112 protein-coding genes, 1 tRNA gene, 2 pseudogenes and 1 riboswitch (1 of these 116 running past the window's edge) are annotated in these 115343 nt (G+C 32.9%); of the genes and pseudogenes, 28 read left to right on the top strand and 87 right to left on the bottom strand.

Annotation, left to right across the window (positions count from 1 at the left end; all coding sequences use genetic code 11):
* The 11 genes and pseudogenes from C1Y58_RS27340 to C1Y58_RS21650 form a co-directional block, all read right to left on the bottom strand.
* Nucleotides 1-1433: pseudogene (locus tag C1Y58_RS27340) on the bottom strand (acetyl-CoA carboxylase carboxyltransferase subunit alpha) (it extends 404 nt beyond the left edge of the window).
* Complete coding sequence (locus C1Y58_RS21695; RefSeq protein WP_105618768.1) at nt 1426-2778, bottom strand: acetyl-CoA carboxylase biotin carboxylase subunit; 1353 nt, start codon at nt 2776-2778, stop codon at nt 1426-1428. Before C1Y58_RS21695 ends, C1Y58_RS27340 begins: the two are co-directional and overlap by 8 nt.
* A 57-nt stretch (nt 2779-2835) precedes the next feature.
* Nucleotides 2836-3261 (bottom strand): 3-hydroxyacyl-ACP dehydratase FabZ, encoded by a 426-nt coding sequence (gene fabZ / locus C1Y58_RS21690; protein ID WP_105618766.1) that lies wholly within the window; start codon nt 3259-3261, stop codon nt 2836-2838.
* Nucleotides 3262-3346: 85 nt separating this feature from the next.
* A complete protein-coding gene (gene accB, locus C1Y58_RS21685; RefSeq protein ID WP_105618764.1) occupies nt 3347-3811 on the bottom strand; it encodes an acetyl-CoA carboxylase biotin carboxyl carrier protein in 465 nt (154 codons plus the stop codon).
* 2 nt (nt 3812-3813) lie between these two features.
* Nucleotides 3814-5052 (bottom strand): beta-ketoacyl-ACP synthase II, encoded by a 1239-nt coding sequence (gene fabF, locus C1Y58_RS21680; protein WP_105618762.1) that lies wholly within the window; start codon nt 5050-5052, stop codon nt 3814-3816.
* A 16-nt stretch (nt 5053-5068) separates the two neighbouring features.
* Complete coding sequence (gene fabG, locus C1Y58_RS21675) at nt 5069-5815, bottom strand: 3-oxoacyl-[acyl-carrier-protein] reductase (RefSeq protein WP_105618760.1); 747 nt, start codon at nt 5813-5815, stop codon at nt 5069-5071.
* The gene (fabD, locus tag C1Y58_RS21670) at nt 5809-6756 is read right to left on the bottom strand and encodes an ACP S-malonyltransferase (RefSeq protein WP_105618758.1); all 948 of its coding nucleotides are present in this window, start codon (nt 6754-6756) and stop codon (nt 5809-5811) included. Before fabD ends, fabG begins: the two co-directional genes overlap by 7 nt.
* 31 nt (nt 6757-6787) lie before the next feature.
* A complete protein-coding gene (gene fabK / locus C1Y58_RS21665; protein ID WP_408646611.1) occupies nt 6788-7651 on the bottom strand; it encodes an enoyl-[acyl-carrier-protein] reductase FabK in 864 nt (287 codons plus the stop codon).
* Nucleotides 7652-7755: 104 nt separating this feature from the next.
* Nucleotides 7756-7986: an acyl carrier protein gene (gene acpP / locus C1Y58_RS21660; protein ID WP_105618754.1), complete on the bottom strand. Its 231-nt coding sequence runs from the start codon at nt 7984-7986 to the stop codon at nt 7756-7758.
* 81 nt (nt 7987-8067) lie between these two features.
* Nucleotides 8068-9045, bottom strand: coding sequence for a beta-ketoacyl-ACP synthase III (locus tag C1Y58_RS21655; protein ID WP_330404495.1), 978 nt, complete (start codon nt 9043-9045; stop codon nt 8068-8070).
* Nucleotides 9046-9181: 136 nt separating this feature from the next.
* Complete coding sequence (locus C1Y58_RS21650; protein ID WP_105618752.1) at nt 9182-9628, bottom strand: MarR family winged helix-turn-helix transcriptional regulator; 447 nt, start codon at nt 9626-9628, stop codon at nt 9182-9184.
* A 384-nt stretch (nt 9629-10012) separates the two neighbouring features.
* On the opposite strand from C1Y58_RS21650, the gene C1Y58_RS21645 reads away from it, so the two are divergent.
* From C1Y58_RS21645 to C1Y58_RS21635, 3 genes are all read left to right on the top strand, one after another.
* Complete coding sequence (locus C1Y58_RS21645; RefSeq protein ID WP_157950233.1) at nt 10013-10483, top strand: VanZ family protein; 471 nt, start codon at nt 10013-10015, stop codon at nt 10481-10483.
* Between the two features lie 128 nt (nt 10484-10611).
* Complete coding sequence (locus tag C1Y58_RS21640) at nt 10612-10953, top strand: DUF4190 domain-containing protein (RefSeq protein WP_105618748.1); 342 nt, start codon at nt 10612-10614, stop codon at nt 10951-10953.
* Nucleotides 10937-11359: a DUF2752 domain-containing protein gene (locus C1Y58_RS21635; protein ID WP_105618746.1), complete on the top strand. Its 423-nt coding sequence runs from the start codon at nt 10937-10939 to the stop codon at nt 11357-11359. Before C1Y58_RS21640 ends, C1Y58_RS21635 begins: the two co-directional genes overlap by 17 nt.
* A gap of 261 nt (nt 11360-11620) precedes the next feature.
* Here the strand turns inward: C1Y58_RS21635 and C1Y58_RS21630 are convergent, their stop codons facing one another.
* The 11 genes from C1Y58_RS21630 to C1Y58_RS21580 form a co-directional block, all read right to left on the bottom strand.
* Nucleotides 11621-13039, bottom strand: a complete 1419-nt coding sequence (locus C1Y58_RS21630) for a DUF7922 domain-containing protein (RefSeq protein ID WP_157950232.1) — start codon at nt 13037-13039, stop codon at nt 11621-11623.
* A gap of 267 nt (nt 13040-13306) precedes the next feature.
* On the bottom strand, nt 13307-13678 hold the full coding sequence (locus C1Y58_RS21625) for an SHOCT-like domain-containing protein (RefSeq protein WP_105618743.1): 372 nt from the start codon (nt 13676-13678) through the stop codon (nt 13307-13309).
* A gap of 18 nt (nt 13679-13696) precedes the next feature.
* Nucleotides 13697-14053 (bottom strand): DUF2089 domain-containing protein, encoded by a 357-nt coding sequence (locus C1Y58_RS21620; RefSeq protein ID WP_105618741.1) that lies wholly within the window; start codon nt 14051-14053, stop codon nt 13697-13699.
* A gap of 1 nt (nt 14054) precedes the next feature.
* The gene (locus C1Y58_RS21615; RefSeq protein ID WP_105618739.1) at nt 14055-15347 is read right to left on the bottom strand and encodes an MFS transporter; all 1293 of its coding nucleotides are present in this window, start codon (nt 15345-15347) and stop codon (nt 14055-14057) included.
* Nucleotides 15348-15450: 103 nt separating this feature from the next.
* Nucleotides 15451-15729 (bottom strand): hypothetical protein, encoded by a 279-nt coding sequence (locus tag C1Y58_RS21610; RefSeq protein WP_105618737.1) that lies wholly within the window; start codon nt 15727-15729, stop codon nt 15451-15453.
* A gap of 381 nt (nt 15730-16110) precedes the next feature.
* Nucleotides 16111-17709 (bottom strand): ATP-binding protein, encoded by a 1599-nt coding sequence (locus tag C1Y58_RS21605; RefSeq protein WP_105618735.1) that lies wholly within the window; start codon nt 17707-17709, stop codon nt 16111-16113.
* A gap of 5 nt (nt 17710-17714) precedes the next feature.
* Nucleotides 17715-18404, bottom strand: a complete 690-nt coding sequence (locus C1Y58_RS21600; protein ID WP_170311662.1) for a response regulator transcription factor — start codon at nt 18402-18404, stop codon at nt 17715-17717.
* A 215-nt stretch (nt 18405-18619) separates the two neighbouring features.
* Nucleotides 18620-19483 (bottom strand): 16S rRNA (adenine(1518)-N(6)/adenine(1519)-N(6))-dimethyltransferase RsmA, encoded by an 864-nt coding sequence (rsmA, locus tag C1Y58_RS21595; RefSeq protein WP_105618732.1) that lies wholly within the window; start codon nt 19481-19483, stop codon nt 18620-18622.
* 15 nt (nt 19484-19498) lie between these two features.
* Entirely contained in the window at nt 19499-20269 is a 771-nt protein-coding gene (locus tag C1Y58_RS21590; RefSeq protein ID WP_105618730.1) for a TatD family hydrolase, read from the bottom strand.
* A 59-nt stretch (nt 20270-20328) separates the two neighbouring features.
* Nucleotides 20329-22296 (bottom strand): methionine--tRNA ligase, encoded by a 1968-nt coding sequence (gene metG, locus C1Y58_RS21585; RefSeq protein WP_105618728.1) that lies wholly within the window; start codon nt 22294-22296, stop codon nt 20329-20331.
* A gap of 136 nt (nt 22297-22432) precedes the next feature.
* Nucleotides 22433-25744, bottom strand: a complete 3312-nt coding sequence (locus tag C1Y58_RS21580) for a beta-galactosidase, LacZ type (RefSeq protein WP_105618726.1) — start codon at nt 25742-25744, stop codon at nt 22433-22435.
* Nucleotides 25745-25911: 167 nt separating this feature from the next.
* On the opposite strand from C1Y58_RS21580, the gene C1Y58_RS21575 reads away from it, so the two are divergent.
* The gene (locus C1Y58_RS21575) at nt 25912-26730 is read left to right on the top strand and encodes an AraC family transcriptional regulator (RefSeq protein WP_105618724.1); all 819 of its coding nucleotides are present in this window, start codon (nt 25912-25914) and stop codon (nt 26728-26730) included.
* Nucleotides 26731-27853: 1123 nt separating this feature from the next.
* Here C1Y58_RS21575 and pdxR read toward each other — a convergent pair.
* Complete coding sequence (pdxR, locus tag C1Y58_RS21570) at nt 27854-29239, bottom strand: MocR-like pyridoxine biosynthesis transcription factor PdxR (RefSeq protein ID WP_105618722.1); 1386 nt, start codon at nt 29237-29239, stop codon at nt 27854-27856.
* Nucleotides 29240-29471: 232 nt separating this feature from the next.
* Here pdxR and C1Y58_RS21565 point away from each other — a divergent pair, with 232 nt between their 5' ends.
* The 7 genes from C1Y58_RS21565 to sufU all read left to right on the top strand — a co-directional run bounded on the left by C1Y58_RS21565 (nt 29472) and on the right by sufU (nt 37946).
* Nucleotides 29472-30233, top strand: coding sequence for an ECF transporter S component (locus tag C1Y58_RS21565; protein WP_105618720.1), 762 nt, complete (start codon nt 29472-29474; stop codon nt 30231-30233).
* Nucleotides 30234-30635: 402 nt separating this feature from the next.
* Complete coding sequence (locus tag C1Y58_RS21560; RefSeq protein ID WP_105618719.1) at nt 30636-32915, top strand: glycoside hydrolase family 65 protein; 2280 nt, start codon at nt 30636-30638, stop codon at nt 32913-32915.
* A 204-nt stretch (nt 32916-33119) separates the two neighbouring features.
* Complete coding sequence (gene sufC, locus C1Y58_RS21555) at nt 33120-33854, top strand: Fe-S cluster assembly ATPase SufC (RefSeq protein WP_330404494.1); 735 nt, start codon at nt 33120-33122, stop codon at nt 33852-33854.
* A gap of 14 nt (nt 33855-33868) precedes the next feature.
* Entirely contained in the window at nt 33869-35272 is a 1404-nt protein-coding gene (gene sufB, locus C1Y58_RS21550; RefSeq protein WP_170311661.1) for a Fe-S cluster assembly protein SufB, read from the top strand.
* A 10-nt stretch (nt 35273-35282) separates the two neighbouring features.
* Nucleotides 35283-36314, top strand: a complete 1032-nt coding sequence (locus C1Y58_RS21545; protein WP_105618715.1) for a SufD family Fe-S cluster assembly protein — start codon at nt 35283-35285, stop codon at nt 36312-36314.
* A complete protein-coding gene (locus C1Y58_RS21540; RefSeq protein ID WP_105618714.1) occupies nt 36314-37540 on the top strand; it encodes a SufS family cysteine desulfurase in 1227 nt (408 codons plus the stop codon). Before C1Y58_RS21545 ends, C1Y58_RS21540 begins: the two co-directional genes overlap by 1 nt.
* Nucleotides 37530-37946, top strand: a complete 417-nt coding sequence (gene sufU / locus C1Y58_RS21535) for a Fe-S cluster assembly sulfur transfer protein SufU (protein WP_105618712.1) — start codon at nt 37530-37532, stop codon at nt 37944-37946. The genes C1Y58_RS21540 and sufU overlap by 11 nt, the downstream gene beginning before the upstream one ends.
* 37 nt (nt 37947-37983) lie before the next feature.
* Here sufU and C1Y58_RS21530 read toward each other — a convergent pair whose 3' ends face one another.
* From C1Y58_RS21530 to C1Y58_RS21495, 8 genes are all read right to left on the bottom strand, one after another.
* Nucleotides 37984-38418, bottom strand: coding sequence for a CBS domain-containing protein (locus tag C1Y58_RS21530; RefSeq protein WP_105618710.1), 435 nt, complete (start codon nt 38416-38418; stop codon nt 37984-37986).
* A gap of 481 nt (nt 38419-38899) precedes the next feature.
* The gene (locus tag C1Y58_RS21525) at nt 38900-39766 is read right to left on the bottom strand and encodes a YesL family protein (RefSeq protein ID WP_105618709.1); all 867 of its coding nucleotides are present in this window, start codon (nt 39764-39766) and stop codon (nt 38900-38902) included.
* Between the two features lie 73 nt (nt 39767-39839).
* Nucleotides 39840-40595 carry a glucosamine-6-phosphate deaminase gene (nagB, locus tag C1Y58_RS21520; protein WP_105618854.1) on the bottom strand — a complete coding sequence of 252 codons (756 nt, stop codon included), beginning with the start codon at nt 40593-40595 and terminating at the stop codon, nt 39840-39842.
* A 4-nt stretch (nt 40596-40599) separates the two neighbouring features.
* Nucleotides 40600-41748: an N-acetylglucosamine-6-phosphate deacetylase gene (nagA, locus tag C1Y58_RS21515; protein WP_105618708.1), complete on the bottom strand. Its 1149-nt coding sequence runs from the start codon at nt 41746-41748 to the stop codon at nt 40600-40602.
* A gap of 194 nt (nt 41749-41942) precedes the next feature.
* Nucleotides 41943-42209, bottom strand: coding sequence for an ArsR/SmtB family transcription factor (locus C1Y58_RS21510; RefSeq protein WP_105618707.1), 267 nt, complete (start codon nt 42207-42209; stop codon nt 41943-41945).
* A gap of 189 nt (nt 42210-42398) precedes the next feature.
* A complete protein-coding gene (locus C1Y58_RS21505) occupies nt 42399-44897 on the bottom strand; it encodes a sulfatase-like hydrolase/transferase (protein WP_105618706.1) in 2499 nt (832 codons plus the stop codon).
* Between the two features lie 78 nt (nt 44898-44975).
* Nucleotides 44976-45434 (bottom strand): ferritin-like domain-containing protein, encoded by a 459-nt coding sequence (locus C1Y58_RS21500; protein WP_105618705.1) that lies wholly within the window; start codon nt 45432-45434, stop codon nt 44976-44978.
* A gap of 222 nt (nt 45435-45656) precedes the next feature.
* Complete coding sequence (locus C1Y58_RS21495) at nt 45657-46508, bottom strand: DegV family protein (RefSeq protein WP_105618704.1); 852 nt, start codon at nt 46506-46508, stop codon at nt 45657-45659.
* A 321-nt stretch (nt 46509-46829) separates the two neighbouring features.
* Nucleotides 46830-46933: riboswitch (purine riboswitch) on the top strand.
* A gap of 55 nt (nt 46934-46988) precedes the next feature.
* Between C1Y58_RS21495 and C1Y58_RS21490 the strand changes: the two genes are divergently transcribed.
* The gene (locus C1Y58_RS21490; protein ID WP_105618703.1) at nt 46989-48389 is read left to right on the top strand and encodes an NAD(P)/FAD-dependent oxidoreductase; all 1401 of its coding nucleotides are present in this window, start codon (nt 46989-46991) and stop codon (nt 48387-48389) included.
* 254 nt (nt 48390-48643) lie between these two features.
* Here the strand turns inward: C1Y58_RS21490 and C1Y58_RS21485 are convergent, their stop codons facing one another.
* Nucleotides 48644-49987, bottom strand: a complete 1344-nt coding sequence (locus C1Y58_RS21485; protein WP_105618701.1) for an MFS transporter — start codon at nt 49985-49987, stop codon at nt 48644-48646.
* A gap of 229 nt (nt 49988-50216) precedes the next feature.
* Between C1Y58_RS21485 and C1Y58_RS21480 the strand changes: the two genes are divergently transcribed.
* Nucleotides 50217-50666, top strand: a complete 450-nt coding sequence (locus C1Y58_RS21480; RefSeq protein ID WP_157950231.1) for a LytTR family DNA-binding domain-containing protein — start codon at nt 50217-50219, stop codon at nt 50664-50666.
* 1 nt (nt 50667) lies between these two features.
* Nucleotides 50668-51096 (top strand): DUF3021 domain-containing protein, encoded by a 429-nt coding sequence (locus tag C1Y58_RS21475; RefSeq protein ID WP_105618698.1) that lies wholly within the window; start codon nt 50668-50670, stop codon nt 51094-51096.
* Between the two features lie 59 nt (nt 51097-51155).
* On the opposite strand, the gene C1Y58_RS21470 is transcribed toward C1Y58_RS21475, so the two are convergent.
* Nucleotides 51156-51356, bottom strand: a complete 201-nt coding sequence (locus C1Y58_RS21470; RefSeq protein WP_105618696.1) for a cold-shock protein — start codon at nt 51354-51356, stop codon at nt 51156-51158.
* A gap of 496 nt (nt 51357-51852) precedes the next feature.
* Here C1Y58_RS21470 and C1Y58_RS21465 point away from each other — a divergent pair, with 496 nt between their 5' ends.
* Nucleotides 51853-53820, top strand: a complete 1968-nt coding sequence (locus tag C1Y58_RS21465; protein WP_105618694.1) for a methyl-accepting chemotaxis protein — start codon at nt 51853-51855, stop codon at nt 53818-53820.
* Nucleotides 53821-53904: 84 nt separating this feature from the next.
* On the opposite strand, the gene C1Y58_RS21460 is transcribed toward C1Y58_RS21465, so the two are convergent.
* Complete coding sequence (locus tag C1Y58_RS21460; protein ID WP_105618692.1) at nt 53905-54294, bottom strand: hypothetical protein; 390 nt, start codon at nt 54292-54294, stop codon at nt 53905-53907.
* A 205-nt stretch (nt 54295-54499) separates the two neighbouring features.
* On the opposite strand from C1Y58_RS21460, the gene C1Y58_RS21455 reads away from it, so the two are divergent.
* A complete protein-coding gene (locus C1Y58_RS21455; RefSeq protein ID WP_105618690.1) occupies nt 54500-55132 on the top strand; it encodes a GyrI-like domain-containing protein in 633 nt (210 codons plus the stop codon).
* A gap of 59 nt (nt 55133-55191) precedes the next feature.
* Here C1Y58_RS21455 and C1Y58_RS21450 read toward each other — a convergent pair whose 3' ends face one another.
* Nucleotides 55192-56265: a threonine aldolase family protein gene (locus C1Y58_RS21450; protein WP_105618688.1), complete on the bottom strand. Its 1074-nt coding sequence runs from the start codon at nt 56263-56265 to the stop codon at nt 55192-55194.
* 69 nt (nt 56266-56334) lie between these two features.
* Nucleotides 56335-57024 carry a YjjG family noncanonical pyrimidine nucleotidase gene (locus tag C1Y58_RS21445; protein ID WP_105618687.1) on the bottom strand — a complete coding sequence of 230 codons (690 nt, stop codon included), beginning with the start codon at nt 57022-57024 and terminating at the stop codon, nt 56335-56337.
* A 92-nt stretch (nt 57025-57116) separates the two neighbouring features.
* Here C1Y58_RS21445 and C1Y58_RS21440 point away from each other — a divergent pair, with 92 nt between their 5' ends.
* Nucleotides 57117-57809 carry a Crp/Fnr family transcriptional regulator gene (locus C1Y58_RS21440; protein WP_105618685.1) on the top strand — a complete coding sequence of 231 codons (693 nt, stop codon included), beginning with the start codon at nt 57117-57119 and terminating at the stop codon, nt 57807-57809.
* An 81-nt stretch (nt 57810-57890) separates the two neighbouring features.
* Here the strand turns inward: C1Y58_RS21440 and C1Y58_RS21435 are convergent, their stop codons facing one another.
* From C1Y58_RS21435 to C1Y58_RS21415, 5 genes and pseudogenes are all read right to left on the bottom strand, one after another.
* On the bottom strand, nt 57891-58535 hold the full coding sequence (locus C1Y58_RS21435; RefSeq protein ID WP_105618683.1) for a flavodoxin family protein: 645 nt from the start codon (nt 58533-58535) through the stop codon (nt 57891-57893).
* Nucleotides 58532-59017, bottom strand: coding sequence for a flavodoxin family protein (locus C1Y58_RS21430; RefSeq protein WP_105618681.1), 486 nt, complete (start codon nt 59015-59017; stop codon nt 58532-58534). The genes C1Y58_RS21435 and C1Y58_RS21430 overlap by 4 nt, the downstream gene beginning before the upstream one ends.
* A gap of 90 nt (nt 59018-59107) precedes the next feature.
* On the bottom strand, nt 59108-59902 hold the full coding sequence (locus tag C1Y58_RS21425) for a MerR family transcriptional regulator (RefSeq protein ID WP_105618680.1): 795 nt from the start codon (nt 59900-59902) through the stop codon (nt 59108-59110).
* A gap of 71 nt (nt 59903-59973) precedes the next feature.
* On the bottom strand, nt 59974-60735 hold the full coding sequence (locus tag C1Y58_RS21420; protein ID WP_105618678.1) for an SDR family NAD(P)-dependent oxidoreductase: 762 nt from the start codon (nt 60733-60735) through the stop codon (nt 59974-59976).
* A gap of 165 nt (nt 60736-60900) precedes the next feature.
* Nucleotides 60901-61254: pseudogene (locus tag C1Y58_RS21415) on the bottom strand (DUF4489 domain-containing protein); the annotation flags it as partial.
* Between the two features lie 209 nt (nt 61255-61463).
* Between C1Y58_RS21415 and C1Y58_RS21410 the strand changes: the two are divergent.
* Both C1Y58_RS21410 and C1Y58_RS21405 read left to right on the top strand, forming a co-directional pair.
* On the top strand, nt 61464-63416 hold the full coding sequence (locus C1Y58_RS21410) for a RimK family alpha-L-glutamate ligase (protein ID WP_105618675.1): 1953 nt from the start codon (nt 61464-61466) through the stop codon (nt 63414-63416).
* Nucleotides 63417-63625: 209 nt separating this feature from the next.
* Nucleotides 63626-65836 (top strand): multicopper oxidase family protein, encoded by a 2211-nt coding sequence (locus C1Y58_RS21405; RefSeq protein ID WP_105618673.1) that lies wholly within the window; start codon nt 63626-63628, stop codon nt 65834-65836.
* 52 nt (nt 65837-65888) lie between these two features.
* On the opposite strand, the gene C1Y58_RS21400 is transcribed toward C1Y58_RS21405, so the two are convergent.
* From C1Y58_RS21400 to hypB, 7 genes are all read right to left on the bottom strand, one after another.
* Complete coding sequence (locus tag C1Y58_RS21400) at nt 65889-66215, bottom strand: hypothetical protein (RefSeq protein WP_105618672.1); 327 nt, start codon at nt 66213-66215, stop codon at nt 65889-65891.
* Complete coding sequence (locus tag C1Y58_RS21395) at nt 66212-66658, bottom strand: SRPBCC family protein (RefSeq protein ID WP_105618670.1); 447 nt, start codon at nt 66656-66658, stop codon at nt 66212-66214. The genes C1Y58_RS21400 and C1Y58_RS21395 overlap by 4 nt, the downstream gene beginning before the upstream one ends.
* Before the next feature lie 187 nt (nt 66659-66845).
* Entirely contained in the window at nt 66846-67151 is a 306-nt protein-coding gene (locus C1Y58_RS21390) for a DUF1330 domain-containing protein (protein WP_105618668.1), read from the bottom strand.
* Between the two features lie 63 nt (nt 67152-67214).
* Nucleotides 67215-67646 (bottom strand): MarR family winged helix-turn-helix transcriptional regulator, encoded by a 432-nt coding sequence (locus C1Y58_RS21385; RefSeq protein ID WP_105618666.1) that lies wholly within the window; start codon nt 67644-67646, stop codon nt 67215-67217.
* A gap of 615 nt (nt 67647-68261) precedes the next feature.
* A complete protein-coding gene (locus C1Y58_RS21380) occupies nt 68262-69314 on the bottom strand; it encodes a 4Fe-4S binding protein (RefSeq protein WP_105618664.1) in 1053 nt (350 codons plus the stop codon).
* Between the two features lie 90 nt (nt 69315-69404).
* Nucleotides 69405-69764 (bottom strand): hydrogenase maturation nickel metallochaperone HypA/HybF, encoded by a 360-nt coding sequence (locus C1Y58_RS21375; RefSeq protein ID WP_105618662.1) that lies wholly within the window; start codon nt 69762-69764, stop codon nt 69405-69407.
* An 18-nt stretch (nt 69765-69782) separates the two neighbouring features.
* Nucleotides 69783-70439, bottom strand: a complete 657-nt coding sequence (hypB, locus tag C1Y58_RS21370) for a hydrogenase nickel incorporation protein HypB (RefSeq protein WP_105618660.1) — start codon at nt 70437-70439, stop codon at nt 69783-69785.
* A 292-nt stretch (nt 70440-70731) separates the two neighbouring features.
* On the opposite strand from hypB, the gene C1Y58_RS21365 reads away from it, so the two are divergent.
* Entirely contained in the window at nt 70732-71310 is a 579-nt protein-coding gene (locus C1Y58_RS21365; protein WP_170311660.1) for a TetR/AcrR family transcriptional regulator C-terminal domain-containing protein, read from the top strand.
* 757 nt (nt 71311-72067) lie between these two features.
* Here C1Y58_RS21365 and C1Y58_RS21360 read toward each other — a convergent pair.
* The 7 genes from C1Y58_RS21360 to C1Y58_RS21330 form a co-directional block, all read right to left on the bottom strand.
* Nucleotides 72068-72991 (bottom strand): hypothetical protein, encoded by a 924-nt coding sequence (locus C1Y58_RS21360; RefSeq protein ID WP_105618656.1) that lies wholly within the window; start codon nt 72989-72991, stop codon nt 72068-72070.
* Nucleotides 72978-73739 (bottom strand): hypothetical protein, encoded by a 762-nt coding sequence (locus C1Y58_RS21355; protein ID WP_170311659.1) that lies wholly within the window; start codon nt 73737-73739, stop codon nt 72978-72980. The genes C1Y58_RS21360 and C1Y58_RS21355 overlap by 14 nt, the downstream gene beginning before the upstream one ends.
* Before the next feature lie 734 nt (nt 73740-74473).
* Complete coding sequence (locus C1Y58_RS21350; RefSeq protein ID WP_105618652.1) at nt 74474-75151, bottom strand: hypothetical protein; 678 nt, start codon at nt 75149-75151, stop codon at nt 74474-74476.
* Between the two features lie 121 nt (nt 75152-75272).
* On the bottom strand, nt 75273-76442 hold the full coding sequence (locus C1Y58_RS21345) for a site-specific integrase (RefSeq protein ID WP_105618650.1): 1170 nt from the start codon (nt 76440-76442) through the stop codon (nt 75273-75275).
* 56 nt (nt 76443-76498) lie between these two features.
* Complete coding sequence (locus C1Y58_RS21340; protein ID WP_105618648.1) at nt 76499-76723, bottom strand: helix-turn-helix domain-containing protein; 225 nt, start codon at nt 76721-76723, stop codon at nt 76499-76501.
* 121 nt (nt 76724-76844) lie between these two features.
* Entirely contained in the window at nt 76845-78413 is a 1569-nt protein-coding gene (locus tag C1Y58_RS21335; protein ID WP_105618646.1) for a hypothetical protein, read from the bottom strand.
* Between the two features lie 128 nt (nt 78414-78541).
* Complete coding sequence (locus tag C1Y58_RS21330) at nt 78542-78916, bottom strand: hypothetical protein (RefSeq protein WP_105618644.1); 375 nt, start codon at nt 78914-78916, stop codon at nt 78542-78544.
* A 301-nt stretch (nt 78917-79217) separates the two neighbouring features.
* Here C1Y58_RS21330 and C1Y58_RS21325 point away from each other — a divergent pair, with 301 nt between their 5' ends.
* The 3 genes from C1Y58_RS21325 to C1Y58_RS21315 all read left to right on the top strand — a co-directional run bounded on the left by C1Y58_RS21325 (nt 79218) and on the right by C1Y58_RS21315 (nt 81085).
* A complete protein-coding gene (locus C1Y58_RS21325; protein WP_105618642.1) occupies nt 79218-79838 on the top strand; it encodes an arginine repressor in 621 nt (206 codons plus the stop codon).
* A 148-nt stretch (nt 79839-79986) separates the two neighbouring features.
* The gene (locus tag C1Y58_RS21320) at nt 79987-80499 is read left to right on the top strand and encodes a hypothetical protein (RefSeq protein ID WP_105618640.1); all 513 of its coding nucleotides are present in this window, start codon (nt 79987-79989) and stop codon (nt 80497-80499) included.
* 157 nt (nt 80500-80656) lie between these two features.
* Complete coding sequence (locus C1Y58_RS21315) at nt 80657-81085, top strand: hypothetical protein (RefSeq protein WP_105618638.1); 429 nt, start codon at nt 80657-80659, stop codon at nt 81083-81085.
* Between the two features lie 87 nt (nt 81086-81172).
* Here the strand turns inward: C1Y58_RS21315 and C1Y58_RS21310 are convergent, their stop codons facing one another.
* The 19 genes from C1Y58_RS21310 to C1Y58_RS21220 form a co-directional block, all read right to left on the bottom strand.
* Nucleotides 81173-81502 carry a DUF960 family protein gene (locus C1Y58_RS21310; protein ID WP_105618636.1) on the bottom strand — a complete coding sequence of 110 codons (330 nt, stop codon included), beginning with the start codon at nt 81500-81502 and terminating at the stop codon, nt 81173-81175.
* Between the two features lies 1 nt (nt 81503).
* On the bottom strand, nt 81504-81956 hold the full coding sequence (locus C1Y58_RS21305) for a JAB domain-containing protein (RefSeq protein ID WP_105618634.1): 453 nt from the start codon (nt 81954-81956) through the stop codon (nt 81504-81506).
* 71 nt (nt 81957-82027) lie between these two features.
* A complete protein-coding gene (locus C1Y58_RS21300) occupies nt 82028-83413 on the bottom strand; it encodes a stalk domain-containing protein (RefSeq protein ID WP_170311658.1) in 1386 nt (461 codons plus the stop codon).
* A gap of 25 nt (nt 83414-83438) precedes the next feature.
* Nucleotides 83439-83768 carry a GRAM domain-containing protein gene (locus C1Y58_RS21295; RefSeq protein ID WP_105618630.1) on the bottom strand — a complete coding sequence of 110 codons (330 nt, stop codon included), beginning with the start codon at nt 83766-83768 and terminating at the stop codon, nt 83439-83441.
* Nucleotides 83769-83772: 4 nt separating this feature from the next.
* Entirely contained in the window at nt 83773-84039 is a 267-nt protein-coding gene (locus C1Y58_RS21290) for a Mor transcription activator family protein (RefSeq protein WP_242985451.1), read from the bottom strand.
* 171 nt (nt 84040-84210) lie between these two features.
* Entirely contained in the window at nt 84211-84579 is a 369-nt protein-coding gene (locus C1Y58_RS21285; RefSeq protein WP_105618628.1) for a hypothetical protein, read from the bottom strand.
* Nucleotides 84580-84598: 19 nt separating this feature from the next.
* Complete coding sequence (locus C1Y58_RS21280; protein WP_105618626.1) at nt 84599-85135, bottom strand: DUF1643 domain-containing protein; 537 nt, start codon at nt 85133-85135, stop codon at nt 84599-84601.
* 201 nt (nt 85136-85336) lie between these two features.
* A complete protein-coding gene (locus C1Y58_RS21275) occupies nt 85337-87703 on the bottom strand; it encodes a DEAD/DEAH box helicase family protein (RefSeq protein ID WP_105618624.1) in 2367 nt (788 codons plus the stop codon).
* Between the two features lie 158 nt (nt 87704-87861).
* Entirely contained in the window at nt 87862-90936 is a 3075-nt protein-coding gene (locus C1Y58_RS21270) for an N-6 DNA methylase (RefSeq protein WP_105618622.1), read from the bottom strand.
* Between the two features lie 160 nt (nt 90937-91096).
* Nucleotides 91097-92650, bottom strand: coding sequence for a DUF4145 domain-containing protein (locus C1Y58_RS21265; protein ID WP_105618620.1), 1554 nt, complete (start codon nt 92648-92650; stop codon nt 91097-91099).
* A 101-nt stretch (nt 92651-92751) separates the two neighbouring features.
* Entirely contained in the window at nt 92752-93594 is an 843-nt protein-coding gene (locus C1Y58_RS21260; protein WP_105618618.1) for a restriction endonuclease, read from the bottom strand.
* A gap of 359 nt (nt 93595-93953) precedes the next feature.
* Nucleotides 93954-94026 (bottom strand) — tRNA-Arg (locus tag C1Y58_RS21255).
* Nucleotides 94027-94076: 50 nt separating this feature from the next.
* Nucleotides 94077-94952, bottom strand: a complete 876-nt coding sequence (locus C1Y58_RS21250; RefSeq protein WP_105618616.1) for a DUF3881 family protein — start codon at nt 94950-94952, stop codon at nt 94077-94079.
* 155 nt (nt 94953-95107) lie between these two features.
* Nucleotides 95108-95761 carry an HAD family hydrolase gene (locus C1Y58_RS21245; protein ID WP_105618614.1) on the bottom strand — a complete coding sequence of 218 codons (654 nt, stop codon included), beginning with the start codon at nt 95759-95761 and terminating at the stop codon, nt 95108-95110.
* Between the two features lie 87 nt (nt 95762-95848).
* Entirely contained in the window at nt 95849-96802 is a 954-nt protein-coding gene (locus C1Y58_RS21240) for a cobalamin biosynthesis protein (protein WP_105618612.1), read from the bottom strand.
* A complete protein-coding gene (locus tag C1Y58_RS21235; protein WP_105618610.1) occupies nt 96795-98291 on the bottom strand; it encodes a cobyric acid synthase in 1497 nt (498 codons plus the stop codon). Before C1Y58_RS21235 ends, C1Y58_RS21240 begins: the two co-directional genes overlap by 8 nt.
* 1 nt (nt 98292) lies before the next feature.
* The gene (gene cobU / locus C1Y58_RS21230; RefSeq protein WP_105618608.1) at nt 98293-98850 is read right to left on the bottom strand and encodes a bifunctional adenosylcobinamide kinase/adenosylcobinamide-phosphate guanylyltransferase; all 558 of its coding nucleotides are present in this window, start codon (nt 98848-98850) and stop codon (nt 98293-98295) included.
* 116 nt (nt 98851-98966) lie between these two features.
* Complete coding sequence (locus C1Y58_RS21225; protein ID WP_105618606.1) at nt 98967-100664, bottom strand: Ig-like domain-containing protein; 1698 nt, start codon at nt 100662-100664, stop codon at nt 98967-98969.
* 33 nt (nt 100665-100697) lie between these two features.
* The gene (locus C1Y58_RS21220) at nt 100698-101360 is read right to left on the bottom strand and encodes a hypothetical protein (protein WP_105618604.1); all 663 of its coding nucleotides are present in this window, start codon (nt 101358-101360) and stop codon (nt 100698-100700) included.
* A gap of 281 nt (nt 101361-101641) precedes the next feature.
* Here C1Y58_RS21220 and C1Y58_RS21215 point away from each other — a divergent pair, with 281 nt between their 5' ends.
* Nucleotides 101642-102055, top strand: a complete 414-nt coding sequence (locus tag C1Y58_RS21215) for a hypothetical protein (RefSeq protein ID WP_105618603.1) — start codon at nt 101642-101644, stop codon at nt 102053-102055.
* Nucleotides 102056-102069: 14 nt separating this feature from the next.
* Nucleotides 102070-102681: a hypothetical protein gene (locus C1Y58_RS21210; protein ID WP_105618601.1), complete on the top strand. Its 612-nt coding sequence runs from the start codon at nt 102070-102072 to the stop codon at nt 102679-102681.
* A gap of 177 nt (nt 102682-102858) precedes the next feature.
* Here the strand turns inward: C1Y58_RS21210 and C1Y58_RS21205 are convergent, their stop codons facing one another.
* From C1Y58_RS21205 to C1Y58_RS21195, 3 genes are read right to left on the bottom strand one after another with little or no spacing between them, the layout of a single operon-like run.
* Nucleotides 102859-103566, bottom strand: a complete 708-nt coding sequence (locus tag C1Y58_RS21205; protein WP_105618599.1) for an ABC transporter ATP-binding protein — start codon at nt 103564-103566, stop codon at nt 102859-102861.
* Nucleotides 103559-104320: an ABC transporter permease gene (locus C1Y58_RS21200; protein WP_105618597.1), complete on the bottom strand. Its 762-nt coding sequence runs from the start codon at nt 104318-104320 to the stop codon at nt 103559-103561. The genes C1Y58_RS21205 and C1Y58_RS21200 overlap by 8 nt, the downstream gene beginning before the upstream one ends.
* Complete coding sequence (locus C1Y58_RS21195; RefSeq protein ID WP_105618595.1) at nt 104295-105320, bottom strand: ABC transporter substrate-binding protein; 1026 nt, start codon at nt 105318-105320, stop codon at nt 104295-104297. The genes C1Y58_RS21200 and C1Y58_RS21195 overlap by 26 nt, the downstream gene beginning before the upstream one ends.
* 274 nt (nt 105321-105594) lie before the next feature.
* Between C1Y58_RS21195 and C1Y58_RS21190 the strand changes: the two genes are divergently transcribed.
* A complete protein-coding gene (locus C1Y58_RS21190) occupies nt 105595-106815 on the top strand; it encodes an AI-2E family transporter (protein WP_105618593.1) in 1221 nt (406 codons plus the stop codon).
* 87 nt (nt 106816-106902) lie between these two features.
* Here C1Y58_RS21190 and trxA read toward each other — a convergent pair whose 3' ends face one another.
* The gene (trxA, locus tag C1Y58_RS21185) at nt 106903-107220 is read right to left on the bottom strand and encodes a thioredoxin (protein WP_105618591.1); all 318 of its coding nucleotides are present in this window, start codon (nt 107218-107220) and stop codon (nt 106903-106905) included.
* A 501-nt stretch (nt 107221-107721) separates the two neighbouring features.
* Between trxA and C1Y58_RS21180 the strand changes: the two genes are divergently transcribed.
* The gene (locus tag C1Y58_RS21180) at nt 107722-108657 is read left to right on the top strand and encodes a CPBP family intramembrane glutamic endopeptidase (RefSeq protein WP_105618589.1); all 936 of its coding nucleotides are present in this window, start codon (nt 107722-107724) and stop codon (nt 108655-108657) included.
* Nucleotides 108658-108711: 54 nt separating this feature from the next.
* Here the strand turns inward: C1Y58_RS21180 and C1Y58_RS26555 are convergent, their stop codons facing one another.
* The 4 genes from C1Y58_RS26555 to C1Y58_RS21165 form a co-directional block, all read right to left on the bottom strand.
* Complete coding sequence (locus tag C1Y58_RS26555; RefSeq protein WP_157950230.1) at nt 108712-108864, bottom strand: hypothetical protein; 153 nt, start codon at nt 108862-108864, stop codon at nt 108712-108714.
* 40 nt (nt 108865-108904) lie between these two features.
* A complete protein-coding gene (gene trmB, locus C1Y58_RS21175; RefSeq protein ID WP_105618587.1) occupies nt 108905-109567 on the bottom strand; it encodes a tRNA (guanosine(46)-N7)-methyltransferase TrmB in 663 nt (220 codons plus the stop codon).
* A gap of 32 nt (nt 109568-109599) precedes the next feature.
* Nucleotides 109600-109821, bottom strand: a complete 222-nt coding sequence (locus C1Y58_RS21170) for a hypothetical protein (protein ID WP_105618585.1) — start codon at nt 109819-109821, stop codon at nt 109600-109602.
* A 145-nt stretch (nt 109822-109966) separates the two neighbouring features.
* Nucleotides 109967-110680, bottom strand: coding sequence for a 3'-5' exonuclease (locus C1Y58_RS21165; protein WP_105618583.1), 714 nt, complete (start codon nt 110678-110680; stop codon nt 109967-109969).
* Nucleotides 110681-110937: 257 nt separating this feature from the next.
* Here C1Y58_RS21165 and truA point away from each other — a divergent pair, with 257 nt between their 5' ends.
* A complete protein-coding gene (gene truA / locus C1Y58_RS21160) occupies nt 110938-111678 on the top strand; it encodes a tRNA pseudouridine(38-40) synthase TruA (RefSeq protein ID WP_105618581.1) in 741 nt (246 codons plus the stop codon).
* 96 nt (nt 111679-111774) lie between these two features.
* Here truA and C1Y58_RS21155 read toward each other — a convergent pair whose 3' ends face one another.
* The 5 genes from C1Y58_RS21155 to C1Y58_RS21140 form a co-directional block, all read right to left on the bottom strand.
* Nucleotides 111775-112041, bottom strand: a complete 267-nt coding sequence (locus C1Y58_RS21155; protein ID WP_105618579.1) for a DUF3243 domain-containing protein — start codon at nt 112039-112041, stop codon at nt 111775-111777.
* Between the two features lie 343 nt (nt 112042-112384).
* On the bottom strand, nt 112385-112519 hold the full coding sequence (locus C1Y58_RS27100) for a hypothetical protein (protein WP_278286138.1): 135 nt from the start codon (nt 112517-112519) through the stop codon (nt 112385-112387).
* Nucleotides 112520-113193: 674 nt separating this feature from the next.
* Complete coding sequence (locus C1Y58_RS21150; RefSeq protein ID WP_105618577.1) at nt 113194-113919, bottom strand: GNAT family N-acetyltransferase; 726 nt, start codon at nt 113917-113919, stop codon at nt 113194-113196.
* A 155-nt stretch (nt 113920-114074) separates the two neighbouring features.
* On the bottom strand, nt 114075-114587 hold the full coding sequence (locus C1Y58_RS21145) for a hypothetical protein (protein WP_105618575.1): 513 nt from the start codon (nt 114585-114587) through the stop codon (nt 114075-114077).
* Between the two features lie 37 nt (nt 114588-114624).
* Nucleotides 114625-115062: a cytidine deaminase gene (locus tag C1Y58_RS21140; RefSeq protein ID WP_105618574.1), complete on the bottom strand. Its 438-nt coding sequence runs from the start codon at nt 115060-115062 to the stop codon at nt 114625-114627.
* Nucleotides 115063-115343 lie beyond the last annotated feature (281 nt).

The following is a 115343-nucleotide window of genomic DNA, read 5'->3' as shown; positions in this document are numbered from 1 at the left end:
GATTCTTAGCAATAGCTTCTCCTTGCCCTCTCTCCTCAGCTCCAATACCACAGAAAGCACCAGGTGTATCAACTAAACAAATAATTGGTCTTCCAAACTTTTCTGCTTGTTTCATCAAACGAAGAGCCTTACGATAGCCTTCTGGATGTGGCATACCAAAGTTACGTCTTATATTCTCCTTAGTGGTTCTTCCTTTTTGCTGTCCTATTACAGTTACTGGTAAACTTCCTAATCTAGCAATACCACCAACGATAGATGGATCATCTCCAAAATTACGGTCTCCATGAAACTCAATGAAATCATCAAAAATGCGATTGATGTAGTCTAGAGCTGTTGGTCGGTCAGCTAGACGAGCTGTACAAACTTTTTCCCAAGGTGTCATATTATTATAGGCTTGGTCTTTCATTTTAGCTACCTTCTTATAAAGACCTGCTAACTCAATATCAGCGTCTACATGAGTATTCTTGGAGAGCTTTTCAAGTTCATGGATTTTATCTTCAATTTGTTTTAATTCTTTTTCAAACTCAAGCATAATACTCATTCTCCTTAACTACTTGTTCTACACCATGCATTAACATAATTTTAGCTAATGTTTCTTTCATCTCTTTTCGTGGTACAATAGCGTCCACGAAACCATGCTCCATTAGAAACTCCGCTGTCTGAAAATCTTCAGGTAACTTCTCACCAATGGTTTGCTCAATTACTCTTCTGCCAGCAAACCCAATGAGAGCGCCTGGCTCAGCTATAATAATATCCCCTAACATAGCAAAACTTGCTGTAACACCACCTGTTGTAGGATCGGTAATAACAGATATATAAAGCAATCCTGCATCATGATGCTTTGCTAAGGCAGCTGAAGTTTTTGCCATTTGCATGAGAGAGAAAATACCTTCTTGCATTCGAGCTCCACCTGACGCTGTAAAAATAAGAATGGGTAAGCCTTTTTTTGTAGCTTTTTCAATAGCCCTCGTTATTTTCTCACCCACTGCCTGCCCCATACTTCCCATCATGAATCGACTGTCCATTACGGCTATGACAGCAGGGTATCCATTTATTAGACCTTCACCAGTAACTACTGCAGATCTTAAGGATGTTTTTTGCTGCAACACATTAACTTTTTCACTATAATTCGGGAAACTTAATACGTTCTCTGATTCCAGTTCTTTATCAAATTCCTTGAAGGTATCATCATCTAATATCAACTGAAGTCTACCATATGCATCAAGACGATAGTGTTTTTGACAATGCGGACATACTTTTTGATTCTCATCCATGTCTTTTTTATATAAAGTATTTTTACAGCTATCGCACTTTAACCATGCTCCCTCTGGAATAGATACTTTCGAATTGTCTTTTTTCTCTGTCTGTGGAATGGTTTTGGGTTCTGATGGCATAGCAATGTATTTGGTCTTCTTAAAATAATTTTTAAGCATTTAAATCACTCCAGTTTTTCTCGATAAAAGCTGTATCAATTTGATTTTTTTGGAATTTTTCATTATTAATAAGAGCGTATTGGAAGTCTATATTGGTTTTGATTCCATTAACAACAAATTCACCTAAGGCTCTTTTCATCTTCCCTATAGCTTTGTCGCGATCTGTATCATGAACAATCAGCTTAGCGATCATAGAATCATAGTTAGGAGGTATTTTGTATTGATTATAAACAGCACTATCTACACGCACCCCAAAGCCTCCTGGTATATAAAGCTGATCGATTTTTCCTGGAGATGGCATGAAATTATTGCTGGGGTCTTCAGCATTGATTCTACATTCAATAGCATGCCCCTTAATAACAACATCTTCTTGGCCAATACTTAACTCTTCACCTGCTGCTACCCTGAGTTGTTCCTTTATCAGATCAATACCTGTTATCATCTCTGTTATAGGATGTTCAACTTGAATTCTAGTATTCATTTCAATGAAGTAATAAACACCGTGCTTATCTAATAGGAACTCAATTGTCCCTGCGTTTTTATAATTAATGGATCGAGCGGCCTTAACAGCATCTTTTCCCATGGCAACTCTTATCTCTTCTGTTAAAGCTGCTGAAGGTGCCTCTTCAATTACTTTTTGATGACGTCTCTGAATAGAACAGTCTCTCTCACCAAGGTGAATAACATGACCATGTTCATCACCAATAATCTGAAACTCGATATGTCTTGGTTCTTCAATGTATTTCTCAATATACATTGTATCATCACCAAATGCTGTTCTGGCTTCTGCTTGGGCTGTATTGAAGTTATTGATAAACTCATCTTTGTTATGGGCAATCCGCATACCACGACCTCCACCGCCTGCTGATGCTTTAATCATAACTGGGAAGCCGATGTCTTCTGCTAGAGCTAATCCTGCCTCTATACTTTCTATTGCTCCCTCTGAACCTGGAACCACTGGTACACCAGCCGCTATCATGGTCTTTCTAGCTTCAGATTTATTACCCATTCGATCAATCATATCTGCTGTTGGTCCAATGAATGTAATACCACACTCCTCACACATTGTGGCAAACTTAGAGTTTTCAGATAGAAAGCCAAATCCGGGGTGAATAGCTTCTGCTCCAGTTAAAACTGCTGCTGATAATATACTTTTCATATCCAAATAACTTTTTAATGGATTGGCTTCACCTATACAAACTGCTTCATCAGCTAACTGTGTATGCAGTGCTTCTGCATCTGCAGTTGAATATACCGCTACTGTTTCTATATCCATCTCTCGACATGCGCGGATAATACGTACAGCAATTTCACCTCTATTTGCAATTAAAATCTTACTAAACATTTTCATTCACTACCTTTCAAACTTTTGTGCTACTCATGTAAGAAGTATGCTAAAACCTTATTGACCCACTATAAATGTTAATTCTGCTTGGCAAGCTTTTTTGTCACCTACGTATGCAACTGCATTTCCTACACCTACTGGCCCTTTTACTTTAACGATCTCTACTTCAAGTCTTAAACGGTCACCAGGAACTACTTTTTCTTTAAATTTAGCTTTATTAATACCACCAAAGTAAGCGATCTTACCCTTCATCTCTTCTTGACTAAGAATAGCTACAGCACCTACTTGAGCCAATGCTTCTATAATAAGAACACCAGGCATTACTGGCTCCTGTGGGAAGTGCCCTTGAAAGAAATACTCGTTCATCGTTACATTTTTATAACCAACCGCTTTTTTCCCAGACTCTAATTCACCAATTTGGTCAATCAATAAGAATGGGTAACGATGTGGTATTATTTCTTGTATTTGCTTAATATCTAACATACCTATACCCCTTTCATTTGTACGAAATTTATTAACAAAACCATTTTCTGTTTAAATAATTACAGCCCCTATAAGGGGCTATTCTCTAAACTTCTATTTCCATTAGAGGTTGCCCATATTCGACCATATCTTCATTAGCAACCAAAATGTTAACAACTGTGCCAGTAAACTCACTTTCAATATCATTCATAAGTTTCATGGCTTCTAATATACAAACTGTATCACCTTGCTTAACCTTGTCGCCAACTTTAACAAAAGGTTCTACATCAGGACCTGAAGCGGCATAAAAAGTACCTACCATAGGTGCCTTGATCACCTTAATGTTATCTGGTTTCACTTTTTCATCAGCCTTTGTTTCTACTGGCTGGGCTACAGAAGGTGACTGAGTAGTTACCGGAACTGTAGTTGAAATAGGTTGTTGATAAGGTACACTTACCTGTTCTTTCTCTTTTTTAAGAGTTATTTTAAAATCTTTGTCTTTAATTTCTAAATGGGTTAAACCTGACTCATCGGTTAGTTTAACTAACTTTTCGATGTCTTTAAAATCCATACTTATTCCCACCTTTTAAACAGTAATGTTGCGTTATGTCCACCAAAGCCTAATGAGTTTGTCATAGCATACTCTATATCCTTCTTACGACCAATTGTTGGTACGTAGTCTAAATCGCAGTCCGGATCTTTGGTTTCATAACCAATTGTAGCAGGAATATAACCGTCTTGAAGAGCTTTAATACATACAACAGATTCAACACCGCCAGCAGCACCTAATAAATGACCTATCATTGATTTAGTTGAACTTACTGGAATACGGTAAGCATGGTCACCAAAAGTCTTTTTAATAGCAGCAGTTTCTGTCTTATCATTAATCGGTGTACTTGTTCCGTGTGCATTAATGTATGATACTTCTTCTGGAGCTATTCCTGCATCTTCTACAGCTAGTTCCATAGCTCTTGCACCACCATCTCCGTCTTCTGCTGGTGAAGTTATGTGGAAAGCATCACATGTAGCACCGTACCCAACTACTTCAGCTAAAATATTTGCTCCTCTTTGCTTTGCATGTTCTAATGTCTCCAATAAAAGTATTCCTGCACCTTCACCCATAACAAAGCCGTCTCTTTTCTTATCAAATGGGCGTGATGCCTTTTTAGGATCAGCACTTTCACTTAAAGCTGTTAAGGATTGGAATCCAGCTAACCCAAGAGGTGTAATGGTACTTTCAGTACCTCCAGCTAATATCATATCAGCACGGCCCACTTGCAACATTTTAAATGCTTCACCAATACAGTGGGTTCCTGATGCACAAGCTGTAACAACATTCGTACATATACCCTTTGCACCAAACTGTATAGCAATATTACCTGCAGCCATATTGGAGATAACAGTTGGAATAAAAAGTGGAGCCACTCGCTTAGCGCCTTTTTCTTTTAGTTTAACAACTTCCGTTTCAATGGTTCCTAATGCTCCCATTCCAGAACCAACAACTACGCCAAAACGCTCTTTATCTATAGCATCTAAATCCACTTCTGATTGGTCTAAAGCTTCTTTTGCCGCCACAACAGCAAATTGAGTAAAGCGATCCATTCGACGAGCAGCTTTTCTATCAATGTGCTTCTTTGCATCGAAACCTTTGACTTCAGCCGCTAACTTTGCTTTAAATTCTTTTGTGTCAAATGCAGATATAAAATCTATACCACATTCCCCGTTCTTAACTTTTTCCCAAAATGTCTCTGTATCATTTCCAATTGGTGTAATGGCACCTAGACCCGTTACGACTACTCTATGTTGTTTCATTTAGAGAAACCTCCTTCTACATGTACATTCCACCATCAACACTAATGACTTGACCTGTAATGTAATGTGCCTCATTTGAAGCTAAGAAAGTAACAGCATTTGCTATATCTTTAGCTTTACCAAAAGACTTTAATGGTATGTTACTTAACATGGCTTCTTTAATATCATCGCTTAATACTTCTGTCATTTTTGATTCAATAAAACCTGGAGCTACGGCATTTACAGTGATGCCTCTAGGTGCAAGTTCCCTTGCCGCAGACTTTGTAATCCCTAGTAACCCAGCTTTTGAGGCAGAATAGTTACATTGTCCTACATTCCCCATAAGTCCAACTACTGATGAAATGTTAATAATTCGACCGCTTCTTTGCTTCATCATGATCTTACTAGCATGCTTTACGCAATTAAAAGCTCCTTTAAGATTGACATCTATTACTTTGTCAAAGTCTTCTTCTTTCATTCTTAGTAAAAGAGTATCTCTTGTTATACCTGCATTATTTACTAATATATCTAAAGAGCCTAATTCTTTTTTGATTTCATCCATCATTACTTTTGTATCTTCAAAAGAAGTTACATCACAATACTTAACGATGGCTTTTCCACCGAAGCTCTCAATTTCCTTTTTTACTTCTTCAGCTAACTCTTCACCTACAACGTAGTTAATCACAACAGTTGCACCTTGTTTAGCTAAAGAAATAGCTGTTTCACGTCCGATCCCTGTATTGGCGCCAGTTATAACCGCAACCTTGCCATCTATCTTTAACATATGTCCACTTCCTTTATCTCTTTAACAACTTTACTCAAGGAGCTTAGATCTTCGACATTGTAGATCTTTTTCTTTCTATCTACTTTTTTAACAAAAGAACTTAATGATCTACCTGGTCCGATCTCAATGAAAGTTTCAACACCTTCATTAATCATCTTCTTAATACTATCTTCCCAATATACAGGGGACATGACTTGTTTCTTTAAGAGTGTTTTTACTTCTTTATGGTCATGTACATACTCTCCTGTTACATTGGTTACATAAGGTACCTCTGGGGTATTAAGTGGCATATTTTTTAATTCTTTTTCAAGGTTATCCGCTGCTGGTTGTAGCATTGTTGTATGGAATGGTCCACTAACCTTAAGCATAATAGCTCTTTTTGCTCCTAACTCAGTTGCTCTATCGCATGCCGCCTGAACAGCTGCAACTTCACCTGCGATAACAATCTGACCTTTGCAATTATAGTTAGCTGGTTCTACGATTCCATATGTGGACATTTCCTCACAAATGAGTTCTACCTTTTCTCGATCAAGTCCAAGAATAGCCGCCATTGTGCCTTTACCTTCTGGCACAGCTTCTTGCATGTACTTACCACGCTTTTTAACCAGTTTAACAGCATCTTCAAAGCCTAGGACACCATTACATACTAATGCCGAATACTCTCCTAAACTTAATCCAGCTACCACATCTGGCGCTACACCGTATTGCTTAATCGCCTCTAATATAGCTATGGATGTTGTTAATACAGCAGGCTGTGTATTTTCTGTTAAATTAAGTTCCGCTTCGTCACCACTGAAGCACATATCACTCAATGAAAAACCAAGAGCATGGTCTGCTTGCTTATATACACTTTTGCTAACCTCAAATGACTCAGCAATTTCTTTACCCATACCTACATATTGACTACCTTGACCTGAAAATAAAAATGCGACTTTACCCATAAAGATACCTCCTCTGACACCACCTGGTCGATTATTTCATTAGTTCTTCTGCTTGTGTAAACATTTCAACGATGATATCTTCACAACTTTGTCTCTTAGAAACAAGACCAGCAATTTGCCCAGCCATAAGAGATCCGTTATTAACATCACCTTCTACAACTGCTAATCGAAGTGCACCAGCACCTAATTTTTCAATTGCTTCACTATCAGCACCGTTTTTCTCAAGCTTAGCAAAATCTCTTGTTAATTTATTTTTCAGTGATCTCACTGGATGACCTGTAGAGCGTCCTGATACTACAGCATCTCTATCTTTAGCTTTTAAAACTTTTTCTTTGTAATCATCATGTACAACACATTCATGAGCTACTAAGAATCTAGTACCAACTTGCATAGCATCTGCACCTAACATGCTCACTGCAGCAATACCTCTACCATCAGCAATACCTCCGGCAGCGATTACTGGAATGTTAACTGCATCAACTACTTGAGGAACGAGAGCCATGGTAGTGACTTCTCCAATATGACCTCCAGCTTCACAGCCTTCTACAATAACTGCATCTGCGCCATACTTTTCCATCCTTTTAGCAAGTGAAACAGCTGGTACTACTGGAGCAACAAAGATACCATGCTCTTTCCACATTTCCATATACTTCTGTGGATTACCTGCGCCAGTCGTTACGACTTGAACACCTTCTTCGCAAACAATTTTAGCAACTTCATCGCAATTGTCTGCTAAGAGCATAATATTAACACCAAATGGCTTATCTGTTAGTGCTTTAGCTTTTCTAATTTCATCCCTAACCATGTCTGCAGGTGCTGTGCCGGCTGCTATGATGCCTAAGCCTCCAGCATTGGATACAGCTGCTGCCAAGTTATGTTCTGCAACCCAAGCCATTGCGCCTTGGAAAATGGGATATTTTAGACCTAATCTCTTAGCGATAACTGAATCTCTCACCTTAACACTCCCTAATATCTCTCAAAAAAATAACGTCAAGAAGATTACGCGTTTTGTTTTTCGATGTAATCTACAGCATCTTTAACTGTTTTGATTGCTTGTAAATCTTCTGTTGGGATTTCAATATCAAATTCTTCTTCTAAAGCTGTCACGATTTCAAATAAATCTAATGAATCTGCATCTAAATCTTCTTTAAAACTAGCTTCTAATTTTACTTCCTCTTCTTCAACACCTAATTGATCCACAATAATTTCTTTAACTTTTTCAAATGTCATAATAACTTCCTCCTAAAATTTAATAAAATATATTTTGATTTACTTTTATTTTGAGTATCAAAGTTTCTTTCCAAAAAAATATTACCAGACCATAAATAATGAAGACCAAGTTAAGCCGCCTCCAAAGCCTGCTAAAATGACTTTATCGCCATCTTTAATTTTCCCTTGTCGGCACATCTCATCCAATGCAATTGGTATACTTGCTGAGGATGTATTGCCGTATTTGTCCATGTTAGTATAGAACTTACTTTCATCTAATTTTAATTTACGTTTGATGGAATTAATGATACGAATATTAGCTTGATGTAATACGAATTGATCTACATCATTAATTGTATACTCTGTATCTTTTAAGACTTCATCTACACAAGTCTTCATAATGGAAGTAGCAAATTTGTACACTTCTCTACCATCCATCTGTATATATTTCTCACCACCGAATAAACCTGAATAACTTGTAAGGAGACTCCCCTTACTACCGTCTGCACCATTATATATTCCCAAGATATCAGCATTTTCTTTAGGACCAAGAACAACTGCTCCAGCACCATCACCAAATAAAACGCATGTATTACGGTCATTCCAATCTGTTATCTTTGACAGTGTCTCAGCTCCAATAACTAAAACTTTCTTGTAAGTTCCAGTTTTAATAAATTGATATGCCGTAGTCAGTGCATATGCAAAACCTGAACAAGCTGCTGATAAATCAAAGCATGCAGCATTGCTAGCACCAATTTTATCTTGAACTAAACAGGATGTAGATGGTGTAAATGCATCAGGTGTCAATGTTGCAACAATGATTAAATCGATGTCTTTAGCTTCTGTATCCGCAGCTTTTAATGCTTCTATGGCTGCTTTTGATGCTAAATCAGAAGTCGTTTCATCTTGGGCTATTCTTCTTTGCTCAATACCCGTTCTTGACTTAATCCATTCATCAGATGTATCAACCATTGTTGCTAGATCGTCATTACTATAGATCAATGGGGGTACATACTTACCAGTTCCCAGAACACCAATATTAATAGTTACACCTACTTTCTGATTAAGTTCATCAATCAAATATTTTGATAATCAAAGTATATACGATAAAAAAAAGTTTGTCAAGTGATTTTTTATACAATTAACAAAATTAACCAATGACCTCAATGACCAATCAGCCCCTATATAATTATACGCTATCAAAGGACTGATTATTCTATTTCTTGTATTTGTAATGCAAATATTCATTGATATTGGTTAGAGATTTAATCAACAAGTATTGGTGATCAATCTTTATATCTTTTAACATACTTTGAATCATCTCTTCATGAAATTTCTCATGATTCTTAAAAGCTACTTTACCTTTTTCTGTTAAGAATATTTTGACTATACGTCTATCTGTTTCTTCTCGCCTGCGATCTACATACCCCTTTTTAACAAGTCTATTAATAGCCGTGGTTAAAGTACCCACTGTGATATTTAAATCCTTAGCTACTTCAGACATGGTTCTGGAACGATCTAATCCTATGGCTACAATAGTGTGATATTCAGTAATAGATAAATCTTTTATTTCACCATTCTTAAGAGCTTTCTCTTCAATTAGTAAAATGCTATCAAAAATGTCTACCAATAAATTATTGATTTTTTCGATATTTTTTTCCATAATCTTCCCTACCTATTACTTAAAAGATAATCATCTTTTATATATTAAGTTAAGATATACTAACTTTAATCTTTTCCAATCTTAAACTTATAATACATTATAGCAAAATTTCATCATCTTTTAAACACATATTTTAATCACCGCCTCTCTTATATTCATAATTTTCCACTAACAATTGACATAGCTGAATATGAATCCATATAACTTATTCCAGCATTGTTATCCAAAATAATCAGTTATATGAGGTTGCTCTCTACAATACTTCGTTTTTTTGCTGGATTTATCTTTTACATTGAGGAATCTTTATTGAATTCGTTTCTAAAATACTATAAAATAAAATACAGTAGGTTTTATTGACAAGGTTTGAATCAACGGAGGATGCGTATGAATATTGTAGTGATTTATAGACAAAACTTTAAAAATTTCATAAAACTACTCTTTTTCTTCTATTTAATAGCATTATGCTATGTTCTTTTCTTTATTTCAACAAGAGTAGATACATATAATAATATTAATCTTATTCCTTTAAGGACTATTCGCCTTTATATCAATTACTTTGATTATTTCACATTCTCCATATGGTTTTTGAACATATTTGGTAATATCCTCTTATTTATACCTTTTGGATGTTTATTACCTCTCATATCCAAGATCAATCGTTTTTGGTCAGTATTATTAGTCTCTTTGATAACAATATGCACTGCAGAAATTATGCAACATTTGTTTATGGTTGGTGAATTAGATGTTGATGATATCATTTTGAATACTATAGGTGTCATTATAGGCTATTTATTTTATAAATTCTTACGTTATTTAGTAGTTAATCGATTAAAGAATAAAATTTCGATTATATAAACTCCTTATACTTATAAATGCTATAAGGAGTTTTAATTTACCAATAATACCATAGTAATTATTTACATAATTTTATTTGTGTAGTATAATACTATCAAATAAAGAAAAAATAATGAGGGGGTTCAGTTATGGACAACAATAATTTCCAAGATAACAATAATAACGTAACATCTAATAATAATAACCCTGATGTAGGTAAGCAAAAAGGTTTTGGTATAGCATCTATGGTTTGTGGTATCGTAGGCTTAGTAGGTATTTGTATCCCTTACCTCAATTATATACTTGCCATCCTAGCAATAGTTTTCGGTATCGTTACATTAAGTGAGATGAAGAAGACTAATGATAAAACTGGTAAAGGTATGGCCATTGCTGGTTTAGTACTTGGTGGTATTTCTATCCTATTCTCCATCTTAGCTATTGTTGGATTTATTGGTTTAATGGGATTATCCGAGATTGAAGGTTTATATTAAACCTATTCTTTTTATCCTACTGATAGGCTTAGTTATTGTATATAGTATCTCTTTTATAGCTACTATTAATCATAATGAAGCTCAATTACTAATAGGGCAAAAAGAAATACATATTGGTAAATGTTATTATAGAAACACTTTAGGGTTCGATTGTCCCGGATGTGGATTAACGAGAAGTTTTATTTCTATCAGTAAGGGGAATATCAAAGATGCTATGGCTTATAACCCTGGTGGCATTCTTATATATATATGTGGATTGTTTGTAGGTATCAATATTCTTTTATTTCTTTTAATGGGTCGTTATATGCCGCATGTATTCAAAATCTTGTTTTTTCTTGTTTTATTAATAGGTGTCGTATTAATACTCAATTGGATTATAAAAATTTTACCTCAACCAATAACATAGTAAACTAATAATTTATTGATATGCAAAAGCTGCTGGTTATCAGCAGCTTTTTTATTGCTACTTTTGCTTTTTGATACGCTTTAAAAAAATAAAAATGAGCCTACCCTGCATAGGGTAGGCTCTGTCCAATTAATTTTTATAAATAGAAACAATAAAAGGGGGGATAGTTTCTTAATTTACAATAATTATATTACCATAAAAGTTTTAATAAAATGTGAATTATACATTAATAAATAGTTACATTTTTTGATAACCCCATAATTATATGCGTATTTCTTTGATCCAATATCCAAATTCACCCGTTCTTGGATTCACCTTTCTACAACTCCTAAAATATTCAAAACCATGGACATTTGCTAATCTTTTCTGTCTAGGATTATATTGAGCAGGTACAGCAATTAGATAATAATAACCATCATTTAAGTCTAACTTCTCCCCTAATAAAATGTGGTGATGTTTATAATACCCATTCATTAAGAAAGGATTATTCATTAAGCGCCAAGTATTAATTGGGAAAATTGCTATATCTCTTGGTTCTATACGTATCCATTCCTCTGCCCCTTCCTTCTCTTCAAAAGGTGTTAATCTAGGATATGTTGTAAACATTTCATCAGCTTTACGAGAAAAGCGTTTTGGTATAACCGATCCTACAGTCTCTTGTTCTGTTGATTCCTCAATTTTATCTTCCTCTCTAGTTTCAATTTCTTCCTCTTCCTCTTCGTGTGTATCTAAATCTTTTGGTTGGTAATGAATCTCTTTAATATCAAGTAATTCCTTCATATGTTCTAGATTCTTAACCTCTTGTTCTCTTGTAATCCTACGTTTCTTTTTACCCTTACATGAGTTTTCATCATAATCAATGTATTTCACAATTACATCTTGACGTCTTCTTTCTTGGCGTTCTATCTCTTCTCCTTCAATTCCAGACTCGCCACCATCTTCATCTTTAATGATGCTTTGACCTACATTATCAATGATTTCATTCCCTTCAATGACGACGGTCTCTCCTTCTTGCTCATCATCTTTTTCATCTTCTGAACTCACTTCTTCGTCAACTTCTCCATCTTCCTTCGCATCCATAGTCTCCTGGGTTTTCTCAACTTTTTCATCCATTTGAACGTCATCCATAGGTGCTTCTTTTGCTACTATGTCGCCATCTTCTTCAACATCCAAAGGTTGACTTTCAAGCTCCGTATCTTTCTCTTCTTCAATAGCATCTTCTATGTTGAGTTGAAACTTCTTGAAGGGATCTTCTTCATTATAGTATCGAAAGTTTTTTCTCCACAATAATCTTTCCCGACGATAACCGACTGCTGGTGTAATAAGATCTCTTTTACCACTATTATCTTCTTTTTTAGCCATGATAACGATGACATCAAAATCCTTTAGTACTTGGCTGTCTAGTGAATTTGTTAATTCTTTCTGGAAACTGAACTGACTTCTACCGTCACTCTTCACCTCAAGTTCGCCTAAGTTTACTCCAATATTTTTATCTTCTTCTGTCTTAATAACATCAATGGTATATGTATTGTTTGATTTCTTAAGGTTTTTTAGTGAAAGCTTCATTTTTACTTTTCCATGTAAGACTTCAAATTTGCAATTTCCGCTTATTTTAGTACTACCTAAAGCATAACCTGGTGCATCTTGTTTCAATTCAATGAATTCACGAATATACTTCATTGTTTTCCTCCCTCCTATACCAAGCATATCTCTAGAATCACTATATCCCACAATATAGTCTTCCTATTAATATATATGGCAAAGGCACTTATGTATATGAGGAATTTTTAATTCTTATTTAAAAATCTAAGTACAAAGTGACTACAGCCACGTTAAAACTGAATTAGGAAAGTACGATACCTTACGAGTAAAACATCAACTTTCCTATTCCATAAAAAAATAGCTCCTTAGTTAGAGCTACTTTCTTCTAAATATTACGTTTTTCTTTTAATCAACATATATTTCAACTATTTCAGAATCACTCTCAACTTCTACTATCTTACCTTCTGCTCCATTCTTAACAGCATCGATAATCTCATCCATATCAATATCTTTAAGTGCGTCTGATTGTATGCGGCTGTCAAACTTTTCAGCTATTTTTAATCCAGCAGATACAAGTGATAAAGGTAGATTAACATTTACCGTTTCAGAATCTGACTTTACCTTAATTCTTAAAAATCGATTCTTGAGTGACTTATCTTTTACTTTGATTGGTTGATCTTCCTCTTCAACAGCATCCAATAACTGAAGTGCTTCTTCTGTTGAAACTTTACCTTCTTTAAGCATTTGTAAAATTTGCTTTCTTTCTTCTTTATTCATAGTAACCCTCCCAATATTTTATTCTCTTAACATTTTCAATGCTTCTTCTGTAGATAAAAGTCCCTTTTCTACTTTAGCTAATATATCTTTCTTATTTGCTTTAGGTTTGCTTTTATAACCTAATGATTCAATAACATTTTCAAGTTTATTCCTAACAGTTGGATAAGATATACCTAATTCTTTTTCTATCTCTTTAATATTACCTCTATTTTTAATAAAGATTTCAATAAAGAATAGTTGTTCATCTGTAAGCTTTTGAAATTTTCCTAAGGTAAATTTACCTTCAATTGTTGTCTTGCAATTAGCGCAATGAAGCTTTGATACCTCCAGCTCTTCTTGACAAATTGGACATTGGCCAATCAACTTATTTTTCATGTCATACCACCTCTTCAATGACTTGTTTATTCTCTTCTAAATCTATTCCCTTAAAATTATAAGCCATTCTTAATGTTACAAGCAAGAGTCCTAATGCAGAAGCTAATAAAATAACATAGGCATCTACATGCTCATATAGTACCCCATAGAGTATCATACCTATTGGTGTTATTGCTTGAGAAATCATACTCACCAGTGACATAACTCTTCCCCGATATAAAGGATCAATTCTCTCTTGCATAACAACACTTACTGGAACATTAATACCTATTACAAGGCACCCGATAATAAACATACCCGAGAAGTAGAACAATATAATAGGTAGCTCTCCTGCAACGATGCCATTAGACAAGACAGGGATTGCAAAGATCCCTTCTAAGACTGCTACTGCAATTAATAAGAGAACATAGACTTTTTTGTTGAATTTAATTCGTTTTTGCATAGCTAAGATAATGCTAAATAAGAACATTCCAATAGCGACCCCTGATTCTACCGTTCCTAATGCCTTTTCACTGCACTTGAGAACTAATACAATTATAATTGGTAAGCCTACGTTAACAGCACCGAAAAAGAAATTAATAAATAAAGAACCTTTCAAAAGCTCAAATAATAATTTTTGATCTTTCATATACTTCATACCCTCACCCATTTGAGCAAACATATTTCTTGTTTCTTGTTCTTCTTTTATCGCTTCTTGTTTTAACTCCTTTTCTTTCAAATTATATTTAAAATCAATCAATGCTTCTGCAACTGTTGATGCAAGAAAAGATATACCGTTGATCAATAAGAAAGCTTGAACTGGAACTAATGCATAAACTATTCCACCAATAATAGGTCCTAGAATACTTGATAAACTTGAAGCTGTTTGATTAAGTGAATTTATTTTACCAAGATGCTTATCATCAACTAGATTTGGGATTGCTGAAAAAAAGGAGATCCCAAATAAGGTATTAAAGGAGGATAGTAAAACTGTTGATAAGTAAATCATCCAGATCTGTAGACCTATAGCAGTACTGACTGCAAACATAATTAACATTAATATTCCACTTAGTGCATCAAATAATAGAACCAGTTTCTTTTTATCATAATTATCCACAATAACACCTGCAAAGGGGCTTAGAATAAGCCTTGGTAATACTGATAAGAGCATAGAAATTGAAAAAAACAGAGGTGATTCTGTTATACTTAATATGAAAAAACTCATTGCGAAACCGTAGATACTGGTTCCAAATAAAGATACAAATGTACCACCTAAATATAAAAACATGTTTCCTAAAGACTTATTTTGCTTCATTGCTATTCCTCCTACTAAAGCTCTACACCACAATTTTATGTAAAGCAAGCTATAAATAAAATTATTAAATTGCTATTCTCTATTCAAGGCATAACAGATTTAGTTACTTAATCAATATTTCTACAAAGGTATCTTTACTCTCATATTTAACTAAGTAAAAAGATTCTTTGGGTAAAGCTTTTATGAGCATTTTTATGTCCTTTTTATTTATCTTACCCAGTTGGTCTATATATTTTTTTGTTGAATCATCATCTATATGTCGTTTCCCTATGCTTATTCCTAGCTTACTTAAATAGAATAAAGTCATGATTGACATAGCTGGTAACCTAATGTTTGTAGAATCATCTTTGACACTTATCTTAATTTTCCTTCTAATGGACATTATTACCACCTCTCTAATGTCATTATAGTCTATTGAATAAATAATGTCAATACAAAACTTAAAATAATTAATTTTAATATTAATATTATTAATTTTTAATATGGATATATTAATTTCGCAACTTAATAGTTAAAATTATTAACTTTAGAATAATAATAATTAATTTTTAAGAGCAAAAGTAGCTCCGCTACATCTTCTTTAAGAAGTTTGTGTCGTTGGGAAATTTCTTTAGTATCAATTAACATTTTCTGGTTAATCATTTGAACACCTTACCTATAAGACAATAAAAGTAATACGTCACGTTTCAAGTATGTGGAATAAAATAGGTTCCTTACCTCATTGCTTTTATAAGTAAAAAAAATAACCCGATAACTTATAGCGTTATCGGATTGTTTTAAATGTTATTGTTATGGTCGTCCCTTCGTCAACTTTACTCTTCGTTTTGATTTTGGCATTATGGTGATCAATTATTTCTTTTGCAATAGCTAATCCCAAACCTGTTGAATTACTTAAGTGATGATTACTACCTTTATAATACTTATTAAAAATCAATTTCACATCTGTCTCAGGTATACCTATTCCATTATCAGTGATGTACAATTGAATATGTCCCTTTCCTACACTTCTACTACCAATACGAATAATTCCATTTACTCCAGTATACTTGATTGCATTATCTATGAGTAATTCAAATAATTGATACAGTTGACTACCATTACCAAAAACTTCATCATATACATCTTCATCCACTTCGTTTATAAGTTGAATATTCTTATCAATTGCTATGGTTTCCATATCATAAAGCGCTTGAAGATAAATGTTATGAAGCTTGACAACTACTAGTTGATGATCTATCTTATTTTGATAAGATGTCATCAAGGAAAGTTTCTCAATCGTACTTTTCACTTCCATTAATCTTATCTCTGTAGCATTGATATAGTCAAGGCTCTCCTCTGTATACTCATGTTCCTTTAATAGTTGCATATATCCGAGAGAAGCAGCAATAGGTGTTTTTAAATTATGAAAAACTTTAGAAACAAAATCTGCTTTTTCAAATTGCAATTTTCTATTCTTTCTAACTGTTAAAAAATAAAGTCTAACTAACGGTATGAGTACTAATAACCCTATAAAAACTATAGCAAATATAAATCTCTCCAGATAATAATTTCTGTTTTGCTTCTCTATCATATCATTTTGAATAAATACTGTGAGTTCATGCTGCTTTAGAATTTTATTAAGTATTCCAGCAAGAGTCTCATTTTCAAAATTAACACCTATGCTATGGTGAATCTCTTCATCCAGCTCACCAATGATCTTAATGTGATTATAAGAGTAGTTTTCCTCATAATAGTTATAGACGGGTAGTTCAATTAGCATATACCCCTGCCCCTCATTAATATACTTAAAAGCTTCTTTCATATTTTTAGCAACAATTATCTCAGCTCTATTTAAGGTACTATTTAGATATTCTTCTTGCCAATGTCCTTCGGTTACATAAAAAGTATTTTTCTCATGGTCCAATTGACGGATATTACTAATTTTCATTAAATAATCCTGGCTGCTATTACCCACTAAGAGAAGTCTAAAACTCTCATAGGGATCTGTAAAAAATATATAATCTTGACGTTCATCAGTGGGTGTAACATCCGTTAATACATCGATATTGCCTTCCTTCATATCATTTAAAGCATCTTGCCATGATGTATTTTTATCATAGGATGCAAACTCATACTCTATTCCATATGAATCAGCAATCCCTATAAACCAATTTAAAGCAATGCCTGATGGCTTTCCTCTAATATCAATAAACTCCAGAGGCGCGTAATCCACAGAATACCCAATAATAATCGGATCATGATTTAATAGCCAATCCTCTTCCTTCTCCGTGAAAAAACCGTAGGTAGAATTAGCATCAACTGAGTGATAGCAGAAAAGAAAAAGTACTGAAAATAAACATAAGCCCAATAATAATCTTTTCATATCTCTCACCTCGCTAAATGCTCATTGAATTTATACCCTACTCCTCTAACAGTAATTACGTAAGAGGGCATTCCCTTGATTTGAATTTTTTTTCGTAGATTACTGATATGTACCGCTAAAGCTCTGTCAGTAGGTAATCTATCCTCCTGCCATAGATATTGATGCAACTCATCAAAGGAGAACGTTTTTTGACTGTTTAATGCTAATAATTTAAGAATATTAAATTCAATCTGAGTCAACTTGATCAGTTTATCCTGCACTCTTACTTGTCGCTTTTCAATATCAATGATCATCCCTTCAAAGTTGAGCTGTCTGTTATTCTTTGATCTTCTTGCCGAACTATTTAACCTGGCCTTTATACGACAAATTAATTCTCTATAGTCAATAGGCTTAATCATATAGTCATCAGCCCCTAACTCAAACCCTTCTAACCTTTGATCAATCTTGTCGTTGCAACTGATAATAATAATTGGCACTTTACTTGTGTCTCTCACTTGCTTGCAAATTTCATAACCAGATACATGAGGTAAATTAATATCCAGTAGTATAATATCATAGTAGTTTTTTTTGAAAATTGGGATAACTTCGGCACCATCCTTGACCACATCAACAAGGTATCCTGATTTCTGCAAATAGGATTTCAATATATATGAAAGGTCCTGATCATCTTCTGCTAATAGTATACTATGCGCCATCATATCCCCCCCTTACTAGAATACTCAACTTAACTATTCTCTATCTCTTATTATAAATTGAATATAGTCATTTTAGTTCGTTAATATTAAAAAGTCCTCATTATATTATACACCTTTTGCCAATATTTTTAAATGTTTGCTAAGAATATTTTCAACAAAAAGAGCATAAGACTCTTATCTATACAGAGTTTTATGCTTTAGCTATATTCAACAGACTATCCTTTTAAGGTATTGGCAATGGCTGCAAATTGTTCTAGACTTAAGGCTTCTCCTCTAATATTCTCTTTTATATCTAATGCCTTAAGAACCTCTAAAAATTTTTCTTTTTCTATATTTAAGCTACTATTCTTTATACCGTTTACGAGTGTTTTTCTTCTTTGATTAAAACTGGCTCGTATTATCTGAAACATAAATTTTTCATCAGTTACTTTTATACCATAGTCTTCTCTTTTCCTTAACTGAATAACAGCTGAACTTACCTTAGGCCTAGGTATAAAACAATTAGGCGGAACATTAGCTACTATTTCAGGTTCAGAATAGTACTGAACAGCAAGGGATAATGCCCCATAGTCTTTTGTTCCTGGATTAGCTTGCATACGGTCTGCAACTTCTTTCTGAATCATGACAATTATACGGTCTAATGGCACACCACCCTCAAAAAGTCCCATTATAATAGGGGTTGTAATATAATAAGGTAGGTTAGCTACTACTTTGATTTTCTTACCATTGTAGTCTTCATCGATAATTTTCTTTAAATCCACTTTCAATACATCTTGATTGATTATACGTACATTATCATAATCTTTGAGGGTATCGGTTTCCAGTATAGGTATAAGAGCTTTATCAATCTCTATGCATAACACTTGTCCTGCATGTTCAGCTAAGTGTTGTGTGAGACTGCCAATACCAGGACCAATTTCAACAACAACATCATCTTTGGTTATCTCTGCAGAGCGGATGATCTTATTAATAACATGTGTATCAATCAAGAAGTTTTGTCCGAATTTCTTCTGAAATACAAATGAATACTTATTGATGATCTCTTTTGTTTTATTGGGTGTTGCAACGAATTCCTTCAACTTATCACCTCTACCTTATTGAATGCCATACAATTTTTTAGCATTAGCCATCGTTTTTTCTGCCACTTCTTCTAGGCTAACTCCTTTTAATTCTGCTATTTTTTCAGCTATAAACTTGAGATTTGAAGAATCATTTCTCTGACCTCTATGAGGTACTGGCGCTAAATATGGGCAGTCTGTTTCAATTAGTAGATAATCTAAAGGAATCTCCTTTACAACCTCAATTGTTTTCTTTGCATTAGGGAAAGTAATAACCCCTCCAATGCCAATATAATAGTCATCTTTGACATATTCCTTCGCTAATTCAGCGGATCCTGAAAAGCAGTGTATGACACCACCAAACATATTTCCTTTATAGTCTTTTAAAATGTTATACGTATCTTGTGAAGCCTCTCTAGAATGAACAATAATAGGTAACTCTAATTCTTTTGCTAATTCAATTTGTTCAACGAACCACTCTTTTTGTAACTCTCTTGGAGAATAATCATAATGATAATCTAAACCGATTTCACCAAAAGCTACAACCTTATCATGGGTAGCAGCCATTCCATATAACTTTTCTATATCCTCTTCCATAAGATCTTTTACATCATGTGGATGAACACCTACAGAGGCATAAATAAAATCATATTGATCAGCTAGTTCTAAAGATTTCAAGGATGTATCCACATCTGCGCCAACATTGACAACGTAATCAACACCAGCTTCTTTTATCTTCTTCATAATAGCGTCTAGATCTTTTTTAAACTTCTTGTCATCATAATGAGCATGACTATCAAAAAACATAGTTACCACCTTTCCAAATCTGAAGACCTCCTTATATGAGGAGGTCTAGGATTTTTTTATTAACTTACTGAAGAACCGCTTTCTATGTCACCATCTACTGTCACAACCTTAAGTTGTCCGCTCTCATCAGATGCAGCAAGTATCATCCCTTCTGATAATTCACCTCTAAGTTTGACAGGTTTTAAGTTAGTGACTACAACAACTTTCTTACCTACCATCTCTTCAGGAGAATAATATTTAGCAATACCTGATACAATCTGTCTTGTTTCTTCGCCGATTTTAATCTGAGACTTAAGAAGCTTATCTGCACCTTTCACTTTTTCACAAGCAAGAACTTCTCCAATCTTCATCTCTACTTTCAAGAAATCATCGAAGTTAAGATATGCTGGTTTTTCTTCTTTCTTCTCTTCTTTTGGAGCTTTCTTTTCCTCTTTTTCTTTAGCCTCTGCCATTTTTGCATCAATTTCGGCTTCGATTTCTGCAAGTTTTTTCTTTTCATCTAAGCGGTTGAAAAGAGGTACTGCTTTACTAACAACTTTTGATCCTGCTATAGTGGCACCAAACCTACCCACGGTATCCCATTCTTTTGCATCTGTATTGATTTGATCAAATATTTTAGCACTTGTTTCTGGTAAGAAAGCTCTTAAAAGAACTGCAATGGTACGTATAGACTCAACTAAGTTGTATAATACAGTTTGAAGTCTTGGATAATGCTCTTCATCTTTACCAAGAACCCAAGGCATCGTTTCATCAATATATTTATTACTTCTACGAATAAGAGTCCAAATCTCATCTAAAGCGTCAGCCACATGAAGTTCATTCATCTTAGCTTCAACCTTTGCAGGAGTTTCTTCAACTAATGCAATCAATTCTTCATCGATAGCATCTTTGATCTCTGGAGCTTTAATTTCTCCATCAAAATATTTATTAATCATGGCAACGGTTCTATTAACTAAGTTGCCCAATGTATTAGCCAAATCTGAATTAAAACGACTGATCAAAGTTTCATAAGTTATAGTACCATCACTGCCAAAAGGCATCTCATGTAAAACATAATAACGTACGCCATCAACACCAAAATGTCTTGCTAAGTCATCCGCATACATAACATTTCCTTTTGATTTGCTCATTTTATCTTGACCTGATAATAACCATGGGTGTCCAAATATCTGCTTAGGTAATGGGATATCCAAAGCCATTAACATGATTGGCCAGTAAATGGTATGGAATCTTAAAATATCTTTACCTATAACATGAACATCTGCAGGCCAATATTTACTATATAATTCTCCAGATCCTTCGGGATCATACCCTAATGCGGTAATATAGTTTGATAAAGCATCTATCCAAACATAAACAACATGTTTCTCATCAAAAGTAACAGGAATCCCCCAAGTGAAAGATGTACGAGAAACACATAAATCTTGTAGACCTGGTTTTAAGAAGTTATTAACCATCTCTTTTTTGCGTGATTCTGGCTGAATAAACTCAGGATGATCTTCTATATATTGCATTAATCTATCTTGGTATTTACTCATCTTAAAGAAATAGGCTTCCTCTTTTGTCTTTTCTACTTCACGACCGCAATCGGGGCATTTCCCATCAACTAGCTGTGTTTCTGTAAAGAAAGATTCACAAGGTACACAATATAACCCTTCATATTCACCCTTATATATATCACCTTGATCATATAATTTCTTAAAGATTTTTTGAACAACTTTTACGTGATCATCATCGGTTGTTCTGATAAATTTATCATAACTAGTTTGCATAAGATCCCAAATGTCTTTAATCTGACCAGCTACTTGATCCACATAAACTTTTGGTGATATACCTGCTTGTTCTGCATTTTCTTGAATTTTTTGACCATGCTCATCAGTACCTGTCAAGAAGAAAACATCATGCCCTTGTAGACGTTTAAATCTAGCTATAGCATCTGTCAAAACTGCTTCATAAGTATTACCTATATGTGGTTTTCTTGATGTATAAGCAATGGCAGTAGTAATATAATACGTATCTTTACTCATTTCATAACCTCCAATATTCACTTTTATCTTTTTGAGCTCTCATAGGATCTTTATGTAGAGGCTTTATTCCTACATTAATCTTAACTGTTATTATATATTTTTGACCAATAAAATGCAAGATAATACGTAACAAGTCTTAATAATACCCTGCTTTTTTCCTAGCTTCAGGATCACTGGGATCGATGTAGCCAGTTAAATCTTGTGAAAGAAGCATTTTTCGCGGCTTTAAAGGTGCTAACTCATCCATTACATCTTTAAATCTTACCTGATATTTTTCTATATCATAGGTCTCTCTATAAATCACTTTGCAGCTACTAGTCACCGCGTCTATAGGTCTTAAGCTGAAATCAAAATCTACTGGATATGGATATAACTTATACTTCTCTAGTGGTTCAGGACCACAGCTGGCGTTTCCTAATCCATTTTGCTTATAATCAATGTTAAGGATAGTTTTTCCACTTTCAATAAGTTTATGAGTATGCTGAACTCTATCAAGTTCCATGGGTGTATATAGAAGGCTACTGATGGACATTAATTCTTTTGGCACAATGAGTACCCCACTCCCAGATTTATCAGTTAAGCTCAACCACCTGATATCCTCCTTACTACCCATTTCTTGTGGACGAACATAGGGTGCCAATTGATCACTGACAGTGCTTTCATATAGACCTATTGGAGCTCCACACTTTCTATCTGGATAACTCTCAAAAGGACCGCGACCATACCATTTCATAACTTCAAAAGATGAGTCCATTGTAAAGGTTAATCCTATTCTTGGTAATACAGGAAGGTTGCCATAGGGTATAATTCTATTCTTAACATATATAAACCCGTTATTAAGAACGGTATAAATACTATATTGTTGGAAACCTGTTTCTAGCTTTCCCTTCCACGTATTATGTATGAATATGGAGATAGCCTTTTTATCAAATAATTCTATACGAAAATCTTCTACTTTCTTTGTTACGTTATTTAAACCTACCTTATACCAGCCATTATCGTCGAGTACGTAAGAACTTCTTAAGTCATTATCTGTGGGAGCCCTAAAGACATTAAGATCTGGACCTTCTTTGGTGAATATTTGCTTATTATTAAAAACAAGTTGATCAATACACCCACTCTTTTTATTGAACTTAATTGTGATATTTTCATTATATACTTCAATAAATCCATTATTATCAATAACGTTTAGATCATCTTTTATTTGCTTATTAAAGTCACCATTTTCTCCATTGCTTATAATGAATTGATGCCAAGCAATTATATGTCCCTTTTTAGCCCAGGCATTATTTTCTTTTAAGGAAAATCTGATGGTTAATAAATACTCCACATTTTGCTTATAAACTACCTTATTAATTGGAATATGGAAGGATTTTTTCTCACCTGGATCAATATCGATATTCGCCAACACCCCTGACTTAATTTCATCTCCATCTTCAGTCAGTGACCACTGCAACTCAACATCTTCAAGATTTTTATGATAGTATCTGTTGTTAACAATGATGCCCTCTGAGTTCTTTTCAGGTAACTCAACTTTGATATATTCATGAACCTTTTTAACCTCAGTAAGTTTAGGTGTTGATGACCTATCGGGAAGAAGAATCCCATCAATACAGAAGTTATCATCATGTACCTTATTACCAAAATCGCCTCCATATGCAAAATACGGTTGATGATGAGCATCCCTCTTCTCAATACCATGATCCATCCATTCCCAAATAAACCCACCAATAAGAGGTTTATGAGCTTCTATAGCCTCCCAGTACTCCTTTAAATTACCCATAGCATTCCCCATAGCATGAGCATATTCATTCATTAGGAAAGGTTTATCCTTATGCTCATTAGCCCGATAAATGAGCCAATCAATACTGGGATAGGTTTCACTATCTACATCCCCTATACTATTCATTTGTCGCTTATGTATTAATCTTGTTGGATCAATCGTCCTAGCATATGAAGCCATAAGTGCTATATTATCTCCAAAACCAGCCTCGTTACCCATGGACCAGAATATAATGGATGGATGGTTCTTATCCCTTTGCACCATTCCTTCTACTCTATCCAAAACTCCATGTGTCCATCTTGGATCATTACCTGGAAGAACATCATCTTTATAAGATATCCCATGAGTCTCAAGATTGGTTTCGTCCATAACATACAGCCCGTATTCATTGCACAACTCATAAAAATAAGGATGGTGGGGGTAGTGAGCTGTCCTTACAGCATTAATATTATTTTGTTTCATCAAAACGATATCCTGTTCCATGGCTTCATTGGTTAAATATCGGCCTGTCTTGTAATGAAAGTCATGATGATTAACTCCTTTTAATAGTATTGGACTGCCATTAATAAGCAATTGATCCTCCTTAATTTCTACCTTTCTAAACCCGAACTTGCATGTCACTACTTCAACTATTTTTTTATAGTTATCCTTTAGCACAAGAAGAATCTTATAAAGATAGGGTGTTTCTGCTGTCCACTTCCTTGGATTTTCAATTCCTTTAGTTAGATAAATACTACGTATTGTATTAGGTAGAATAGCTTTAGGTCTATTAGTGGATGGCCTCCAAGTTATTCCCTCCCATTCTCTATTTAAGTTTCCGGTAAATCCTGTTGCAAAGGGTATCTTTTCTACAGCTCGATCCATATGATCGTATATTTCCACATCCATATAGTATGGTTCAACCGCCTTATCTGTTTTATTAATTACTTTAGCTTTTATCTTCAATTCTGCGTCTTCATAATTCCCATCTAAATCACAACTTATATGAAAATCACATAGATGAACATTTGGTGTTGAAAAGAGATAAACTTCACGAAAGATTCCATTTAATCTCCACATATCTTGACACTCAAGATATGAACCATCTGACCACTTTAACACCTGAATAATTATAGTATTTTCGCCTTTAATCACATAATCAGTGAGGTTAAATTCTGCTGGACAAAAGCTATTTTGGCTATAGCCAACCTTCTTACCATTGACCCATAAGTAAAAAGCGCTTTCTACACCTGCAAAATGAATATAAACCTGTCTATTGTCAAATTCTTCTGAGATTATAAAGCTTTTTCTATAAATACCTACCCTGTTATTCTCTCTTGGTATTGTTGGTGGGAACAAGGATTCACTATCCGTACTAAATGCATATCTAGTATTCAAATAGGTGGGTGCATCATAACCCTGCATCTGCCAACTTCCAGGTACGTTAATCTCACCCCAATGTTCATCTTCTAGTGAATGGATATCAGCTGGGACCCGATCAATATTTGTGCAAAAATAGAATTGCCATTTGCCATTTAGCGTCTGATAGTATGGTGATTCACAAAAATTATTTTTAAGTGCTGACTCGTGATTAGAATATGACATAAATGTTGCATGATAAGGTTCTTTATTTATTCCAAACACCTGAGGATTTTGCCAATCCTCTATGATACCATTATTCATCATTTCTCATCCCCCACTATTCTATTAAAATGCTTATGAAACAGTTGTAAAGCATCTAATAGTTTGTTATATTACAATTATAAAATTAGATCACCAGCTTAAAAAGGCTAATATATTAAGGTCAACTTCTCTATATTAAGATTCACTTATTAATGAAATGAGGGTTCTATATGAAGATAATACAATACTTTAATACTCCAATTAACTATAATCGACTACCGCTGTATCCTTTATCAATGGGTACAAACTATACTCAAGGATCGATCAATCGCCAAAAAGGATACCATGGTTTTCAATGGCTACAAACATTATCCGGCGAAGGTATCTTCCAATGTAATGGCCATCAATTTGATTTGCCTGCTGGCTGTGGTATCTTTATAGATAAATCAACAAGTCATCACTACTATAGCTCATCAGACAATGAATGGTTAACTGCATGGTTAGTATTTGACGGTCCTTATGCTGAAAGAATATTGTCTTTTATGGAACTTTCCTTTTTTACACCTTATGCTATTACTGACTTATACTTGTTTACTTCTACCTTTGAACAACTATCAGGACTATCACATAAAAATACAGCAAAAGAATTCATGGAGGCGTCAACAGTACTCTATAACTTTCTATATCAATCAGGTAGTGCTTTAATTCATACAGATTCACCGCTATTTTTTAAGTATAAAAAAATAGAACCTATTATTGAATATATCAATGCCAATTATTCAAAAGATTTATCTCTTGAAACATTAGCATCACTAATAAACATCTCCCCGCAGTATTTTTGCTCCATATTTAAAAGTATAACTGGATTACGAGTTTTTGAATACATTAATAGAATCAGAATAAACCATGCAAAAGAACTCTTATTGGGCACCTCTTATTCTGTTGATCAGATAGCTCTTATGTGCGGTTATGATAGTTCATCCTATTTTTTTACACTATTTAAAAAGCACCAAGGATATACTCCCGGTGCTTTTAGAAAAATGAAATAGTTATAATGAACGCAAAAAGCTTCCCAATATAGGAAGCTTTCTAGTATTTATTAAAATAGGGGGTTATGAAAAAAAGAGGGATGTGTAAATCTTATGTTCTTATTATAATAGAAAATTATAAAAATTCTATGACTTTAAGTTAAAATTTCTATGAAATATCTGTTAAATTAATATCAAATCTATTACATTTTACTTCATTAATTATTAGACTAGAATACTAATAGGTCATAATAAAAGTAGCTATGCTATGTCGTCCTATGGAAGTTTGTATCATGAGGAAAATTTATTTTACATTAATTAACAGTTTCCAATTGATAGATAAAATTATATGCCTTGAAAAGATTTTATATTAAAATATCAAAAAAGCTCCTGGTTAGAGAGCTTTCTTTAAAAAATCTATTAAAATAGGGGGGTTATGAAAAAAAGAGGGATGTGTAATAATCTTATGTTCTTATTATAACGATAAATTATGAAAATTTTATGACTTTAGGTTAAATTTTCTATGAAATAAACTTAATTATTTATGAAATAAGTATTTAATAATTTAACAATATCGTATTACTTTTGATAACATATTCCCCTATTGTCATTGCTTTCTAGGTATAATATCCCACTTTCTCTGCTCAATCCGTGAATTATTATTTTGCATATATATTAATAGTATCTGCTATGTAATCACGATTGTGATAAATAAATACGATTATATTTGTAGTAGTTAGCTATTTTTCATTGTTTACAAACAGTGCAAAAGTGGCTAACGCCACGTTAAAACTGAAATAGGAAAGTACGGTACCTTGCGAGCAAAACCCGAACTTTCCTATTCCACAAAAAAACCCTCCGGTGGGAGGGTTTATGCAAGTATTACTTGCAGCCATCATTCAAACAAATAAATATGAGGGGTTTATGAAAAAGAGGGGGGGATGTTGTTACAAGAATTATTATAGACTTATTATGTGGCTAAAGTATGTATCAATTATTAATATTTTGTAAACACTGCTCATAATGGAACTCTTTTTTTGTATTGATTGCCTCTATACTTGCTTTTACAACAGAAAATCTAATGATTTTTCACATAAACTATTGGTATTTTTCACAGTACACAACTAATTATTTATCTGCTGACTTAATGTTTTCTAATAATATCACTCAGTGCTTGGATAACAATATTAATCTGTTTCTCTGGGATATTGCGGTACTTAAGAACAAGTATCTGCTCTTTGTTCTGATGATTCTTACGATAGTGAGCCATTGTATTAATGGGAATGTTTTTCTCTTTTATTCCCTCTATTATTTTAGTCATATCCTTCTGTCTTATGAGTTTCATTATCAAATAAACCCCACAGTCACCGTTCATTATTTCCACTTCATCCCCCAGTTTTTCTTCTATGGCCATTATTAATTTTTCATTTTTCTTTGCAAATATCTTTTTCACTCTGCGGATATGTTTTTCAAATTCACCATCACCCATGTATAAGGCTAGGGCTATTTGTTCTAGTTTTGAAACAGTAGGGTTATACATCTCCTTAACTGGATAATACTCCTCAATAAGTTGTTTGGGAAGAACCATATAACTAATTCTGATCGCTGGTAAAAAAAGAGTTGAAAAAGAGCCTAAGTAAATAACTCTTTCACCTTGGTCTAGACCTTGTAATGAAGGTATAGGTTGTCCCTTATAAATCAATTCACTATCATAATCATCTTCAATAATGAGCCCATCTGCTTTTAAAGCCCAGTTAATCAAATTAATGCGATTATTAATTGGCATAACAGCTCCAGTTGGAAATTGATGTGATGGACTTACATAAGACAAATTAACGGCACTCTTGTTAAGTTGTTTAACTTCAATACCTTTTTCCCCTACATCAATGTATTTAATTTTGAAACCATTATTCGTGAAAATATGGTGAGGCTCGGTGAAACCAGGGTTTTCAAATCCAATACTGCTAACCCCTCTTTTTTTCAGTATATGACACAGTAACCCTAATAATGTTTGAACTCCTGCTCCTACAATGATCTGATCATGTGAACAAACAACTCCTCTATACTTATATATATAGCGTCCTATCTCTTGGCGTAATAAAATTTCTCCTTGTGATTCACCAGATGTATATAGCAGATCTTCGTATTCTAAGATAGCCTTTCCTAGATAACGTTTCCATGCTTTAAAATTAAATAAGGTTTCATCATAAAATTTTGTCTCCTTCTCATTACTATTAATCCCTTTAGTATACTCTAATTCTATACTTTCACTTTCAAAATGCCTTTCTATTTCAGCAACAAAATAACCGCTTTGAGGCTTGCTATAAATGTAACCTTCCATTAATAATTGACTATAAGCATTTTCTATTGTTGTACGGCTGATATCTAATTCTTTAGCAATCAGCCTAATTGATGGTAATTTATCACCAGATCGCATTTGCCCGCTTTGAATATCCTTCTTAATCGAATTATATAATTGCAAATAAAGAGGTCTTTTTTTTTCATTATCACTCTTTTTTAAATCAAACATTGTCTCACCAACTGTCCTGATTATTTTTTCTTAAACTGACACTTTTAATGTACACACTATTTTGTTATAGTATATCATATCAATAAATAATGTCAATTTAGAAAATTCAAAAAACTAACAATATCATGTCTTATTAAGTAAATTGATTCTTATCAGGATGTTGTTAACAAATTACTTTAATTTCGGTATTTTGAGTATTCCTATAAGAAGTTTTAAAAAGGGGGAGATCATTATGAATAAGACTAAAACTATAATTTTTACAGCACTTTTTACAGCTTTTATTTGTGTTGCAACTATGGTAATCAGTATACCTGTGCCTTTTACTAATGGTTTTATCCATCCAGGGGATAGCATTATATTTATAGCCGCTGTACTACTTCCATTACCCTATGCCATGTTTGCTGCAGGTGCTGGGTCTATGCTTGCTGATTTGTTGCTTGGCTATCCTCATTGGGCACTACCAACACTCATCATTAAAGCTATTATGGCACTACTTGTACACTTAGCTATGAAAAAAGCTAAAAACAGCAAAGGTTCTATTGTAACAGGTATTACCTTATCAGGTATATGGCTTGCTTTTACAGGCATTGTTTCATATCTACTATCTTCAAATGCTCTATCCTCATCTGAACTTTTAATCAGTGAGATCGATACAGTTAATACAATGGATGAGCTTATGCAGCATCTATCATCCATACAACTTCAACTTGTAGCATTTGCAATTATCTTGCCTGTTCTCCTATTAGCTTTTCTATGGTTCATAGGTAAGAAAGTAGAATTTCATATCTCAATAGGTCAAGTACTTGGAATGTCTATGGCTGGACTTTGGATGGTGTTTGCCTATTATATCGTAGCGAGCTTTATGTATGGCAGCTTTATTTCCAGTATATTGAGTATCCCTCTTAATTTGATCCAATTTCTAGTCGGCTTCTTTATAGCTTTAATCCTCTTACCATTCATTTCAAAGGTGGCCAAAATGTATAACATCAACTGATTAGCACAGAGAGTTAATCAACTTCATAATTATCAAAGATAGGACCTTGCTAATATTTATTAGCAGGTCTTTTATATTTTCCACTTTATTTTTTCTGAAAATGTGATATAATGAAATAGATTGTTAGTGCAACCGATTGCACCTGTTTCATAAAGGTGAATCCGGAAGATAAATAAGAATTTATATAATGATTAAATCATAAAAAATACTTTGAGGAATTATTGCATACAATATATAGTATTTGAAAGGATTATCTTCAACTATATATTCCAGTACAAAAGTGACTAACGTCACGTTTGCGAAACAACTTGTTTCAGGAGGAAAGTATGATGGTAAAGTTTTTTAGATAATGCCAATTTTGATTTAATCATATAAACCCATATTTTTAGGAGGTGTCCTTAGATGAGAGAATACTTCAAAGTTGATCCTTGGAACATTATCGAGGAAGGCTTAGATAAGGATTATAATGAGGTTAGCGAAAGTGCCATGAGTATTGGTAATGGTCACATGGGCTGTCGTGGTAATTTCGAAGAATATTATTCTGGTAAATCATTACAAGGTACTTATATAGCAGGTGTTTACTACCCTGATAAAACCAGAGTAGGCTGGTGGAAAAATGGTTATCCTGAATATTTTGCTAAAGTATTAAATGGAGCTAATTTCATTGGAATTGATGTTTATCTAAATGGTACACGTTTAGATTTAAACAAATATCTTGTAGAAGACTTTAAAAGAGTTCTTAATATGCAAGAGGGCTACTTATTAAGAACATTTAAAGTAACTGTTGATGGTAACAAATACGAAGTTGAAGCTAAGAGATTTTTTAGCATGGCAAAAAAAGAAGTCGCAGCAATTCGCTATAGTGTAAAACCATTAGATGCTGAATCAACTATTCAATATAACCCATTTATTGATGCAGATGTACGTAATAAAGATTCTAACTACGACGAAATGTTCTGGACAGCTATAGAACATAGTAGTAGTACAGATGTAAGTTCTATCGTTACAGAAACTAAAAAAACTGGTTTCAGAATAGCAGTAGCCATGTGCAATGAACTTTCTAAGGATACTCCTTCCAGTCATAAAGGTGAGGAATTGTTTGTATCTAATACTTATGAAGCCACTGTAGCACAAGGTGAAGCTCTTACTTTAACAAAATATATAGCAGTAACTACCAATAGAGATCTTGATAATGATAACATAAAAGCTACTGCTGAGGCTATCGTTAAAGATGCTAAGTCAACGGGTTTCGATGCCTTATTCACTTCTCACCAAGAGGCATGGGCACGTTTATGGGAAGAAAGTGATATTATTATCGAAGGGGATGACGCTGCTCAACAAGGTATTCGTTTCAATATTTATCACTTAAAGCAGACCTATACTGGTGATGATTCAAGATTAAATATTGGACCTAAAGGTTTCACGGGTGAAAAGTATGGTGGTAGTACTTACTGGGATACAGAAGCTTATTGCATACCTTTCTTCCTTAGCACTGCACCTGAGCATATTACGAAGCAATTATTAATCTATCGTTACAATCAATTAGATAAAGCGAAAGAAAATGCTGCTAAATTAGGACTTGAAGGGGCTCTCTACCCAATGGTAACCATGAACGGAGAAGAATGCCATAATGAGTGGGAAATCACTTTTGAAGAGATTCATCGAAACGGTGCAATCGCTTACGCAATTTTTAATTATGTTCGTTATACAAATGATAAAGACTATCTTGCTGAATACGGTTTTGATGTATTAGTTGAAATCAGTAGATTCTGGGCAAGCCGCGTACACTTTAATCCAAGAAAAGACAAGTATATGATGCTTGGTGTAACAGGACCAAATGAGTATGAAAACAATATCAACAATAACTGGTACACCAATACAATGGCAACTTGGACCATGGAGTATACGCTGGAAGCTATGGATTATCTTAAAGCAGAACATACAGACCGCTATAAAGAACTTAGTTCAAAACTTAACATTAGAGATGAAGAGATAACTAAGTGGCAAGATATCATGGATAAAATGTATTATCCCGTGGTAGAAGATTTAGGTGTATTTGAACAACAAGACGGTTTCATGGATAAAGACTTGATTAACGTAGCTGATCTTCCAGAAGAACACTTACCTCTTAATCAAAAATGGTCATGGGATAAGATCTTACGATCATGTTTCATTAAACAGGCCGACGTTCTTCAAGGTATGTACTTCTTTAGCGATCGCTATGATTTTGATACAAAGAAGAAAAACTTCGACTTCTATGAGCCGATGACTGTACATGAATCATCATTATCACCATGTATCCATTCCATTTTGGCTGCTGAAATTGGTTATGAAGATAAAGCTGTTGAAATGTATGTAAGAACAGCCCGTCTTGACTTAGATAACTATAATAACGATACGGAAGATGGTCTTCATATTACAAGTATGGCAGGTACATGGATGTCCGTAGTTCAAGGCTTTGGTGGATTAAAAGTAACTAACGATATGCTTACTTTAAACCCATTTATTCCAAAGGCATGGGATAGCTTTTCATTCCGTGTAACATTTAGAAATAGAATCCTTAATGTAAAAGTTGATAATGAAGGTACGACTATTGATTTATTAAAAGGCGAACCTTTGACATTGGTTATTTATAATAAAGAAGTAAATGTTGCTAAAGATACAGTATTAATTAGTAAATAATATCAATGAAAAACACATACTCGAAAGGGTATGTGTTTTTTATTGAATGTAAAACAATTGAATATAATTACCATTATTGGTTATGACAGAAATCATTATTAAATAATAACGATTTTCATTGACTAATAATTATAAATATGCTAGGATTAAGTTACAAGAATAATTCCGAGTAATTTAGTAGGATTTAAATGAGGTGAAAAAATAGTGAATAATTTATTATATATCAAGAATCTTCATACCAATATTGAAGAAACGAATATCCTTAAAGGAATCGATTTAGAGGTACAAAAAGGAGAAATCCATGTCATCATGGGACCTAATGGGGCTGGAAAGTCGACTTTAGCTAACACCTTAATGGGGCATCCCAGACATACTATCTCAGAAGGTGAGATTATCCTCGATGGCCAAGTGATTAATGATTTGAGAGTAGATGAGCGTGCCAAAGAAGGAATTTTCTTGTCATTTCAGTATCCTGAAGAAATTCCAGGCGTAACTGTTGAGAACTTTTTACGCACAGCTAAATCTAATTTGATAGGTGAAAAAATTTCTTTTTTCAATTTTCATAAAGAGCTAAGTGAAAAAATGAAATTACTTAATATTAAGAAAGAATATGCCAGACGTTATTTAAATGTAGGGTTTTCTGGTGGAGAAAAGAAGAAAAATGAGATTTTGCAGATGGCTATATTGAATCCTAAATTAGCTATTTTAGACGAAACGGACTCTGGTCTCGATATTGATGCAATCAAGACAGTGGCGGATGGTGTACGTACACTATCCAATGATGATAATGCCATTATTGTTATTACTCACTACAATAAAATTATTGATTACCTACAACCTGATTACGTTCATGTACTTGCAGATGGTAAAATCATCAAGAGTGGTGGCATGGAATTAGCAGAGTTTATAGACAATAATGGTTTTGAAAATATTGTTTAATTGAGGTGATAACCATGTCAAACAAAACCTATGTTGCAGATATCCAACGTGGTATTTACGATCAAAAAAATAAATTTGAATATGACTATAAGACTGACCATGGGCTAACTGATGAAATTATTATAGACATATCCAAACAGAAGAATGAACCTAAATGGATGCTGGATTTTCGATTAAGATCTTTAGATATCTATAATAAGAAACCTTTACCTACTTGGGGACCTGATCTATCTGAACTTGATATAGAGAATATAGTTACCTACATCAAACCTAAAACAGATATGAAATCCAGTTGGGATGACGTACCAGAAGACATTAAGAACACTTTTGAATCTCTAGGTATCCCTAAAGCTGAGCAAGAGTCTTTAGCAGGTGTTGGGGCTCAGTATGATTCGGAAGTTGTTTACCATAATATTCGTGAAGACTTAATCAAGCAAGGCGTTATTTATACGGATATAGAGTCAGCATTAATCGAATATGAAGATATTGTTAGAGAACACTTCATGAAGCTTGTTCCACCTCATGATCATAAGTTTGCTGCCTTGCATGGTGCTGTTTGGTCTGGTGGATCTTTCGTCTATGTACCAAAAAATGTTCATGTTGATATACCATTACAATCTTATTTCCGTTTAAATGCACCAGGAGCTGGACAATTTGAACATACCTTAATTATTCTTGAAAAAGGTTCCAGTTTACACTTTATTGAAGGCTGCTCAGCTCCTAAATATTCGGTTAATAATTTACATGCTGGCTGTGTTGAACTCTTTGTTGCTGAAGGAGCTAGGTTACGTTACTCAACTATAGAAAACTGGTCAAGGAACATGTATAACTTGAATACAAAGCGAGCTATAGTAGAAAAAGACGGTGTTATTGAATGGGTATCTGGATCCTTTGGCTCAAAAGTTTCCATGCTTTATCCTATGAGTATTCTTAAAGGAGAAAGAGCCAGAGCTGATTTTTTAGGCATTACTTTTGCTGGTGAAGGTCAATACCTAGATACAGGTAGTAAGGTGGTACATGCAGCACCTTATACAACTTCTACCATTAATACTAAATCCATCTCTAAGGCTGGAGGTACTGCCTTTTATAGAGGTCTTTTACGTGTGGCTAAAGGAGCTCACCACGCAAAATCTTCTGTGACTTGTGAATCCCTTATGTTGGATAACCAGTCTAAATCGGATACGGTACCTATTATCGAACTCATGGAAGATAATGTGGATATGGGGCATGAAGCAAAAATCGGACGCATAAGTGATGACGCTATCTACTATCTAATGAGTAGGGGGTTATCAGAGGAAGCTGCTAAAGGCATGATTGTTAAAGGCTTTGTTGAACCTATTGCTAAAGAATTACCGCTAGAATATGCTGTTGAACTTAATAATTTAATCAATTTGGAATTGGAAGGAACCATCGGTTAGGAGGTGCGATATGCTAAAATGGAAGCGAATTAAAATCAATGATATATCATTCCCTTCTCATGTAACCTATACAGATCATTATGTAGATAGTCCTTATGCTAAACAGGTATTAAAGGTATTAACAACTAATGAATCTTTAGTCCCAATCAAAGAAGGGGTAGATAGAGAACTAATAGCTCATAATGAAGAAAACTTAAATGCAGGAGTCCATATCAATCTGGATAATCAACAATTAGATGCACCTATTCAAATTGAATTTAATTTGAATCAAGATAACCCAATTTTAATTGATCGCCATACTATCCAAGTTAGGAATGGAAGTACTGCCACCATTATATTTAATTATAGTACAATAGATGATATAGAAGCTTTTCACAATGGTGTGACAACGGTTGAATGTGATGAAAATAGCTCTGTGAAAATAATCAAACTATACCGTTTTAACGCTTCATCTTATAACTTTGATTCTAATTACTCCTTTGCAGGAAAGGACTCAAGTATTGAATATATAACAATTGACTTAACTGAAGGATTGTCTGCTACAAGCTACATCAATGAATTAGTAGCAAGCAGTGCAAATGTAGTTCATAAAGAGATTTATTTCGCAAAAGGTGAGTCTAGACATGACCATCATTATAAAATGCTCCATCGAGCACCTTATGGTAACAGCAAGATCGATATAAGGGGTGCAATGATGGATCAAGCAAGAAAAGTCTTTAGAGGAACAATCGATTTTAAAAAAGGATCTGGGAAATCCAAAGCATCTGAAAAAGAATATGTACTTTTACTTAACGAGGGTTTAGCATCACATGCCATTCCCGCCTTGCTTTGTGATGAAGATGATGTAGAGGGTGAACATGCGGCAAGTGCAGGTCAAATTGATGAGGGACAGTTATTTTACTTAATGAGTCGCGGCTTTTCTCTAGTAGATGCTAAACGTCTTCTAGTAGAGTCTAATTTTAGACCTATTATCGAGGCTCTTCCTGATGAGGACATTAGAGAATCAGTCCTTCAAAGTGTTTTAGAAGGGTTGACTATATAATGAATGTAGAAACCATTAGAAAAGATTTCCCTATCCTTTCAAAGGAAATCAATAATAGACCCCTCATTTATTTAGATAATGCAGCAACAACCCATAAACCTCTACAAGTAATAGAAGCTATAAGTGATTATTATAAAGAGTTTAATGCTAATCCCCACCGTGGCGCCCATGCACTAAGTTATTTTTCCACAGAATTTTATGAACAAGGCCGTCAAAAAGTAAAAACCTTTATAGGTGCAAATGGTACAGATGAAATTATTTTTACCCACAACACTACAGAAGCCATTAATATGGTTGCTAAATCTTTCTTGGAACATATACTAAGACCTGATGATTCCATTACTGTTGCTATTAGTGATCATCACAGCTGCTTAATCCCTCCATTCGAGGCTGCAAAAAGAGTAGGAGCTGGCATTGATTATTTAGAATTAGATCAATATCTTATTTCTGATGAAGAAATTGAAAATAAAATTCATAAAGGTACAAAAATGGTATTTATCGGTCATGTATCCAATGTCTTAGGCACTATTAATCCTATAGAAAAGATTATACATAGAGCTAAAGAAGTGAATGCTTATGTATTAATAGATGGTGCTCAAGCTGTTCCCCATGAGAGGATCGATGTATCAAAACTGGATGTAGATTTTTACTGTTTTTCTGGTCACAAAATGCTTGGACCTATGGGTATAGGCGTTTTATATGGTAAAAAAGAGCTTCTTCAGCAGATGCTTCCCTACAACTATGGTGGTAACATGGTAAACTTTGTTACCAAAAATAAAGTTGATTTTAAGAGAGCTCCTCATGGATTTGAAGCTGGAACTCAGAATGTAGAAGCAGTCTATGGTCTAACAAAAGCCATTGACTACTTAAATCACATCGGAATGGATAAGATCAAAGAACATGAAAGAAAGCTACTGGATTATGCACTAAAGCAATTGAATAGTATTGACGGTATCGAATTGTATGGTCCTGAAGACCTTGAATACCGCACAGGTGTTATATCATTCAATTTAGGTGATATTCATCCTCATGATATAGCTAGTGTTCTTGATATGGATGGTATTGCAGTTCGTTCTGGCTATCATTGTGCTCAACCTTTGATGAACTACCTCAACTTACCTTCGACCTGCCGCGCAAGCTTTTACCTCTATAACAACCTAAAGGATATCGATTTTTTGGTTGAAGGACTCTTAAAAGCAAGGAGGTATTTAACATATGGACATTAACGATATTTATACTGAGATCATTCTTGAAAAGAGTATGGATAAAAGCAATCAACGCGAATTGTCTCCAGTAGACGTTTCAAAACGAGCTTATAAGGCCAGTTGCGGGGACGATATAACTGTTCATTTACAATACCATGACCATATTATTCAGGATGCTTCTTTTACCGGAACTGGTTGCGCTATTAGTCGTGCTTCTGCATCCATGATGATTGATTTAATTAAAGGTAAAACGAAAGATGAGGCTATAGCCTTAAGTGAAACATTTATTGGTATGATCAAAAGTGAGATTACTGATGAAGAAGAGTTAGAACAGCTAGATGAAGCCATCTATTTGAAAAATATATCTAAAATGCCGGCTCGAGTAAAATGTGCTGTACTATGCTGGCATGCCTTACAAGAATGCTAAAAAGCTCATCCCTATGATCAGGGATGAGCTTACTCTTTTATACGGCTGCATTCAAAGATAATTCTCTTGCTTGCTTCATGATGTTATAGTAATAGTTTATTATATCACTTCTTTTTATAATACCAATAAATACTCCATTGTCATCAACGACTGGTACAAAGTTTTGACAAGAAGCTAATTCTACTAAACTCTCTATATCAGCATTAATAGAGACAGCTGTATTGGAACGATGTCTTGGAACATCATCAAGTTTTATTTTACTTGTATCTTTAAAGGTCAAATCCGTATTATTTTTCATTAACCATAAGAGGTCACCCTCTGTTATTGTACCATCATATCTACCATCATCATCAATAACTGCTACAGAAGTATAACGATGATACTCCATTTTCTCTAAAGCTTGTCGCATTGTCATATTCTTTTTTAAATAAATAACTTCACTTTTTGGCGTTAAAAAGAAGGCGATGTTCATAATGCTTTCCACACCCTTTTCTATTATTTTAGATTTAAAATTCCTAATTAAAGTACTCTCAATATATTTTATTTCTTTTAAGGACAAATTGTTTATCGTATATGATTAGAAAGTTAAAACTATAACAATAAGTAAATCCTAATCATATCGTATCTCTCAGTAAAATCACTCTTATAAGTTAATTTCACTATATATAGTATATATAAAACTTGTGACATTACAGTGACGTATTAATGAATAAAATGTTAACATTGATTAAATTGTTAATTTTATATCAATCAACCTATTAACTAGTCTATTATTAAAGCCACTAAAGTCTACTCCTCCACTACAGGAAAAGCGACTAGAGTCACGTTTCAATTATGTGCAGGAAAACATGGTTTCATGCCAGCAAAACACAGTACTTTCCTACACTATATAGCAAAATAGCAAAGGCACATGAGAATCTCCTCTCATGTGCCAAATCATAAAGTTTATCTATTTATTTTTCATCTGAATCATTTGATTGCTGCTCTTCTCTTTTTTGCTTAAAAATATCTGCAAGAGAGGCTTGTTCAGCATCGTAATCATAATCATCACTATACTCATCTAACTCTTTTTCTACTTCATCATCTTCACCTGGTATATACTTCTTAAAAACTCTTTCAAATAGATAAGAAGTTAACATAGCATACCCACTAAATAAGAAGAAGAAGAAGATTGGATGGATTATAAATACCAATGCAACTAGTCCAATAAAAATAACCGCTGATATAATAGTTGTCACTAAGTGCTTATTTGCTAATATAAACGCTGTTTTAACTAACTGTACAGTTCCCATATGGAAGCGTGCCAACATTGGATAAATATAAATAGTTACAAAAATAACTTCTAGTAGAATAAATAATTGAAGAGGTAATAAGATATTACCCATTGACCCAAACATATTCCCCTGAACTGCAAAGCCTAGGAAAGGTATAGAAATCCCTAAAATTGCACTAATATTAATGGCTAATATAGCTATAACTACAAAGAGCACAATTGTAATAATGATAGATTGTTTGTAGTTCATTTTATAGCTTTTGAAATAATCTTTAAAAAGATAACTATCATCTTCTCTAACTTTACGATTCGTTACATAAAACATGGCTGTTGTAGCTGGTCCAACCTGTAAAATGAGTAATAAAGCTATAAGATAAAAAATGATTACTGGTAAGGAAAATAAAATTTCTCCCGCGTAAACCATTATTAAAAACAAAGCTAATGGTCCACTGAGGAACATCCATAAAAAATCTAAAATAAGTAAATCAAATACTAATGATCCATACTTAAAAAATGGTCCGTCTAAACTAAAAAAATCGCCTAGCATCAGTTTGCCTCCCCACGATATATAATTAAATTTATTATATAATAACTGTAAAGAGGTGACAAGTTTATTTTATTTACATGCATAATGCAAATTGACTGCAATTTTTTAACTCTTTAGCAGCTTCTTGGTCAACTATTACAGTTACGTCACCATGTAATTGTAGGATTGATGCAGGAACCTTTGGTGAAATGTCACCACTCACCATCTCTTTTATGACTTTTGCCTTACTTTCACCATTAGCTAATAAAATAATTTTTTTAGCTCGCATGATAGTTCTTATTCCCATACTAATAGCTTCCGTTGGTACTTCCTCTTTAGAGTCAAAGAATCTTGCATTAGCTTCTATCGTATGTTCATCTAATTTAACAAGATGAGTCCCAGCTTCAAATTTTACATCTGGTTCATTAAAACCGATGTGTCCATTAGGTCCTATACCTAATACTTGGAGATCAATTCCACCAGCTGATTCGATATTCTTCTCATAGGTTTGGCACTCAACTATAACATCTTTAGCCATACCATTTGGTATATTAATATGGTCACCTGGCACATTAATGTGCTTAAATAAATTGGTATACATGTAATGATAGTAACTGTTTGCATTTTCTCTTGAAAGTGGATAATACTCATCTAAATTAAATGTAGTAACTTGCTTGAAGTCTACATCACCTTTTTGGTACATTTCAACCAATTGTTTATACATACCAACTGGTGTCCCTCCTGTAGCTAAACCTAAAACACTATTAGGTTTTAACGTTACTTGAGAAGCAACGATATTAGCTGCTTGCTTACTCATTTCGTCATAAGAATTAACAACATAAATTCGCATATTATTATTTTTCATATAAGATTTTCCCCTTTCCAATGGTCATCATCACTTCTGTATTATCATCCAGTAGTACAATATCTGCATCTTTATCTACCTCTAATGATCCTTTTCTGTCATATACCCCTAAGCTTTTTGCTGGGTTTTCAGTTACAAATCGAATTATATCTTTAATGTTTACGTCAGCGCTCTCTTTAAAATTATGGATTGCTTTATTTAATTTAAGGACACTACCTGCTATGGTGCCATTTTCTAGGACTGATTTATTACCCTCAACAAATATTTTCTGACCGCCTAATGTATATTCACCATCAGGTAAACCACCTGCTTGAACACAATCTGTAACTAAAATAATCTTATCCAGACCTTTCGTTTTGATAAATAGCTTGTAAAGTGCCGGATGCATGTGAATATTATCAGCAATAACCTCACATTTTACATCATCGGATAATAAAGCTGCTCCTACAACACCTGGTTTACGATGTAACAGACCTGACATAGCATTAAAGGTATGAGTGGAATGGGTTATTCCGTTTTCAATTCCCTCCATGGCTTCTTCAAAAGTAGCATTGGTATGACCCAGTGATAAGACAATATTAGTAGTTGCGGATACTTTTTTTATAAAATCCATTGCCCCTTCTGTTTCTGGCGCTATGGTGATTAAAGATATAAGTTCTTTATAGTCTTCAATTAATTGATAGTCTGGCATAATGATGTATTTTTCATTTTGTGCACCTTTACGCTCTTTATTAATAAAAGGTCCTTCTAGATGTACACCTAATATTTCTGCACCTTCATTATGACTTTCTTTAGCACATTTTATTTGATCCAGTACATGATATATATCATCAAAAGGAATCGTCATGGTCGTTGGTAAATAACTAGTAACCCCATATTTTGTTATAGCATTACTAATTACACTGAGACCTTCTATATCACCATCACAAACATCATGCCCTTGAATACCGTGTATATGTATATCGATAAATCCTGGAGTAACATAACTTCCTTTTGCATCAATGATATCAAGTGATCCAAACTTTTTTTCTAAAACACTTAATTCACCTATACCACATACCTTGTCTGTGAAACAAATGGCTTGATCCAAAAGTATATTATTATTTGTTATAATTTTACCATTTATAATACATTTCATAATTAGCATCCTCCCGAATTGGTATAGTTGTATATACCAATTTTATTATATAATAAATTAGACATAAATACAAGGCTTCCTGCTAATTGGAAAAATTTTTTCTTTTATTTATGAGTCTCGTATTAGTTTTTAGTTCTTACATTAAAGCGCATGATAATGTTCTTCATTTCTGTAACATTAATCATGCGCTTACTTTACTGAATATGCTCTAAAGCTTCCATTATTTTATTAATACTTTCATCCTCAACACGATACATCATCCACTGCCCTTTTTTACGTGTATTGACAACTGAAGCGTCTCTAAGAATCTTTAAGTGCTGTGATAGATTTGATTGGCTAAATTCTACATTCTCATTTAATTGACAAACGCATAATTCACCATGATCTATAAGAATTTTGACAATCTGCAATCGGATGGGGTGCGCTAAGGCTTTCAATATCCTGATTTGTTTTTCTTCCATTTGTGAGTCCCTCCCCAACATTTATGCTATATCCAGAATCTTAAACAATCAATAATTATATGCTTTTGATTCTATTATATTATTATATTCTAATATAATTATAAAATTCTATGCATGAAATGTCAACCTTTATCGAATAGAATGGTATACATGCTGTACGAAGGACAAATAAAATTAATAGTGAGCCTATCAATTATGTAAGTTATCAGAATAAAAGCCGTCTACCCCCTTCTCCCTTAACTCTACTACTAATTCCTCGTCATTAACAGTATGACAATATATAAATACCTCTTCTTTCTGTAATTCTTCAGCTAGACCTTCATAGGCCCGTTCTATTGGCATGGTTACTGCAAAAACCTCGTACCTATTAATAAAGTCCTTTATTTGCTCTGCTGTGTACTCACTCTTATATAATGTTAAAATTATATTTTTATAGCCCATATAGTAAACTTGTATATATTCATCCATGGCATAGATTTGAGGGATAATACGATGCTGATATTCTTTATACTCACTAGCAATCAACTCCAGCATTTTAATATTATCTTCTTTGATATCTGTTATTATATAGGCATTCTGATTTTCTTCCATCCAATCCATGAGCGCCTTTAAATCCAATTGATGTAACCCATTCTTCATCTGTAAGTTCATAAATTCATTATGGCTATAATGCTGTTCTTCCCTTTCATCCTGATCTCCTACCTGAAATAATCTGGTTATAAACCCATCCCACCCATGTAAAAGGACGGGAACTTGGTCACTTGTCCAGACTAAGTCCACTTCTATAAAATTAACTCCTTTTCTAATGCTCTCGTCTAAAGCTTCTTTTGAATTAGATACGAGGGTACCATTAATTCCACCACCACCATGTGCTATAAACTCAGGTTTCTGAACATTTGATTGCTGATCCTCTATACTATAAATTTCATTGGACCGAAGCAGATTATGATCAAGAACATGCTTTGAGTAATTAATGCCCTGGATGGCTCTTTCATACCCTTCTCTTGTCTCATCTAATCCAATTGTAGCTCCTGTTTGCAGGTTGTAAGCTTGACTATTTTCATAAATACCATCTCTAGACATCATAAATAAAGTATGGTCATCTAGATAAGACCCTTTAAGTAAATAGGTTTGAAAAGCAACAAATCCCTCCTGAGCTGTAAATAGATTCTGACCTAACATCACTGTCCCCATCTGAGAAAGTCCTGTGATATCTAAGATGGTTGGTAAGAAATCAATCTGACCACCTACTGTGGATATGGTCTTGTTAATATGACTCCCTGGTATATGGATAATTAACGGTATTTTAAGCATTTCATCATAATTATAAAATTTACCTAATAGTTGTGACATATATTTCTGATTCTCTTCCTCTTTCATATGTAGACCAAAATGATCACCATAAAATACAATCATGCTATCTTCATATAAACCTCTATCCTTTAAGTCATCTAAAAATTTACCGATAGATTGATCTACATAATTAATAGCCTTTAAGTAATTACCAAACAAGGTACCTTTGTGCTCTTCTAATAAATTAAACTGGTTATTCTCTTCACCAATATCGAATGGATAGTGAGAGCTTAGGGTTGTATAGAAAGCCAGAAAACGTTGTTGATTTTCTAGATAGCTTATTGATTGATCGAATAACTCCTTATCACTCATTCCCATCCCTAAGATCTCTTTACTGTCCATATCTTCGATACTGATAAAATGATCAAACCCTTGTCCCACTGAAGCCTCTTCTCTATTCCAATAGTCACCAACATTACCATGAAACATCATAGTCGTATATCCTTGATCCTTAAGAATCCAAGGCAGCCCATAAAAATCATTATTTGCATATGCTTCATACACATAACTCTGAATCGTGGGGTGCAGTGAGTTCAAGGTTATAAATTCTGCATCAGAAGTACCACCTTTACCTAATTGCTGATAGTAATTTTCAAAATATATACTCTCTTCACTAATTAAATCATTGAGTACTGGGGTGACCTCTTGGCCATTGTATAAAAGTTGGATTGGAAAGTCTTGAAAAGCCTCCATTTGTATAATAATTATATTTTTATTTTTTCCAATGCCGTTATATATGGATTCTTTGTATTCTGCCTCTTCTATATAGGGAAGGTCATGGATCAATTCTTTTTCTGGTACAAAATCTTTCACATGATATGTAAATACTTCATTATAAATCAATGAATTCATAGAACTCTTTATAAGAATTGGACTTGTGATCATGAACAGCAGCAGTAGTCCAGCTAAAATAACTGACCCATATACGGGTTGATTCTCTTTTTGGTCCATATGCTTGTACATGAATAAGGCTAATACTGGTTCTATTACTAAGTAGATCATCCATAATCTAACTTGCAACCAAACACTCTGACCTACACCTGCTAAATACTTTATTTGACTAATTAATTGAATAGAAGGTAACTCATTAAAATAGTTGTAGTATAGCAAATCAATTAACATTAAAATAGAAAGCAAACTATCCAAAACAAGAAATATCCATCTATTTACTTTTAAACTATACCCAATCCACCCAATTAAGAAGATAATGATACTCGTATAGACTATGGAATAAAGTAAGGACTCCAAATTGGTGTATATGGTTGCGTAGAACATGTACAATTTTACTCCAAGTAGCAATATGACCAAGTATAGGTTAATATTTTTTATCTTCATTTTCTTAATCAACCTCCTATACTAGTCTATTATTGAGTTGTCCCATATATACAAAAAACTAACTCATCTTCCGATGAATTAGTTTTTAATTGCATTTAAATGTAGTTGAAGAATATCTCCGTGGTCACTCTCTTCTTCCACTAGCCTTACTAAGACTTCCCTTAATTTTTCATCCTTTGTCTTATCAATTAAACCTTTATAAAAATCTGTTGTAATCTTCTCTGTTTCAATAGCAACCGCTAAGGCTTCTTCGATGCTATGTAGTTCTTGTTTTCTTCTACTAAAACCTACATGATTGGCATAAGAATGAAAATACTGATCAACTTCTTCAGTAAAAAGATAGTCATCATGTCCAGCAAATTCCTCATACATTTTTTGAAAAACTTCAGCGTGTGCAATCTCATCATTAGCTAATTTTAACATTAACTCTTTCACTTCACCTTTTGCCAATTCACTGTACTTATTATAGAACCCTACACCTTCTTCTTCAATGGATATAGCAAAACGTAATATTTCTCCTATAGATGCATTATGCATGACAAATCACCTTCTTCTATAAAATTAACATTGTTATGTTCCATTTACCCTTTAATTATATCATCTATACTATAATGATGCAAAATAATCAGAAGATTCTTACCAAGTAACTTGGACCATTTTATTAGCCATGCTATATCTTCATCTGTATATTTGTATTGTTAGGAAAGTACGTTTACACATTAAGTATAATACGTACCTCTCCAATAACTTAGTTGCTCATTAATCAGCAATATATAATATACCAATAGTTTTTTTGCCACAATGACAGGATATTAGACTACTTGCCTGAGTGGTAATAATCTTCATACCAGGTAGATTCTTTTCCAGCTCTTGTCGGATATATTTTTCTTCCTCTTCACTTCCTAGAGAATGTGTGATAAATACACGGTCTCCAATCATTTTATCCTTATCTGCTATAGCTTCTTTGATCATTACATCAAAGCCCTTTTTCTTTTTACCTCTTATCTTTGAACCTACTGTCATACCGCCATCAATGACTTTAATAATTGGTCTAATATTCAACATAGAGCTAACAACGGATTGCATAGCACTACAACGTCCACCTTTATACAAAAATTCCAATGTATCTATAATAAAGCTTGTATTTACCTTTGGTAGGATTGCTTCAGTCTCTTGAACCACTTCATCAATAGAATACCCTTCTTGTATAAGGTCATAAGCATAACAAATACTTAAACCAATCCCAGAGGATAAATTAGCTGAGTCAATTATTCGTATACAGCCATTCTCAATATCTTTTGCCGCTATATTAGCATTTTGACAAGTAGATGAGAATCCTGATGAAATACTTATGTATAAAATATCGTAACCATCATCTGTATATTTTTTAAAGCGTTTATAAAAATCTTCTGGTGTAATAGCTGAAGTCTTGGGTAAAGCACCTCTCTCATCAACCATTTGAAAAAGCTTATGAGGATTAATCTCCACACCATCTTTATAGGATTCATCGCCAAAAATGACATACAGCGGAATAATTTCAACGTTCATTTTTTTAATCATTTCTGGTGACAGGTCACTACTGCTATCTGCCATCAACTTAATCTTCCTCAAATAAATCACCTCAAATATTGTTTTTTTATTGAGTTTTAGGTATATACTCTCAACACTCATTCATATGCGAAGGTTATCATTACAGAACTCCATTATAAGAGTTCTTTTTGATGATTACCTAATATTATACCATAGCAATTTAGTATTTTCATTAGATAAGTATTAAAATGAATAGTGTTCATCTTTATTGTTTTAAAGCATAATATAATGTTGAGCCTTTCTTATTTTTCAATAATAAGTAAAAGATTTGAAAAACCTATTGCAAAACTGGTTCATTTGTATTATTATATTAACGTAGTAAAAATCCGAACTATTTTTATTAAATCTAAATTAATGTTCACTTATATAAATCTGACAATAGGGGTCAGTTGTATCTACCGAACTACCATAAATAGTTGTAGGCTATAAGTACATTTACTTTCATTTACCGTCAGTCAATCGATGATTGACTACGGTCAATACCTGAGGAGATGATTAGGAATGAAGTATGATGTTATTATTGTTGGAGCTGGTCCAGCTGGAATTTTTACAGCTCTAGAATTAGTGAAGAAGAACTCAGATAAAAATATTCTACTAATCGAAAAAGGCCGCAACATTGAAAAACGTAGTTGCCCAAAAGAAAAAACGAGATCCTGTGTAAATTGTAAACCATATTGTCACATTACGACTGGTTTTTCTGGTGCTGGAGCATTCTCAGATGGTAAGTTATCTTTAAGTCATGAAGTAGGCGGCGATTTACCTAAACTCATTGGTATTGAGACTGCTGAAGAATTGATTAAATATACGGATGAAATTTACTTAGAGTTTGGTGCTGACACAAAAGTAGAAGGCATCGAAAATACAGATGACATCAAAGAAATTCGTAGAAAAGCCATCGAAGCTGGATTAAAACTAGTCGATTGTCCTATTCGTCATTTAGGTACAGAAAAGGCTCAAGAAATATATACGAAAATTCAAAACTTCTTAATTGATACCGGTATTGAGATTAGATTCAATACCCATGTCAATGATTTGCTAATTGAAGACGGAAGCATCCAAGGAGTTTCTATCTCTCCAAGTAACCAACCATCTGATATAAGTTATGTCTACGCTCCAGAAGTCATTGTTGCAACTGGTCGCAAAGGTGCTGATTGGCTTAAAGATATGTGTGTCAAACATCTCATCGATCATTCAGCGGGAACTGTAGACATTGGCGTACGTGTTGAAGTTCGAAATGAAGTCATGGATGAGGTTAATAACGTTCTTTATGAATCTAAGCTTATAGGTTATCCAGCTCCATTCAAAAATAAAGTTCGTACCTTCTGCCAAAATCCAGGAGGCTTTGTCAGTCAAGAAAACTACGATAATGATCTAGCTATTGTCAATGGTCATTCTTATAAAGATAAAAAATCAAATAATACTAACCTAGCTATACTCTGTTCTCATAACTTTTCTGTACCATTCAACCAACCCATTATGTACGGTAAAAAGGTTGCTGAACTTGTTAATATGCTGGGAGATGGAAGTATTTTGGTTCAACGATACGGTGATATCCTAGATGGTAAAAGAACATGGCAAGATGAATTAGATCAAGCTAATGTTAGACCAACATTACCGGATGCAGTAGCAGGAGACTTAACCTCTGCTATTCCTTATCGTACCATGAGTAATATATTGAGTTTCATCGACTCTATGAACACTGTAGTTCCAGGCTTTGCAAGTCGTGAAACACTCTTATATGGACCAGAAATAAAATTCTATAGTAATAAAATAAAACTGGATGAAGACTTTAAAACCAATATTCAAGGGTTATATTGCCTTGGAGATTCCAGTGGTTGGACTCGTGGTCTTATGATGGCTTCAGCCATGGGAGTATTGATGGCAAGAAAATTAATGGCTTAACTGAATAGTATAAACTAATAGAAACCCATCCTTGGATGGGTTTCCTTTATATAAAATTATCTAATTTTTATACTGATTCTTTATTAATTCCTTCTCAATTTCATTAGCACTTCTTGAATCATAGGGGTTGTGAATCAGCACATAATTTCTATCTTTATACCGTTGCTAACTCATAGCACATAACCATTCTCTATTTTACACAAAGCATTATTGTATCATCATATGCATGTGAATGAAACATAAAGAAAGCAGCCCTATTTAGAGCTACTTTCATATTGAAGTTCAGTAGTAGTTTTCTCACTCTCTTCATAGCGTCCTAATAGATAAGCTAAGAACGCTGTAACACCACTTATGGCACCAATAATTAACCAAAATTGTGTGAAATCAATTGACATCAAGACTAAACCTGTAATAGCTGGTCCAATGGTGAAACCTGCTCCCATAATGATGTTTATGATGGCATTAAATCGTCCTCGATGTGAAATAGGAGAATGATTTGCAATATATACCCCACTATTAGTTGTTGCGAGAATCTCACCCATGGTCCATATAAAAAAGGAGATATAGAACAATCCCAGTTGTAGTACATGTTGCAGTATTTCTGATGAACTATCAAGGTTATTAACAATGCTCAGCTGACTATATTGATCAGCAAATGTCAATATACCAAAACCAAACAAGTAGAATAAGTAAGCTATCAGCATGTTGTAAATAGGCTTGATATGACGAGTAATCCTCATGACTATACTCGTAAAGAGTAATACGACAATAGCATTGAAGCTCATCAGATAACCAAAGCTGGTAGCTGCTTCATCCCTGAAAAGACTCTCCAACTGGAGTGGAATCGTAAAGGAATGTTGTGCATAGACAAAGGCTCCGAAGAAGCCAATTCCTGCAAAAGCAAGTAATAATGGGCGTTTTATTAATACCTCCATAAAACTACCTTCTTCTGCCCTTTCACCTGTTCCCTGTGCTTTGGATGCCTTTAATGCATCTTCCGTTGGTTTAGTCTCTGGTATATAGTATGTTATTAATGCAAGTGCAATAAGAGTAGTTAATGCATCACCCCAAAAGATCCACTGAAGATAGTCTTTAAACAAGAAGCCAGCTAGCATAGGACCAATGGCTACCCCAAAATTTATCCCAAGATACAGTAATGAAAAAGCATCTTTTCTTCGTTCTGGTGGTGTAAGATCTGTTAACATGGCTGAACTGACTGGTCTAACCATGGAACCTAAGAAATTAAAGGCAATTAGGACCCAGACTATATAAATAGATGTCCCCATGAACCCACATGGAATAAGCAAAAGAGCAGCTAGACCTTGAGCAGCAATATATACCTTTTTACGTCCTAAATGATCTGCTAACCATCCACCAACCATAGGACCACACATTCCGCCTATTCCAAGCAACAACATGTAAAAACCTATTTCAGCTTCATTCATTCCTAGCTTACTGGATAGAAACAGGGTTAAAAACATATGTACAAACCCACCCATGCGGTTGATTATCCTGGCAATAAAAAGTATATAAACACTTTTAGGTAATCCTCCATACTGTGCAACGGGTGAAAACAACTTATTTATAAATTTTAACATTCCTACCACCCCCTAAAGTTATAGTATAACAATGTAACACAGATTGACGATCATTACAAGTTATTTTTTGTGTTATTTTCAAATTTTTTTAATAGTAATTTGGAATTGATTAATAGTCAACTTACTAACTCTTGAAACCACTTACAATAGATATGCTACCGCTTATCTGTATACTATAGTAATTTCAATTATTAAAGATTATAATATTAGTACGAGAGGGGGATTGATGATGAAACTCGATATCGATATTGATGATAAATATGAAGAAACAACCATTGTAATAAAGACTAAGGAAATAACAAAAGAGCTTGAAGACATGATTAAAACCATAAGAACCTCACCCAAAAAAACATTAGTAGGTAAGTCCAAAGAAAAACTTTACATCATAAATCCAGATGAGATTTATCGCATGTATGGAGAAAGTCAAAAAGTTCTGACGGAAACAGAAAATGGAATATATGAACTATCTCATAAATTATATGAACTTGAAGAACAATTTAAAGACACAAGTTTTGTAAGAGTATCAAAATCAGCTATTGTTAATTTTGATAAGGTAAAAAATATGGAGATGTTTTTTAACGGAACGATGTGTGTGAATTTTGATAATGGTAAACAAGAATTTATATCTAGAAGATATGTATCAAAAATAAAACAATATTTAGGCATGGGAGGTAAGTAGTATGTTTTATATAAAAGAAGCATTTAAGAGGGGTTTCTTAGGTATGTTCCTTGGTGTATTTCTTAACCAACTCATTTTCGTGATTCTGATTCTTTCTGGAGAAATACCTGATATGATCAATGCCCATTATATGATTCCCCAATTCTTCATTTCTATTGGCATAGGTTTTTATATAGCGGTTATTACGATCATTTTTCAGATTGAAAGCTGGAGTATATTAAAGCAGACAATATATCATTTTATAGCAATGGGTATCGTCTATCTTCCTGCAGCCTACTTTGCCGGCTGGATGCCACCACACTTGATCGGAAGAGTAAGCTTTATAGCTCTATACATTCTAATATACGTTATTCTATGGTTATCGTTTAAAACCTATTGGAAAAGAAAAATAGAAATGCTTAATACTGAGATTGAGAAAAATAGAAAATAAACTTATACAAATCAAAAACCCTGAGGTTGAAAACAATCTCAGGGTTAATTATATTCTATCTATGCAGGTGTTACGTTCTCTGCTTGTGGTCCTCTTTGTCCTTCAGCGATTTCAAAAGTTACTCTTTCGCCTTCTTCTAAAGTTTTGAATCCTTCTTTATTGATTTGTGAGAAATGAACGAAAACATCATTTCCATTCTCAGCTGTAATAAATCCAAAACCTTTTTCTGAGTTAAACCACTTAACAGTACCATTTGTCATTATAATGACCTCCAAAAAATAATATTACCTTGAGTTCCTAGAAAAATTACTTTAGAAATTTTGAAAATACAATTGATCTATCTAATCATTTAATAATCAGTTTATAATTGCTTAAATCAAAATCAATAACTAACTCATTTTTACTATTTATTCAAAGCGTATTATATATTATACACGTTACTATTTCAAAAATCAACCATTTTTATAAAATATTATTAAATAAATTTATTTCCATTTTCTTTTTTGGTCTCTGCATCCCCTATATAATACAAAATCCTGACACGACTCTGTATAAATTTCAATCTTTTATCAAAAAAATTTAAAATCCTTTAATGATTATTACTTTGATTGTCGAAATATTATAATATATATATTAATAGGTATCTGAATAACTATATTATGCTTTAATATGTCAAATTATAAGATTTATTGATTGCTAACAATTTGACAAAAAGTCTAAGAACATGGTAAAGAAAAAAATTTAAGGAGGCTAATCATGAGAAGCTTGAAACAGAAAATTATGATTCCAGTGTTATTAGTTGCCGTATTAGGCATATCTGTTCTTACCAGTGTATCTTTCTTTAAAGCTCAAGAAATACTTATCGATGACATCAAAGAAATTACAGAAAACAAGGTACTAAAATTAGTTGTGTCTACAGATAGCTGGCTTCAAAAAGCAATATCTAAGATTGATGTACTTTCTACAACCGATGCTGTTCAAGGGCAGAGTTTTAAAGACGTTAAGGATTATATATCAAAAAATAGTGAATTATTTAATGATTTTGAATCAATTATTATGAGTGATAAAAGTGGAGATTTCTTAAGTACTACCGGAAGTGGTGGCAATATTAAGGAAAGAGCTTATTTTCCAAAAGTCATGAATGGCGAAACCGTAATCTCTGACCCAGTGATCTCTAAGGCAACTGGTAATCCAATCATCGTTATTGCCGGACCGATTACAAATAATAGTGGTAATGTGGTAGGTCTCATCGGTGGGACGGTTAATTTATCCTTAATTACAGATGTTGTTAATACAGAAAAATTAGGTACTACTGGTTACGCATATATGATTGATCAAAATGGCTTAGTAATGGCTCATCCTAATGAAGACTTGATATTCCAAGCAAATTTTTTAGATCACGAGAGTAAAAGTCTTGTTGACATCACAACGAAAATGGTTAATCGTGAAATAGACTCTGATGACTATACTTTTGAAGGTAAGGAGAAAATTGCTTCTTATGCACCGATTCCCTCTACGGGCTGGTCCATTGCAATGTCAGCTTACTATGATGAATTAACAGAAGATATTGATCAGTTTAGAAATTTAATCCTGTTCATTGCATCTCTTACTGTACTTTTAATATCTGTTGCTATCTACTTATTGATCTCAAAATCCATTCAACCATTAAAAAAGATGACTAACATTACTAAAGACGTTGCGGCAGGGAACCTTACAGTAACAGTTGATATTAAGAGTAATGATGAAATTGGTTTACTTGCAGACAACTTTAACACAATGGTAGACAATATGAAAACGCTTTTGGGTGAAGTAAGTGATATGGGTACAACAGTAGCATCCGCATCACAAGAAATGTTGTCTTCATCCGTAGAGGCTGGTAAAGTTTCTGAGCAAGTGGCAATGACTATATCTGATCTAGCTGAAGGTGCCAGTGAACAAGCCAGATCTACACAAGAAGGCAGCGGCATGGTTAATGATCTAGTAGAGAGTATTTCGCAGATATCAGAGAATGCTCAAGATGCTGCAAGAGTTACTGAAAAAACTAAAGATACTGTTGATCAGGGAATGGAAATGCTCATTTATCAAAAAAGCAAAATGGAAGAAAACAATGCAGCTGCTAAGAATGTAAGCACTGTTATCAATGGGTTAGCAGAGAACTCACAAAAAATTGGTCAAATTATTGATCTAATAAGCAGTATAGCAGAACAGACAAACTTATTAGCACTTAATGCTGCTATAGAAGCCGCCCGTGCAGGCGAACAAGGAAAAGGATTTGCCGTTGTTGCTGAGGAAGTAAGAACATTAGCTGAGCAGGCTAGTACTGCTACTCAAGATATTAACGGTCTTATACTCGACATAAAAAGTGGTGTAGATCAAGCTGTTAAAGAAATGGACTTAGCTAAATCCATTGTTACTGATCAAAACAAAGCTGCCCTTGAAACTGAAAATGCATTTAGAGATATTCTTGAAGCTGTCCAATTGGTATCAACGAATATAGGTCGAGTGACTGAGGCTTCAAAACTACTAACGAATAATTCAATTTCTGTAGGTCAGACTATCGAAAACGTTGCAAGTATCACAGAAGAAAGTGCGGCTGGAACTGAGGAAGCAGCTGCTTCAACGGAAGAGCAAAGTGCTACAATTAACGAAATCTCTACATCAGCCCAACAACTAGCAGATCTATCTAATGATCTTCAAAATGTTATACAGAAATTTAGGCTATAAAATAGAGTGCAAAATTAGTTACGTTAAATTACCCTCCAACAAGCATCATTTATTGCTAGTTGGAGGGTGATTTAATTGGTATCATTAAAATCCATGCTTACTTAACCATTTGCTGGCTTCTTCTTCGGAAGTAAATGACATAGGTTCCATTGCAGCTCCACCAATTCTCATCATTTGCATGGTTTTAATTGGGTTATCAACGATTATAGCCGCTTTTTGTAAACCATGTTGTACCTTCCATTGTATATGGTCCCTTAGTACGTCAACTACATCAGAGGTTTTATAATCCCTTAGATCACAAATATTAGCCCAGCCATTAGCACCTTCTAGTTGAGGTATCACTTTATTCATATAGTCCTGATGAAATCTATCGACATCTTCTTTAAGCCATAGACCTACTTGCTTTTCCTTAACAACTTTTCTTTCACTATCAACTTCAATCGAATACATCCCCTTTATGTCTTTGATAACCACCTCAACACCTCCTTTACCCCTCATTCGCAGTGTTCTATACTAAAGCTATAATTGTTATAAATATTATATCGAATCATAGATAGCTCATAATTACTAAAATTTCATACTTTTATATCTAACATAAAGAAAAATTGTTGGTAATATGACACACTGCTGTCATATTGGATTGGGTATACTATTAATAATGGAAGTGAGGAGATATATTATGAAAAAAGAATGGAGAAAGCTAGAAAAAGAAATCTATCTACCTAAGAAGCAACCTGCATTAATTAAGGTTCCTGCCTTCAATTACTTCACCATCAAAGGGCAAAGTAACCCCAATGAGGAGGTTTTCAAAGACTATATAGCAGTACTTTATTCTTTATCCTATGGAGCTAGAATGTCATATAAATGGGATTCTCCCCCTACAGGATATTATGAATACTTAGTCTATCCCCTTGAAGGTGTATGGGATCTAGCCGATAAATCCAAATATGTACCAGGCGTTGTGGATAAGTCTAACCTTGCTTATGAGTTGATGATCAGGCAGCCAAGCTTTGTAACACTAGATTTGGCAAATCAAATCATTCAATTAACTCAAAAGAAAAAACCACATTTTCTCTTAGATCAAGTAGAATTCAAAACAATAACTGAGGGAAGCTGTGTGCAAATGTTACATTTAGGAAGCTATGATGATGAACCGTCAAGTTTCGAATTAATGAATGAATACTGTAAGAATAATAACCTAAAAAGAGCTTCTATGAAGCATCGTGAGATATATTTATCAGATCCAAGAAAAGCTAACACTGAAAATCTGAAGACAGTTCTTAGATATAAAGTTGAATCATTTGGAGTATAATGTTAATTAAAGCCCTAAATTCTCTAATAATGATAAAGAATTAGGGGCTTTTTCAGTTCTTATAATTCCTTATTTAAATCAGAAAAGCAATTATTTAATCTTTCCTTAGGTATTTCACTATAGTTATCTCCTATATTCAATTCAAACTTACAACCACCCTCTACTTCTATCAAGTAGGGTGTAATGCCAAGGCTATATTTCTCCATGACGTTACTTAGTGTTTCTTCTACTTTATTCTTATGGTCATGAAAGTATACATGAAACATATTCGATACAGGTACTTCTGGTTCAGTATATGCCTTATTAAGTTTATTAAAGTATTGAGCTAACTCTCTGGCTTGCTCGTAATAAATAGACATTTTATCTAATCTCTTATCCAAATAGTACTCAGCACTAACTATGTAAGGATAGAGACTTATTAGATCACCACCGTGTCGTCTTTTCCATATCTTTGACTCTTCCATAAAGCTCTCTGGACCAGCTAAAATAGCCCCTGCTACACCACCTATTCCCTTATAAAAAGAGACATAGACACTATCAAAGAGTTGACATATTTCTTTTAGCTCTTTTTCATAGTAAGGCATAGTCTCCCATAACCTAGCACCATCAAGATGTGTTCTTATCCCCTTAACTTTACAGTAGTCTGTTATTTCTTTTAATTCTTGCCATGTAGGTAACTGCCCACCTATCCCCCTTTGAGGTAACTCAATGAGTAGGGTTGATATAGCATTATTCATCTCTTTTAAGTCATGGATGGTAAATAAACGATCTTCTTCTCCTAAGAGTACTGTCTCAATGTGATGCAACTCTTTTAAACCATCTTCTTCATAAATTTCTAGATGACATAGTGGATGATAAGCTACTCGATATATTTTCTTTTTATCACACCACATCCTCAGAGCTATCTGTTGAGCCATGGTTCCGCTAGGGAAAAATACCGCTTTCTCTTTTCCTAACAAATCTGCCATCTTATCTTCAAAATCATTAATCATAGGTCCCGTTCCGTAAAAATCTATCTTGGTATCTGAATCGATGGTATTCAAAGCATCCTTTAAGATCTTAACCTGATATGTTCCATGGCCATCTAATTTATATGTAGCATTTCTGTAGGCTTCAACAAAATTATTATTCATTCTTACCCTCCTCTGTCATTTTTATTATCCTGTTAGTATCATACCCCTAAATCCCATAAGTTACAAGTTTTAACCCTGCAGTACATCCTTCAACTCCATCAAATTAGAAATCTCATAGGTTGGTTGGATGTCTGTTTTATTATCTGTCTTATTAGGATTAAACCAACATGTATCTATTCCAAAATTTATCCCGCCTTGTATATCAGAGGTTAAGCTATCGCCAACCATCAATACCTTTTTTTTATTCATATGATTTATGTTATTTAAAGCATGTTCAAATATTTTAGGATCTGGCTTAGAAATTTCAATTTCCTCTGATATAACAATATCTTCAAAATATTGAGCTATTATAGATTTTCGTATTCTATTATTTTGAACATCTTTTAGTCCATTGGTGATGATAGTAAGCCTATAATTTTTGTACAAACTTTCCACAATAGCTATACTATCATCATATAGGAAGGATGCATTAGATAAATGCTTCATATAGGATTGAGCAAATAGGTGCTCGTCAAATCCGGCATCCAACTTGTTTGAGAATCGTTTAAATCGCTCTATTTTTAGTTTCTTTTGAGTAATAAGTCCTTCTTCAAGTTCTTTCCATATAGCTGTGTTAATATCTTTATATATTTTCAAATGATGATTTTCATCGTATTCCAAGTTAAATTCAAGCATTGTATTTTTTAGAGCATCTTTTTCTGACTTCTTAAAGTCAAATAAAGTTTCATCAGCATCAAAAATTATAATCTCATACTTCATAACTAGCCTCCTCTACCTTTACAATAGGTTATATATAATTTATCATGTTTATAAGAATAAATGTATGACATATGTCTTATCAAGGAGAATTTATGAAAAGAATTATGAATCAAGACCTATTAAAACAATATATGAATACATGCCATCTAGAAAATATTTTTGATCAAGATATACTAGAACATGCGCAACTTCATTTTTATCCAAAAAACGAATTTATACTAAAAGCAGATTTTTCTCTTGACTTTTATTATGTGATTGTCGATGGAAAAGTCAAAATCACTTATCCATTAGAGAATGGTAAATCCATATTATTGAAGTTTTATAACGAAAACAATTCTTTAGGTAATTTAGAGCTATTAAAAAACATCCCAATATGTTGCAATGTTGAAGCAATTAAAGATACTTACTTAGTAGGAATACCTTCAGATATCCTTCGAAAAAACTATATGGATTATCCAAAATTTCTACACCATTTAGTAGATTCCTTAAGTGAAAAACTCTATGCAACATTAAATAATAGTTCGTATAATCTTACCTATCCATTGATTAATAGATTATGTAGCTACTTAGTAGAGTATTTAACAGATAAAGATTATATCTTGTTAAATTCATCTTTCCATGAAATAGCTCAATTCCTAGGAACCACTTATCGACATTTAAATAGAACCTTTAATGAACTTGAATCAAAATCCATTATTAAATGTGAGAACAAAACGGTGTATATATTGGACGAGACTCGACTCAGAGATTTATCTAAAAATATTTATATGAAATCCCTTTACTAGCAGATGAACACCTAATGATATAAATGAATCCCTGCTTTCCTTATATATTACGGAAAGTAGGGATTGCGATTCTTTGTTGTATTAGATAAAAGGCCTATCTAGTTTTTTGTTAAGTACGCCATTATCTCTTAAAAATTTATCCCAACCGATTTTGTCAGCACCTATTTGAATGACAAATTGTAAGTATTTAAGCGTAAAACCTGTTAGTTCATATGGTTTTTCTAGTTTTCTTATAATTTGCTTATCAAAAGAATGAGTCCGTTCATAGATTTTACCTAACTTTTGTAACGACTTAAAGAGTCCAAGTGTCATAACTCTAGGCATCATATAAGTTGCTGCTGCACCACCTTTCACAACACATCCCAAATAATTCCTATTAAGTTCTTCTGCAAGAGAACAAAAGTAACGTTCTACATATTTACATTGAGAGGATTCCGTAAAACCACACTGCACAATAAAGCCGATGGATTTGCTTTCTGATGCTAAGGCAGGTTCTAAGCACTCAATGAAGCGCATCATAACACCAGGCATACTATGGATATAAAGCGGAAGTACAAAAATAATAGTATCAAATGTTTGGGTATATCTAGCAAGCAACTCCGGATTTTCTTTACTTATGTATTTTACTATACAAGGAGATGTCATTCCTTTTAAAAATTGTTGAATGAATATTTCAGAGTTCCCTTTTTTCCCTTTTGGAGATCCATTAAGGATTATTGTACTCATGTTGATCCCTCCGACAAACTATTATTATATTCTTCAATTGATTGAACTATTATTTTCTTTGAAGCAAATTGGTCAAAGGTTCGGAAAATATAGTCTATAAAAATTTGTTTACCTTCCCCTGTTGCAAAGTTACCTTCATAGTAAAATTCAATATCAGGATATTTTGTATACCTAGGTACATGCCTTGATTCTCCTGTTGATACTTCGACATATGGAAGGAATAGAGGTATCATCCTATCAAAGAGAGTTTTTAAAATTCCACTTACAAAGCCTTTGGTGGTCTTAGAAAAAATAATTACTTTATCTGCTTCTAAATATTTTGTATAAAAGATATTTAAGTCGTTATGAACACATCTCCCAGGGGTTTTCATCCAACAATCCCAACATCCAATACAGTCTCTAATTGCTACATGAGTAAGGTCCAGTTCATAAATTGATTGAGATGTGTTATTCCCACATTCTCTAATAACTACTGTTTTCATTATACACCTCTTTAATTCAGTTTATTACTACGCTAATATTTACTGATAGCATTAGTTTAAACCTAGGTGTAACCCCCAAGTCAATACATTTTATTTTATAGGTGTATAAATTTCTAAAAATACTCGTTCGAGTCCTTCCTCATATGTGGTAATTAGTAGATTAATATACGTAACTCCTTCTAGTTCATAATTATTATCTTTTGCAATCTTTCTTATACTGGCTTCTACCTCACTATCAATATTTTTCCCACCATTTAACCACCTACCATTTTCAAGAACTATATAGATACACTTTGGATGTGAAAGAACTTCTCCTTCCGTTTGTTGATGAAGATCTTCCATACTCCTTACTACAAGAAATTTATCTGCCTTCATACCCTCTTCATCAAAATATATCACACGTCTTAAACCAGTATATGTAATGGGACCTTTTAATCGATCGGTATGATCCCTAAGAATATCATACTCATCATAAGCAGTGTAATCCACTATTGTACCTTTAACCTCTAAAGGGTGCATCTCCTTAATACTATACCTACCTAAATGTTGTTCTACCTTCTTACAGTCTTCTCTAACAGATTTAATGCGCTTTAGAAGGAGTTCCTTATAGGCTATCTCCTGCTGTATTTTTTCTTCTTTTTCTTCTAAGACTACTTCTATATCCTTTACGCTCATGCTTTTTTTTATTTCTTGTATTTGCTTGATTTCAATATCCAATTCTCGATAGAAATTTGTTGCTATGACATCATAGATATCAAAATGATCATATTTCCTATAACCATTCTCACTATCTTTTTTTGGGTTTACTAATCCCTTTTCTTCATAAAATTTTAATGCATCTCTAGATATCCCTAGAAACTTAGCTACTTGTCCTATTGTATACATTTCCATTCCCCCAATTAGTAGCTATATTAATTATTATTCATGCATAATTGAACTTTTTTACCTTTATGATTTTATATCGTCGGCATGATATTACCACCACAAACTGGAATATATGCACCTGTTATAAAACTGGCTAAATCTGAAGCTAAGAAAGCAACAACATTTGCTATCTCTTGGTCAGTTCCCCTTCGCTTCAAAGGCACACTTTTCTCATATTCAATACTTACCTCAGTTCCATTTTTTCGATCTCTATCACTGATTGTCCATCCAGGCGCTACCTGATTGACAGTTATCCCATGTTCACCTATCTCCTTTGCTAAAACTCTCAGCACACCATCCATACCTCTCTTTCCAGCAACATAGGCTGATTGATTGGGAAAATTTTGCATGGAGCATTCCGTGTTAATACCAATAATTCTTCCATATTTTTTTTCAATCATATACGGTACGAAGGCCTTTGCCATGAGAACATTCTGTTTGACACACGAGTCAAATTGGCTCTGATAATCTTCAATAGCTTGCTCTAATACACTTGTCCACTCATATTGAATGACTGCATTATTAACAACGATATCAGGTGATCCCATATGACTAATGACATAATCCTTCATCTTCATAACAGATTCATAATCCGTTATATCTGCTTGAACTGTAATAGCTCTTCTACCATAAGCCTTAACTTCTTCCAGAAGCTCATTAGCCTTTTCAATATTTTTAGAATAATGTATAACCACATCTGCTCCACAAGCCGCCAATGAACGAATCATGACTCTTCCTAACTGTCCAGTTGAACCCGTTACAAGAACTATCTTATCTGTCAGATTAATTTTCATATATATCCTCCCCATGTTTTAAATTCTTATCTAACATTGTATTATATTTAAGATATATTTATCAATACTAGAAAAGCGACTAAAGTTACGAAAACCACATTCATATTTTCCAATCTAAAATTAAAGATGATTACTATTAATTATAGCAACCATCTTTCTATGCTGTTATACTTTTTTCACTTCTTGAGCTATTGCTGCCACTCTACCATTGCCAACAATTATATCCATGCCTGTTACGTTTAAAGGTGTGGCTGTAATAAAATAATCGCAACATCCTGTACAAGTTAGACATTCATAATAAGTAATATTAGCAATTTCAGTACTCCTATCATAGTTAAAAAATATTCTTTCATAGACCCACAGTCCAAGTGATATGGGTCTACCATTGTCACATACTCTAAACAACTCATAAAGTATTCGCCCATCTGGAAAATCAGAAGTGTTTACAAAACTTATAATACTTGAGAACTGAATATTAACCATATGCTTACACATTCCCGTTGTATCAATGGTAACATATGCTAGTAGAAAGACTTAGTTGATCATTGTTGAAGAGATAATGAGTATTCTACACATGTATCTTAGAAATGTTATTCTATATTCTTTACGAGTTAACGCTTAAGCCCATACATTGGCTCTATAGTGGAATAAATGGATGTCATATGATGATTTTTTCCTTCATAGCTTATAATACATATTACTCATTTCTTTGAAAGGGTTGTGAAAAAGTGAAGATAGGTATACTAGGTATGAAGACCTCAAGTACATCAAAAGATTTTCAAAAATTCATGCAAGCTGCTAAAGCTCTTAATATATCTGTTGTGTATTATAATCCATCAGAATTGATAATAGAAGTTGATAATATCGTAAGGGTTCTTGATTATAATATGGAGCCTATATTAGTAGATGGGATTATTAACTGGATTCCTTATGATACAAAGTATTTAGAAATATATGAAGCATTTTCTTCAATGAACATACCTTGTATAAATTCTGTTTCTTCAGTTAGAAACTGTAGAAATAAACTCCTAACTAATATCATTCTAAATAAACATCAAATTCCTCAACCAAAGACTCTTTTTATACCTAAGCTTTCAGAAATACCCACCCCCCCTTTAGAAACTCCAATCGTATTTAAGAAAAAAAATGGTTCTAGAGGTATAGGAGCATATAAATTTGACTGTATTGAAGAAACTACTGATTTTTTGCAAGAAATGTTAGGTAAAAAGGATATTTATTTGCAAGAGTATATTCAAAATAATGGTTGGGATATACGTGTAATTGTCGTAGGTAATAAAGTTATCGGTGGAATAAAAAAAATAGCAAAGGATGGCGAGTGGCGAACTCATGTGGCCCACGGAGGGCATGCAGAATATACTGAATTAAATGAATCTATTATATCTATGTGCCTCCAAGCAACTAAAGCTTTAAATTTAGATTTTACTGGCATTGATATAATTCAAGATCTTCAAGGCAAGTATTCAATACTGGAGGTGAATAGTGTTCCTGGTATGTCTATATTTTTTAAAGCTACTGGGATCAATATAGCTTATGAAATACTTGCATACTTCATGGAGGAGATTTTAGATTATCCAATAGATATTAGTCCACCACCCAAAAATTATTATCAAATCATTCCGAGTAAAATGAAAAAAACACAAATCATCATGCAAAGTCTATTTCTCAGACCTTATATCCCTCAAACACTAGACTTAAATATAAATAATTTAAAAGATATGCTAGACCAATTTGCAATGGTAGTTTTCAAACCTGATATAGGTGGTGGCGGTAAATATGTTGGTTTTATAAAAAGAAGTAATAAAAAGGAAATGTATACTATACATTATAAGACAACTATTTACGATGATATGACGATGAATGAGATAATTAACTTTATTGGAAAATTAGCACCTGGCAAGAATTTTATTCTACAAAAAGGTATTGATTTAATAAGATATAATGATAATACTGTAGATGTAAGAGTATTTATACAGAAACCATATAGCGAATGGGAAGTTACAGGTGCTATAGCACGAATAGCAGCCAAGAATAAGATGGTAACAAATCTTTGTAATAATGGAACAGGTATGTCTTTAAATGATTTCTTCAATAATATGTCCTATGGTGAAGAAGAACTAGAAAGATTGCACCTAGACATCTATGACCTCACTTATGCTATTGCAGATACTTTGAGTGATGCTTACCCCGCACTTAGAGAACTTGGTGTAGATATTGGTATTGATAATGACTTAAATCCTTGGGTCTTAGAAGTGAACACGAGACCCCGCTATAGTAAACTTGCTCTTTTTGAGGATAAAACTATGTATAATAAAATTGATGAATATAATAAAATAATTCACAGCTCTGTAGACTATTATGACCGATCAAGTAAAATTATTGATTCCCCAACTCAACCCAAATATCATTTATCAAGTTATAACAAAAATAATATGCTAGTAGAATCTAGATCTGTGCTTGAAACTAGTTTAGCTCATTTAATAGAGGCTGAAAGTAAAAAAATACAGTATTTAATGGATAAAGATGTTTGTCCAGAAATACTCTTAGAAATGAATAATCAAATGGAAAGAATATTAGAAAGGTTACATAGCCTAGATAAACAACTCATTGAAGAGATTGAACAAAGACTATCAATTTGTGAGTACGAAGAAGATGAAGCATAAAGATCTGGTCATTTATCCATAGTTATAACACTATTATCAGAATTAGTTCAAAAAGCTAGTTCTATTTTTTTAGATTTCTCATGTAATAATTATATTCCATGTATATACTTCATTAGTAATACGCACCTTCTAGGACAACCTTCATATGATATTAGTAAGAGGACAACCTCTCTTATATTAATATCATCATGTGAAAAGAGGTGAATTTGATGTCAAAGACATTAGATCCAAAATGTATTCCTAAATATGTTGATGAATTACCTATCCCACCTGTTTATAAACCTGTTGTTGTGAAAGATCCAATTACAGGCGAAGTTATTAGTCGTAACTATACTATCGATATGGCTGAATTTAGTCAGCAGATACTACCCGATATGTTTCCAAAAACAACTGTATGGGGATATGGAGGTAATATTGTAAATCCTCGTACAGGTAAAACTGTTTGTTTTCGAGGTTCACCGGGTGCTACCTTTGAAGAAGTTAGAGATATTCCTAGTCATGTACAATGGGTGAATAATATCACAGAACCAAATCTATTTGCAGTAGATCCTACATTACATTGGGCTAACCCCAATAAAATACCACCACCATTACCACCATTTGTACCATTTCCACCTGGCTACCCTTTAGCCCAAAGCCCTGTACCCCTTGTAACACATGTTCATGGTTTAGAGGTTAGATCAGATTCAGACGGTGGCCCAGAAACATGGTTTACGGCCGGAGAAGAGAAAAAGGGAGAAGAGTTTTTAACTTCTCGCTATACTTACCCTAATTCTCAGGAACCTACAACGCTTTGGTATCATGATCATGCCCTAGGAACTACTCGTCTTGGTGTATATGCTGGTCTAGCAGGATTCTATTTAATTAGAGATCCAGAAAATAAAATTGAACCATTACTTCCAAGTGGTCGCTTTGAAATTCCTCTCGTCATACAAGATCGTATATTTAATGAAGATGGTTCATTATTTTATCCAAGTACTGGTGTGGTTCCTGATGTTCATCCTTATTGGATACCTGCTTTTAATGGTAATACGATTATTGTTAATGGAAAGACATGGCCAAATTTAAATGTAAAACGAAGGCAATATAGGTTTAGAGTTCTAAATGCTTCAAATACACGAACTTATAACTTTAAGCTTTCAAACAACCAATCCTTTATTCAAATTGGTTCAGATGGTGGATTTCTACCTTATCCAGTAACGTTAAAAGAAGTACTTCTTGGACCATCAGAACGTGCTGACATTTTGATTGATTTCTCCGAACTAAAACCTGGAACCACTATCCGCCTTACTAATGATGCAAATTCTCCGTTCCCTAACGGTAGGCCACCTGACCCTGAGACAGTAGGACAAATTATGCAGTTTACCGTTGTTGAATCACGAGTTGTACCACCTAAAAAGCTTCCAGCTAAACTGAATAAAATACCAGTACTCAAACCAAACGTACCAAAAGAGCTCTTAACCTTAAATATTGTAAGAAGAGCACTCCAAATGCCCCTTGAATTATTATTGGACGGACAAAGGTGGGAAGCTCCAGTTTCAGAACTCCCTATAGTAGGATCAACTGTAGAGTGGGAGATTATGAACCTTACAGCTGGCGCACATCCAATTCATATACACTTAATACAGTTCCAAATTAAAAATACCCAGAAGTTTGACAGCCAGAGATATAATGAAGAATGGACGAAACTTAATGGTGAACCTCCTCTATTACACCCAACGATACCATTGCCTGTAGAACCTTTCCTTGAAGGCAATCCTATTGACCCTCCTCCTAATGAACGGGGATGGAAAGATACTGTTTTAATGATGCCTGGAGAGGTCACTAGACTTTTACTTCGTTTCGCACCACAGGATGCTAAAAAAGTCAAGCCAGGAGAAAACTTGTTCCCATTTGACCCAACCTTTGGATTTGGATATGTATGGCATTGTCATATTGTAGAACATGAAGATAATGAAATGATGAGACCGATGAAGGTCATTTCTTGTCCGATACGTGAACCCAATCCTCAGTCTTGTTGTCAGGTAACAGTAGAGGGAAGTACTCAGTTAGTCCCACCGGCACTAACTGATGAACCAATCCAGCATAGAAGTGTAGTAAAGGCAAAAGTTGAAAAAGTTTGTCCTGAGAATGTCGTTATTAATGGATTTGTACGCAAGACAATCACATACACTGCTGTTTTAGATAATGGTGCTGAAGAAGAAAAAGAACTAGTAGATGACATTCCATTTCAATGTGTCATAGAACGAGAAGACGCAAATGAAGGTGATACATTCGATATTACTGGTACAACCATCATATGTGAGGTTTTCGCTAAGGCTCAGAATTTTGGAATACACCCCGTAACAAATCAACAAGTAGCTTATAGCTTTGTTGAAAAAGACATTGTTAAGGTTTGTATCAGAAAAGGTTGTAAGTAGTTCTATAAATAGTAGGAGAGCTTAAAACTATAAGCTCTCCTTACCTATTTATTTATTTGGGATCAAGTGACATAACATAGTCATAGCTTTCATTAAGATAGTCAGTTAACTTATCTAAATCTGTTAACATAATCTCCGGAATCAAAATATACCCCTTCAAGATTGCCCCATATGATTTATAGTAGCTTGTCCCTAATTGTTCCATATACTTCATTTGCTTTTCCTTTGAAAACCGAATGCCAATTTCTCCATCTTTATTAAGCTGAGAGAACATATAACCATTGGCCGATGTATAAGGCATTGTCTTACCTTTTCTTTTAAATCGTGGACATCTTTCTACTAGTTCATCGTATATCTTTAAAACTTCGTCTCTTGTCATTCACTGGCCTCCACAAATTCTTTAAATTGATCAATCCATTTTTGTCCTTGCTTACGATACATACTTGGAAAGAATATGGATATAAGTTTTGGTATAATCCAATTAATACGTGTATACTCATACTCATAGTCATACTTAGTGCTTTGGTCATCGATTGCAGTAAAATTACACTTCATCGTGTTATCCATATGTTGATGGTGATAGAAAGCTTCATATGAGTCAGGAAGTTTATTAGAAACAACTGTTTCCGTCATGATCATGTCCTGATTCCCATACTTATAGTATAAAGTTGAAACGCATCCATCTTCTCCATCTAGTCCGCTTTTCAGCTCTTTTTTTACAAAGCCATCTTGATATTCCTTTAGATTACTTGGATCAAGAAACAACCTTGTTACCACATCTATTGGTTTATTAATGACTATCGAACCTACTATTTTCTTCATCTCTTCCTCCTTATTTTTCAACTTTAATTCTAACCGAAACTCATCATTCTATTCTCATTATATCACTGAACAATCTCTGCTGTCTAACTTAATGCTTTATCTTCAATTATAGCTTATAACATACTACACTTTAAAAGAGACACCTCCAACTATAAGAGATGTCTCACACATATTTAGGTTAACTATTTCAAAAATCTTTATGCAGTTGATTTTCAGCTATAATACTATCTGAACTAAAATATTTACTTCCCTTTTCTATTAATGCTTGATGCTCAGCGGAATAGTAATATGCTTCAGCTTGTTCCATACTTGGAAATTCTAAAATGACAAACTTACCTTCTGGAAGAGATCCTTGTATATGTTTTATCTTCTCAGATACTGCTAGAGCTTTACCTCCGTACTTACTAATAAGAGGGTGCGCGCTAGAAAGATACTCACGATTATAAGCTTCTAAGTCATGAACCCTAACAAATGCAACCATTAATGCTGACATAGTTTTGCTCCTTTCTTTCCTTTATATAAATATCTTTATTTCAAGATATTTATATAAAAAAATTTATTTATTTTTTTCTACAGAAATTATAAGTTTTTTTATAGTTTCAGTAATATCATCAAGTTCATCTCCTGAAAATGAGCCTAAAACTTTGCTTATATAAGGTAAATGTTCTCTATTGACCCTTCTTAACATATCATAACCATCATCAGTTAATTTTATGAAGAACTTCCTCTTGTCATCATTATCCTGAATCTTCATGACCAATCCCTTATTAATTATTCTGTTAGTAGCATAGGTTATTGTTCCACTGGTTATTAATAGATAATCCCCAAGTTTCTGCATTGGAATAGGTCCTGTACCTTCCAAAACAGCTAAGATTAGATAATCAGTAGTTGAAATACCCAATTCCTTAAGATTCTTTGATAAAGAGTCATCAAGAGTTTTATAAAGTTTTCTTAAAGCTGTCATAAGTTTCATTTCCTTTTCGTACACTATTGCCTCCTGAATATCTTGACTTAAAGATATATTACACTATATTTTATTCGTTGTCAACTATCTTGAGTTAAAGATATCTTGTCTAGTAGATTGAACATATGAAAAAAATAACTTAGCCATTGAGAGTTAAAATTCTCGTCGTCATGACGACCACTACTTCGCCGTCATAGCCACTAACTAACACTACCTGAAAACTTTCCTAAACATAACTAAAGCCCTAACCTCTCCTGCTAAATCAAGAAAAAGTAGGGCTTTATCAGCATGCACCAGGTGGGATTTGAACCCACGACGCATCGCTTAGGAAGAAATTGTAGCTCATAATTTATACTATTTTATGTAAAAGTTTTCGGATGATAGCATCATGGTAAAAAACCCTGCTATTCCTTGCTGTAGTGCATATTACAGCTATTTGTCGTCTTAATGACGTCCTTATAAAAACCCCTACTGTAGTTTAATATTTGTCTGGCGGCATGTCACTAAAATTATGTGTAAACTCTTTTTCTATAGTCTGAGCAAATCAATATCCAAGACAGTTTACGTATAATTTTTTAATCAATCTCCTGTAACACTATTTGATAAAGAGCGAAAAAAGTCACTGAATAAGCATTCAACCTAACTTAATAACTCCTTGCTGATAGCTTTTTGAGGACAGGTAACTGCACACAATCCACATCCCAGACAGGCAGATGATTCAATGGAAGCTTTTCCTTCTACATTAATTGCATTGAATTTACATCTTGTTTTACAGACACCACAGCCGACGCATTTTTCTGCATCAATCAGAAAAGTGTATTTAGCCTTCTTCATCGCCTGCTTATTACCATAATTCAATAGACCCGTCATAAAGGAACAGCAGCATTCGCAGCAGGAACATATTATTTTTGATCGATTTTCTACATTCTCGGAAGTTAGTACCAGTCCCATTTCGGCGGATTTCTTGACATGTGCAATCGCCTCCTCCCGAGAAATTACTTTGACCTCCGAATCTGCATATTTGGTTCCCAACAATTTACCGTAGAATCCTAGCAAAAGACATGTGTGTATTGGATATTTATCCTTACATTTACGGGTTCCAAGAGTCTCTTCCCTATTTCTACATGCACAAGGGACAACAGCAAAACTCTTAGATTGCTTTATGATCTTCATAATTTCATCGGCTGGCAGTACCACTGAGTTATTTTTAACCTCAGCGTCAACTGCAAGAACCCTCATTTCAGGTGTCCCGTCAGCATGGGTCTCCCATGTTTTCCAGTAACCTCCCTCAAAATTTTTTTTACCTAATTCAGCAAACTTCTTCCCATTCTCTCCGCCATAACTCGACTTTAAAATAAATGGTCCATCAAATACGAATAAAGGTGTTGGCAAGGCATACGTTGGTCCCACATTCACTAAGTATAATTTCTTTGAAGCGTCAGCAAGCAGTGTCTTCAATTCTTTCGTAGGAACACCCGTTTTTTTTGAAAGTAGACCAATTGGTGTAAATTTCGGGAAAGGCTTTAAATTCTTTACCACTCGAGCGACATCTGGTAAATACATCAGACTCAGATACTCTAAATATTCTTCAGTGGGGTTCCCCTCACTATCGGTAGGAATCGACTGCTTCAATGGTCTCAGTTTTTCTGCAATAGCTGTTAAATTTTCTCTATGTTCTTGTGTTACTATCATTTTTCCAATCCTTTCTGTTCAGGCTGCTTATGAAAGATGATTAAATATCTTCGACATATATACCTGATTTTTTTCAATTATCTCAGTTCCTCAAGATTGACAGCCAGACGACTCAATGAGAATCTCTTTTATCATAAACTCTGTACCAGTTATTACTGTCCATTCACTACCTTTGCAATCAGGACATTTATAGTCACTATCTTTTACATGATAACTGAGACCACAGCTGGAACATTCACCGATACCAGGTATAGTCTCTATCCTCAGCAATGTATCCCGAAGAAAACTATCCTCCACGGCGATAGGATATAGTTCTTCTATATAATAGGGAACAATAGAGGACAGCTCACCTATCTGCAATACAAGGGTGTCGATCTTGGCTAGATTATTTACCCGGGCGATTTCTTCCACCTGTTTGACGACTTCCAATACTATTCCTAGCTCATGCATATCAGATTGAGTTCCTTTCTATTTCCAATTTTCTATGGCATCGAGTAGGTAATCGCACCATACATCCATTCCATCTCCGTATTTGGCTGATATGGGAAAAATGCAAATAGATGGGTTGAGCTTCCTCACCCGCTTCTCCAAGATATCCAGATTAAAATCGAAAACCTCCATCGTATCAGTCTTGCTGACTAGAAGAACATCCACTTTTTCGAACATGGCTGGATATTTGAGAGGTTTGTCATCCCCTTCGGGTACGCTTAAAATCATCACATTGACGGACTGTCCTAGATCGTACTGTGCCGGGCAGATAAGGTTACCAATATTCTCGATAATAGCAAAATCGAGATCGGCATATAAGAGAGCTTCCAACCCTTCTCGGGCCATCCCTGCATCTAGGTGGCACATACCGCCGCTATGTAGCTGAATCACCCTTACGCCGGTCTTCTCAACAGTCAGCGCATCGACATCAGAGTCCAGATCTGCCTCAATAACACCGATCTTACAGCGGTTCTTGAGTAGATTTATGGTCCCCATCACCATAGTGGTTTTACCTGACCCCGGAGAACTCATCAAATTCATCATAAATGTTCCCTTTGCCTTGAGTTCATCACGAAGCACTCTTGCTTTCTCATCATTGCGGTCGTATACCCGCTTTTTTATTTCTATAACGTTCATCGTTCATCCCTACCTTCCTGCTTATAAACCAATCTGGGGAGGTCGCTCTTTCAGATCCTCTTACTCTTCTTTGAAGGAAGTTATCTTGAAACACCTAATCACTTAATCGAACGTTTTAATAGCCTTGTTAAACTAATTATTCATATTGAACTAACAAAAAGCTATATGACTGTTCACATCTGTATGTATATATATTATACTTAATATACATTCCAAACAAGAAACACAATTAACATACTGTAGAATATACTACAGTATGACAAAAGTGTCGATAAAAAAACGAGGAGGTATAATGGATAACTTAAGAAATAAAAAAGTTGATTTGAGGATCAAAAGAACATACAAACTGTTGCTTGATGCATTAGCATCATTGATTGAGGAGCAACCTATCGAGAAGATTACTGTTACTGATATTTGTGATAAAGCAATGGTACATAGAACAACATTTTATAAACATTTTGAAGACAAGTATCATCTTCTACGTTATGGAATTATGGAATTTCAGAAGCTATTTAATGAGGAGACTCTCTCTAAGGACCAAGACATTTGTTTGATTGATCACTGTTTGACGATATTTAATAATTTGCTTTGCTTACTGTTAAACAACAAAAAGTTGCATATTTTAGTCTCTTCTACCAGACTAGAAGATTCTATCGGTTCAATTTTTTTTGACTTAGTAACAAAAGATATTCTAGATAAAATGGATAAAAAAAATGCTCAACAAAAAGGTATGCCGAGTTCCTTTATTGCCAGCTTTTATGCAGGTGCAATAATTTCTGTGGCAAAGTGGTGGTTTGATGAAGGGATGAACATCCCAATTGAAGATATGTTGGAATATATGAATGCTCAATTAAGGCATTCTTTGAACTAATAGGACACCTATTAATTTCGTGTTCAAACTAAATCTATTCTTCATTACTTATAGTCTCTAGATTATTGATTCCATTATCATTAGACAGAATGAATACTGCAATAATAATGAGTATAATCCTAAACCATTAATCCCAATTCAATAAACATGCACCCCTAACTTACCCATAATACACTATTCGATAACATGTTTTCCTGTGCAATATCACTCCTATGTTATTATTATTGGTAGTACCTAAATATGCCCTAGAACTTTCTTTCCTTCTTTATATATACTATCTCTTCTTAAAAAAAGCAGTCACTTATAATACGGTTCAGCTTATCACATTCTAAATATATCACTTTTTGCGTCCAAATCTCGTCGTAATGACGACCACTACTTCGCCGTTATTACCACTAGCTAACACTAATTAAAAATTCCCTATACATAACAAAAGTCCTACCCTCTCTTGTAAACCAAGAAAAAGTAGGACTTTAACAGCATGCACCAGGCGGGATTCGAACCCACGACGCACCGCTTAGGAGAAATAGTAGCTCCTATTTTATACTATTTTATGAGAAAGTTTTTGGATGATAACATCATGGTAAAAAATCCTGCTATCCCTTGCTGTAGAGCATATTACAGCTATTTGTCGTCTTAATGACGTCCTTATAAAAACTCCTAATTTAGTTTAATTTTTGTCCGGCGGCAATGGGCGACATTTATAAAATGACTACTCCTGTGTTCATAATTGATACATATCAAGGTAATAGGCATATTATTTTAGTGTAGACCTAATCTTTAAAATAATTAAAACTATTGAGACTAAACTTGCTAATAATGATGTAACGACAAGTTTTCCCCATGTAATCTCTCCTGGAACAATACTAATCAATGTAATTAACGTGACCATTAATACTAAACCAAATTCTATTATTTGCTTAAAGAATAATCCTTTTACGTCTCTTCTTATGGCAATTGGCTGTAATTCTTGTGTATTAAGCTTCTCTCTAATATGATAATCTAAAAATATTCTAGGTATATCAGGTTGAAGTCCTAATAGTTTTAACGATGATAAGTATCTAGTATTATTGGGGTCATCTTCATCATTCTCCACTCTTATTCTCTCGTCTATCATACCAGTAGATGCTATGTACCCTTGTGATTTATAGGTTTTTAATATATATTCACCCTTGACCTTGGCAGGAAATTCACAAATAATTGTATCCCTATTACTACATCCTATTAAGTCAAAAGTATCTTCTGGAATTCTAACAATATTTTTTTCTGCATCAATAATATTAGGTACGTTGAATCTACAATATATATACCTAATTGCAAAAATTGATGCTATATAAGTATGAAAATGTTGTTTAAGACTAACTTTTAGTGGGTATAGATTAACTACTTCACTAAATCCATAAAAACTATCATTATTATACGATATACCAATTGCAGTTCTAATTGTTTGGTCTAGCATAACTTCATCAGATTTTAACTTGTTATTAATTAATACTCTACCATATGCTCTTAAAGGTTTATCATAATTTGGAGACTTATGTTCAATAACTGCAAAACTCCCCAATTTTTCTTTCATCGATTTATTTACAACTATAATGTAATTATATTTTGCGCCTTTTCTATCAATAGTACCACTTATTTTAAAGGAATTGTTTATATTTGAGTTTCTATGTATCCCCATCTAAGACCACCCAATCATTATATTGAAATTCTCTTGACATTTCTGCTAATCTCTCAGATGTTTTGTTTCGAAGTGTTGGATTATTTATATTATCTAGAATGAACTCATCAAGAGTTTTACTAATACCCAACTTATTTTTTACCATTAGAAGTAATTCTTCCTCACTCATAGATAAAAATTTCCTATTTATAGCCTTTATACACTTCAAAGCTATGTGGTTTTCTCCAGTATGAAAGCAGCCATGCAGACTATTGTAGGAGTATATTTCTTTCTCTAATACTTGAACATCTAAAACCATCTGAATATTAAACAGTTTAACATAATTATAATCTTCACCGATGCATTCTGTTTTGTGCATATGCTTTAATTGCTCCTCAGTGAGATAGGTAACATATACATTGCATTCTGTTTTCGGCGAGTACTGAATAGTTGCAGGAATAGAACCATCATAGCAAATATATGGAGTATAAACGACATCAAAATCAATTAATTTAGACTGAACAACAGGAATAACAACATTCTTAAAATTCTTATATTTACTTTTAAGCTGTATGTTAGATGCATTCGCTCCATAGGCTAATACGGGAACTCTATTATTATCTAGGTTAATTTTTAACCTATGTGAAAGGTCCTTTAGAAGTAACTTTTCACTGCCATCTTGTACTATACTATCTCCAATAGCCAATCTATTAAATTTAATAATATTATAGATATCCCCATTTATATATACATATGAATTGTTTGGCACGTCTAAAGGGTATCCTTTTGCCTCTTCAATTTTAAGTTTCTCTCTATCCGTAAAAATTTGAATCACATCCTTATTAATCAATTTTATTGAAATATTTTTATAGTCAGATTACAACATACTAAGTAATTTCAGAAAATTAAAAAGGAGAGTACGCTTACTCCCCCTATGTACTAAACTATTACTATCCTAACATGCTGAACTATCCAAACTAGTAAGTCGTAAAATCCATTAATACATAATCCAATCAAAAGTACTGATATTATTTCTTTGATCCTCTTATTAAATAGCATACCATTCCACCTTTAATATTATTAAGTGTGACAAACATGGTTTCTATCTAATATGTACGCTTCTATTATTTTATAATAGTCTCTTAATTATTCGCCTCTTATTCTTATTTCCTTTTGCCTTAACTTTTCTATTCGCCTTTTCATCTCTTCTTTGCCACACTCATTTACTTATCTGCATAAGGCTTATCTAAACCTTTTTTCTCTGCTATTATTTAAGTGGCTTTAATCACATTAGACGTTTACTTATCTTTTTTTGGCTTTTGGTATGCTTTATTTTGGCTTTTTATATTTTCTCAACTTATTATTCTTAAGCATACATTTATCCTATGATAGATGCACCAAGTAAGAATAACTACACTTTAATCTATTATACCATCAAAATTATACCTTGTACATATTTTTCCATATCACTTTATGTAAGAAAAGTATATTTTAAGCCTTATCTTACCATAAATCTGAAACTTCATTAGCTTTTTTAAGCAATTCTAAGTTAGAATACCTTAATTTCCTGACCTCCATAACATCACTACTGCCTAGGCTGACTAAATTACTTAACTCTATTGGCTCACCATCGAAATGAATGATATACTTATTTGTTCCGTGGATAGGTTTAATGCTTTTAACTTTTGCATAATGTGTAATTCCACTATAAGGAGCTCCACGGTAACAAGCAACATACTCAATATAAGGTATACGCTTCTCTGCGATACGAACTGAGTACCACTGTTTCTTCCCAAGAAAAACTCTTTCAAACCCCTCATTCCTCGCTGGAAATATTGCAAGATTCTTCTCTTCTTCGCCTTCTTGCCGCCCCAATTGTTGCTCATTATCTGATTTATCCTCATCTTTACTTTTAGAATCAATTAGCTCATCGATGTTAATATAATGATCTTGTAAAAGAACTTCTGATGCTGCTTTGATATACTCTTCTATTGCATCTTCGATCAACTGGTTACGGGATGTGGCTATTTTACCTCCGGTCAAAACTTTAAACTGTTCGACTATAACGTCCGTCATTTGAAGCGTTCGCTCATCTAACACAAGTGAAATTTGCTTTTTTGTACCTTCCTCCTTACTCTTATTAATAGTTCTTCTGATACGGTCTTGAAGTGTCTTTGGCATAACATATCACTCCTTAAATTAATATTTATATTATAATATCATATTAATCTCCATATGTAAATACATATTATAAAACATATTATATTTAGTATTTATCCAAAATGAATAAGAAATTGTGTTATCAACCTATCTTACTGAATACACTTTCCTCTAACTTTTTAGCCGCCTCTTGTTCCAGTGAAGATGTTACGTGTGAGTAAATATCCATTGTAGTTGCTATTGAGGCATGTCCAAGTCGTTCCTGAGCAACCTTGGGACTTATTCCTGCATCCAACATGAGTGTAGCATTAGTATGACGTAAATCATGAACACGTATATGCCTTAACCCCTCCCTCTTTAGCTTCCTTCTGAACTTCTGACTAAAGGAGTTAGGATTCATAGGTTCTCCATTCTCTTTACAAATTACAAGATCATGATCTTTGTATTCTTCGCCAAACCTTAACTTGTTTTCACAGATTTTCACATATTGCTGCCTCAGCAGCTTCACTAGTGTATTTGAAAGAGCTATTTCTCTAATTGAGCTTTCTGTCTTTGGTTCTTTGAAATGGAGCTTTGTATTTTGTAGCTGTATAAGATTCTGCCTAATATGTACTCTTTTATTATCAAAATCAACATCTTTCCATCTTAACCCTAATAGCTCCCCTCTCCTTAATCCTAATCCTACTAAAAGATTTATGGGCACTTCTAAGTCAGTACCTCGTACAGCTTCTAGTAACTGTCTAGTTTCCTCACCTTCATAAATATGTGGCTTGAATCTCTTAGCCTTTGGTAGTACAGCTGTCTTAGCTGGATTCTTCTTAATCAGTTCTAGATCAACAGCCTTATTAAGTGCTGCTTTTAAATTAAGATGGATTTTCCTCACTGTAGCCGCTGATAAAGGTTTTCCACTGATTGGTGATGCCTTGTGGATTTCATTATAGAATTTTTGAACTTCTATAGTCTTTAGACTCTGAAGTTTCTTTTTCCCTAGCAAAGGTATGATATATTTGTACACTTGCCCTTTGTATTGTTCCACTGTTTTGGGAGAAATATATGGTATTTTATACGTCTCTAGCCAATCTATCATGAAAGCTTCAACTGTAATATTTTGAGGTGCAATATACTCATTCTGCTCTATATCAGTAATAATCTTTCTCATTCTTCGTTCTGCTTCCTTTTTAGTGCCACCCTTTATGGTTTCAAAAATCCTCTGCCTCTTACCTGTTACGGGATCTACACCTATCTCAATTGTAAGCTGCCATGAGTTCTTACCATTCTTTAATGATCTCTTACGTAAATGACCTGATGCCATTTTATCACCCTCCAGCCTTTAATTATGGGCTAGGAGTTTTCTCCTAGCCCTATTGTTTAAAAATTATCTTCATAAATATTGATAGATCGCTTACCTTTCCGGTTAAACCATTCAATGAAATTATCTTTTGATACTCGATATGTATTACCAATTCTTATGTAATCCATATCCCCATATTTAACTAGGTTTAATGCCTTAGAGTAGCCGATGCCTAAGATGTTAGCAATCATCTTAGGATTTAATGCATCAGGACATTCGTTTAATACTAAATGTTGAGCCATTAATACCATCCTTTCTTATTTATCTATAGCATGATCATAATATGTGTTTATCTTTACTTCATATACGTTATAAATTACAGCTTTTTTTAATACTATACTTTCGATACTTTAGGGTATGAATTTATTCTGTTAAAGTTTTTTCTGACATAGTTATAACCCTTTTCTTAGGTCTCTTTACATCTGCTAAATTAAACTTACGCTTTTTTATTGGTTTTACTATGTTACTTTCTCTATTGGCATTTCTAATGATTATTTCTTTATTAGTACTTATATTTTTTATATCATAAGTTATTCCTATTAGAGCAAGATTTGATTTAACTTCCTTAAGCCTCTTAGACAATATATTAGGCGCTTTAGGAAATGATTTAACCTTTATATCAATTTTCTCTACCTCCGCCACCCTTTCAAGTGCCACTAGTAGATCAGATACACTACTTTCGTAGCTATCTTTATCTCTCATTAAAGCTTGTACTGTTGCTGCTACTGGATGTGATCCAACTGCTTCCTCATTAGCCTTACTTTGATTATCTAAGTATGCTTTAAGAAATTTATCACCTCCGAGTTCAAGAACCTCAGCACTGATATATCCCCACTTTGTAAAATCAGCCATTCTCCCTAATTTTTTTGGTCGAATGATATTATACATTGACATCGCCTTTGATAATGTTAGTAAAATAGCTCCTAATATCTTAGGTTTATCAGCATCAAACTCTTCCCATACCTCTTCTTCAGTCTTCCTTTCTTCTTCTGATATTCTCTCTAATTCAATCAAAATAGATCGATCTAATAAATCAGGTCTTGTTGCAACTATATTAATACCATTAAGCATAACGCATCTTTTAAACGTTAATATTACTTCTTCATCATCTGTATATAGCTGCCTCTTGGCAAACCCTCCTCCTGTTGCAGCCATGCAAAGCATATCACTTTTTTCCGGAGTTATTATGTCTAAGTTATCAAAACTTGGCATATAGTTATTAGCTAATACCACTGCTAAATCTTGTTTTGAATTAGGCATTGTTATTAAACCTTGTATGCTTGGATCAACTATTGATTTTATCATCTTCATACTCGTTGATTTAGCTGCTCCCTTTTCACCATATAAAACTAATATCGGATGTGGTATATCAGGAACAAAACAAGATACTAAGTATGTTGCTAACAGTATTAAATCATTTTTTGTCTTAAATCTAAAATGCTTTTTTAGTAGATCAAATAGCTCTCTACAATTTAGTGAGAAATCTGGCATAACTTGAGTACGCATATTGCCACTTCTTGAGAAATAGACATTACTATCATTTGTAACCTTACAACCACTAGGGGCTATCCTAATATATTGATATTTACTATTAGCTAAATCATAATTAAAGGTATTATCAACCTTTACAACCCTCTTCCCAACATTCTTCGGCTCAGTAGAAAATATAGCTCCTGCTTCTATAGCGTTTATTGCTTGGCTAATTGAATTATCACTAGGGGGCGTACCTCTATCATCTAAGAATTTTTTTATAATATAATATTTAAATTTCTTTTTTCTAGTATTTACAAGCTCTGTAAGATTACCTACCTTAATCTTTGCATATACAGTATCATAATCATCTTTAATCACTTCTATCCCCTTAAGTAAATCAAGAATTATATCTGATTGCTTTTCTTTAATATCTGAATTTTCTATTAATTTACTATTCATTTTAATTCCTCCAATATATAATTTTATAGTCTTAAACACTCGTTAGCACACATGAGAAATGAAAGTATCGAAAGTATCGAAAACTTAAAATACAATTTTTTACATTTCAATACTTTCGATATTCTCAATTAGGCTACCATACTATTTACGGTAGAGACTTCAACAATAGTTTCATAGTTATAAATCTGTGCTTTCCCTAAATTTGTCACTATCACTTTATTAATTAGACCTATAACTTCATATATCTGCTTAATATTTTCTACTGGGATACCCTCACCATAATAGCAATTTAGATGTACTTCATTTTTATAGCACGTAATATCCACAATATAATCACTTAAAAATGATCTTGCTTGTCTAATAATTTTTACCTCATCTTGCTTCATAAAAATTGTATCTATAATAGGGACTATAATTTTAAAATCACCTATCATACTATATTCATGTGCCTCTTTACCAAATTCTTTTCTTTCTTTAAGAGCTAACTTCAAATTTTGTGCCATATCAATTCTCCTTCCACATCTTTAGTTTATTATTGTCTTACCTAGGTCTGTTGTGAATATATCCACTTACTATATCAGCAGGTGTTACCCACACAATGAATATCACTTGCTTACAAGGAAATTATATCATTATCAGTCATACAAAGCTATACTTTTATTTACACCTTTGACATATGCATTCACAAAATGTTATAATATGAATAATAGTTATTCACCATTTAGAATTACTGAATTTTTAACAATGATACCATCATAACTGGTCATCCATTTTAAATCTGAAAATAGATAGGAGCAATTATTTATGAAAACTAAGACACTCAAAGAAGAAGCAGATAATAGTTCTGCTCTAATCGTAGAAAGACTTTTTAATGTGAGTGAGACAAGTAAACGGCAAAATGCTATACTCAAACTTCTAAGTGCAAATAAAACAGTTACTAGTCAGAGTTTAATACAAGCACACTTAGAAAATATTAAAATATATTGTAGTCAATCGACTATTAGTAGAGATATAAAAGATTTACATATTGAGACAACTGAAGAGGGCTACTATAAAGTAAATAAAGATTTCTTGTTATCATTTCAAGAGCACTCATTAAAGATGACTTTAACAGAGTCTGAAGCAACTTTGTTTGAAGATCCTGTGACATATATTTTAAGCGTTAATCCTGGCTACGAAAGAATTACTGCCACAAAATTAAAAGAAACATATAGCGATGAAATACTGGGTTATGTTTGTGGAGAAGGAATCATAATACTTGTATTCAATGACAATGATTATAAAGAATATGTGGAATATAGAATAAAAAACCTTGAACCACTTATGTATAAGAGTCCACCGACAAACACTCAAGCAAGTAATAATGAAGATACTGCTACAAACAAAGATGCTAACACAGCAAAGGATACCTCTTTAGAAAATTAATTTATTCGACTTAAAAACAGCTAACAAATAATTAATATCTACTCGACCTAAAATTTAGAATCCTCTTATTTTCCAACTAAGGTTAATAGGAGGATTCTTTTATAACTTTTCTAGTCGAACATAAATATTTGAAAGTGAGGATTTTACTATGACTACAAATAAAGCCAAACATGTATCACCAATTATGATTCAAAGAAGACTTTCCAATGCCATTTTGCGAGAAAAGAAGCTTCTAGAGCAGGAAGGTTTTGATGTCCCTAGTTTTTCTGTCTCAGTCAAAGATAACTATAATAAAATAGATTGGAAACCGTATAAATACTATAATAAATCATACGGTGATTATCTTAATGAAATAAGAGACACCTATGGATTATCCATGACAGAAGTAGGTATTATATACACCCTGTCCTTTTATATTGGGTATGAGAATAACCTTCTTACCAAAGCTAGTGGTGACCCTATCCTTAAAAAAGATTTAATTGAGATACTAGAACTTGATAAGACTACTATTGATAAATATATGAATAATTTAGTTGCAAAAGGCGTCTTTGCTAAGATCAAGGTAAGAAGGAGTGTCAATTACTATCTTGATCCCCGTATTTCTTATCAAGGGAATAGAATTGATAAAACATTACTCAGTATGTTCCATATCAGCTGCTAATCTCGATATACCTAAAATTTTTAGGTATATCTCAAGGGGATATGCCTAAATTTTTTAGGTATATCTCTTTCTTGATTTACTATGTCCCCCAAGGATTTATCATCATTTTCATCTAATTTACCTATTAATAATTTAACATAGAGAAAGGAGTATTTACATGGGTATCCCAAAAGTTAGAGTAAGTAATGAAAATAAAATTAAAATATACAGACACGATCTTAGAACCTGTAAGAGACAGACAAAAGTTTTACAAGAACAATTACAACAAGATCTCTCCACAATTGATCATCTCAAAATAGATAGAGAATTAAAAACTGTCCTCTATCAAGTTGAGGTTCTTCAGAGAAAACTAAGTGAGTTAGGTTTTAAGGATAATAGAGGTCGACCAAAAAAAATGCCTGAAGATAAGTATGCAGCTAATCGTACTAAATTCACTGCTATGCTTAATACAGATAATCTTGACTACATAAAGCAACTTAAATCTGATGGTCAAATCAATAATATTTCTGCCTTTTTAGATGAATTAATACTTAAGCACAGAGTGCAAAGCCTTCAAAAAAATCACCTATTAGGTGATTTAACATGATTGCACTTCTTCAATTATTATACCAAGTGCATAAATGATTATCTTAATAATAGGTATAAAATATGCTATCAATGGATTACCCCCTTCTTACCACTCTTCAGCTAACATCATAGTTTTATAGTCACTCCCATCCTCATCAGTAGATGTTATTACAAATATCTTCTCATTAACTGGTTGATCAACCTTAACTATTATGATACTTTCATATGCTGGCACCTCTTGGGTATGCTTAACCTGCTGAAGCACCAGCTGACTGTCATTTATGCTTCTAGTTGTTAATTTAAAGACTTGTAAATAATCTATCTCTGATTCATCATGTGTTAATTCCTCTATCAACTGCCACATAAGCAGCTGTAAGTCTAGACTTATTCTTGATTGGACTCCCTTAGTAATATACTTTTTGCCCTCCCCAAGCATATTACAATACCCCAATTTCTCTTAAGCTTGTGTAAGAGTTACTATTTGATTCTATGATGATATGATCTAGAAGTGGTATACCTATGATCTCTCCTACTTCTTTTATTCTATTCATGACTTCTTTATCTTCTAATGATGGCATAGTACAATTGGTTGGATGGTAATGCCCTATGATGATTGATACGGCATTTGATAAAATTGCTGCTTTAAATACTTCCCTTGGGTGAATAATACTTGAATTGATACTTCCTATGCTGCAAATGTTTATTGTAATGGGTTGATTCTTGGTATCTAAGGATACTACTAATACTGCTTCCCTATATAAGTCGGTTAGAAACTCACCAATTAATTTTAATCCGTCTTGAGGTGACGAAATCTTTCGAGGTTCATACAAAAAGCTACTTTCTCTAACTAATTTAACGACTTCTACTCTTTTCCTCGGTTCTTTACTCATGACTATCTCTCCTCTCTTCTAACTTAAAAAGAAGAGAAACCTTCATTAGGCTTCTCTCCACTTCTAACTTCTTAATCTTGTATTTTATAGTCTCTATTCATCTTTTCTTCAACCTGGTCGAGTAGTTTTTGTGTCTCATCTGATATCTTACCGTCTCCTTCTTGCTCTGTAAATAATTCCTCTAAATAATTTCTATTATAAAAATCACCTGCAATTACAACATATATTGGTTGGGTTTCATAACCTACTTCAACAGTAGTCACACCTATTGGTACTCCTGTGAAAGCCACTTCACTTCCCTGTACAACATCATTTTGTCCAACAAAGAATATCATGTAATTGAATCGATCAACATAAACAGTTTCTTCAAGTACATAGCTTGTTAATTCATCAATGTAATCACCATAATGAACTATGGCAACTGTCACAATTACTCCGTCTTCTAATACTATTTCTGTAATATCATCCGTGGTTACTCGATGCTTTTCATTAATAATAGTTCCAGTATAATTAGTAATATTTTTAGCCAGCTGTCCCTGTGGAGCATCTATAGCTATTGCCTCCAGCTCCTTACGATTACTGCCGAAAAATCCTTCAGCATACTCCTTCATTACGACTTCACTCTCTTGGGGTATGGTGATACCATAATTGGTCATATGCTCTACTAATGGTTTTAACATATCAATGTATGTTTCTGCTAGTTGGTAATTCGATAGATCAGTGGTATCTGTAATCTCATTAGTATAATCATCAAAACTGCTATAATCATAATTAACTGTTGTACCATCAGCATTTGTCATTACCCCAACGAGGAAATCACCATCTTTCCATGTTCCTATGTAATAGGAGCCATCACTCCAAGTATAAGTTCCTTCACCATTCATGGTATCATTCTTCCAATAACCTTCATACATACTACCACTACTATAGTACAACACCCCGTAACCATCTAATGCACCATCAACTACATCCCCTTCATAATAGCTACCATCTGTATAATCAATTCTCTCATACTCTCTTTGAATATCATAATTGATAACAACTGTATTACTTTTGCCATCCCAACTTACATCCGCTCCCAATGCTTCACCTACAAATCTAACAGGTACATAGGTACTAGAATTAACAAGTTGAGCTGGTACATCCAACTCAATCTCTTTTTGACTATTCTCATCTTGAATAGTAGCCATCTTTGAATCAATGGGTATGGTAATGACTTTATTCTCTTTATATGCAAATACTGTTTTTGTAGCTTCATCCCATCTTACAGTTGCTCCAAGCTCTTCAAAGATTGCTCGTACTGGCGCTAATGTTCTGCCATCAATGGTTACTGGTGGTGTATCATAGTTTTGAGTAACACCATTAATCATCACATTTATTTTTTGAGCCTTAACCGCTACTGTCATCATCAGCAATGCTACCATTGTAACCGTTAGTAATCTAGTTAGCTTTTTCATAAGTATCCCTCCAATTAAGATTATCTTAATCATTGATTACATTATTGATCTCTTGTAACCACTTCTTTCTACCTGCCACTGTAAACTTCAGTTTTTTCCCTCCATCAGTTACTACCTTAATAGCATTTGGTACTGGTATAGGAAAGAATATTGTTAATGTAGGTGCTTTACCGTATGTAAGGATATCTGATAAATTGATCGCTATTGTTCCTTCTCCAATGTTCTTGCCATGACCTACAAAGACTATTCTCTTATTCGTTAAATATAACTTACCGCCTTGTGCATTAACTAAGCTACATCTATTCGCTTTTCCTTCTGTAATCACTTTTTCGCCATCTAGTAACTTAAAATTCATTATTTTATCCTCCCTGTTTTTCAGCAATAATTTTTCTAATCCAGCGCTCACTGTATTCGTATTTTCTTGCTAACTCCTTTGTATTTCTTCCATCAAACTCTTGTCTTATTAGTTCCTTTACATAGTCTTTTGATAATAGTCTTGTAGGGAACGTCACTTGCAATCCCTTATAATGTTTGTATATTAATAGAGTAACTTCTACACCGAGTATTTCTGCCATATCCTTGTATATTGAATTAAGGTGCTTACTCCTAAGTTCTGTTCCCTCCACCCACTTCACCTCCTTGCATTTTAATATAGATACTTTTTAGTGAAGTATCTTGTGCATTCTTCCTTGTGAAATTCCATATTTTTAATTTAATAAAATAAAAGAAAATTTAATTTATTTTAATTTTATTTATTAAAAGAACCTAAGAAAGTGTATGTATTACTCTCTTAGGTTCTAGGTCATCATATCTATGAAATTCTGTGGTGTTATACTCAATGGCATGATTAAAGAAATAGAAAAATCACTGTTAGCCAATATCAATGAGTTAGTCCAATCTCCCATTTTTTCATTGTCTGCCGTAACAGTAATCCTATCAACAAATTCAGGACAAATCGTCCAAACATCAATATTATTATTCTTAAGCTCATATAATTCCTCCTCTTTCGTAATGATTAATACAAAGCCCCCTAAATCAATGTCTACTTGCCTATTAAATCCATAACACTGATCAAGAGTGATAGTAGCCTCCCTTACTTCTTCTACTACCTCCTGCGGTAGCTGCAGCAGCTGGCTGACTTCTCTCACATGTCCAATTTTAATCATTATAATCCACTCCTCAAACTTATAGCTTTACCTTTGGAACTTCAAACTTTTCTAACTTCCATTCATGACGTACTTGTGGTGCTAATGGATGAAAACCTGTTCTACCAATTGAATCTGATATTACAAATACTTTTTCCTTATGTTGCCCTAGCATCTTATAAATTTGCTTCTGTCGATCTTTTATCTTCTTGCTATTTTCTCCTACACTCCCCCATGCAATGATTATGGCATCTGATCTAGCAAATGACTTCTCAATGTGGATGTCGTTATCTTTATGTACTAGGTCTTCTATCTTTAGCTTCATACTCAATTTACTACCAACTTTTGAAAATAGGTTTACAATATCTACAGAACCATAATCTAATTTCACTAAGTTATTAATGGTGAACATAGTCGTATGATCGATTTGTAAATTATCTGCTGTACTTGGATTAATCATTACTATTGTTGCTTTAGGCTTGTTTTTGTTCCATTCTTTACGTAAAAGAAACCGATGACTCTTGTCATCGGTAAAGTAAGCTTCTGTCTTTAAGGTTGATTTATCAACTAATGGCATTCACGCTCTCCTTTCAATAAATATAATCAAGGATATAATATATATTCTAATATTTTTTTAATTCAGATAAATACAACAATTATCAGCTCAGGTTATTTGTTGATACTAAAAACTCCCTTATAATCCAACAATACTATGGACTATAAGGGAGTTAAATACTTATGACGTCTTTATTGATAACTACTTTAACTTAATATAACTTTATATATTTAAGCATTCTTTTAGATTTTTCAATATATCATCAAATTTGTAATCAAATATGATATCTACCTTATTCTTAGAGCCTATAATTCTTTCATAAATTGGGTTTCCAAATATAACTGAAGCATTAATATCTTTGTGGTTTGATAGATTACTAATTATTATATTCTTAATATTATATAATACTTTTATCTGCATCTCATCAAAATTAAACGATTCCATAAATACATCAAATGCACTATCAATTCTTTCTTTTCGTGTTGGTAATCTCTTAATACCCCAAACATCTAAAAGAAACTCCCAAATAGTCCCCTGTGGATAATCATATATTTTTTGTAATTGCCCCTCATCTAAATATATATCAGGTTTATTTATCCACTCTTCAAGTATTTCAATCTCATCGTGGGATGGACAATAGTCCTTGTTTGTAATTACTTTTTGTTTTATGGACATAACATCACTATCTTTAGGATTAGATGCCTTCTCTTCAAAAATAATTTTAGCTTTCTCAACTGGTATATTATCAATTACTTCATAGCTATCACCCAAAATTAAAACCCGCTGTATCATTTCTGTTGGATCAATATTATCAATTAAAAAGTACTCACCTTTTGGTGGTCTTTGTCCACCTCCTGATACTCCATTAGACTTAGGTTTAACCTTGTTTTCTTTTTTCGTTCCATATCCATTATCTTCCATTCTTTTGCATAGACCAACAAAATCTAATACTCTAAAACTAAATTTTCCACTTTGTTCAGGATCAAGTCTAGTTCCTCTACCTATCATTTGTATATATTTTCCAACTGATTTTGTAAGTGCAGCAAAGGAGATATATCTAGTACATGGAATATCTACTCCAGTACTCATTATATCTACCGATACGGCTATATAAGGTTTTTGATATGGCTTTTTAAACTTATTTTTTATAAACTCATTCATCGAATAATTATCAGAGATAACAGCTTCTGCATATCTTAGATCGTCTGAATAATCTTCTGAAAATACTTCATTGATACATTTAGTCAATACATTACAATGTGCTTGGCTAACCCCAAACAATATAACTTTCTCACCATATTGAGTATTTTTTCTAATCTCCTCAGCAATTCTTTTGCATCTCTCTTCAGAAATAATTTTTTTCTCCAATTGCTCTAACTTAATTTTCATTTCAGACGATAATTCAATTTTTTTTCTTGTTTCTGGATCTAAAAGATATTCTACAGGAATTCCCTCTTCTTCAGCTTCTTTTGTAAGATGAGTTTTTATTTCTAATACATCATAAGGTGCTAAAAACCCTTCTTTAATACCTCTTTCCAAATCAAATTTATAGTCTGCTTCGCTCTTTTCACAACCAAATAATTTATATGTATTGATTATCTCGTTATCTGTCTCACTCAGTTCTGTTCCTTTTTTCTTAAAAGGTATTTTGGGCGTAGCTGTCAAACCTAAAATGGGACACACAAAATGATTAAATATAAGCTTCCTATTAATAGAAATTGATCTATGACATTCATCTACAAAAATGAAATCATAAAAGTTACTCGGAATTTCTTTAAATATAGCTTCTAATGTATCAATTACTACTACGTGAATTGATGCATGCTTATTTTGTCTAAAATTTGATGTTGTTATCCTAGTTGCAGAATAGTCTCTACTAATTAAACTAAAACCATCGTCTAAGCTTTGTTTTGCTAACATCCTTCTATCTACAATAAATAAGATTTTTTTTGCGAGCCCATTTTCTAGCATAACCTTAGTTAGTGCTACTGACATCCGTGTTTTTCCTAGTCCAGTTGCCATATGCACAAGCATTCTTTGTTTACCTTCTTTTACTTTTTCAATAATAGTATTGATACACTCTATCTGATAATAACGTTCTTTACCAACAGTAGGATCATAACCACCTGCAATTGATTTATCAATAATAATTTCTCTATCCATATTGATATTTTTTTGTTGTTGTATTTTTTCTTTCATAGTTTCGTATGACATAAAATTATCAACAACTTTGTACTCACCCGCTTCTAATCCTCTCCATGTATTGTCATAGTAGAGTATTCTACTTTCTGAGCAAGCATATAAGAATCTTGGTTTAAGAACAAAGGTATCAATTCTCAATTGAGCAAAGGCTTTTTTTTCAGCTTTATATTTATTTTCAATAACTGCAAGAATTTCTTTAGAAATTGGATCTTGTAGAACAATGTCAGGTTCAATGTATTTTTTTTGATATTCTTTCTCTTGTTCTTCTGACAATTTATATCTAGGACGGTATAACAATGTATCTCCTGGTACCCATCCTAGAAGCTCTAATTGCTTAATAACTTTTAAATCTACAGATGTAGCTTCATTACCATAAATATTTGACACCTAAACACCTCCATTAACTTAAAATAAAAACCATTTATATATATCACTATATAAATGGTAAATTATTTTAATTGTATAACATTGTTACTCTAAATGTCAATATATTCAACAATTATACAACTAACAAAGATTCCCATTTTTTTAAAAATTTTAACTCTTTAATTTTTCTCATCTTGCCAAATAAAGTTAATTAATTCTTTGATATTTTGCTCAGAAATTGATTTTAATTTGTATAACTCATTTATTGTAGACTTTTCTTGCTTATATCTATTAACAATCTTTCTTTGTTCATTAATTGATGGCAATGGTATATTTAATGACTTAATATCATCATTATTAATGCTTGGATAAGATGCCTTTTCCATTACTTTAACTATTTGCTTCATTATATAATCTGAGTACATAAAACATAAGTAGAGGTACATAGGATCAAGTATATCTTCATCTATTACTTCTAGTATCGCATAACCTGTAGAAAAAACTGTTTTTGGAGGTACCTGTTCTAAAAATGCAAATCCTCTTAAGTTTGGTCTAACAGAAGATATAATTACATTTCCAGGTATAGCCTGCCTTCTTGCCCTAGATGGAGCTTTATTTCCAATCACTTTATTACCATAATCAATGATTCCTGTACCATTTTTTACTGATTTTATTTCTACATAATTAATTTCATCTTCACCAAATACTTTTTTAGGGTTGATAGAATGTAAGTTTATTTTTATCAACTTACCTAGTGTCTCTTTACTATGTTTTAAATCAATATTATCAAATATCAACCCCCAATTGTCCAAAACAAGGTCTATACCTTTAATTACACTAACATTTTTATTTATTTTATTTGTAATATCACTCTGCACCTCAATTGGAGGTAAAGGAAAAGAAACTTTTACAGCATCTTCAATCTTCATGCTTACATTAGCTGTTCCTTTCATTAATGGTACAAATAACTTATCTAATTTATATCTAAGGATGTGATATACATAATTCATGTTCAGTGTATTCGAATTTTTGGCATATATTGCAAAAAGTATATTTGCTAAAGAAAACTTACCCTTTTGATAATGAATTCGTTTCATACTTGCATGTCCATGACCAGTTGAAGATATTAGTGGAATACATACTGCTTCAGTATCAAATTGATATTTACTATTAGATTTTCTAGATTCAGCAGTTACTACTAATGGATATGGTCCATCATTAGCGCCTTCTGCTTTTGCCTCCCCTTTCGCATAATCGCAAACATCTTCTATTGATACTAAAGGGTAACGTGCTCCCATTTTAAATATATTATCTATTTGCTTAATCTTTTCATATATATTACTATTTACATCTGTATACTTACTAACATACTCTCTTACAATATCTGATTCTAATGAATTCTTTAAATCAAATTTTGCAAGCGTCGGAATAATTTCCTCCTCTTTTGCTGAACTTAAAATTTTATATTTTTCATTTACTTTTATATTTAGATTTTCATTATTCAAATAATCCCTTGCAATTAGTCTCCATTTTGATATCTGTTTATTAGTTACATCACTTATATATGTTGATATATTAAATGAATATATATATGCCTTATCAATTCTATTTGCAATTTCATTTTGACACTTGCTATCCCAAGCAATTTTAAACTGCTTTAGCTCTTCTTTATATGATATTATGTCTATTTTATTCTCACTTAATTTTTTATCTAAACCTCCTAACAACTTTTCTTGTTGAATCTCATATTTAATTTTATATGACTCCATTGTATCTTTACGAATGGTTTCTTTAATACGTGGATCTAGTGTCTTAATTTGCTCTACTGGCACTACATAAGAATTTTTACTGTTTTTCGGGAACATTCCCTTTTTTATATATTTGTGAAACAACTCTAAAGCTTCAACTAATTGACAACCTTCAATTGGTGTACGATTCGTTCCTTTGGTATAGCCATCATTATCAACCTGATAATACCAAATATTTTTTGTTGGTCTACCCTTTTCAAACACAATTATAGATGTCTTTGGACCTTGTCCGTTTTTACTAACAAATACTCCTTGTGGTAAACTAATAATCGCTTTAATATCTGCATGCTCAATTAGCATTTTTCTTAGTTCCTTTGCACTACTATTCTCCCAGGTTAAAAACCCTTCAGATACTATAACTGCACATCTACCGCCTACTTTTAAAGAATCTAACATTAATTTCACAAAAAGTATTGTTGTTTCACTCTCAGTACTAAATTCTTTCCATACATTTGGGTACGACTCTTGGTCTCTTTCTGCACCAAAAGGCGGATTTGCCAAGATCACTGATTTAGAATTCTGAAAGCTATAATTAAACATGGCTAATGCATCACCTTGTACAATATTATTTGGATTTAATCCTCGTATGTAAAAATTTACTGCTGCCATTTTTCTTATCATACCTAAATACTCAATTCCCAAAACACCAGAACGATAAAACTGAGTGCTTTCATCAAAAGATGGCATGTCTAAGGTACTAGATTTAAAGTAATTCTTGAACCAGTTCTTTAATTCTGGATGAGCTTTAATACCAGGCCATGAATCTTCTAAAGTTATCCTCTCCATTACGTATTCAAAACTATCAAATAGAAATCCACCTGTCCCACAAGCAGGATCTAATATTGTGTCCTTTATAGTTGGTTCTATTAATCCAACCATAAATTGTCTTATATGATCTGGGGTTCTATATAATCCAATATCTTTTGTTCCTCCTTGTTCTGATAATGCCGATTCTATTGCATCACCTAATAAATCTGTATTCAGCAACCTTGCTTCATCAATATCTGAAACTGCTGAAATTACTTCCTCCAAATTACCACTTTGAACATTATTTGTGAAATTGGAATTCTTAAACACTTCTTGAATTAAAACTAACTGATCTTGCAATTTTATACTTAAATTTGTCTTTAGAACTTTTCTTGCTTCATTCAAAATATTCCCATAAAAAGGGAAGAAGTTTACGTTAAGCTCGTGAGTTATTTTTCTACTATCAATTGTTTTTAAATAGTAAAATAGTTTTGTCTCATTCTCACCAACAAATAGTTTTCTTATCTCCTTAAATTCTGGATCTATCTTTAATTTAGTTTCAAATATTCTCAGCAATAATAATTCAATTATATACTCCACTCTTTGCACTGGAGTTCCTGCCGGTCTTAGCTTATTATGTAATTTCTTTAAAATATTATTTGTCTTTTTATCTGCGTAATGTACTGTTGATCGTCCCATATTACGTCTCCTTTTAAATATAATTAATCTCACTATTTCACAATACCCTGAACAAGTATAATATCATATCACAATACCCTTATCAATATCAAATTTATATTTCACTTATTTATAGAAAAAACTTTTGATACAGTTCACCGTACTATATACAACAGAGGTTTTATACTTGAAATCTGCTCTCAACTATTTTCTCTAAAGACTTTAATGTATCAAATGCCATATCCTTACTAAATTCTATCCCATCTTCATATACACGCTTAGGGTGTACTGCATTTCTCCTTTTCCTTATAATGTGAGCTAAGTTAACGATCTCTTTTTTAACTGTAGTATTTCTTAATTCTTCTATAATCCTATATAGCTTTATTTCACTATCTTTCTTCTCAATATATTTGTCATGTTTTTCAGTGTCTGATATCCAGTCGATTAGAATTCCTTCTAAAACAGAACCACACATGATTATCGATGACTTAAAAGCTCCTACATTTATACATTTTGCTATCTCAACTAAATCACTCTCTATAATTTTCTTTAACTTTTTATATCTAGTATTCATTATACTTGTTAATAAATTAGCCATTATTTCCGTCTGAATTGGGGTATCCATTATCCATTTACGATTTATCACTTGGTTATACTCTGATATTTTAAAGTATTCATGATTAGACGTTAATTGAAATTCCTTTTCTGAAATTTCTAGAACTCTTTTCTTTGGTTTAATTATTGGCAGATTAAGAACATCTGACTTTTTAATGTAATTAATGATGCTTCCCAATGTCATACTTGAAAAATAATTTTGAGCTATTTTTTTTGTTAAATAATTATATAAATAATATATACTAAATTCTGTATTACTCTTTAATCTAATTATTACAGAATTAGCAGTAGGTGCAATATCGCTATAATCCTCTTCAAATAGATAAGCTCTGTACTTTCCATGAGTTGATAGAATTATATCCTCTTTCATTAACCTTGTTTCTATACTATTTATAGTGGGTAATTCTTCATATTTTAGTGGATATTCAAAATCTTTTACAAGTAGTTGTCTAGATCGGTCACATTTTTGTTTTCTTCTAGGGGTTATTACATCTGCTATATCTTTTAATAATACTATTTCCTCTTGGTCTAACTTTCTTCTATTTTCTCTGTACTCTGGTAAGTAATAATCTAAATATAGTTTGTCCTTTTGTATATCCTCATTCTTCTCATAAAATATAATTAATCTATCACTAAGTTCAATATTACTATTATTCGAAAATTGCTCCACTTGCGACAAATGCTCTTTATACCAATTACTAAATTTAGAAATATCTAAAATCCCTCTATCCTTGATGTTATCTCTATAATTAGTAACTAATTGCTTCTTATTACTTAATTTAAGAAACCTAACTTCTTTATTTTTTTCTTTACTAAAATGAAACAAAGAAAACTGTATTCCTGTATTAGGAGAATACAGCTTATCCAGATCATATATCCCAGTCAAATAGTATTTACTAAACAACTTATCTTTTAACAATTTAATACTGATTGCACTAGATAAAAAGAAATTATTAGGAACTATAAAATGTATCTGATTATCATTACTTTCTATTTTCTTTGATATATATTCAATTTGATCTATATCATTTTTCACATTACGGATTGGTACTTTACTTCTTTCTTCTACAATTTTAAAAATATTAATAGAAACCCCCCCTTTAATAGTTCTTTTAATCAATTAAATTGATGCTTATTTACCTTCTAGTCTCATCTTACATCTTTATGTCTATTGCAATTGTTCTTAAACTTTTAAATATCTGCAGTGTTATCTATGTATAGTTAAATATTTTTAAACCATTGTCCATCTACATGAACCTTTTCTACCATTTCCACTTCTATCCCTAATGATAATTCTTTAAGACGCTCTGCTAAATCATTCCCATCAATTAGGTCAATTGGTGTAGCTCCATCTCTCTGCGCCTCTTTTCTAGCCTCTCTAGAAAAAGTGCCTGTTGTAATAACTAAGCCTTTATCCGCTCTTCCCATCATAGCACCTCTAAAATCTCTTATAATTGATGCACTTACTGTACCCGCATATCTCTTAGCTTGAAATGCTGTATGAAAGGATATTACTCCGCCTATTTTAAGTATTCCTTTGCCATCAATTCCTCCATCATGTGACTTTCCAGTTACAAACACATTAGTAAACCCTAACTCCCTAAGCATCCGCTGACAGAGTTTTTCAAACTGCTCTGGAGTAATAGCCTTAATGACTTCCAATACATCATTCTGCCATGTAAATTCCTCAATTTCATTATTCTCTATCACTTCACCAATACCTTCTTCGTCACTCATTGCACTATTGGTATAGTTGATTTTAACTATATTTTTTACATTGTCTTTATTCACGCTTGTTGTAGCATTACCTTTTTCAGTAATAGCCCAAACTCCTCTTTTACTATTAGTAATGTATCCTGCTTTTTTAAGATAGGTTCTAGCCCATGCACCTCTATACTCAAGTTTAGTTGTACTTCCTTTATGAATATCTTCTATCTCTTCTTCGCTAAGAGAAAGTACCTCTATTAGTTTCTCTATTATTTCATCATTAGAAGCTGAGCCTCCTAGTTCTTTTAGCGCTTTGAGCGTTGGATTCATTAAATCATCATATTTATAATCAAACATAATCTATTCCCCCTATACCTTTTTAGGCTCGTTTTCTCAAATAATATTTATCCTCTATTATAATATTAATTCACAACAAATTCCAGTTTAATTCTGTATCGCCATTTTAAAGGCATAATCAATATGACCTATGCCTGCACTTGCTTAAATAATTTATACTCATCATGTAATATCAATGATGTATCTGGAGTTCAGCGTATCGTTCTAAATATTTACTTTCTGCCGTCCAAATCTTGTCGTCATGACGACCACTACTTCGCCGTCATTACCACTAACTAACACTAATTAAAAACTCCCATACACATAACAAAAGCCCCACCCTCTCTTGTAAACCAAGAAAAAGTAGGACTTTAACAGCATGCACCAGGCGGGATTTGAACCCACGACGCACCGCTTAGGAGGCGGACGCTCTATCCCCTGAGCTACTGATGCATATGCTTTATTTTATAATGTTTTTTCCATTTCGTCAACACGAATAAATGCTACGAAAATAATAGCTTACCTTGAATCCAGCAAGTACCTAAGAAGCGCATTCCCTCCATAGGCTCACCAACCAAGTCTTCTTTATTAATGCATACTTCAAATACAATGCCTATACTGTCAATAACCATGTTATAAACGATTTCACCTGTTAAGCTATTTTCCCATTCATTGACTTTTTTAATGGTTCCAAGAACTGAATACATGGCATCTTGTGAACCAATGGGCATATAGAATCCTTCTAGTATAGAAAAAAGATCTTCTTCTTGCAGACGTTCTTCTATAATATCTTCTATTTCTTCAGCTTCTATTTCAAGTAGTTCCTGAGCTTCTTCATCGCCTTGTCGTGCTTTTTTTAAAAGCTCTCTTCGCCATTCATCTTCTTCTATCTCCATTTCAGTTTCTATTTCGTCTTTATCGACATTTAAGATAATTTTTCCATCAATGGATAGTCCCATTAATTGGGTTCCTTCAATATAGACACCTTTTTCTTCTTCCACATCTAAAAAGTCCATAACATTCTGAAGTGAAAAATCCATTTGTGTTCCTGTTTCAATATCTTCACAGTATACATGATAGAGAAAATCTTGATCTCTCTGTTCTACGTCGGCTTCAACAATATCTATTGTTTCTTCACTTAAAGCATAGGGCATAAAGAAGTTAATGACTAGTTCTTCTGTATCAGTTAAGTTTCCTCTTACAATTAATCCCATCTTATCATTATATCTTTTTTCATACTCCACCTTAATGTGTTGATCATCTTTAAAGTTTGTAATATATTTGTTTGTAGGAGAAGTTACGATCTTGCTGATAAGATTTTGTAGCTTTTCTTCATCTACGTATTCCTTTAAACCAACCGCTGATAAATATTCAATCATACTACCTCTCCTCTCCTAGTAAATGAACACCTGAATAAAAAATCTATAATTAATTATATTTCTGATATTTATATATATTCGACTAAACACATGGTATCTTTAAATTTATCAAAGTTATATAGTTATAGTACCACCCTGCTTTCAAATTGTCTATATTACATTCCTTTAAGAAATGCTATATCAATATTTTTGATACTATCAACGATCTTGTCCGCATGAGATAAGTCTTGATAACCACAATTTGGATTTTGATACCCAATACACTTCATACCTGCTCGTTTTGCAGCGGTGACTCCATTTTTAGAATCCTCGATGACAATACACTCTTTAGGGTCCACATTTAATAATCCTGCTGTTTTTATGAAAATTTCGGGGTCTGGTTTGCTTCTTTCTAAATCATAACCTGTTACTTTTACTGTAAAATAGTCTTGAATATCAAAAAGATCCAATACTGTATCGATATTTCTCATAGAGGAAGAAGAAGCTAACCCAATAGTCACACCTTCTTTTCTCAATAACTCCAATAAAGATCTAATACCCTCAATCGGTTGTATTTTTCCTTTACCTTCTTGTAGGTAACTTAAAAATATATCAAACTCCTTAGAAATAATCTCTTCTACACTCTCTTTTAAATTATGGGCTTGTCTAACATCTTCCCACATTACTTTACAAGATGCTCCGATATACGTATCGTATTTCTCCCGGTCTAGTTCGATCTTATAGGGCTCTAACATTTTATTTGAACATATATAATGAATGGGTTCACTATCGATGATAACGCCATCCATATCAAAAATAATAGCTTCCATAGAAAATAAATCCTCCTTATTAAATTGACGTCAAGAGAATACTGAATCATATCTCTTGACGTATATATTATTCTTTATTTTACATGATTACTTTATACCATGCAATGCTATATTCAAACCAATTAATGTTATTATGAAAAGTACTGTAGAACCTGTCATAAGATAAATACTATCTTTTATATGCCTCTTGACTACAGGTTGCTTATCATCACCAATAGTGGGTTTAGATACAACTTTTCCAAAATATACATTATCCCCGCCAAGCTGAATACCTAATGCTCCTGCAGTTGCTGACTCAGGATATCCTGCATTAGGGCTGGCATGATTCCTCCGATCTCTTTTTAATATTTTAAAGGCTTGCCTATAATCCATCTTGAGGAAAAATGAGGCAACAACCATCAATATCCCTGTTAGTCGGGCAGGTATATAGTTTGCGAAGTCATCCAGCTTAGCGGAAACATAACCAAACTCCTTATATCTTTCATTTTTATAGCCTACCATTGAATCTAAAGTATTGATAGTTTTATAAGCCATACCAAGTGGCGCTCCTCCAATAGCTATGTAGAATAGAGGAGCGATAATACCATCGGATGTATTTTCAACAACGGTTTCTATAACTGCTTTACACACTTGTACTTCCTCTAATTGATCTGTTTCCCTTGCTACTAAATAGCCTACTTGTTTCCTAGCGCCCTCTAAGTCGTCTTCTTTTAATTTCTTGTAAACTTTTCTTGCTTCATCGCCAAGACAACGATGTGCAATACAAGTCCACATAATCAATATATTAGTTACCCAAAAGACAGCTATATGAATTTTCAATGAAATCCATAATAGGAGTGCAGTGATACCAAAAGATAATAGGACTGTAGTCAAAGTTAATAATAAACCTATATATCGAATATTCTTTTGCTTCTTGTAAAACGATCTTTCAAACCACTTAATATACTTTCCTACATATTTAACTGGATGTGGAAACCAATAAGGATCACCAATGCAAGCATCGATAATAAATGCTATGCATATTGCTAATAAGTTACTCATTAATCCCTTCCTCCAAGATGTGATAGATCTTCTCCATATCCATATTATCTCGTAGAATCTTAGCTAAAGCACTATATTGTTCTTCCTTATACACCCAATAATCCATAGGTATCTCATTGATAGGATCTAACCCTTTAGATTGACGTATCGTATTTAAGTATTGTCTAGTGAAATCTCCATTGTCAAAGATTCCGTGCATATATGTTCCTAGTACTCGAGTTCCTACAGCTCCATCTTTGATAGTTACCTCTTCATTATTACGTAATTTCACATGCATAAAAGGTTCTGTATCTTCTTCATAAAGGGTATCACCCATATGGATTTCATATCCTTTAATAGGGGTATTGAAAAGGGTATCTTTCCCCTCTGCTTGGGTTGTCATTTTTTCACCTTTATACCTTGTACGATGAGACAGTAAACCAATACCTTGGACTTGGTCCAGTTGTGTTTCAACTTTATCTTCATCCATTATCTCTTGACCCAACATTTGAAAGCCACCGCAGATACCAAATACATGGGTGCCCTTTTCGTAAGCTTCAATGATTTGTTTATCCATTCCTGTTTTTCTTAATGCATCCATGTCATGTATAGTCGTTTTTGTACCTGGTATGATAACTAAATCAGGATTCTCTAACTTTTCATGTAATTCTACAAATCTTACATTAATATCTTTATACATTTTAAAGCAGTTAAAATCCGTAAAGTTAGACATATATGGTAGGCGAATAATGGCTACATCGATTTCCCCATCAGTCTTATACATCTTTTTCAAATCTGTTGCACTATCTTCTTCCTCTAGATCTAAATTGAAATAAGGAATAACACCTAGAACAGGTACACCTACAATATCCTCAAGTTGTTTTAATCCTGGCTCAAGTAATTCGATGCTACCTCTAAATTTATTAATAATAATTCCTTTTACCCTTTTTCTTTCTTCTTCAGTAAGAAGAAGCATTGTACCTGCTAAAGAAGCAAAGACACCGCCTTTATCAATATCACCGATTAGTAGAACAGGCGACTTAGCCATTTGGGCCATTCCCATATTGACGATATCATCCTTATTAAGGTTAATCTCTGCTGGTGATCCTGCACCTTCTATAACAACTATATCACTTTCTGATGCTAATTCATCGTAAACAGATTGAATTTCCGACTTTAGCTTAGGCTTATAAGCATAATAGTCAACAGCATCTAAAGTCTTATGAACTTTTCCTTTAAAAATAACCTGAGATTTACGATCGCTTGTAGGCTTTAATAAAATTGGATTCATTTTATAACTCGGAGCTTTTTCACAAGCCTCTGCCTGCATAGCTTGAGCACGACCTATTTCGTAACCATCCGGAGTAATAAAGGAATTTAGCGACATGTTCTGTGACTTAAATGGACTTACATCATACCCATCTTCTTTAAATACACGACATAAACCTACTGCTAAAATACTCTTTCCTACTGATGATGCTGTACCTTGTAACATGATGCCTTTACCCATATTAAGCTTCCCCCTTAATCCTAACTGGTATGCCCGATACGACTAAGTATACTTCTTCAGCTTTACCAGCGATTCTTTGGTTTACACGACCTGCTATATCTCTAAACACCCTAGATAGTTTACTTTCTGGTACTAAACCAGAACCTACTTCATTTGTCACCAAAACTGTTGTGCCTGCATAAGCTCTGGTGCCATCAATAAGTTGGTTAATTTGCTCCAATATATATTTCTCCATCAATTCAGTATCACAGTCATTAATGTCTTCTTCACCCATATAATCGAACATTAAGTTAGTAACCATAATGGTCATGCAATCAAGTAATACTGCTTCACTAGTATTATTATTCAATACTTGTCCAAGATCTTTATACCCTTCATAAGTTTCCCACTTACTTGGCCTTTGTTCCCTATGCTTTTTGATGCGTTCTACCATTTCTCCATCATAAGGAATGGCAGTGGCTATATAAAGTACATCTTCATAGCTGGCTTTAATTAAATTCTCAGCGAAGGTACTCTTGCCACTTCTAGCTCCACCTGTAACTAAGATTAATTTTCCCATTAATAATCTCCTTTTACCATCTCGCCCATATCACTCTTATTGTATTATACTTTCATCAGGAGGAAAAGGTTAAATTTAAAAAGCGACACCTCTTTCGTGTCGCAATGATTTTTCTCTTATTCTTTGACAACTACTATAACTGTAGCTGTTCTACTAAAGTCCGCTACGCTGGTGGCTTCTATCTTATAGACACCTCTTACCATAGGCGCTGTATAGAACCCCTTCTGGGTAATCTTTCCACCTTCCTTGTCAAGTATACGCCAAGTTACATTTTTATTATTCGTATTCTCCACAAGTGCTTTTAGTTGAATTTTTTGACCTTTTTTCAATTCAATGCGGTCAGGTTTTATCTGAATTTTAATATCTTCATCTTTGTCATTATTAACTTCTATTACTTCATTGACGTTCTTATATGCCCACCACCTAATATCTATTTTTCTAAGTTTCGTGTTCTGTAGCAGCTTAACCCCGATTTTCATTCTACCCTCTCTAGGGTAAAGAATAGCCCCTAATTCTACTGGTGGTACTTTGGAAATACAATCACTTTCAGCGAAAACAGAAAAATTCCCAAAAATGAGTTGTTCTTCTGGCTCAGGTAATCCTGATAACTGTTTCATCTTTTCTTCTACAGCTAATATAATGCCTGCCTGTCCTTCCCCTAAGCAATGATCAATGTAATCTGAATAATAACAGCGATTAGCTTTACCACCTGCTCCAAGAGCAATAGAAACTGTACCTGTACTGATTTGATTATTCTGATGAGCTTCTGCAGATCTAGGTAATCCAAAGGTAAATACTAGTTCATTCTTGTCATGGTTGACTTTAATATCGGCTCGTGGGTCTTCGTTACTCATTAATTGAAGTACATTAGTAGTAGCTGTAAGTGGTTTAATATCTTTGTAGGTATTTGCTATATCTTCTTCCTCAGATGTCATAGGCACTACCTCTTTTATTTGATGTTTACCATCATTATCAACTAATGAAAGGCGTGCTAAACATAATTCTTTTGATTTAGCTTGTTGCTTTGATTTACTCTTTATAGGGATTAAAAATTCTTCAAGCACATCTATAATTCTTTCTTCTTCGTCTTTAATGATTACTTCCTCAAATTTGATTAAAATCTTTTCATCTTCTTTTCCTGTTACTCTTAGTGAATAAGGAATCTTAATTAGAGGAACCTCTTTTTCCCCTCTTGCTTCAATGGAGAAGGTATTAAGTTGATCCATTGTTAATGCTCTCTGTATATTAACTTTAACAGTTACATCAACTTGTTTCGTCACAGGTTTATCAATAATTAAGTAACCTTTTATAACTTCATTAATTAATGCTGATTCTTGCAATACATGGTATATATTTAGCCCATTATCATTTAAAATACTTATAACTTGATCATTCTCAAACCCTAGGGGTAATCCTTCTTTTAGGTAAAGTTCATAACTCTCCTTTACCTGCTCTTGAACTTTTGAATCACTATAAATTTCTTCTTCTTTGTATCGAAGATATAAATATGTATTATAACTATATCTTACATCCTTATAGCCATCTATTACACTGATTTCTCTTATTTCATCAGCAGGAACGATAATCTCATTTCCTTGGTAATCAATGCCTATACCTCTCTCTATTTTTATGTGGGTATCATCAACTTGCTCCACATTTAGTCCGTCAAATATTCTTAAACCATTGACATGTCGATTGAGTAGTCGATGTTTTTCAATCATGTATTCTTGTTCTTTTATGAAATCCTCAGATTTTAAAGGTTTACCGTTATAATAATAATTTCTCACGAAGGGCTCTCTATTGTGTTCTAGCATTTTCTTCCTCCTGTTTAGCTTCTTCTGATTTATCTATTCCAGTACAGTATTGATTCCAACAAGGTAATTATCAGTATTGTAATATTCTATAGCTTTAAAATGGTTATCATATGTAACAATATAATTATCATTTAGAAAGTATTTTTCATTTAGATTATTTACTAGTATATTTGCCTTCTTATCCAAATCACAATAAGTCTGTAAATCTAACCGTTCATGGATTTCATATTTCTCGTCGAATAAGATTAGACATTCTTTATATCGTCCAATATGAAGATAACATTTATTTTTAAATCTTTTCTTATTGATTAAGGTTTCATTAAGTAAGTCTAATTCATTTAAATAATAATATTGATTACGTTTATTTTTAGATAAAATAATTATATGCTGCTCATGTATTTCAACATCTTGTATTTCTTGATCCTTTATATGTTGATAGAAGTACCATTTTTGTCTTTTATCTTGTAATGAGTACGCATAGATTTTTTGTTGAGATCTAGTAAAAAGGAGTAATTCATTGTTGCTGATCATGAGCTTCACATAACCTTCTAATTCTTTGTTTAATGTCATTAAGTAGGTTAGCTGCTCTTTTATTATATCAAAATAATATATATGTTTCCTACTATCTATTATATAACCTTGTCCATTTTTTTTCATTACTAAAGATTCAATTTCAGTAGAAGGTTTTAAAGTCATTATACCCCTCCTTTTCCTAATACTATTTTATAAAATAATTCAGAAGATTTCAATGATTAACTCATAATTATTGATATTTTTGAAAAAATTGTATTTTATTACTACCATAATCTCACAAAGAATGTTCCTTATTGGTACTAATTTTTTATACACGAAAGTTTTGTTCTATGATATAATTACTTATAATAGCTCGCCCCTCGTCGAAGAGCATCATTTTCTAAATTTCTATCTTGTCGAAGGGATAATAATTCAAGTAAGTTTGCAAAGAGAGGAGTAGTATTATGATGAGACAAAACTTTACCACTGTTAGAAAAGGGTACAGCCCTGAAGAAGTAGAAAAATATATTTCTGAACTTGAAAATATTATTGATTATTATAAAGAACGTGAATCAGCAATAACAAAGGCTGTTATTAATGCAGAGGTAACTGCTGAAAACATCGTTGATGATGCACGTGTTAAAGCTCAGGATATTGAAAGAGAAGCTTTAAATCGACTTAACGATGTAAAGGAAAAGACCATTCAAACAAAAGAGAAACTTGAGGTTTTCCAGAAAAAATATAATATTCTCATCCAAGACTACCTAGTTACATTACGCAGTGAAGAAATGGTTGATCTTTTTGACCAATTAGATGAAATAACTGACTTTTTAGAAGTTAGGGACAATAAAGATACTAAAGAGATTGAAATCGCTTAAAGGAGTTGAAAAGCGTGGATTTTGGAACTATTCTTGATATAGTCATCGTTATTCTATTAGCTTATGCCCTTATTAAAAAGGTTTTAGGTTGGATGAATTTAAAGCAATATGAAAAAGAAGGTGCTGTAGTCTTTCGTCATCAATCTAAAAAATTAATGGTCACTCAATATGTTTCATTAGCACTATCTGTCGTATTCACAGTGCTATATATAAATGGTATATTGCAAGGTACTACTGAGTTTACAATGGCATTTACTTCATTTATTTTATTCTTTTTTTATTTTGGTTTTTTACCTACTTCAAGTGGTTACTGGGCATTAACCAAAAAAGGCGTTTATTTGTATTTATATGATCGCTATATTAAATGGCCAGAATTAATTACCATTGGATTTGAACAGAAAAAAACCGCTCAACCAGATAGTCCATATTTTATGAGCCTTATCGTAAAGAAGAATAAAGGTGAGCTCTTTAAACAAACCAACTATCGTTGTCTAGTACCTGCAGAGGATAAAAAAACAGTTGAAGACTTTGTTAATGGGGAAAGAAAAAAAGTTGATCGTATCAAACTAAGAAGAAAATCCAAACCCTATTACGAAGAATTAAAAAAGGGTAAACGCAATAACTAATATTTGAGAGTATTGTTAATAATATCGAGTTGATTAAAAAACCATTGACATATTACTATGTAAGTGGTTTTTTTGTTGGAGAAAAAAGTGATTAAAGATCACTAAAAACTATTTTATATCTTCTTCAAAATCTCTTAATCCTCTAATATCTATTTAAACCCAACGTTGATTATCTAATTACTTGATAAAATCAATATATAATTGTTTTTCTAATGCAATAAAATCTTCTTCCTCAAAGGTACGTTGATGTAATGAAAGAGGATTTTTATATCGCTTCAAGATTTGTGTTGGTTTATCAGATAGCAAGTAGATGGTATCGCTTAACTGTATAGCACTTCGTATATCGTGAGTAATAAATATAACTGTCTTTTTTTCCTTATTCCAAAGATTCTTGAAGGTTTCTATAATGTGATGTCGCATTTCATAATCTAAAGACTTAAAAGGTTCATCCATTAAAAGAATCTGGGAAGGATACGCAAAAGCACGAGCTAAGGATAAACGTTGTTGCATACCACCACTTAGCTCATGAATAGCAAATTCCTTATAGTCTTGAAGACCTACATATTTCAAAAAATTATCAATATGTTCTGATAGATAATCATCTTTTACTTTCCCTTTAAGAACAAAAACCATATTGTCAAATACATTTTTCCAAGGAAGTAATCTTAAGTCTTGGAAGAGATAACTAATTTTCTTTTCTTCAAATCCTTGTATCTTACCTTCATATTCATTAATTAGCCCTGTAATCATATTCAACAAGGTTGTTTTCCCACAACCAGAGGGACCTAATATGGAGATGATCTCATTTGTCTCTATATGGATACTCATATCCTTAATAACATCTAACGAACCGTATTTCATCGAAATGTTCTCTAAACTATACATGTTGACCCTTCCCTTGTCTACTCAAGAAATAATTCCAAAGATTATCTATAATCCATACTAAAAGAATTAATATGATACACCATGCAAAAACCTCAGGCTTTTTTAAGTTAGCATTTGCTAAGTACAGTGCTTTTCCCATAGAATCTTTTACTTCACCAATAACTTCAGCTGATATCATTACTTTAAAATTCAGTCCAACCGATGCACTTAATCCTGCAATAATATAATTCTTAATTGATGGCAAATAGATATCTTTCAGAATGAGCATTTTTTTTACTTCGTATATATCTGCCATTTGTATGAGGGATTGGTTGACATTTTGGATACCCTCTAATACATTGCTATACAGAATTGGAAAACTAACTAGTACACAGATAGCAACAGAAGCTATTCCTCCATCGCTGAATGTTGTTAGAAGTATAAAGATAACCGCCATCGTTGGTGTGGATCTTATAATTGTTATGTAGGGTTGCAAAAAGTAATTAAAACTTTTAAATATGCCTGCAAGAAAACCTAATGTAACAGCTAAAAATAAGGATAGAATAATACTAAATATCCCTCTTATAAAGGTTGATATAGTAACCGATAAAAATCCAGAGCTAGTTATAATATCATAGGTGCTTATAAAAGTAGCTTTAGGTGAAGGTAGCTTTAATTCACTACCTACAGCTAAAGCTAATATGTGCCAAGTAACTAATAAAAATACTATTGAACAGCACTTAAAGTATTTATCTTTGGTAATAGAAATTTTCATCCGGTAACTGTCCTCCTACTGTATCAGGACTATAATTATGAAGTACTTCTAAGTATGTGTTGATAGCATCTTTTGCTTCATTGGCACCTTTATACATGATATTGGATTGTGGAATTGAAGCTTCAACAATGGCTTTTTCTAAGCCCAATTCTTGACTTTCATAGTACTCACCTGTTTGAGCTGGATTTTCATTAATCCAATTGATACTATCTTCATACATATCTAAGAAAGTATTTAATATTTCTGGATTGCTTTCTATAAAATCTTTGTTGACAATAAGTGATGCCTGAGGATAACTTGTATCTTGCCCCGTAACATTTTTCCACTCTTCTTGTAGATCTAGAATAACTGTAACATCTTTCTTTGCCTTTACCTTTGTTAGCATTGGCTCTGGTATTAATGCAACATGAGCTTCTCCAGTTAAGAACAATGGCGCAATCTCAGTAGCACCTTGCAAATAATTAATTTCTAAATCATCTGTTTTATTAATGCCTATGTGCTCTAGAAGGTATGTAAAAATGATATCTGGTGATAATCCCTGACCAAATAAATAAATGGTCTCATTTGCTAATTCACTTGTACTGGAAAGAGGTTTGTCACTAACTAAGTACAGATTCCCCCAAACTGATGTTGCAGCTACTTGATAGTTGATACCTTTGTTATACAAAATGGATGCTAGATTCGTTGGTACAATAGCTATATCTGCTTCACCAGCAATAACCTTAGCCTTTAAAGCATCTGTTGATGCTACGACTTCATAATTAACCTCTACGTTTTCACCTAAAGACGGCTGTTCTTCCATAAGTTTAACCATGGACATAGCAGGTGTCCCTGAAGGTACAATTATATCTAGTTCCAATTTATTATCTTCTGTAACAGTCTCTGTTTCACCATCTTTATTATATACGTCTGTTGTAGGATCTGTTTTACTTGATTCACAACCTACGAATAATAAAGATACAACTATAAGCATACATAAAAATGTCAATGTTTTTTTCATGGTATCACGCCCTTCGCATATGATGTTATTTAATTAAATTCACCATTAATAAATAATAATGGTGTTTAATATGCTTACTTTAATTTTTATTAGTCGTTATATCTAGCTAATATTGTTACTCTATAGGTCTATTTTAACACGAATTATTAGAAATTTAAACATATCTATAGAACTGTAATATAATTTGGTGTATCATTGAATAAGAGTGGGTAAACTATAGACAATAGTAACCTATTAACTATTGACTAAATCATCATTCTTTAAGGAGGCCTATATGTTTAAGATTGATTGGGATAAAGATAAAATTACATATATACTATTACGAGTTATCCTCATCACTTATGCTATATTAGTCTTTAAATTTTCTATGAATTGGGATGATACCTTAACGGGTGTAGGGAAATATATAGATCTATTATTCCCCTTTTTACTAGGCTTTTTATTTGCTTTTCTTATTAATCCCGGTGTTACGAAATTTGAAGCTTATTATAGTAAGTTATATTTTAGAAAAGGGACAGATAAAAATAAAAAGAAGGAAGATCGTGCTATCATTGAGAAGAAGAAAAAAAGAGTACGTAATCTTTCTATCTTTACCATGTATCTTATCGTACTTTTTTTCGTTGTGTTGACAATACGTTATATCGTACCACAGTTACTTGATAGTATCTCAACACTACTAGTTGACTTTCCCGATGTTATAGAAGATGTAGTAGAGAGAGCAACAGTATTTTCTGATAATATTGTTAAAGACTCTGAGAGTTTTAACCAATTCTATGATGCCATAAAAGGCTATATACCGTCAGTTCTCGGAACTATAGAAAGCTTTTTTACCAGCTTTATACCAAGCTTACTAGAAACATCCATATCAATAACTAATAATGTTTTTGATCTCGTTATGGCTCTCATTATTTCCGTATACCTAATCGCTGATAAAGAACGTTTTATTATATTAGGTAAAAAGCTTAACTATGCTATATTTAAAAAGGGACTAGCTGATCATATCCTTGAAATCTCCCGGGAATGTAATAACATTTTTAAGAGATTCTTTGTTGGTAAGACGCTGGATTCATTGATTATCGGTATATTATGCTTTATTTGCATGAATTTATTTAACTTTCCCTATGCGTTATTAATTAGTGTCATCGTCGGTATAACTAATATGATTCCTTATTTTGGTCCATTCATAGGAGCTGTTCCAGGTTTCTTTATTATACTTTTTGTAGACCCAATTAAATCACTTTGGTTCATCTTATTTATATTGGCACTGCAACAATTCGATGGTATCATCCTTGGCCCTAAGATACTTGGTGAATCTGTAGGTTTACGACCAATTTGGATTGTCTTTTCTATCATTGTCGGTGGAGGACTCTTTGGATTTGCTGGTATGCTTTTAGGCGTCCCTACATTTACAGTACTATATAATTTGACAAAACGCTACATTAATAAACGTTTAGAAAATAAACTTATTACAAAGGAAGATTTGAATAATTTATAAGTCTTTTTTAAGCAATAAAAAAGTTTGCATCTTGTGCAAACTTTTTTTATTATAGTCAATATTATAATGACTCATATTCTAATTCAATTACATGAACTTTTCAAGTTTTGATTGTAGTTGTTGCTTTGGTACAGCTCCAACAATTTGATCAACTACTTCACCATTTTTAATAATTAACATAGTAGGTATACTCATAACACGGTATTTTTGAGCTGTTTGGCCACTCTCATCAACATTTAATTTACCGATTTTAACTTTACCTTCTAATTCTTTTGCTAACTCATCAACAACAGGACTCATCATCTTACATGGTCCACACCAGTCTGCATAAAAGTCAACTAATACTGGAATATTTGAATTTAATACTTCATTCTCAAAATTTGAATCTGTAAAAGCTAATGCCATAATAATTTCCTCCTTGATTAATTCATTTTACAAAATATAATTTTTGTATTTCTTAATATTATTATATTCTAATATTAGAATATAGTCAATCATTTTATTAAATTTAATAGAATCTTAATTATTATACCACAAATTATAATAAAAATTCATTATTTTTTAATAACCTATCGATTTAATGTTATATTTTAAATATTTCCACTAATACTTTCTCTACAATTAGCTCTTTTCTTCACATTGTAAGAATTTTTCATGTACTTTTTCTTAACTATAAAATAGAATATAGCTATATAAGTTGAATTAAATAACTGTTATAAACCCAGTAAATAAATAAAACTATTCACCTTATAATTAAAGGAATATATATTATTCTCAATGTTTAGTTTAATATATAGAGTATGATAAGTTGAAAATATAAATTCCCTATCATATAATATAATTACTCACAATGGGTACATATAATATATAGTAATCCGTAACCCAATATAACACGGAGGTAAAAAAATGAATAAATCCATTCGATTAACTAACTTATATGCTTTACTAATACTCGTGATTTTTTTAATTGGTTCTATGATATTAAATCCTATCTTCTTATATTTGGGGTTCAATGATTTGTTGCGAACTTTCACGACTTATACCCTCCTATTATTTATTCCTACACTCATTTTTATTAAGCAATCTGGTAGTAATAATATAAAGGAAATCTTGCGTATTAAACCAATTAATATAAAAAGTATTTTTTTAGTTATATTATTCGCAATAACCATTCAACCCTTTATGAATTTTATATCTGGTTTATCCAACTTATTTTTTACAAACACATTAAATGACTATCTCATTGAAGTTATGAGTCTGCCATCTCTATTTTTAGTTTTGACATTAGCGGTTCTACCTGCCATCTTTGAAGAAATACCTACTAGAGGGATGATTTTGTCAGGATATGAGCATGTTGATGTAAAAATAGCTGCTTTAATAAATGGACTTTTCTTTGGTATGCTTCATCTAAATTTTCAACAGTTTTTTTACGCTTTCTTACTAGGGTTCTTATTCGTTTATCTAGTAAAAGCAACAGGCTCCATCTTTTCATCTATGATTGCTCATTTTGTTATTAATGCCACACAAGTCCTTACTTTGAAGCTAGCATTTGCTAACTTTGGATCAGAATATGTTGATATGATGAATAATGTAACTACAGATGAAATGATGCTTTCTGTCATGGCTGCATTATTTTTAGCAGTTATCTTCACACCTGTAGCTATTGTATTCTTATATTTACTTATAAAGGTTAATAAAAAGGAAGAGCTCTTCAACTTTAGGTTTGATAAAGAAAGTCTTCAAATCCTTAAATCTAAACATATGATACCATTTTATATTACCGTAGTTATATTCATATTAGTTAGTGTTTTAATTGAACTGCTTGCATCTCTTCCGGTATAACATGCTACAGAATTTTGCTTGTTAATTATTAAATTATATTAAAAAGAAGAGGATTTATTTCCCCTTCTTTTTTCTAGGTCCATCATCGTCTAAAACACTTGTAATATCATCAATTCCTTTTGTAAGTTGCTCAGTTACTTTTTTGAAAGGTGTTTTACGATAACTTTTTTGTCTTAACTTATATCTAATCTTTTCACCTAGTTTCATTATAACCTCACAAAAATAAGCCTTTTTATTATTATATTATTTATTCATCCATCATGTTCATTTCTGTATGAGGTTTCATTGCTATTAATCGATAAATAGGTTGTCCTATACTCACATATCGTTCTTCATATTCGGTCATAATATTTCCCTCTATGTACTCTGAATGATGTAAATCTCTAGTCACATTTCTTAAATTCCAGCCTCTTTCTTGGAACTCTTCTATAGAAAAATCAAAAAGATCTTGATTATCTGTCTTAAAGTGTACTTCTCCTTTATCTTTTAAAATTGTACGATATCGATCTAAAAAAGTTCTATAGGTAAGACGTCTTTTCCCATGCCGGTCTTTAGGCCAAGGATCTGAAAAATTGAGATAAATAATATCAATTTCACCTTCTTCAAATACATCTTCTATAGCTTCAACATCCATTCGAACGATTGCCGCATTTTCAAGTTCATCAAATTTGTCTAACGCTCTTACCAACACTTTCGTGAACTTTTCAAACCCCACATAATTGATGTCACTGTTATTAATAGCATGTGTACTTAAAAACTGCCCCTTACCCATACCAAATTCAACATGTATAGGGTTATTGTTTTTAAAGTAGGTTTCTTTCCAGTTTCCTTTATAAACCGCAGCATCTTCAATAATTGCCTTACAATTAGCAAATTTTAAGTCTGTATCTTTAATATTTCTAAGACGCATGTTTCTACTCCTTTTAGCTATATTTATAGCTATTATACACCATTGTTTTCATTATGCCAAATAAACTCATTGTCATCAGGCTTCCAATTCAAGGTAAGTATAAAAAAGGGTAGCATCAATATGAGTAATACGATAAGCGTAAATCTTATTAGCTCTACCAAAGGTATTAAATTTGCCATTAACAATGTTACGATGATACCTATGCATATACATATATATATAACTTGTCCAATTCTTATAATTGCCCTATCCATTTTATACCTCCAATTACATTTTTATATATTTTATCATATTATCCATATTTTGTAAATTAGAAATACAATTAATAAAATGAGCAATTAAAAACACATGATAAGTATAACTCCATAGGAATCATTGCTTAACATGTGTTCAGATTATCTAACTACCAATTTTTCTTCCATATTTAAATATAATCTCATCAATGATCTTGCTTGCTTCATTTTTTGTCAACTTATCAGGAATAAAATCTGGTTCTATTTGGTGATAGTTAATTAAATACTTAAGGTATCTAAGTTGTTTATCCGTAATTGGACTCATTTTAACAGGTTTGTAGAGTAATTGTTGTGGTACAAATAGATGAGGATCATCATTACAATATTCTCTTCTCATAAGTTCTAAAAGCTTGTACGTTGCAAAGGCATCATCAAAAGCTCTATGTTCACGCTCACGCCCGATATCGTAATACCTGCATAGTGATTCAAGGCTCCTACTATGTAAATGTCTTAAAACCTTCCTAGCAATGGCTAAAGTGTCTAAACCCATACGGTCAAAATCCAACTGGTTATTAATTGCATTATTCTTTAAAAAGCGATAATCAAACATAACATTATGACCTACAATAGGCTCATCACCACAGAAATCAACGAAGCCTTTTAACACTTCCCCTATTACTGGTTGCCCCTCTACCATTTCATTAGTAATGCCTGTTATCTCTGTAATCCGATCTGAAATAATCACCCCTGGATTAATCAGTTGCTCATATTTTTCCACTACACGCCCATCTAAGATTCTTACTGCACCTATCTCAGTTATCTTATCATATATTGGGCTCGTACCTGTTGTCTCAATATCTAATACAACGTATGACTGCATATCATTCTCCTTCTATATTTGGATCTCTCATGTTCTAGCAATATTAATTCTCTAAAATTACTCCATCGTGATGTGACCTAAATAGGTTTTATCTTAATTTCAATGCGTTTAAATCCATTAACATGTAAAATCTATTAATAAAAAACTTAGCTTTATTGAATATTATACATCATATATAGTATTATTTAAATATGTGATATATGTAAACGAATAATACTTTCAGTATTTAATGCAAGTTAAACCAAAGGAGTGTCTTCATGAATAATTATCGATTAACAATCGCCTATGATGGTTCAAGATATAAAGGTTGGCAACGCTTAAAGGATAATGACCAAACCATACAAGGAAAAATTGAAAACGTACTCACCTTAATGGTTGGACAAACTATTGAAATTATAGGTTCAGGTCGAACAGATGCAGGTGTACATGCCCTCCATCAAGTAGCTAATTTTAAAATACAGAAACGACTTAAGATCAACGAGATTATGGAATACCTCAATCATTATTTACCTGATGACATAGTGGTATTGGATGTTTCTGAGGTTAGTGATAGGTTTCATGCTCGTTATAACGCTACCCATAAGCAATATCTTTATCGTATTAATAATAGTACCTATAAAGATCCTTTTACAAGAAAATATACTTATCATTTATCGCAGTCTCTTAATATTACGCAAATGAATAAAGCTGCCAGTTACTTTTTAGGTGAGAAAGATTTTAAATCCTTCACTACTATGAAGAGTAAGAAGAAATCAACTGTCCGAAAGATTAATTCAATAGACATTGCCGTTAAAGATGGAGAGATTACGTTTCTATTTGATGGAGACGGTTTTCTTTATAATATGGTTCGTATCATTGTCGGTACACTAATTGAAGTTGGATTAGGTCATATGAAAGTAGATGCTATTCCAGAAATCTTTAAGAAAATGGAACGTCAATATGCAGGACCTACTGCTCCTGCCCAAGGTTTGTTTCTGAAAGAAGTTTTTTATAACTAGACCCAACTTTAATCTAATAGAATATTGTACTAGTGATGTCTATAATGAAGCAGCATTCGTGCCTATTAGGACTGAATGCTGCTTAAAAGTTTATTGCTAGTCTTCATGTTTTGCTATTTTTAGCATCAGCTTAGATAAAGTTTTTCTATCATGATCATCGCCGATATCCCAAAGTTCTTTTATAACCCTTTGTTCTTTATTTTCTGGATCAATATTTGATGATAAAAAATTACCTACTTTCATAGCAATCTTACTCATCGTTTCCTCTGTCATACCAACAGTTTGACCGACATCAACGGCTTGGTTCAATGTCTCTTTCCACTTATCCCAGTGCTGAAGATTATCGCTATTTTTTAAATCCATTTATACACCTCCATCTGATTTGCATAACTAGTTTTTACAAGTAAGTGAAATAAAATGTATAACATATCAAACTATAGATAATTAATCTTTATCATTGATTATGAGTAAAGTTATTTTTTTGTAATTTAAAAACCCCTATTTCTAGGAGTTTAAGGTTAACGCACACAGTAGGATTGGAACCCACGACACTCGGATTCGTCATTTATATTTACATTATATCTCTATTAGTGTGTAAAACCCTTTATTTAAAGGGTTTTACAACCTTTACTGTGTTAGTTTATGTTTGTTTTTACTAGCTAATTTTATTTTTACTGCAACCTTACTGCAACCTTCTTTGATTAAATTATTCTAAATTGGATTTAATTACTTTTTCTAAAATATACCTTGCATATGTATCTGAGACATCTTCAGGATTTATATTAACTATATTATGTTTTACTATATATTTCTCTATTACTTTATCTAAGGTATCATTCAATATTGTATCCTCCTGTTATAAATTGTCCTATGAAACTAGAGGTTAACATGCTATACTTTAGTTGTGAATACGTTGCTTTCTTAGCACGTTAACCATGAAGGAGAGAGTAGTGGCAGCTATCTCTCTTTTTCATATTATTATTTACGATCACCAATGTAGCTATCATTCCTTACTTTCTATTATATTACACTTATTATCATAAAACAGGAACATAAGTTCCCCCCCTTTATTTATTCTTACTACTTCCTCTTTTCTAATTTAGAACTAACTTTTCATCTTTATAAGTTTACAATATTGTCACTAGTCACCTGTCAATCTTTTTATTAAAAAAATATAATTTTCATCAATCTGCACAATAATAACTCTATATATTGCATTAATAAAAATAATGCAATATATTTAAGAAACCCTTTTATGAATCTCGTATTGCAAGCAAATTTTACACCCATTACTTCTGCTTTACTTATAGCTTAGATAATATATTAATAATCATCGTGATATCAATAAATTATAAATCACAACTACTTTTGTTTTTGTAAATAGTAAAAGAGCCTTTCGGCTCTTCTATGTTACTCATTAAAAGATAGTTTAGCTCAGTACTGTTTTTACTTATGGTACGGTTCACTATTCTTCATTCTATTATAAAATTTCATTCATTGCCTAAATCATTGTGCCTATTTCAACCTGTATATTTCGCATACTTGCTCAAATCCTAACTTTTGAACTAGTGAACTTGATGCATTATTGTCATCCAAAACCACATACATAGGCACAATTCCATTTTCAAGACACCAGTTTACTTCATGAATAAGCATGGCCTTACCAAATCCTTTTCCTCTATATTCAGAATCAATAACGATCCCAATATCACCAATTGATTCATGTCCAATTGGATAACGATGACTAACGTATCCAATTATCTTATTGTCTAAATATCCACTAAATATAACTGGATCAAGCTTATCAAGTTCAATATCAGCTAATTCCAACTCTTCCTCTGACAGCCCATTTAAGAACGTGTTCAACTGATTTACTTCATCATCAGTTATCCGCTTAACTATTAGACTAGAGTGATTAATCAAAGGTTCATCTTTCAAATAATAGTAATAGCAATATGTCTTTTCAATCATTCTATCCGAAAAGGAATAATGATCTTTTAGAGCGTTAATGACATCTGAGGGTTTCTCTTTTAATGAGATGTCTAACTTACCAATGGGTGTTTCCATCTCTGGATCTATTCTAACAAATAGATGGTCTCGGAAGTTTGCAAGAGTAAAATAGCCCTTTCCTCGCATCGATTCAACTTCCATCAAAGTTATTCCTTCATCTTCAAATTGTTCAATTGAACAATTGTAGATCTGTGATCTTTCTTCATAGATTCTCTTTAATTTGCTGTTCATAATACCCCTCCATTCTGTATCGAGTAACTTATATTCATAAACAATCCAATCTAGAAACCGCAGTTATTTATAGTAAGGCTCACCGTATCTAATCCTAAATATCATCCTTATTTATAGACTGCATTCATATTCATTAAAATATAATTTAGCTATGCTCAGATACATTTGTCTTTAAGATTCAAGTTATAATTATCTATTACGGTACCATATCGACCAAAGATACCTTTAGGACCTAACATAGATTTTCTTATATATGGGGTTCTTGAATGAGTGGGATTTTCCTTAATGGATATCTCAAACTTATCATGTTGTAAAACGCCAATAGACTCAATGTCATAATTCGAATCAAGTATAATAAGAAGTAACTGATCCCAGCCATCTTTCAATTGAACAGTTCTTCCTAGTTTATTCTCTGCAGTAATAACTTTTACTTGCGTTTTTAAGCCTGTTTTTTCATCAATTAAGTCGAAACCTGGATTGCTAGCATTCAATATCTTAGAAGGCTGCTGGCCATAATCAAGTAGAAACATAAGGGCGTAAAATTCTCCAATTCTTCCAATGATGTTATCGTTGCCACTAAATAACGATGGATACTTATTACCTACTTCAATAATATTTCGTCTAGCAGTTATGTAAGAAGTGATTGCATTTTCTATCTCTGTATACAAATAAATCCCTCCTTAAATTAAACTTTAGTTAAGTTATTTAGTTATCTGCTTGATAATGCTCTAAATCTTCTGCATTATATGCCTTTGTCCAATGATATGGCTGTAATTCTTTTAATTCCACAAACTTCAGTTCATTGTTTTCTGTTGTTACTCCTACTTTCACGTCTTCTCCCCAGTAACGTAATCGTTCCTGACAAATCCCACATGGTGATAATACTTTATATGGTGAGTTCTCATCATCTCTAACTACACAAAGACAATGTGTTATCTTCTCATTATATTTTGTTGCTTCTATCATCGCACCTGTTTCAATGCATAATTCAACACTCGCATTAAAAACCTCAAGTGCCACGCTAATTAAATACTTATTCTTATCTGTATGTACGATTCCAGCCCCTCCCCAACCCTCTGGATATCTTTGTTCAATAAATTCTATCACTCTGTCATACATCTCTTTCTCAATACTTTTATTCATTATTTATTCTCCTCTTAAACTTTTTTATGTTGTTAATATTTATCGTAAAATATGTTCTAAAATCTAGTGTGTCGATGTCTACTAAATAGGTATTACTGACGTCCGATATAAGCCTATAAAAGACATCTTTGCGACGTATATCGGTATATAACTTATGTTCGTAAGTGGATTAAACTAAACTTTACTTCCGTTAATACTTAAATGCTTTACTTGTGGTAAAATTGTTTTCATTTCTTTTATGAGATTACTTTTGTTTAAATCGCTCAATTGTGCAAAATCAG

It is taken from the genome of Vallitalea okinawensis, assembly GCF_002964605.1.
GTDB classification, from domain to species: domain Bacteria; phylum Bacillota; class Clostridia; order Lachnospirales; family PQDH01; genus Vallitalea_A; species Vallitalea_A okinawensis.
Note: the sequence above shows the minus strand (reverse complement) of the source record. Positions and strands in the feature narration are given on the sequence as shown.

Bases quoted from the DNA above. Each gene is read 5' to 3' on its own strand.
- C1Y58_RS21695 (WP_105618768.1), bottom strand. From the start codon at position 2,778: ATGTTTAGTAAGATTTTAATTGCAAATAGAGGTGAAATTGCTGTACGT.
- fabZ (WP_105618766.1), bottom strand. From the start codon at position 3,261: ATGTTAGATATTAAGCAAATACAAGAAATAATACCACATCGTTACCCA.
- accB (WP_105618764.1), bottom strand. From the start codon at position 3,811: ATGGATTTTAAAGACATCGAAAAGTTAGTTAAACTAACCGATGAGTCA.
- fabF (WP_105618762.1), bottom strand. From the start codon at position 5,052: ATGAAACAACATAGAGTAGTCGTAACGGGTCTAGGTGCCATTACACCA.
- fabG (WP_105618760.1), bottom strand. From the start codon at position 5,815: ATGTTAAAGATAGATGGCAAGGTTGCGGTTATAACTGGCGCCAATACA.
- fabD (WP_105618758.1), bottom strand. From the start codon at position 6,756: ATGGGTAAAGTCGCATTTTTATTTTCAGGTCAAGGTAGTCAATATGTA.
- fabK (WP_408646611.1), bottom strand. From the start codon at position 7,651: ATGGCTTGGGTTGCAGAACATAACTTGGCAGCAGCTGTATCCAATGCT.
- acpP (WP_105618754.1), bottom strand. From the start codon at position 7,986: ATGACATTTGAAAAAGTTAAAGAAATTATTGTGGATCAATTAGGTGTT.
- C1Y58_RS21650 (WP_105618752.1), bottom strand. From the start codon at position 9,628: ATGGAAAAAAATATCGAAAAAATCAATAATTTATTGGTAGACATTTTT.
- C1Y58_RS21645 (WP_157950233.1), top strand. From the start codon at position 10,013: ATGAATATTGTAGTGATTTATAGACAAAACTTTAAAAATTTCATAAAA.
- C1Y58_RS21640 (WP_105618748.1), top strand. From the start codon at position 10,612: ATGGACAACAATAATTTCCAAGATAACAATAATAACGTAACATCTAAT.
- C1Y58_RS21630 (WP_157950232.1), bottom strand. From the start codon at position 13,039: ATGAAGTATATTCGTGAATTCATTGAATTGAAACAAGATGCACCAGGT.
- C1Y58_RS21625 (WP_105618743.1), bottom strand. From the start codon at position 13,678: ATGAATAAAGAAGAAAGAAAGCAAATTTTACAAATGCTTAAAGAAGGT.
- C1Y58_RS21620 (WP_105618741.1), bottom strand. From the start codon at position 14,053: ATGAAAAATAAGTTGATTGGCCAATGTCCAATTTGTCAAGAAGAGCTG.
- C1Y58_RS21615 (WP_105618739.1), bottom strand. From the start codon at position 15,347: ATGAAGCAAAATAAGTCTTTAGGAAACATGTTTTTATATTTAGGTGGT.
- C1Y58_RS21610 (WP_105618737.1), bottom strand. From the start codon at position 15,729: ATGTCCATTAGAAGGAAAATTAAGATAAGTGTCAAAGATGATTCTACA.
- C1Y58_RS21605 (WP_105618735.1), bottom strand. From the start codon at position 17,709: ATGAAAAGATTATTATTGGGCTTATGTTTATTTTCAGTACTTTTTCTT.
- C1Y58_RS21600 (WP_170311662.1), bottom strand. From the start codon at position 18,404: ATGGCGCATAGTATACTATTAGCAGAAGATGATCAGGACCTTTCATAT.
- C1Y58_RS21590 (WP_105618730.1), bottom strand. From the start codon at position 20,269: ATGTTTTTTGATAGTCATGCTCATTATGATGACAAGAAGTTTAAAAAA.
- metG (WP_105618728.1), bottom strand. From the start codon at position 22,296: ATGAGTAAAGATACGTATTATATTACTACTGCCATTGCTTATACATCA.
- C1Y58_RS21580 (WP_105618726.1), bottom strand. From the start codon at position 25,744: ATGATGAATAATGGTATCATAGAGGATTGGCAAAATCCTCAGGTGTTT.
- C1Y58_RS21575 (WP_105618724.1), top strand. From the start codon at position 25,912: ATGAAGATAATACAATACTTTAATACTCCAATTAACTATAATCGACTA.
- pdxR (WP_105618722.1), bottom strand. From the start codon at position 29,239: ATGTTTGATTTAAAAAAGAGTGATAATGAAAAAAAAAGACCTCTTTAT.
- C1Y58_RS21565 (WP_105618720.1), top strand. From the start codon at position 29,472: ATGAATAAGACTAAAACTATAATTTTTACAGCACTTTTTACAGCTTTT.
- C1Y58_RS21560 (WP_105618719.1), top strand. From the start codon at position 30,636: ATGAGAGAATACTTCAAAGTTGATCCTTGGAACATTATCGAGGAAGGC.
- sufB (WP_170311661.1), top strand. From the start codon at position 33,869: ATGTCAAACAAAACCTATGTTGCAGATATCCAACGTGGTATTTACGAT.
- C1Y58_RS21545 (WP_105618715.1), top strand. From the start codon at position 35,283: ATGCTAAAATGGAAGCGAATTAAAATCAATGATATATCATTCCCTTCT.
- C1Y58_RS21540 (WP_105618714.1), top strand. From the start codon at position 36,314: ATGAATGTAGAAACCATTAGAAAAGATTTCCCTATCCTTTCAAAGGAA.
- sufU (WP_105618712.1), top strand. From the start codon at position 37,530: ATGGACATTAACGATATTTATACTGAGATCATTCTTGAAAAGAGTATG.
- C1Y58_RS21530 (WP_105618710.1), bottom strand. From the start codon at position 38,418: ATGAACATCGCCTTCTTTTTAACGCCAAAAAGTGAAGTTATTTATTTA.
- C1Y58_RS21525 (WP_105618709.1), bottom strand. From the start codon at position 39,766: ATGCTAGGCGATTTTTTTAGTTTAGACGGACCATTTTTTAAGTATGGA.
- nagB (WP_105618854.1), bottom strand. From the start codon at position 40,595: ATGCGAATTTATGTTGTTAATTCTTATGACGAAATGAGTAAGCAAGCA.
- nagA (WP_105618708.1), bottom strand. From the start codon at position 41,748: ATGAAATGTATTATAAATGGTAAAATTATAACAAATAATAATATACTT.
- C1Y58_RS21510 (WP_105618707.1), bottom strand. From the start codon at position 42,209: ATGGAAGAAAAACAAATCAGGATATTGAAAGCCTTAGCGCACCCCATC.
- C1Y58_RS21505 (WP_105618706.1), bottom strand. From the start codon at position 44,897: ATGAAGATAAAAAATATTAACCTATACTTGGTCATATTGCTACTTGGA.
- C1Y58_RS21500 (WP_105618705.1), bottom strand. From the start codon at position 45,434: ATGCATAATGCATCTATAGGAGAAATATTACGTTTTGCTATATCCATT.
- C1Y58_RS21490 (WP_105618703.1), top strand. From the start codon at position 46,989: ATGAAGTATGATGTTATTATTGTTGGAGCTGGTCCAGCTGGAATTTTT.
- C1Y58_RS21485 (WP_105618701.1), bottom strand. From the start codon at position 49,987: ATGTTAAAATTTATAAATAAGTTGTTTTCACCCGTTGCACAGTATGGA.
- C1Y58_RS21480 (WP_157950231.1), top strand. From the start codon at position 50,217: ATGAAACTCGATATCGATATTGATGATAAATATGAAGAAACAACCATT.
- C1Y58_RS21475 (WP_105618698.1), top strand. From the start codon at position 50,668: ATGTTTTATATAAAAGAAGCATTTAAGAGGGGTTTCTTAGGTATGTTC.
- C1Y58_RS21470 (WP_105618696.1), bottom strand. From the start codon at position 51,356: ATGACAAATGGTACTGTTAAGTGGTTTAACTCAGAAAAAGGTTTTGGA.
- C1Y58_RS21465 (WP_105618694.1), top strand. From the start codon at position 51,853: ATGAGAAGCTTGAAACAGAAAATTATGATTCCAGTGTTATTAGTTGCC.
- C1Y58_RS21455 (WP_105618690.1), top strand. From the start codon at position 54,500: ATGAAAAAAGAATGGAGAAAGCTAGAAAAAGAAATCTATCTACCTAAG.
- C1Y58_RS21450 (WP_105618688.1), bottom strand. From the start codon at position 56,265: ATGAATAATAATTTTGTTGAAGCCTACAGAAATGCTACATATAAATTA.
- C1Y58_RS21445 (WP_105618687.1), bottom strand. From the start codon at position 57,024: ATGAAGTATGAGATTATAATTTTTGATGCTGATGAAACTTTATTTGAC.
- C1Y58_RS21440 (WP_105618685.1), top strand. From the start codon at position 57,117: ATGAAAAGAATTATGAATCAAGACCTATTAAAACAATATATGAATACA.
- C1Y58_RS21435 (WP_105618683.1), bottom strand. From the start codon at position 58,535: ATGAGTACAATAATCCTTAATGGATCTCCAAAAGGGAAAAAAGGGAAC.
- C1Y58_RS21430 (WP_105618681.1), bottom strand. From the start codon at position 59,017: ATGAAAACAGTAGTTATTAGAGAATGTGGGAATAACACATCTCAATCA.
- C1Y58_RS21425 (WP_105618680.1), bottom strand. From the start codon at position 59,902: ATGTATACAATAGGACAAGTAGCTAAGTTTCTAGGGATATCTAGAGAT.
- C1Y58_RS21420 (WP_105618678.1), bottom strand. From the start codon at position 60,735: ATGAAAATTAATCTGACAGATAAGATAGTTCTTGTAACGGGTTCAACT.
- C1Y58_RS21405 (WP_105618673.1), top strand. From the start codon at position 63,626: ATGTCAAAGACATTAGATCCAAAATGTATTCCTAAATATGTTGATGAA.
- C1Y58_RS21400 (WP_105618672.1), bottom strand. From the start codon at position 66,215: ATGACAAGAGACGAAGTTTTAAAGATATACGATGAACTAGTAGAAAGA.
- C1Y58_RS21395 (WP_105618670.1), bottom strand. From the start codon at position 66,658: ATGAAGAAAATAGTAGGTTCGATAGTCATTAATAAACCAATAGATGTG.
- C1Y58_RS21390 (WP_105618668.1), bottom strand. From the start codon at position 67,151: ATGTCAGCATTAATGGTTGCATTTGTTAGGGTTCATGACTTAGAAGCT.
- C1Y58_RS21380 (WP_105618664.1), bottom strand. From the start codon at position 69,314: ATGATAGTAACACAAGAACATAGAGAAAATTTAACAGCTATTGCAGAA.
- C1Y58_RS21375 (WP_105618662.1), bottom strand. From the start codon at position 69,764: ATGCATGAGCTAGGAATAGTATTGGAAGTCGTCAAACAGGTGGAAGAA.
- hypB (WP_105618660.1), bottom strand. From the start codon at position 70,439: ATGAACGTTATAGAAATAAAAAAGCGGGTATACGACCGCAATGATGAG.
- C1Y58_RS21365 (WP_170311660.1), top strand. From the start codon at position 70,732: ATGGATAACTTAAGAAATAAAAAAGTTGATTTGAGGATCAAAAGAACA.
- C1Y58_RS21360 (WP_105618656.1), bottom strand. From the start codon at position 72,991: ATGGGGATACATAGAAACTCAAATATAAACAATTCCTTTAAAATAAGT.
- C1Y58_RS21350 (WP_105618652.1), bottom strand. From the start codon at position 75,151: ATGCCAAAGACACTTCAAGACCGTATCAGAAGAACTATTAATAAGAGT.
- C1Y58_RS21345 (WP_105618650.1), bottom strand. From the start codon at position 76,442: ATGGCATCAGGTCATTTACGTAAGAGATCATTAAAGAATGGTAAGAAC.
- C1Y58_RS21340 (WP_105618648.1), bottom strand. From the start codon at position 76,723: ATGGCTCAACATTTAGTATTAAACGAATGTCCTGATGCATTAAATCCT.
- C1Y58_RS21335 (WP_105618646.1), bottom strand. From the start codon at position 78,413: ATGAATAGTAAATTAATAGAAAATTCAGATATTAAAGAAAAGCAATCA.
- C1Y58_RS21330 (WP_105618644.1), bottom strand. From the start codon at position 78,916: ATGGCACAAAATTTGAAGTTAGCTCTTAAAGAAAGAAAAGAATTTGGT.
- C1Y58_RS21325 (WP_105618642.1), top strand. From the start codon at position 79,218: ATGAAAACTAAGACACTCAAAGAAGAAGCAGATAATAGTTCTGCTCTA.
- C1Y58_RS21320 (WP_105618640.1), top strand. From the start codon at position 79,987: ATGACTACAAATAAAGCCAAACATGTATCACCAATTATGATTCAAAGA.
- C1Y58_RS21315 (WP_105618638.1), top strand. From the start codon at position 80,657: ATGGGTATCCCAAAAGTTAGAGTAAGTAATGAAAATAAAATTAAAATA.
- C1Y58_RS21310 (WP_105618636.1), bottom strand. From the start codon at position 81,502: ATGCTTGGGGAGGGCAAAAAGTATATTACTAAGGGAGTCCAATCAAGA.
- C1Y58_RS21305 (WP_105618634.1), bottom strand. From the start codon at position 81,956: ATGAGTAAAGAACCGAGGAAAAGAGTAGAAGTCGTTAAATTAGTTAGA.
- C1Y58_RS21300 (WP_170311658.1), bottom strand. From the start codon at position 83,413: ATGAAAAAGCTAACTAGATTACTAACGGTTACAATGGTAGCATTGCTG.
- C1Y58_RS21295 (WP_105618630.1), bottom strand. From the start codon at position 83,768: ATGAATTTTAAGTTACTAGATGGCGAAAAAGTGATTACAGAAGGAAAA.
- C1Y58_RS21285 (WP_105618628.1), bottom strand. From the start codon at position 84,579: ATGATTAAAATTGGACATGTGAGAGAAGTCAGCCAGCTGCTGCAGCTA.
- C1Y58_RS21280 (WP_105618626.1), bottom strand. From the start codon at position 85,135: ATGCCATTAGTTGATAAATCAACCTTAAAGACAGAAGCTTACTTTACC.
- C1Y58_RS21270 (WP_105618622.1), bottom strand. From the start codon at position 90,936: ATGGGACGATCAACAGTACATTACGCAGATAAAAAGACAAATAATATT.
- C1Y58_RS21260 (WP_105618618.1), bottom strand. From the start codon at position 93,594: ATGTTTGATTATAAATATGATGATTTAATGAATCCAACGCTCAAAGCG.
- C1Y58_RS21250 (WP_105618616.1), bottom strand. From the start codon at position 94,952: ATGATTGAATATTTATCAGCGGTTGGTTTAAAGGAATACGTAGATGAA.
- C1Y58_RS21245 (WP_105618614.1), bottom strand. From the start codon at position 95,761: ATGGAAGCTATTATTTTTGATATGGATGGCGTTATCATCGATAGTGAA.
- C1Y58_RS21240 (WP_105618612.1), bottom strand. From the start codon at position 96,802: ATGAGTAACTTATTAGCAATATGCATAGCATTTATTATCGATGCTTGC.
- C1Y58_RS21235 (WP_105618610.1), bottom strand. From the start codon at position 98,291: ATGGGTAAAGGCATCATGTTACAAGGTACAGCATCATCAGTAGGAAAG.
- cobU (WP_105618608.1), bottom strand. From the start codon at position 98,850: ATGGGAAAATTAATCTTAGTTACAGGTGGAGCTAGAAGTGGCAAGAGT.
- C1Y58_RS21225 (WP_105618606.1), bottom strand. From the start codon at position 100,664: ATGCTAGAACACAATAGAGAGCCCTTCGTGAGAAATTATTATTATAAC.
- C1Y58_RS21220 (WP_105618604.1), bottom strand. From the start codon at position 101,360: ATGACTTTAAAACCTTCTACTGAAATTGAATCTTTAGTAATGAAAAAA.
- C1Y58_RS21215 (WP_105618603.1), top strand. From the start codon at position 101,642: ATGATGAGACAAAACTTTACCACTGTTAGAAAAGGGTACAGCCCTGAA.
- C1Y58_RS21205 (WP_105618599.1), bottom strand. From the start codon at position 103,566: ATGTATAGTTTAGAGAACATTTCGATGAAATACGGTTCGTTAGATGTT.
- C1Y58_RS21200 (WP_105618597.1), bottom strand. From the start codon at position 104,320: ATGAAAATTTCTATTACCAAAGATAAATACTTTAAGTGCTGTTCAATA.
- C1Y58_RS21195 (WP_105618595.1), bottom strand. From the start codon at position 105,320: ATGAAAAAAACATTGACATTTTTATGTATGCTTATAGTTGTATCTTTA.
- C1Y58_RS21190 (WP_105618593.1), top strand. From the start codon at position 105,595: ATGTTTAAGATTGATTGGGATAAAGATAAAATTACATATATACTATTA.
- trxA (WP_105618591.1), bottom strand. From the start codon at position 107,220: ATGGCATTAGCTTTTACAGATTCAAATTTTGAGAATGAAGTATTAAAT.
- C1Y58_RS21180 (WP_105618589.1), top strand. From the start codon at position 107,722: ATGAATAAATCCATTCGATTAACTAACTTATATGCTTTACTAATACTC.
- C1Y58_RS26555 (WP_157950230.1), bottom strand. From the start codon at position 108,864: ATGAAACTAGGTGAAAAGATTAGATATAAGTTAAGACAAAAAAGTTAT.
- trmB (WP_105618587.1), bottom strand. From the start codon at position 109,567: ATGCGTCTTAGAAATATTAAAGATACAGACTTAAAATTTGCTAATTGT.
- C1Y58_RS21170 (WP_105618585.1), bottom strand. From the start codon at position 109,821: ATGGATAGGGCAATTATAAGAATTGGACAAGTTATATATATATGTATA.
- C1Y58_RS21165 (WP_105618583.1), bottom strand. From the start codon at position 110,680: ATGCAGTCATACGTTGTATTAGATATTGAGACAACAGGTACGAGCCCA.
- truA (WP_105618581.1), top strand. From the start codon at position 110,938: ATGAATAATTATCGATTAACAATCGCCTATGATGGTTCAAGATATAAA.
- C1Y58_RS21155 (WP_105618579.1), bottom strand. From the start codon at position 112,041: ATGGATTTAAAAAATAGCGATAATCTTCAGCACTGGGATAAGTGGAAA.
- C1Y58_RS21150 (WP_105618577.1), bottom strand. From the start codon at position 113,919: ATGAACAGCAAATTAAAGAGAATCTATGAAGAAAGATCACAGATCTAC.
- C1Y58_RS21140 (WP_105618574.1), bottom strand. From the start codon at position 115,062: ATGAATAAAAGTATTGAGAAAGAGATGTATGACAGAGTGATAGAATTT.